The sequence below is a fragment of the Streptomyces apocyni genome (genome assembly GCF_009739465.1).
Lineage (GTDB): Bacteria > Actinomycetota > Actinomycetes > Streptomycetales > Streptomycetaceae > Streptomyces > Streptomyces apocyni.
This window is the reverse complement of sequence record NZ_WHOM01000061.1, coordinates 96716-212058: the sequence shown is the minus strand read 5'-3', so window position 1 is coordinate 212058 and position 115343 is coordinate 96716. Positions and strand designations below refer to the sequence as shown.

Genomic DNA, 115343 nt, shown 5'->3' with positions numbered 1-115343 from the left:
CTGGGAACTGCGCGCGGGGGTCGCCCTGCTGGGCGGCGAGGGCCGGGCCCGCCATGTGTACGCCGTCCCGGGCGCCGAGGCGGACGTCCTCACCTGCTGGCGCGAGGTGCTCGGCGAGCAGTTCTGGGTGGCGAGCCGGGACGAGGCGATCGCCGCGGGCTGGTTCGGGCCGCGGATCGACGAGCGGGTGCGTGGCCGCCTGGGCGATGTGATCGCCGCGGCCCGCGACGACGTGCTGATCATCGCGTCGGAAGGGGAGCCCAACGAGTCGCTGATGGTGGGCAACCACGGTTCCATGACCCCCGCCGAGCAACTCGTACCGCTGCTTGAAGTTCGTTCCTGACGCCGGTTTTCGACCCCCGTTCCTGACGGTACGTATCTGACGTACCTTGTCGCACTGCCTGAAAGGCTTGAACCACCCCATGTCCGAGCTGGTGTTCTTCTCCGGAACGATGGACTGCGGGAAGAGCACACTGGCCCTGCAGATCGGCCACAACCGTTCCGCTCGTGGCCTGCAAGGCGTGATCTTCACCCGGGACGACCGGGCGGGCGAGGGCAAGCTCTCCTCGCGCCTGGGTCTGGTCACCGACGCCGTCGAGGCCGACGAGGGCATGGATCTGTACGCCTATCTCGTCGACCACGTCTCGCGCGGTGGCCGGGTGGACTACGTGATCGTCGATGAGGCGCAGTTCCTCGCCCCCGACCAGATCGACCAACTCGCCCGCATCGTGGACGACCTGGAGCTGGACGTCTTCGCCTTCGGGATCACCACCGACTTCCGGTCCAAGTTGTTCCCTGGGTCGCAGCGCCTGATCGAGCTGGCCGACCGGCTGGAGGCGCTGCAGGTCGAGGCGCTGTGCTGGTGTGGCGCACGGGCTACGCACAACGCCCGTACGGTCGGCGGCGTGATGGTCGTCGAAGGCGCCCAGGTGGTGGTCGGTGATGTGAACCAGCTGGCGGGGGAGGTCGGTTACGAGGTCCTGTGCCGCCGTCACCACCGTCGGCGGATGACGAGCGCGTCGGCACACGCCGCGGCGCTGTCGCCTGATGTGCTGCCGGTTACCGCTCACTGAGCGGCCACGGGGTTCACGACGTCACGACGTTCAGGACGTTCCGGACGGCGAATTCTGGTCCCGCTGGTGTGAGGTTGGCCGAAATTATGGGCTATCCCCCCGCGCCTGACGCACGCAGGACGCGAGAGTGTCAGAGGCTCGCGCTACTTTGTGCGAGTGAGTCTTCAAGTCGTCGTAGGTTTCGGGCCCGCCGGGGCGGCCACCGCCCGGCAGCTGGCCGAAAAAGGTCATTCGGTACGAGTCATCACCACGTCGGGTCGCAGTCCAGAACCCGGCATCGAGCACGTCGCGTTGGATGCGACGGACAGCAAGCAACTGAGCGAGGCAGTTCAGGGCGCTGCAGTGATCTACAGCTGCGCCGCACCGCCCTACCACCGCTGGGCGAGTGACTGGCCGCCCCTCGCGGCGTCGATCTGCGAGGCGGCCGAGGCGACCGGGGCCGTCCTGGTCATGCTGGGCAACCTCTATGGCTACGGTCCGGTAGACGGGCCCCTCACCGAGGAGCTGCCGCTCGCGGCGACCGGCCCCAAGGGGCGGGTGCGCGCCACCGTGTGGGAGCAGGCGCGGCAGTTGCACGACCAGGGCCGCGTCAGGGCCGTGGAGGTGCGGGCCTCGGACTTCTTCGGGCCCGGCGTGACCGATGGCGGGCACCTGGCCGCGCGCGTCGTGCCACGCGTGCTGCGCGGCAAGCCGGTCTCCACACTGGGGGACCCGGACGTCCCGCACAGCTGGACCTATCTCCCCGACGTGGCCAGGGCGCTGGTCGAGGTCGCGGGCGAGGAGCGAGCCTGGGGTCGGGCCTGGCACGTACCGACGGAGCCCGCGCTGTCCGTCCGGGAGATGGTCAACCGCCTTGCCGCTCAGTCGGGAACGGAACAGGTCGCGGTGCGAAGGCTGCCGTCGGCCGTGCTGGGCGTCGCCTCGCTCTTCTCGCCGCTGATCCGCGAACTGAAGGAACTCCGCTATCAGTTCGACCGTTCGTTCGTCGTCGACTCGCGTGCTTACGAGGCCGAGTTCGCCGTACGAGCCACTCCTGTCGAGAGGCAGATCGAGGAGACCGTGGACTGGTGGCGTAAGCGACTGGGCGGCACTGGCTAACGCCAGCACCGCATGACAGGGGACAGGGGGAGAACTGACAAGTGACAGGCGCGACAGGTGTGACGGGGGCGGATGCGATGACGGATTCAGCGGGAGCGCGGCGGGACGACGTCGCGATCGTGGGGATGGCTTGCCGCTTTCCGGGGGCGCGGAACGTCAATGAGTACTGGCGGCTCCTGGAGGCCCCGCAGGCACAGTTCGCCACCGTTCCGGACTCACGGTGGCGGAGAGAGGCCTTTCTCAGCGACAACTTCCGTGACGCGTCGGCGGCGTATGTGGACACCATGGCGCTGCTGCCGGACGTCGGTCACTTCGACGCGCAGCACTACGGCATCCCGCCGCGGCGGGCCCGGGCGATGGACCCGCAACACCGGCTCCTTGTCGACCTCGCCCGCGAGGCGATCCAGGACGCGGGATGGGAGGTCGAGGGCTTCGACCGCGAGGAGACCTCGGTGATCACGTCGCTCACCGAGAGCGGCTACCGCGAGATCAGTACCCTGCAAATCCGGATGCGTCAGCTGGCCGGTGGCGAGTTCGGGGCACGGATCACCGACCCGCGGTGGCAGGACACGGTCCGCGCGGTCGGCGGGCTCAATGGCACATCCGTGTCCGGGCTGCTGCTCAACATGGGGCCGAGCACGATCAGTTCGGTGTTCGATCTGCACGGCGAGAGCTATGCGCTGGACTCGGCGTGCTCCGGCGGCCTGATGGCCGTGGCCAACGCCGTGCACGCCCTGCGTGCGGGACGCAGCCGGATCGCACTCGCGGGCGGCGCCCAACTGATCCTCACCCCTGACCTGCTGGTGGGACTGTGCCGGGTCGGCGCCATCTCGCGCAGCGGCAGATGCCTGCCGTTCGGTGCGGAGGCCGACGGCTTCGTCCTGGGGGAGGGCGCCGGGGTCCTCGTCCTGCGTCCCCTGTCCGACGCGTTGGCGGCGGGTGACCGGGTGTACGCGGTGATCCGGGGTGTGGGAACGGCCAACGACGGGACCGTGCACGGCGGGATGACGCCCCAGCCGGCCGGTCAGCTCCGCGCGCTGCGCCGGGCCTACCGGGATGCCGGACTCGCCCCGGACGCGGCGGGGTACCTGGAGGCCCATGGCACCGGGACCGCGGTCGGCGACCCCGTCGAGGTCGGTGTGCTGCGTGAGCTGCGGGGTGAGCGTGCCGCCCCCGCGTTCGTCGGCGCGGTCAAGGCCGTGGTGGGCCACTCGCTCAACGCCGCCGGGCTGGCCGGACTGATCAAGAGCGTCCTGGCGGTGCACCGGGGAGTGATACCGCCGCAGCCGGAGTTCGACCTGGCCGACGGCCCCGGGCTCGACAGCGCGGGCCTGACCGTCCCGACCAAGGCGCTCCCCTGGCTGGAGTCGGGAGCGCCGCGCCGGGCGGGAGTGAGCGCCTTCGGCTTCGGCGGCACCGGTGTCCATCTGGTGGTGGAGGAGTGCACCACGCCGCCGGGCTTTCCGACACCGGACGCCGGGCCGCACCTCCTGGCCCTCAGCGCCCGTGACCGGGCGGGCCTCGCCCGCTACGCCGAAGAGTTGGCACACACCATCACCGCCGACCAACTGCCGACGGCGCGGGTGGCGGCGACCCTGGCTCACCGGGCGCCCCTTGAGGAGCGCCTCGCCCTGGTGGTGGAGGACACCGCCGACGCCGCCGCCAAGCTGACCGCGGCCGCCGAGGCCCTGGCCGCGGGCCGTACGGGGGAGCTTGGGCTGGGGCAGCCGACGGGCACCGTACCTCCCGGTGATCTGCCGATGAGGGAGCGAATACCCCCGTGCACCCTGCCGCCGAGTCCGCTGGCTCCCCGCCGCCACTGGGCGGTGGACGAGTCGGCTCTCGAGAGTGACGTCGCCCCCCAGGTCCCGCACGCGGGGGAAGAGGCCGAGCCCGCTCCGTCCGCGGTGTTCGTCTCGTCCGCCGCGTCCATTGTGCTCGAAGAGGTGTCGCGGGCCGGAGTCTTCCCGCTCTCCGACCTGAGCGAGCGGATGACGCTGGTGACCGAGCTCGGCTTCGACTCCCTGATGCTGCAGGAGCTGGAGGTGAACATCGGCAAGCGGATACCGGGCTTCCGCACCGAGGAGATGTTCTCGCCCGACCTCACCATCGAGCGGCTGATCGCGCTGGCCGCCCCTATAGCCCCGGAGACCTCGGCCTGCGCTGAACCCCTGCCCCTGCCCCCGCAGCCGCAGGCCACCTGGGCCCCCGAGGCCGCCTGTGTCGATGACTTTCCGGAGGTGCGGCAGTTCGAGGAGCGCTTGAGCGCGATCAAAGGCAGTGGTGCGGATTTCCCGTACTTCCGGGTGCACGAGGGCAACATCCGCGACACGACGGTGATCGGCGGCCAGTCGTACCTCTCCTTCGGCAGCTACAACTACCTGGGGCTCTCCGGTCATCCGGTGGTCAACGAGGCCGTCCACCAGGCGGTGGACCGGTATGGAAGCTCGGTCTCCGCGAGCCGCGTGCTCTCCGGCGAACGGGACCTGACCGTACGACTCGAGCAGGCACTCGCCGCCTTCCTCGGCGTCGAGGACTGCCTGACACTGGTGAGCGGCCATGCCACCAACGTCACCGCGATAGGGCACCTGGTCGGCGCGGGGGACCTCGTGATCCACGATGCGCTCGCCCACGACAGCATCCTGCAGGGCTGCGCCTTGTCCGGCGCGGCGCGACGCCCCTTCGCCCACAACGACTTCGGCCAGTTGGAACACCTGTTGCGGATCAACCGGTCCCGGTTCAGAAGGGTGTTGATCGCCGTCGAAGGTGCCTACAGCATGGACGGCGATCTCGTCGACCTGCCCCGCGTGATCGAGCTGAAGAAGCGGTACGGCGCCCTGCTGCTGGTCGACGAGGCGCACAGCATCGGCACCGTGGGCGAAAGCGGCCGCGGCGTCGGAGAGTTCCACGGCGTCGTACGGTCCGACGTGGATCTGTGGATGGGCACCCTCTCCAAGGCGTTCGCCGGCTGTGGTGGCTACCTCGGCGGCTCGGCCCGGATGGTGCGATGGCTGCGCCACACACTGCCGGGCTTCGTCTACAGCGTCGGCCTGACCCCGGCCAACGCGGCAGCGGCGCTTGCCGCCGCCGAGCTGATCGTCGCGGAGCCGCACCGGGTGCGTGCGCTGCGTCGTAACGCGGAGCTCTTCCTGGAACTCGCCACATCGGCCGGTCTGGCGACGGGCTCCAGTGCCCACACCCCGATCGTGCCGTGCCTCCTGGGCAGTTCGGCGCGGACCTTGCGGGTCGCGGACCGGCTGTACGCCCGGGGCGTCATCGCGGACCCGATCTTCCATCCCGCCGTGGAGGAGGGCCTCGCGAGGCTGCGGTTCTTCCTCACCAGCGAACACCGTGCGGACGAGATCCGCAGGGCCGTGTCGATCCTGGCCGAGGAGGTGGCGTCCGCCGCCGCGTAAGGCGGGCTGTAGGTAACTCACGTCAGATCAGAGTGCGTTCGATCCGGCTGAGCATGGCGTTGTTTCCGGAGTCCGCGTCGTCCGCCGCTTCCTCGGCAGGCGGCGCGTCCCCGTACTGCTGCCCGGTGCTGCCCACGCGTTGGGAGAGCAGATAGGCGATGATCTCCGCCTCCTGTTCCTGAATGTCGTCGTAGGTCGCGCGCAGGAGCATGTCGCGTACGAGGTCGGGGTCGAGGTTGGGGAAGAGGAGTCGGGCGGTCGCCTCATCCAGCAGACCCGCGCCGCGATGACAGCAGATGATGTGGCCCAGCTCATGCAAGATGATGTGCTCCTGATGGGCGCTGGTCGTGTTGGCGTCGTAGAAGATGAGGTCCTCGTCGCGTGCGGCGACCCACATCCCGCACGGGTGCGACGCGGGCATCTTCATCGGGACCAGCGTGATCGGACGGTCACGGATCTCGCCGAGATGGCGGCACAACTCGGCCACATCGGCCACCTCCGGCAGCTCGAGTTCGGCGATGCGCCGAGCGCCGGTCTTGCGGAGCTTCTTGAGCTGGCTGTGGCGGTCCTGGTCGGCGGACCGCCCCTTCCTCGTATCAGTCACTCCGACTCCGCAGGGGGGTCGGCGACGGGCGGAAGGCCCTGCATGTGCCGGTACTGATCCATGATGGCGGTGATGGCTTGGAGATTCTCCTTCTTCATCCCCGCCGCCCGCATCGCCACGGAGCGGACCCCCGCCTGCCGCAGCGCCTCGATGGCGGCGACCTCGCCGAGTACCGACTGCGCGACCTCTTCGTCGAAGAAGTAGGCGACCGACACACCGAAGAAGCGGGCCAGGGCCGCCAGCAGGTCGGGTGAGGGGTTGGAGCGCTTGCCCGACCGCAACTGCGACAGGTACACACCCCCGACCTTGAGTTCGGGGTTGGTCCGCTTCAGCTCCTCCGCCACCTCGGCATTGGTCCAGTGCCGGCCCTTCGGGCGAATGGTCTTGAAGAGGTCGTCCAGACGCGCCGCGAGCAGCGGACGGTCCTCAGTCTCGGACATGGTGAATCTCCCTCCCGTCACCTCCTCGGCTGCATAGCCCTCGGCTATCTGTAAGTTTCGCAGATTAGCGGACAGTTGACAATCGGCCGAGAGTCCGCCAACGTTGGGGATCGCCGATAGCTGTCAGTTAACTTGGCTTACGGGGGTGGTCGAGTTGGTTGCTGGTCAATCGGCGATGTCGGTCAGGCTCTTGGGGGATGAGCCGGGCCGGCCGGGGCGCGCCCGCCCCGGTCGAGGGGAAAGCGGGGGAACGGGGGATGCGGTGGGGGAAACAAAGCCCGCCCGGTCCGACGGGGGATGCGGACCGGGCGGGAGTTCTCAACTCGCGTTGCCGAGCTTACTGTAGGCGGCCGAGACTTTGGTGAGCCAGGCGACTTCCGCCGAGAAGTTGTCCGTATCGCGGTCTTCGAAATCGCCGACGTCCGCGTTGTCGGCGGGCGCGGTGCCGTTGCGCTTGGCGTGCAGGGCCTGTCTGATCTGAGCGGCTTCGGTGAGTGCTTGCTGGCACTCCTCGCTCGTACCTGTACCCGTGCCCGTACTGGTGCCGGTTTTGACCGCGCCGTTGGTGCTGCGGTCGATGTAGGGGCGCAAGTCCCGCCATCCGTCCCGTATTTCGACGACTCGCCGGTGCAGGCGGTAGTTGAGGTCGGATACCGACGTCCCGGGTGGCTCCAGGACGATGTCCGGGGAGGACTCGTACAGATCCCGCCAGAGCGGGTACAGCGCCCGGTACGACCGGTAACAGCGCGCCCAGTCCAGGAACTTGTCCACGGAAGGCCCCCAGGAGGACAGGGTCAGGCTGAGCGAGAGTATGACGATGCCCACCGTACTGAAGACGGAAGCGGCGACCCGCCAGACTCCGATGTCGACCCCGGCCGCGCCGGTGAGGATATTGACCGCCCTGGCCGTGCAGTAGAGGAACAGCGTCACCGCCGCGACGGACAGCATCCGCAGGGCCTGCCGCAGCGAGGCGTTGTCGGTCATACGGGCGTAGGGGCCGCACTGGCGGAAGATTGTGACGCACGGCACCGCCTGAGACACGACGAAGAACAGCAGGTACGTGAGGACCAGCGGCCGGTCGGTGCCGTCGAAGTCGGACGTCGGCCGCCCCGGCCCGTCGGCGAGGAAGAACAGAGCCGCCAGCAGCGCGTTGAGCACGATGCCGGTGATCATCCAGTAGCGGGTCTTACGTATCGCCGCCTCGTCGGCGGCCGCCCAGCGCAGCAGGATGATCTGCGCGCTGACGCAGAACGCGACCGCCGACAGATGCATCAGCAGGATCGCGAGGTTGCCGACGCCCAGGAAGCTCTCGCCTCCCATGGCCACCGCGCCCATGGTGAAGGTGAGGCACTGGAACCCCAGCGTGACGACCAGGGTGCGGTAGGCACTGTCCTGCCAGCTGCGTCGGACTTGGGACAGCCGGTACGCGAGCGCGGCGTAGGAGGAGAGTGCCGAGATGACGAAGAGGAGGGTTCTGGTGGTGTTCACGGTCAGTCGGCCAGCCAGTCAGATGGGTCAGTCGGAGGTCTCGGCCACGGGAACCGAGAGTCCGACACTCTCGGCCGCCACGGCGATGGCGTAGTCGAAGAACGCGGCCTCGTCCCTGACGCTGTCGTGCGTACGGCTGAACACCTGGAACACCAGGAGCCCGATCAGATTGCTCCACAGCACGATTCCGCGCTCGATGATGTCCGAGAACGGCGCCTCGGGCACACCGCCGAAGAGCTCCACGGCCTCGGGCCGCAGCAGCGAGGGACCGGCCACGGTCCGCCGGGGAGGCGTGAGTTCCCCGGCCTCGAGTCCCGAACGCACGATGCTGGCAAGGACCGCGGGGGTCCGCGAGGCGGGCGGGACGGTCTCCTGCGGAGCGTGGTAGTCCACCACGGGCGACCCGTAGATGAGGGTGAACTCGGCGGGGTTGTCGAAGGACCACTGCCGCAACGCGCGGGTAGCCGCGAGGAGTCGCGCGCCCGCCGACGCCTGGGTGTCCGCGGCGGCCTGATCGGCCTCTTCCATCGCGGCACCGGACGCGTTGTAGGCGTCGATGACGAGCGCGGTCAGCAGGTCGTCACGGTGAGGGAAGGCGGCTTCCACATCGGTGACGGCGAGACCGCTGCTCTGGGCGACGGCATCCAGGGACAGCCCCTGGGCCCCCAGTTTCGCGAGGAGTTCGCGCGCTGCGGCCTTGATGACCGACGGCGCACCAGTGTGATCATCGGTGTCGCGTGCTCCAGAAGTATCCATGCCCAGACCGTACCTGTCGGTCACCAGGGTCAGGAGAGGAGTTGGCCGAGAACCTCAGCTTCGCGGTGGTGATCCAGCCATGCTGTCGCGCCCGTCAGCGCCCGTCAGCGGGCCGAGTGAACGACCGTGAAGGCCGCGCCCTCGGGGTCCGCGACGGTCGCCATCCGGCCGTGGCCGCCGTCGCGCGCGGGCCGCAGCACATGGCCGCCCAGCTCGACGACCCGCTCCACCGTCGCATCGGTGTCCTCGACCTCGAAGTACGTCATCCAGTGCGGTCCCAGGTCGCGCGGCAGGGCGTTGCCGACGCCGTGCAGCCCTGCCACCGGCCGTCCGTCGAGATGGAGCGTCAGGTAGTCGAAGTCGGCCGAGATCACGGCCTCTTCCTCGTACCCGAAGAGGTGCTGGTAGAACTTGGCGACCGTCGCGGTGTCGCGGGTCACCAGTTCGTTCCACACCGGGGTGCCCGGCTCGCCCTTCAGGCTCGTCCCCGCGTGCTCGGCGGCCTGCCAGATGCCGAACACCGCGCCCGCGGGGTCGGTGGCGAGGACCAGCCGCCCGGCGTCTCCGGCATCCAGCGGGCCGACCGCGACGGTGCCGCCGCAGTGCCGGATGGTCTCGGCCGTGGCGTCCGCGTCGTCCGATGCCAGATAGGGCGTCCAGGCGATCGGCAGATGCCGGTCGGCGGGCAGGTTGCCGATCCCGGCCACCTCGTGCCCGTCAAGCAGCGCACGGACGTACGGCCCGAGTTGCTCGGGACCCGGCCGGAACTCCCAGCCGAACAGTGCGCCGTAGAACTCCTGGGTGGCGGCCATGCCGTGCACCATCAGACTTTCCCAGCACGGCGTGCCGGGTGTGTGCCGAGCTGCGGACTCGGTCATCGTCACTCTCTCCTCGGACCGTCATGGTGACCCGTGTGGTTCCGCGCGGCTTCGGGTCGGTGTCGATCAACGAAACACCCGGCGGTGCAGGCTATCCGCCCCTGGGCGAGGCGGCCAGACTCTGCGCAAGGATGTGGCCATGAATGACATCATCTCCGCATCCGAACTCGCGGTCGAGTTGGCAGGTGACTACCCACCGGTAGTCCTGGATATTCGCTATCTGCTGGGTGGGCCGCATGGCCGCCCCGCGTACGAGGCCGGGCATATCCCCGGCGCGGTCTTCGTCGATCTGGACGCCGAGCTGGCCGGTCCGCCCGGTTCCGGTGGCCGCCATCCGCTGCCTGACCTGGAGGTGTTCGGCGCGGCGATGCGGGCTGCCGGGGTGTCCGTGACGCGCCCGGTGGTGGTGTACGGCGGCGCTCAGGGCTGGGCCGCGGCGCGCGCGTGGTGGCTGCTGCGCTGGACGGGGCACGCATCGGTACGGGTTCTGGACGGCGGGCTCGCCGTGTGGGACGGGCCGCTCTCCGTGTCCACACCGGCACCGGCGGCCGGTGACTTCGTGCCGGTACCCGGGGCGCTGCCGGTGCTTGACGCCGACGGGGCCGCGGCGCTGGCGCGCAGGGGAGTGCTCCTGGACGCACGCGCGGGGGAGCGCTACCGGGGCGAGGTGGAGCCCATCGACCGGGTTGCCGGGCATATTCCGGGCGCCCGCTCCGCGCCGACGACCGAGAACGTCGACGCCGACGGCTGTTTCCTGCCGCCCGCCACGTTGGCCAGCCGCTTCGCACGCCTCGGCGCGGGGGCGGATACCGAGGTCGGCGTGTACTGCGGTTCGGGCGTCTCGGCCGCCCACGAGGTGCTGGCACTCGCGGTCGCCGGGATTCCGGCGGCGCTGTATCCGGGCTCGTGGTCGGAGTGGTCGTCGGACGACTCCCGTCCCGTCGCGACGGGCCCGAACCCGTAGGCAGGTACGGCACGGCTCAACCGGGTCCGCTCCGTGACGCGGGGCGGGCCTGGCCTGGCCTGTGGCGGCGTAGCGGAGTCTTAGCGGAGGCTTGGTGGCCGCTCAGTCCTGCTTCTTACGGCGGGTGCCGAAGACGATCTCGTCCCAGCTGGGGACCGCAGCCCGGCGCCCGGGCCGGACCCCGTCCGCCTCCGCCTGCCGGTCGGTGGTGCCCACGAGCCGGTCCCGGTGTCCGGCCACCGCGCGCGGCATCAGGACGTCCGCGTACGCGGACCCCGCCGACGCGGCCGGTGCCGGCTCCTCGGCCTCCAACTCCAGATCCTGCTCAGGCTCGTCGGCGGCGGGCAAGCTGGCGCCCGTCGCCGCGGCGGGCGCCGCGGACGGGCGGTCCGGCACGACCATGTCGCCCCGGAAGCTGGGTACCGCCTCCAGCAGACTGGTGAGCGAGTCCCGCCCCTGCTCGGACGAGCCGGTGGCCGTCGTGCTCTCCTCGGCGGGCTCCGGGCTCGGCGAGGGAAGGCTCGGCCGCTCCGCCGGGCGGTCCATCTGCCGGTCGAGCGCGCGGTCCAGCGGCCGGTCGCGGGGCAGCCGGGCGATCCGGGGAACGAAGGGGAAGCTGGGCTCGGGCGTCGCGGAGATGTCGTCGGACTCGCCGATCAGCGAGCGCGCCTCGTCGTCCACGGCCTGGACCAGCCGCCGCGGCGGGTCGTACGTCCAGCTGGCGGTGTGGATCTCGCCCGCGGCGCGGTAGCCGAGCAGCACCTCCCAGGTGCCGTCATCACGGCGCCAGGAGTCCCACTGGACGGTGTCCTTGTCGATGCCGCGCAGCAGCAGCCGCTCCTGTACGGCGTCGCCGAGCTGCGGTCCGGTGTTCTCGCCGGGGCGGCGGACCGGGGTCTTCCGGGCCCGCTCGGCCATGAAAGCGCGCTCCGCGAGCACCGGGCCCTCGAAGCGGCGTACGCGATCGACCGGGATACCGGCGAGCTGGGCGACCTCTTCCGCCGAGGCACCGGCACGTATCCGGGCCTGGATGTCGCGGGGGCGGAGGTGGCTCTCCACCTCGATCTCGATCTGGCCCAGACGGGGGCGGTCGCCGCGCACCGCGGCGCGCAGCCGTTCGTCGATCGGAAGCGTGTACTCCGTGCTGTCCGCAGCCTTCAACACCAGCCGTGTGCCGTCGTTGCTGACGGCCACGACACGCAGTTCGGGCATGGGGACCTCCCGGGTGGTGCCTGCCGACGTCACGTGCGTCGCTGCTTCCGCTAGTCGAGTGTGGCCTGCCCGGGTGCAGCCTGCCACAACCTTGCCGATTTGCCCGGCGTGTCGGGCAGGGGCCCTGGAGCGCCGTTATGGCACGGTTACCTATTCGCAACGCTAAGTGACTCTCGTCACTCTGTGCAGCGACCCCCCTTCCGGAGGGCTGGTGAGGTCCCCGGACACCCAGGCTGGAGACCGGACCCAGGGCTCGCAACAGTACTCCATTCGGGCCACAGGGGTGGACCGCCGCGCCGCCCAAGTTCTCGCCGGGTAAGGGAGTTGGCCGCCGCCGCATCCATATCCCCTGCTTACACAGGTGGGCTGCTTCACATAAACGCCAGAAGCGGAACTATTCACTTCGCCCATTTGTCCCTTCTGTAGACAGGCAGTGCGTGTGTATACGAAGGCGAGCAAGGGACGGGGATGGCTGAGCAGTCGGATTCCGGCAAGCAGTCGAACGAGGAGCCGAAGAAGAAGAGGATCGATCTGAGCGTGCCTCAGGTCGCGGGCAGCGCCGTGGCCGCGGTCGTGGCGGCGAAGCTGGCGTCCAGCTTCGGTGTCTACGGGACGATCCTCGGTGCCGGTCTGGTGAGCGTCATCGCCACCTGCGGCGGCACGGTCTTCCAGCACTTCTTCTCCCGCACCGGTGAGCAGGTCAAAGAGGCCGCGGTGCGTTCCAAGCCCGGTACCCGGCAGCTGACGGCCACCGGCGCCACCGCCACCGTCGACGCCGACGCCGTCCCGACACGGGCGCTGCCGACGGCCGAGCGGACGCTGCTGCTCCGCACCGTGCCGCCGCCATCCGACGACTTCGGCGCGGCCACGGTGCACGGCAAGCGGATACGGAGCTGGAGGCGGCCGCTCCTGGGCGCCGCGCTGATCTTCGGGGTGACCATGGCGGGCATCGTGACGTACGAGACGGTGTCCGGCGACGCCTTCGACAGCGACGGGGGGAGCGTCGTCAGCACGATCACCGGTCACGGCCCCTCGTCCCACCGCGACTCCGACCCCACCCCCTCGACCGACCCCTCGGGGTCCTCCACCGACGGCGACCGCACGCCCGGCGGCGATACATCCCAGGGGACCGACCCGACCGATCCGGCCGATCCCACCGCCCCGACCCCGGACGACGGAGACAGCACCCCGACCCCCACGCCGACCCCGACCCCGACGCCCACGCCGACCCCTACTCCCACACCAACGCCGACCCCGACCCCCACGCCGGACAACTCAGGCAGCGGCACGGACGGAACCGTGCAGGACGGGACCGGCACGCCCGCCGAGTGAGAACGCCTACGCGCCCAGCACCCGCCGCAGATAGTCGTTGCCGAACAGCCGTTCCGGGTCCAGCCGGTCCCGTAGCGCCGTGAACTCGCCGAACCGCGGATAGACCGACGCCAGGTACTCCGCGTCGCGGGTGTGCACCTTGCCCCAGTGCGGCCGCCCGCCATGGGCGGTGAAGATCCGCTCGGCGGCGGTGAAGTACGCCTGATACGGCATGCCCCGGTACATGTGCACGGCGATGTACGCGGTTTCCCGCCCCGACGCCGTGGACAGCGTGATGTCGTCCGCGGGCGCGGTACGGACCTCGACGGGGAAACTGATCCGCAGCGGGGAGCGGTCCACCATCGCCCGCAGTTCACGCAGCGTCTCGACGAGGGCCGAGCGGTCGATCGCGTACTCCATCTCCATGAAGCGCACCCGGCGCGGGGAGGTGAAGACCTTGTAGGGGATGTCGGTGTAGGTGCGGGCGGAGAGCGCCCGGCTGGAGATCTTGGCGATCGAGGGAATGGCCGGAGGGACAGCCCGGCCCAGGGAGTTGGCCGCCTGGAAGACGCCGTTGGAGAGGAACTCGTCCTCGAACCAGCCGCTGAGCCGGCCCACGGGGTCCTCGGGGCCCGCGCTGCGGTTGTTGCGCTTGGTGCTGCAGTTGTTGGTGTGCGGGAACCAGTAGAACTCGAAGTGCTCGTTCTCGGCGACGTGCTGGTCGAACTCCGCGGTCACCTGATCGAAGCTCATCGGCGCTTCGCGGGCGGTCAGCAGGAAGATCGGCTCGACGGCGAAGGTGAGCGCGGTGACGACGCCCAGCGCGCCGATCCCTATCCGGGCCGCCGCGAAGACCGCGCGTTCTTCGGCGGTCCCCTTCGCGGAGCAGCGCAGCACCGAGCCGTCAGCGGTGACCAGTTCGAGGCCGACGATCTGCGCGGAGAGCGATCCCGAGTCGCGGCCGGTGCCGTGGGTTCCGGTGCTGGTGGCGCCCGCGACGGTCTGCTCCATGATGTCGCCCATGTTGGTGAGCGACAGGCCCTCCCTGGCCAGGGCCCGGTTCAGCCGCTTCAGCGGCGTTCCGGCCAGCACGGTGACGGTCCCCGCGGCGCGGTCGATCGCGCGGATGCCGGTGAGGAGTTCGGGGCGGATCAGCACCCCGTCGGTCGTGGCGGCCGAGGTGAAGGAGTGTCCGGTGCCCACGGCCTTCACCCGGCGGCCGTCCTCGGCGGCCTGACGTACCGCGTCGGCGAGCTCGTCCACTGACGCGGGCGATATCTCCCGATGCGGCCGGGAGGTGATGTTCCCCGCCCAGTTACGCCACGCCCTGCGTGGTCTGCTCATCGTTCCGCTTCTGCTCACCGTGCTCATCGGTTCCTCCCCGCAGCGGTACCGGCTTGTTCAGCCAGCGGTAGCCCAGGAGCCCGACCACGACCGCGACGGCACCGGCTGCGACCGGTACCGCGTACCCGGCTCTCGCCCCGGAGGCGTCGATCACCCATCCCGCGACCGACGAGCCGAGCGCGATGCCGACCGCGAGCCCGGTACTCGTCCAGGTCATTCCCTCGGTCAGTTTCGCGCGGGGTACGTGCTCCGCGACGAGGGCCATGGTGGTCACCATCGTCGGTGCGATGGAGAGGCCCGCGACAAAGAGCACCACGGCCAGCAACGCCAGGTTCCCGACCAGTTGAAGCGGGATCATACTCACGGCCATCACACTGACGCCCAGCAGCCACCGCCGGGCGGGCGCCGCCTTGAGGTCGAGCAGCCCGTAGACCACCCCGGCCAGGCACGAGCCCAGCGCGTACGCGGCGAGCACCAGGCTGGCGGCCGCCTGGTGGCCCCGCTCGTCCGCGAAGGCGACCGTCACCACATCGATCGAGCCGAAGACCGTGCCGATGCAGACGGACGCCAGCATCAGCACCCGCAGTCCGCCCGAACGCAGCGCCGAACCCCGGCCGTGCTGCTCGCGCGGACCCGGCACCGGCTCGGTGGAGCGCTGCGAGGTCAGCCAGAAGACACCGGTCGCCAGGAACAGCACGGCGAACAGCGGCCCCGCCTCCGGGAACCAGACCGTGGACAGACCGATCGACACGATCGGCCCGAAGATGAAGCAGATCTCGTCCACCACGGACTCGAAGGAGTACGCGGTGTGCAGCCGCCGCGGGTCGGTGCGGTAGAGCTCGGCCCAGCGCGCCCTGACCATCGCCCCCAGGCTCGGGACACAGCCCGCGAACGCGGCGCAGACGAAGAAGACCCAGTCGGGCAGCTCCAGCTGGGCCACGACGAGCAGTCCCGTGACGGCGGTCAGCGCGACCAGCGTCGCGGGGCGTAGCACCCGGCGCTGGCCGTACAGGTCCACCAGCCGGGAGATCTGCGGGCCGATCACCGCGGCGGACAGCGCGACCGTGGCCGAGAGCGCCCCCGCGAGCCCGTAGCGGCCGGTGAGCTGGGAGATCATCGTCACGATGCCGATGCCGAGCATGGCCAGCGGCAGCCGTCCCAGGAATCCCGCCGCGGAGAACGCCCGAGTGCCGGGGGTGGAGAAGATCGCGCGGTACGGGCTGGCCAAGGAGGACTCCGGTGAGGCGGCGACGAAGGTGAGGCGACTGAGGAAGCAGAGACTGAAGACAAGAAGAGAAAACGATGAGGCGACTGAAGAACCGGTACAGCTTAGGGCCGATGTGACGTGCACCGCACCGCCATTTCCGCCGCGCTCGCCCCAAGTGGCAGGATCGGGCCATGCCCGAAGCGCTTGGTTCGACTGATGCGACCCCGTATGACGCCCTGCTGCTGCTCTCGTTCGGCGGCCCGGAAGGCCCCGAGGACGTGGTGCCCTTCCTGGAGAACGTGACCAGGGGCCGCGGTATCCCCAAGGAGCGGCTCAGGGAGGTGGGACAGCACTACTTCCTGTTCGGCGGTGTCAGCCCGATCAACGACCAGAACCGCGCCCTTCTCGACGCCCTGCGCAAGGACTTCGCTGACCACGGTCTGGACCTGCCGGTCTACTGGGGCAACCGCAACTGGGCGCCCTATCTGACCGACACCCTGCGGGAGCTGGTCCAAGACGGCCGCCGCCGTGTCCTCGTCCTCGCGACCAGCGCGTACGCCTCCTACTCGGGCTGCCGCCAGTACCGCGAGAACCTCGCCGACGCTCTCGCGACCCTGCGCTCCGAGGGCCTTGAACTGCCGCGGGTGGACAAGCTCCGGCACTACTTCAACCACCCCGGCTTCGTACGGCCCATGATCGACGGTGTCCTGAAGTCGCTCGCCGAGCTGCCCGACGACGTACGGGCGGGGGCGCACCTGGCCTTCACCACGCACTCCATCCCGGACGCGGCCGCGGACACCTCCGGGCCCCCGGAGGCGCACGGCGAGGGCGGCGCGTACGTGGCGCAGCACCTGGACGTCGCACGGCTGATCTCCGACGCCGTACGCGAGGAGACCGGGACCGACCATCCCTGGCAGCTCGTCTACCAGTCGCGCTCCGGCGCTCCGCACGTCCCCTGGCTCGAGCCGGACATCTGCGACCACCTCGAAGCGCTGCACGGGCAGGGCGTGCCCGCGGTGGTCATGGTCCCGATCGGTTTCGTCTCGGACCACATGGAGGTGCTGTACGACCTCGACACCGAGGCCACCGCCAAGGCCGCGGAGCTCGGTCTGCCCGTGGCGCGCTCGGCGACCGTCGGAGCGGACCCGCGGTTCGCCGCCGCGGTGCGCGAGCTGGTCGTGGAGCGAGCCGCCACCGAGCGCGGAGAGGACGTCAAGCCCTGCGCGCTGGGGGCGCTCGGCGCGAGCCACGACCTGTGCCCCGTCGGCTGCTGCCCCGCCCGCGCACCGCGTCCGGCGGCCGCTGGTGCCGACAGCCCCTACGCGTAAGGAACCCCGTGACCGACCAGCCCAAGGTGACCGACCGGCTCAAGGCCGAACTCCTGGATCTCGCGCTCCAGGCCGCCCACCGGGCGGGTGACTTCCTGCGCGACAGCCGCCCTGACGACCTCGGGGTCGCGGCCACCAAGTCCAGCGCCATCGACGTCGTCACGGAGATGGACATCGCCTCCGAGAAGATGATCACCGGCTTCCTGGCCGAGCAGCGGCCGGATGACGGCTTCCTCGGTGAGGAGGGCGCGAGCGTCGCGGGCAGCAGCGGAGTCCAGTGGGTCATCGACCCGATCGACGGCACGGTCAACTACCTGTACGGGCGGCCCGCCTGGTCGGTATCGATCGCGGCGCGCGTGAACGGAGCGTCCGGCGCGTCAGGCGAGACGGTCGTCGGCGTGGTGCACGTCCCGATGCAGGCGGAAACGTTCCGGGCGGCGCTGGGCCAGGGCGCGTATGTCAACGACCGGCCGCTGAAGGTACGCCCCGCGCCCCCGTTCGAGCAGGCCCTGCTCGGCACCGGCTTCGGCTACCTGACCGAGCGCCGCGTCCAGCAGGCCGAGGTCGCGCGGCAGCTCATTCCGCAAGTACGGGACATCCGGCGCGGCGGCTCGGCGGCGATCGACCTGTGCGATGTCGCGGCTGGCCGCCTGGACGCGTACTACGAGCGTGGGCTGAACCCGTGGGATCTCGCGGCCGGTGACCTGATCGCCCGCGAGGCTGGCGCGCTCGTAGGCGGCCGTGGTCCGGACGACTCCCCGTCGGGCGACCTGACGGTGGCGGCCGTACCCGGCCTCTTCGAGACGTTGCGCGCCAAGCTCGACGAGCTGGGGGCCTGGCACGACTGAGTGCTTCTCCACTCCGCCCCTTCCCGGAAGGCCTCGTCGGCCGGGCTCAAAAATGTCCTCAAGGGGCGGGGTGGGGGCAAAATCCCTGAGCCGCACCGGTCACCGGTCACCGGCCTGCGGGCGCACGAGGGCCCCGGCACCTTCCCAGGTGCCGGGGCCCTCGTCAGCGTGACGGCTAGGCGACGGCTAGGCGTTGGCCGTGCCGACCTGTACGCCGTGCTCCGCCGCCAGCCGGTGCAGGTCGTCGAGCTCGGCCTGCTCGACCTCCGCCAGGAAGTCGTCGCCGTCCTCGCGAGCCCGCGTGAGGTCGGTTTCGGTGGCCTTTATGCGTTGCAGCAGCCCTGCGGTGAATGCGTCCATGGTGCGCGCCCCCTCGTCGTGGGTCGTGGGTCGGTGGCACGGGGGTGTGCCCTCGGGAAGGGGCGATCACGGCTCTCCCCCGCCTGCGGAAGCGTTTCGTGGCACGCCACATGCAGAGCGTGATCGCGGGTGTGCAGTCGTCCTCCCCCCGGCATCTTCCGAAGAAACCTCTCCCGGCCCGGGAATCCCGGAAATCCCAGCCCGAGGACCGCCTTACAGCCGGTTTATGGCCGAAAGGGGCAGGATGGAGGCCTGCCCAGTGACATCAGCGCCTGCCTGCGCGGGCCCAGAGGAAGGACACGACGTGCGCGTACTCGTCGTCGAGGACGAGCAGCTGCTCGCCGATGCGGTGGCCACCGGACTGCGCCGGGAGGCTATGGCCGTCGACGTCGTCTACGACGGGGCGGCCGCCCTGGAGCGTATCGGGGTGAACGACTACGACGTGGTCGTACTCGACCGGGACCTTCCGGTCGTGCACGGTGACGACGTCTGCCGCAAGATCGTCGAGCTGGGCATGCCCACGCGGGTGCTGATGCTCACCGCGTCCGGCGATGTCAGCGACCGCGTCGAGGGCCTGGAGCTCGGCGCGGACGACTACCTTCCCAAGCCCTTCGCCTTCACCGAACTGACCGCACGCGTGCGTGCGCTCGGCCGGCGTACGACGGTGGCCCTGCCGCCCGTCCTGGAGCGCTCCGGCATCAAGCTGGACCCCAACCGCCGCGAGGTCTTCCGCGACGGCCGGGAGGTCCAGCTGGCGCCGAAGGAGTTCGCGGTCCTTGAGGTGCTGATGCGCAGCGAGGGCGCGGTCGTCTCGGCCGAGCAGCTCCTGGAGAAGGCCTGGGACGAGAACACCGACCCTTTCACCAACGTCGTACGGGTCACCGTGATGACTCTGCGGCGCAAGCTCGGCGAGCCCGCTGTCATCGTGACCGTGCCCGGCTCGGGATACCGGATCTGAACCTTCCATGACAGCGACCCCGGTGCCGCCTTCGGCACCTCCCAAGCCGACCTGGGACCCCGTACGCCCGGAGCCGCCCTTCCCGTGGCTGCGTCCGACGATCCGGATACGGCTCACCCTGCTCTACGGCGGGATGTTCCTGATCGCGGGCATCCTGCTGCTCTCGATCATCTACCTCCTCGCGGCCGACGCCCTGCACAACGGCTCCGCGCCGAAACTGCAGATCTCCAGCGACGGCAGCGTCAGCATCCGCAGCCCCCAGTGCCCGGCGGTCGACGCCGCCACCACGCAGACCGCGCTGAACGCCGCCATCTCGGAGTGCGCCGACGCCCTGCGTCAGCGGGCGCTGGACAACCTCCTGAGCCGTTCGCTGCTCGCCCTCCTCGGGCTCAGCGTGATCGCGTTCGCGTTCGGGTACGCGATGGCCGGGCGGGTGCTGTCGCCGCTGGGCCGGATCACCCGCATCGCCCGCCGGGTAGCCGGTTCCGACCTCTCCCGCCGCATCGAGCTGGACGGTCCGGATGACGAGCTCAAGGAGCTCTCGGACACCTTCGACGAGATGCTGGAACGCCTGGAGCGGGCCTTCACCGCCCAGCAGCGGTTCGTCGCCAACGCCTCGCACGAGCTGCGCACTCCGCTGGCGATCAACCGCACGCTGCTGGAGGTGCAGCTCTCCGACCCGGGGGCGTCCCCTGAGCTCCAGCAGCTCGGCAAGACGCTGCTCGCCACCAACGAGCGCAGCGAGCAGCTGGTGGAGGGCCTGCTGCTGCTCGCTCGGAGCGACAACCAGATAGTTGAGCGCAAGCCCGTGGACCTCGCCGAGGTGGCCTCGCGCGCCCTCGACCAGGTGCGTGCCGAGGCGGTGGACAAGGGCGTGGAGATCCGTGGCGAGCGGCAGGTCGCGGTAGTTCAGGGCAACGGCGTCCTGCTGGAGCGCATCGCGCTTAACCTGGTACAGAACGCTGTGCGCTACAACATCCCCGAAGGGGGGTGGGTCGAGGTGCGCACCGAGGTGCAGCACGGCCAGGCGGTGCTTCTGGTGGCCAATACGGGCCCTGTGGTGCCCGCCTACGAGATCGACAACCTCTTCGAGCCCTTCCGGCGGCTGCGCACGGAGCGCACCGGCAGCGACAAGGGCGTGGGGCTCGGACTCTCCATCGCCAGGTCGGTGGCTCGAGCCCACTCAGGCCGTATCATCGCCGAGCCGCGTGAGGGGGGTGGTCTCGTGATGCGAGTCACCCTGCCTATCTGAGATGCTTCTGCCGATTCGCCTCAAGTTCGCTTTTAGCGGAATTTTCGGGACCTGCTCCCCAAAGATCCGTGTGGGATCGATCACAAAGGCGAATTTTCAGCCATCTACTCTCTGTGATCGTGAAGGTCCCCAGAAAGCCGGGAAAATCCGGGTTTTGGGGGGTCTTGATCACGGGAAGTACACGGGGTGGCGCCCGTGAACTGCGTTTTCGGACCGTGTACGGTCCCCATCGCCATCCAACGCGATCACCTCTTCAGGGGTGCGGTTGGGTGTCGATTGAGTAACAGACCTTGATGTGAGGCAAAATCTCCGCCTCGGGTCGGGCACAAGTCCGGCCTCTCACGCGTTACGTGCGCTGGAGACACCGCAGACACCCGGAGGGGGAGAGCGACATGGCAACGGATTACGACACCCCACGTAAGACCGATGACGACCTCAATGAGGACAGCATCGAAGAACTCAAGGCGCGGAGGAATGACAAGTCGACGTCGACCGTCGACGTCGACGAGTTCGAGGCCGCGGAAGGCCTTGAGCTGCCCGGCGCTGACCTGTCGAATGAGGAGCTCGCCGTCAGGGTGCTCCCCAAGCAGCAGGACGAGTTCACCTGCATGAGCTGCTTCCTGGTACACCACAGGTCGCAGCTGGCGCGGGAGAAGAACGGTCAGCCCATCTGCCGCGACTGCGACTGAGGCCGGTCGGCCGTGACAGGGTCGGCGCTGCCCCGGAAGAGACGCTTCCGCAAGGCGGCGGGCACTACCCCGTGCGACGGCGTCCGTGACGGTGAGCGAGGCCGCCAGGCCTCGCTCGAACCAGCGGACGATGCGCACGGCGGGAACAGCTCCACGACCAAGCCCGGCCGACTGGCAACAGCCAAGGACGGCGTACGCAAAGGCGTACGCAGAGGTGGTCTCAGCGCGAAGGCCGGGCTCGGCCAGATCGCGGACCGGATCATGGACCTCGCACCGCGCGTCCCGGTGCGCGATCTCAGCACCCTGCGACAGCAGTTTCCGGGCCTGGGGCCCGAGCAGATCGCCGACCGACTGGTGGCCGGCGCCTGCCATGCCTCCTCTACCGTCGGCGCGGGGGTGGGCGTGGCCGCGGCACTGCCCGTACCACCCGCGATGCCCGCGGAGCTGGCAGCGGAGATCACGGGCGTCGCCGCGATCGAACTCAAGCTCATCGCAGAGCTCCGCGAGGTCTACGGGCTACGCCCGGAGGGCACCCTCGCCCAGCGCTCCACCGCGTATCTGACGTCCTGGACCCACGAGCGCGGGATCGACGTGGCCAAGACGGCGTCCATCGGAGCGGCGCTCGGCACCCACACGAAGCGCGAGCTGCGACAGCAGGTCATGAAGCGCACGGTCAGAAATCTGCCGAACCTGATGCCGTTCCTGGTGGGCGCGGTCGTCGGCGCCCTGATGAACCGCCGCGACACCAAGAAACTCGCGGAGCGCATCCGCGCGGACCTGCGCCAGGCACAGGTGCCGTGGGACGCCTTGCCGGAGCTGGCGCCCCTGGAGCCGCCAGCGGATTCCCCGCAGGAATCCCAGGGCTCCCATGACTCCCAGGACTCGCGGGACTCCAGGCAGGACCCGCAGCAGCCCACCGAAGGCCCCTGAAGCGCCCTGCGAGCCCCTGAGGAGCCCCGGGCGGTGGTCGGGTGGTGGCTCGGTTCGGTCAGGCCGTCCGAGCCGCGTTCAGGGCCGCTGCCAGGCCCTGCGGATCGCGGGTCGACACATAGACGTACGGCGTCGGGTCCGAGGGATCGGTGACCTCTACGCGCACTGCCGTAGGGATGTAGGCGCGCAGCAGCATGTAGGCGCGCGGATCGGCCTTGCGGGTGCGCCAGGCGCGCGCCTCGTCCGGGTCGAGCACCTCGGCCTCGCCCAGGGCCGCCACCGGAACCCTGGCGTCCCCCGCGACCAGCGAACCCGCCACCACCCGCACCCGCGCCGAGCCGTACGAGCTCACCGCGACGGCCGCCAGCGCCCCACCGCCGATCAGGCCGCCGAGCATCGGCAGCGGACCGAGCGGCAGCAGCATCAGGCCGCCCGCGACCCCGATCAGGGCCGAGATGACCCACCAGGAACCGGGTGCCGTGAGGCGTTCTTCGAAGAGCTGGGCTGAGGACTGCATAGCGCCCAGCTTGGCACGGTGCTTCAGGCAGGGGGCCACGCAGGTAGGGTCTGCGGCTGTGAGTGGACGAACATCGTTGACACCCCCGGACGACGCCGTGGCGCCGGAGCGGCACCCGGACGCCCCGGCGCCCGGCGAGCTCCTCGGCGCGCACTACGAGCACTGCTTCGGCTGCGGCGGCGGCCAGCCGCACGGACTGCACCTCGCGGCGCGGGCCGCCGATGGCGTGGCCATCACCGCGGAGTTCACGGTCAAGCCCGAGCACCAGGGCGCGCCGGGCCTGGCGCACGGCGGCGTACTGACCACCGCCCTGGACGAGACGCTGGGCTCGCTGAACTGGCTGCTGCGCGTCATCGCGGTCACCGGACGGCTGGAGACCGACTTCGTACGGCCCGTCCCGGTGGACACCGTGCTGTACCTGGAGGCCCAGGTCACCGCAGTCGCCGGACGCAAGATCTACTCCACGGCCACCGGGCGGATCGGCGGCCCCGAAGGCCCCGTCGCGGTCCGGGCCGACGGCCTCTTCATCGAGGTCAAGGTCGACCACTTCATCGACAACGGCCGTCCGGCCGAGATCCAGGCCGCGATGAGCGACCCGGACCAGCTCAGGCGAGCCCGGGCCTTCGAGGTGAACCCGTGATGCGAGAGCCACTCGCCGTACAGATCCGCCGCCTCGATCCGGACGTACCGCTTCCGGAGTACGCGCACCCCGGCGACGCCGGAGCCGACCTGCGCACCACCGAGGCCTGCGCGCTGGCTCCGGGCGAACGCGTGGTGCTGCCCACCGGGGTCGCCTTCGCGCTCCCTGAGGGGTACGCGGCCTTCGTACACCCGCGTTCCGGCCTCGCCGCCCGCTGCGGTGTCGCCCTCGTGAATGCCCCAGGGACGGTGGATGCCGGGTACCGTGGGGAGATCAAGGTGATCGTGGTGAATCTCGATCCGCGCGACACGGTGCGGTTCGAGCGCTTCGACCGGATCGCCCAACTGGTCGTCCAACAGGTCGAGAAGGTGCGCTTCCACGAGGTCGCGGAACTTCCCGACTCGGTACGGGCCGAGGGGGGCTTCGGGTCCACCGGTGGCCATGCCGCCGTGGACGGCACAGCGGGCGGTCCGCACGGCGGGAACCAATACGCTTCGGTCGCATGCGACCGGGAAGGACAGTGACGTGTTCGGACGTCGTAAGAAGGGTGCCGCCGACGACGCGGCCGGCGAGGCCGAGCAGGTCGTCGAGGGCACCGACCCTGAGGACACGGCAGACACGGCGGGCGAGTCCGCGTCGCAGCGCGTCAGCCTGCCGCCCGCACCCCGTCCCGACGGCCCCTGGGACGCCTCAGAGGTCCGTGAGCCCGGCGAGGGCCGCGTGGACCTCGGCGGCATCTTCGTGCCGGGAGTCGAGGGCATGGAGCTGCGCGTGGAGGTCGCGGGCGACGCGATCGTCGCGGCGACCGTCGTCCTGCGCGACAGCGCCGTCCAGCTGCAGGCCTTCGCCGCGCCGAAGCGGGAAGGCATCTGGGGTGAGGTCCGCGAGGAGATCGCCTCCGGCATCACCCAGCAGGGCGGGGTCATCGACGAGCTGGAAGGCCCGCTGGGCTGGGAGCTGCGCGCCCAGGTCCCGGTGCAGCTGCCGGACGGCACGGGCGGTATGCAGGTGGTCCGCTTCATCGGCTGCGACGGGCCGCGCTGGTTCCTGCGCGGCGTGATCTCCGGCCAGGGCGCGGTACAGCCCGAGGCCGCGGGTCTGCTGGAGAGCATCTTCCGGGACACCGTAGTGGTCCGCGGCGATTCGCCGATGGCCCCGCGCGATCCCATCGTCCTCAAGCTGCCGGACGACGCCCAGATGGTGGCCGAGGGCGTCCAGCCGCAGGAGCCCCAGGAGCAGGAAGGCTCGCGCTTCGCCGGTGGGATGGGGCAGCTCGCGCGCGGCCCGGAGATCACCGAGGTGCGCTGAGCCCCCGAAAGCAGACCGGTGGCCCGTACATCCCCCGTGGGTGTACGGGCCACCGGCCTTTTCCGGCCTCCGGCAGCCCGCTGCCCCGCGACCATTGCCCGGCACCGCCGCGTACGGCAATACTGGCGCGCTACATGCGACGTACAGGGGTTTACGGGGGAGTAGCGCATGACCGAAGACCACACCAGCGAGCGCGGCGGCACGGCGCTGGCGCCGAGCCCGTACGGCGACGCCATGGTGCGGGTCGAGAACCTGCACCGCTCGTTCGGCACCGGAGCCACCGCCGTGCACGCGCTGCGGGGCGTCTCGTTCGCCGTACCGCGCGGCGAGCTCGTCGCCCTCAAGGGCCGCTCCGGATCGGGCAAGACGACCCTGCTCAACCTCGTCGGCGGGCTCGACACACCAGACCGTGGGCAGATCACCGTCGACGGCACGGACCTCGCCGGGCTCGGCGAGGACGGTCTGCTCGCACTGCGCCGCGACCGTGTCGGCTTTATCTTCCAGTCCTTCGGACTGATCCCCATCCTGTCCGCGGCGGAGAACATCGGCGTACCGATGCGCCTGCGCAAAGCCGACCCCGGTGAACGCGAGGAGCGCGTCGCACTGCTGCTCTCCCTGGTGGGGCTCGCCGAGCACGCCGCGCAGCGCCCCGGCGAACTCTCCGGCGGCCAGCAGCAGCGGGTCGCCATCGCCCGCGCCCTGGCCAACCGGCCGGTCCTCCTGATCGCCGACGAACCCACCGGACAGCTCGACGCGGAGACCGGCAAGGCGGTGATGGAGCTGCTGCGCGCCGTCGTCCGCAGCGAGGGCGTCACGGCACTGGTCGCCACCCACGACGCGGGGCTGCTCGACCTGGCGGACCGGGTGCTGGAGCTGCGCGACGGGCACATCGTCGAGGACGACGGGAGCGCGTAGCGGGCCCATCAGCATTGCGTCAAGGACAGCCCCACTGTCCGTTTCGTCGCGTTGGCAGCGGTAGGTTCGCGGAGGCAGGCGTCGCGTACGCGGCGGGGATGACCTGGACGACAATGAGGCCATGGGACGCGGCAAGCTACGGATATACGTCGGAGCGGCACCTGGCGTCGGCAAGACGTACGCGATGCTCTCCGAGGCCCACCGCAGGGTAGAACGCGGCACCGACTGCGTGGTCGCCTTCGTGGAGCACCACGACCGGCCACGTACCGAGGTGCTGCTGCACGGCCTCGAGCAGGTACGGCGGCACCACCTGGAGCACCGAGGCGTCAGCCACACCGAGATGGACGTCGACGCCGTGCTCGCCCGCCACCCCAAGGTCGCGCTCGTCGACGAGATCGCCCACACCAACGTCCCCGGCTCGCGCAACGCCAAGCGCTGGCAGGACGTCGAGGAACTGCTCGCCGCCGGGATCGACGTCATATCCACGGTCAACATCCAGCATCTGGAGTCGCTCGCCGACGTCGTCGAGTCGATCACCGGGGTACGGCAGCGGGAGACCGTCCCCGACGAGGTCGTCCGCCGCGCTGACCAGATCGAGCTGGTCGACATGTCGCCCCAGGCGCTGCGCCGCCGTATGGCGCACGGCAACATCTACCAGCCCGACGAGGTCGACGCGGCCCTGTCCAACTACTTCCGCCCGGGCAACCTCACCGCGCTGCGCGAGCTGGCCCTTCTGTGGGTCGCGGACCGGGTCGACGAGTACCTCCAGCAGTACCGCGGTGAGCACAACATCCGCTCCACCTGGCAGGCCCGCGAGCGCATCGTCGTCGGGCTGACCGGTGGCGCCGAAGGCCGGACGCTGATCCGGCGCGCGGCCCGGATGGGCGCCAAGGGCTCCGGCAGCGAGATCCTCGCCGTCTACATCGCCCGCAGCGACGGACTCACCGCCGCCTCGCCCAAGGAACTGGCCGTCCAGCGCACTCTCGTCGAGGACCTCGGCGGCACCTTCCACCACGTCATCGGCGACGACATACCCCGCTCCCTGCTGGAGTTCGCCCGCGGCGTCAACGCCACCCAGATCGTGCTCGGCTCCAGCCGCCGCACGTCCTGGCAGTACATCTTCGGGCCCGGAGTCGGGGCGACCGTCGCCCGCGAGTCCGGCCCCGACCTCGACGTGCACATCGTCACGCACGACGCGGTCGGCAAGGGCCGCGGGCTGCCGGTGGCCCGCGGGGCCCGACTGGGCCGTTCCCGGACCGCCTCGGGCTGGGTGGTGGGCGTCGGTGGGCCGGTTCTGCTCACCCTGCTGCTGATCCACCTGATCGGTGATCTCGGCCTGGCCAACTACATGCTGCTGTTCCTGGCGCTGACCGTGGCCGCCGCGATGCTCGGCGGACTGCGCCCGGCGCTGGCGTCGGCCGTGGCCGGGTCAATGCTGCTGAATTACTACTTCACCGAGCCCCAGCGCGAGTTCCTGGTCTCCGCTCCCAGGAACATCGTCTCCATCCTGGTGTTCGTCGGCGTCGCGGTCGCGGTGGCGTCGGTGGTGGACCTCGCGGCCCGGCGCACCCAGCAGGCCGCCCGGCTCCGGGCCGAGTCCGAGATCCTCTCCTTCCTCGCCGGGAGCGTGCTGCGCGGTGAGACCACTCTGGACGCCCTCCTGGAGCGGGTCCGCGAGACCTTCGCCATGGAGTCCGTCGCCCTTCTGGAGCGCGTGAGCGACGTCGAGCCGTGGGTGTGCGCGGGCAGCGTCGGCACCCGGCAGCTGGACCGCCCCGAGGACGCGGATGTGGACATGCCGGTCGGCGACCACATGGCGCTCGCCCTCTCCGGCCGCGTACTGCCCGCCGAGGACCGCAGGGTGCTCGGCGCCTTCGCCGCCCAGGCCGCGGTCGTCCTGGACCGCCAGCGGCTGCAGAGCGAGGCCCAGCAGGCCCGTGCGCTCGCCGAGGGCAACCGCATCCGTACCGCCCTGCTCGCCGCCGTCAGCCATGACCTGCGCACTCCGCTGGCGGCGATCAAGGTGGCGGTCAGTTCGCTGCGCTCCGACGACGTGGCCTGGTCCGCGCGGGACGAGGCCGATCTGCTCGCGGGCATCGAGGACGGCGCGGACCGGCTGAACCACCTGGTCGGCAACCTCCTGGACATGTCACGGCTGCAGACCGGCACCGTCAACCCGCTGATCCGCGAGATCGACCTGGACGAGGTCGTCCCGATGGCGCTCGGCGGCGTACCGGACGACAGCGTGGAGCTGGACGTCCCCGAGACGCTCCCGATGGTCGCGGTCGACAAGGGCCTGCTGGAGCGGGCCGTCGCCAACGTCGTCGAGAACGCCGTCAAGTACAGCCCGGACGGCATCCCCGTCACGGTCGCCGCCAGCGCACTCGGCGACCGCGTCGAGGTCCGGGTCGTGGACCGTGGCCCCGGCGTCCCGGACGACGGCAAGGAACACATCTTCGAGCCCTTCCAGCGCTACGGTGACGCCCCGCGGGGCGCCGGGGTGGGCCTGGGGCTCGCGGTCGCCCGGGGCTTCGTGGAGTCCATGCGCGGCACGCTGAACGCCGAGGACACTCCCGGCGGTGGCCTCACGATGGTCCTCACCCTGCCCGCCGTGGCCGGGCACCCGACCGCCCGGCCCGATCTCCCCGCGCAGGTCACCTCATGACCTGATGCCGTGATCACCGTCCAGTGCCTCACCGTCCAGTGCCTCGCCCCAGTGCCTTACCGTCCCGTCCTTCACCGTCCCGTCCTTCACCGTCCCGTGCTTCACCCTTCCGACAGCAGAAAGCAGGCCCACATGACCAGGGTGCTTGTGGTCGACGACGAGCCGCAGATCGTACGCGCCCTCGTGATCAACCTGAAGGCGCGCAAGTACGAGGTGGACGCCGCCGCCGACGGCGCGACCGCCCTGCAACTCGCGGCCGCACGCTATCCGGACGTCGTCGTCCTGGACCTGGGGCTGCCCGACATAGACGGCGTCGACGTGATCCGGGGCCTGCGCGGCTGGACCCGGGTGCCGATCCTGGTCCTGTCCGCCCGGCACAGCTCCGACGAGAAGGTCGAGGCGCTCGACGCGGGTGCCGATGACTACGTCACCAAGCCCTTCGGCATGGACGAGCTGCTGGCCAGGCTCCGCGCCGCGGTCCGCCGCGCGGAGCCCACCGGGGGCGGCGATGACGACGTACTGGTGGACACCGAGGACTTCAGCGTCGATCTGGCCGCCAAGAAGGTCAACCGCGGCGGCCGGGACGTACGCCTGACGCCGACGGAGTGGCACCTCCTTGAGGTGCTGGTACGTAACACCGGCCGCCTGGTCAGCCAGAAGCAGCTGCTCCAGGAGGTCTGGGGGCCCTCCTACGGCACGGAGACGAACTACCTGCGGGTCTACATGGCCCAGCTCCGGCGCAAGCTGGAGGCGGACCCCTCACACCCCAAGCACTTCATCACGGAGCCGGGTATGGGATATCGGTTCGAACGGTGAGCGGGTCCGTGGTGAGCAGGTCCATCGCGGTGCACGGGTCCGTTGCCGTGAGCAGGTCCATTGCGGTGAGCAGGTCCGTGGTGGACCCCGCCTCGTCGGACCCCGGTACGCTTCTTTCATGAGCCCGGGTCCTCGAGCAGAGAAGTCGTCGGGCCGGTTTCGCCGGATACTCGGCCGACTCTCCTCCACCCCGGAGGAGCAGGAGTCGGAGGAGCTCGCGGAGGAGTCGGCGACCGCTGACTGCACGCGCATAGCCGACTGCCAGGACCGTGAGATGGTGACGGTTACTGGTACGTTGCGCACGGTCACCCTCAAGCCCCGGTCCGGGGTCCCGTCGCTGGAGGCGGAGCTCTTCGACGGCTCGGCCCCGCTGGACGTGGTGTGGCTCGGCAGGCGCTCGATCGTGGGTATAGAACCCGGGCGCAAGCTGATCGCATCGGGTCGCGTTTCGATTGACCGCGGCCGCCGGGTGCTCTTCAACCCCAAATACGAACTGAGACCGCTCGGACGGGAGTAGCCGGTGACGTCTGTCGACAAGCCGACCGATCAGGTACGCCAGGAAGGCGACAGTCAGCAGGACAGCGACACCAAGGCCGTCACCCAGGCCGCCCTGCTCGACGCGTTCGGTGGCGTGCGGGGCACCGTGGAGACGATGGTCCCCGGACTGCTCTTCGTGATGATCTACACGGTCAACCGTGACCTGCACAGCGCGGCGATCGCCGCCCTGTCGGTCTCGGTCCTGCTGGTCATCGTGCGGCTGGCCCGCAGGGACACCGTGAAGCACGCCTTCAGTGGTGTCTTCGGCGTCGCGGTGGGTGTGGCCTTCGCCCTCTTCACCGGCAACGCCAAGGACTTCTACCTGCCCGGCATGGTCTACGGCCTGGGCCTCGGGCTCGCCTTCTTCGTCTCCGCGCTGGTCGGGTATCCCCTGCTCGGCATCCTGCTCGGGCCGATCTTCCGCGAGAACCTCTCCTGGCGCACCCGCAACCCGGGGCGCAAGAAGGCCTACGTCAAGGCCAGCTTCGCCTGGGGCACGATCTTCCTCGCCAAGGCCGCGATCCTCTTCCCGCTCTACTGGTGGGCGGACACCGCCCAGCTCGGCTGGGTGCTGATCGCGCTGAAGCTGCCGCCGATGGTGCTGGCGGTCTACTTCACCTGGCTGTTCCTGGCCAAGGCTCCGCCGCCGATCGACGTGTTCGCGGAGATGGAGGCCGAGGAGCTGGCCGAGCAGGCCGCGAAGGCCGCGACGGAGCGGGCGGCGGCGGCCGAGCGCGGCGAGGCGTAGTCAGCGGTACGTGTGGCGGTACGTGTGTGGGGCCCGGCACCTTCGTGGTGCCGGGCCCGCGTCATGCGCGTACCGCCCGTGTCATGTGCGTACCGCCCGCGTCATGCGCGTACGGACAGCAGGTCCTCGAGCTGCTCCTCGCGGGCCTGGGCGGCCACGAAGAGCAGCTCGTCACCCGCCTCCAGAGAGTCCTCGACGGTCGGGGTGAGCACCCGGGTGCCGCGGATGATCGTGACCAGCGAGGTGTCCTCGGGCCAGGTGATATCGCCGATCCGGGTCCCGGCCAGGGCCGACTCCGGCGGCAGGGTCAGCTCCACCAGGTTGGCGTCGCCGTGGCTGAAGCGCAGCAGCCGTACCAGGTCGCCGACGCTGACCGCCTCCTCGACCAGGGCGGACATCAGGCGCGGCGTGGAGACCGCGACATCGACGCCCCAGGCCTCGTTGAACAGCCACTCGTTCCTGGGATTGTTGACGCGTGCGACGACCCGGGGAACGCCGTACTCGGTCTTCGCCAGCAGCGAGACGACCAGGTTGACCTTGTCGTCACCGGTCGCGGCGATCGCCACCTGGCAGCGCTGCAACGCCGCCTCGTCCAGCGAGGTGATCTCACAGGCATCGGCGAGCAGCCACTCGGCGTGCGGCACCCGCTCCACCGAGATGGCGGTCGGAGCCTTGTCGATCAGCAGCACCTCGTGCCCGTTGTCCAGCAGCTCCCCCGCGATGGAACGGCCCACCGCACCCGCTCCGGCAATGGCGACCCTCATCGGCGACCTTCCTCAGGGCCTTCGGCGAATGCCGCCTCGACCTTTTCGACCTCATCGGTGCGCATCATCACATGCACCAGGTCGCCCTCCTGCAGCACCGTCTGCGAGGTCGGCAGAGTCGCCTCGCCCAACCGGGTGAGGAACGCGACGCGGACGCCCGTCTCCTCCTGCAGCTTGCTGATCTTGTGGCCGACCCAGGACGTGGAGGTATACACCTCAGCCAGCTGTACGCCACCGGTGGGGTCGCGCCACAGCGGCTCGGCCCCCGACGGCAGCAGCCGTCGCAGCATCTGGTCGGCCGTCCAGCGGACCGTGGCGACCGTCGGGATGCCCAGCCGCTGGTAGACCTCGGCGCGGCGCGGGTCGTAGATGCGGGCCGCGACGTTCTCGACGCCGAACATCTCCCGGGCGACCCGGGCGGCGATGATGTTGGAGTTGTCGCCACTGCTCACCGCGGCGAAGGCACCGGCGTCCGTGACGCCCGCCTCGCGCAGGGTGTCCTGGTCGAAGCCGACGCCGGTGACCCGGCGGCCCCCGAAGCCGGAACCCAGGCGGCGGAACGCCGTGGGGTCCTGGTCGATCACCGCGACCGTATGACCCTGTTGCTCCAGGTTCTGCGCGAGGGCGGCCCCCACGCGTCCGCAGCCCATGATGACGATGTGCACGCCCGTCCTTCCGCCTGTCAGTCGTGGTGCGCTCAGACTCAGCCAGCCTGGCAGAAGTCTGGCTGAACTCCGCCTGATGTCCGCCTGATGTCCGTCTGAAGCCTGTCGCCCGAGCCCCAAGCTACACATGGGCGGCGAGAGGCTCGCGCCGACGTAGACTCGTAGGTTGTTGTCCGGCCGCACGCATTCAATCGTTTTGGAGCCATCCCACCATGCAGGCAGAACCGAAGAACTCGCTGGTGGGGCAGGAGTACGAGGTCGAGATCGGCCCCGTCGCCCATGGCGGCCACTGCATCGCCCGTACCGCCGAGGGCCGGGTGCTGTTCGTCCGGCACACCCTCCCGGGTGAGAAGGTCATCGCGCGTGTCACCGACGGCGAAGAGGACTCCCGCTTCCTGCGCGCGGACGCGGTCCAGGTCCTGGAGGCGTCCAAGGACCGCGTCGTAGCTCCCTGCCCGTACGCCGGTCCCGGCCGCTGCGGCGGCTGCGACTGGCAGCACGCCAAGCCCGGTGCTCAGCGCCGCCTCAAGGGCGAGGTGATCGCCGAGCAGCTCCAGCGGCTCGCGGGCCTCACCCCCGAGGAGGCGGGCTGGGACGGCACGGTCATGCCCGCCGAGGGCGACAAGCTTCCCGCGGGCGAGGTCCCGGCCTGGCGCACCCGCGTCCAGTACACCGTCGACGACGAGGGCCGCGCCGGACTGCGCCGCCACCGCTCACACGAGGTCGAGCCCATCGACCACTGCATGATCGCGGCCCCTGGTGTGACCGAGCTGGGCATCGAGAAGCGCGCCTGGGACGGCATGGAGTCCATCGAGGCCATCGCCGCGACCGGCTCCCACGACCGCCAGGTGATCCTGACCCCGCGCCCCGGCGCCCGACTGCCGCTCGTCGAGCTCGACAAGCCCGTCTCCGTCCTCCGCGTCGAGGAACACGACGGCGGCGTACACCGTGTACACGGCCGCGCCTTCGTCCGCGAACGCGCCGACGGCCGCACCTACCGCGTCGGCAACGGCGGCTTCTGGCAGGTCCACCCGCAGGCCGCGGACACCCTGGTCAAGGCCGTGATGCAGGGCCTGCTGCCCCGCAAGGGCGACATGGCCCTCGACCTGTACTGCGGCGTCGGCCTTTTCGCGGGCGCGATCGCCGACCGCGTCGGCGACCAGGGCGCGGTCCTCGGCATCGAGTCGGGCAAGCGCGCCGTGGAAGACGCCCGCCACAACCTCAAGGACTTCGACCGCGTACGCATCGAACAGGGCAAGGTCGACCAGGCCCTGCCGCGCACCGGCATCACCGAGGTCGACCTGGTCGTCCTCGACCCGCCCCGCGCGGGCGCGGGCAAGCAGACCGTCAAGCACCTGTCGAGCCTCGGCGCCCGCCGCATCGCCTACGTCGCCTGCGACCCGGCGGCCCTGGCCCGCGACCTCGCGTACTTCCGCGAGGGCGGCTACAAGGTCCGCACACTGCGGGCTTTCGACCTCTTCCCGATGACGCATCACGTGGAGTGCGTGGCGATCCTGGAGCCTGCCGCAAAGAGCGTTTGACCTGCGGTTTCGTGGATCGGGTGGGCTGCTCGGCCTGTTTCCTGCCATTCAACGGGTCGTGCGGCAGGCGGTCCGCCGTAGCCGACCTGACCTGCGGTTCTGTCGCAGCGACGCGACCTGGCGTTCTTGCGGTCATGTGACGCTCGAGTTCTGGGAGGGCTGACGAGTCGGGGAGCCCGAGCTGTGGTTGACAACGGCGCGTGCGGTGGGTGCCAAGACGTGAACCCCACCGAGCTCCCCATCCTGGTCCCCGGGAGGCTGGCGGCTTGCCGAAGCGGTTGCCGCTCTGGAGTCGTCGGTGTCCCCGTGGCGTGTTGTCGTGCGACGGCAATGGGTCGTGGCGCCTGGGCATCGGCCGGGGGACGTGGTCCGCTGGACCGGTGGTCGCGGCCCCGCCCGTCCCCCGGGTGCCATCGGCACGAGGAAGCCGCGGGCGGGGGCCCACCGTCACCCGGGGGAGGTCGCGCACCCGACGGAGGGCCGCGTGCGAGGTGGGGTGGTGGACGCCGACCGGGCGCCCGCGAGCGGCTCGGTCCGGGCCCTGACGGTAGGGGTCGGCACGCACGTATGTGACACGGTCGCCGAGTGTTGGTCGCCGAAGAGCCAGGGCAACGACGGGTGTCTCCTCAGTCGCGGCCGCGGGCGTGCTTGAAGCGTGCGAGTCCGTCGGTGAGGTCGATGAGCGGGCCTGGGTAGTCGAGTTCCTCGCGTTCTGCTGGCGGGAGGCGCCAGGGCTCATGTACCTGCCTGCCGTCCACGCTCGTGAGTTCGAGGACCCAGCGGCGTACGTAGGCGCCGTCCGGGTCGAACCGTTTGGCCTGGAGCAGGGGGTTGAGGACGCGGTGGGGGCGGGTGTCGGTGCCGGTGCCGGCGACCCACTGCCAGTTGAGCTGGTTGTTGACGATGTCACCGTCGACGAGGAGGTCGAGGAAGTGCCGGGCGCCGATCCGCCAGTCGACGTAGAGCGTCTTGGTCAGGAAGCTCGCCACCAGCAGCCGTGCCCGGTTGTGCATCCAGCCCTCGTGGCGCAGCTGGCGCATGGCCGCGTCGACGATCGGATAGCCCGTCCGTCCGTCCCGCCATGCGGCGATGTCTTCGGCGGCGTCGTTCTCGTCACGCCACTGGTCGTGGCGTGTGCGGTAGTCCTTCCCGGATGCCTGGGGCCGTGCCGCCAGCACCTGGTGGTGGAAGTCCCGCCAGCACACCTGGCGTACGAATGCCTCCGCGCCGGGCCCGCCATGCCTGCGGGCCCGGTGGACGAGTTCCACCGGGGAGAGCGCACCGAAGTGGAGATACGGCGACAGCCTGGACGTGGCGTCACCCGCGAGGTCGTCGTGCTGGTCCTCGTAACGGGACAGTCCGGAACGCGACCACCGCGAGAACCGGTCACGCCCGGCCGTTTCCCCTCCGGTCGGCAGACCGGGCGAGGTACCGGACACGTCCGCGCGGTCGGGCAGTCGCTCGCCGCGTACTCCGTCGGGGACGCGCACGGTACGCGGCGCGGCCAGGGGTTTCCTCAGCGACTCCTGGGACCAGCGGCGGAAATAGGGGGTGAACACGGCGAAGTGATCGGAGCCCGATGGTGTCACCGCTCCCGGGGCGACGGCGGTGATCACCGTCTCGTGTACGCGCAGTGCCACACCACTGCCGCCGAGTTCCTCGCGCAGCCGTTCCTCACGGCGGTGGGCGTACGCGGTGACGCCCGCGGCCATGTGCACCTCGGTTGCCCCGCACTCGGCGGCGACCGCGCGGACCTCCCGGAAGGCAGGTCCCGCGCGGACCACGAGCCGGCCACCGCGGCGGCGCAGCGAGGCGTCGAGGTCGCCCAGACAGTCGGCGAGGAAGGCCCGCCGGTTGGGCGCGTCGAACCCTGCCGCCCGGATCCCGGGATCGAGAACGAACAGCGGCACCACCTTGTCCGCCGCCTTCAGCGCGGCGTGCAGCGGCGGATGGTCGTGCAGACGCAGGTCCGAGGTGAACAGGACGACCGCTACGGTCATGGCGTCACTCCTGGCGCAGTGGTGCGTGAACGGGTGCTCAGTGCTCCACACTTCGTCGGGAACGGCTACGCCGGATGCGTCGCGAGCGCTGATCACCCCTGCGGGCGGCCAGGCCCTTCTCGGCGGCCTGGCTGATGTTGCGCGCCATACCGCCGAAGACGACGGCGTGGAAGGGCGAGACGGACCACCAGTACGCATGGCCGAGCAGCCCCCGCGGATGGAACAGTGCGCGCTGCCGATAGCGGGTACGGCCGTTCCGGTCCGTCTCGACGTACATCTCCAGCCATGCCAGTCCCGGCAGCCGCATCTCCGCACGCAGCCGCAGCAGCCGTAGCGGCTCGATCTCCTCGACGCGCCAGAAATCCAGCGAGTCGCCAACCCGCAGGCGTTGCGCGTCACGTCGCCCGCGGCGCAGACCGACCCCACCGACGAACCGGTCAAGCCAGCCGCGGACGGCCCAGGCCAGCGGAAAGGAATACCAGCCGTTGTCCCCACCGATGCTCTCCACCACCTTCCACAGCGCCTCTGGAGACGCGTCGACCGGCCGTTGTCGGTCATCCTGGTACAGGCTGCCGCCGGCCCAGTCGGGGTCGGTGGGAAGGGGATCGCTGGGAGCTCCTGGGACGGAAGCGGACGACCAACGAGTGGCGACCTGCGCCTCTCGGACCCGCCGCAGGGCCAGGGCCAGGGCTTCGTCGAACGGCAGGGGGTGGCCCGGAGGGTCGGGGACGTACCGGGCGATGTCGTGCTCCTGGCGGACGACCTCATGACGCAGCGACTCCGTCAGAGGCCGGGCGATGGAGGACGGGACCGGCGTCACGAGGCCGACCCAGTAGCTGGACAACCCTGGGGTGAGCACCGGTACCGGTACGATGATCCGCCGTCGGAGCCCGCCCACGGTGGCGTAGCGGCTCATCATCTCGCGGTAGGTGAGCACGTCAGGACCGCCGACGTCGAAGGCCCTGTTCACCTGGTCCGGCATGGTGGCGGACCCGACCAGATAGCGCAACACGTCGCGGACCGCGATGGGCTGCGTGCGGGTGTGCACCCAACTGGGCGTCACCATGACGGGCAACCGCTCGGTCAGATAGCGCAGCATCTCGAACGACGCCGACCCCGAGCCGATGACCACCGCGGCCCGTAGCACGGTGGCAGGCACCGGGGAGTCGAGGAAGATGCGACCGACCTCCGCGCGTGAACGCAGATGAGGGGAGAGCGTGCGTTCGGGGATGCCCCGCGGAGTGAGGCCACCGAGGTAGACGATCCTCCGGACGCCCGCCGCGTGCGCCTGCTGGGCGAAGACATGTGCCGCGCGGCGATCGGTGTCCTCGAAGCCGGGACCCGACCCGAGGGCGTGCACAAGGTAGTAGGCGACGTCGACATCACGCATGGCCTCGGCGACGGAACGCGGGTCGGTGACGTCTCCCCGCACGCTCTCGGCATCGGCCGCCCATGGCTGGTCACGGAGTTTGGCTGGAGTGCGGACCAGACACCGCACCCGATGACCGGCCTCCAGCAGCTCCGGCACCAGGCGTCCGCCGATGTACCCGGACGCGCCGGTCACCAGACAGTGCAGTCCCTCCCCGCCTCGCTGTCCGTCCCGCTGTCCGTTCGCCGCCACGGTTCTTCCCTTCCGGCTCGCTTCACGACACCCTGCCCTGTCGACCGATCATGGGCCCCACAGCGTCACCGTGCCCGTCGCGGCGAGGCGGCCCGCGGCTGTGACCAGTAACCGGGATCCCTCCCGGTTCCGCTGTGGTCTCGACGACGCGGTGGGCGACCGGCAGTCCGTCCTCGGTCACAAGGCCGCTCACACTCACCCGCACACACACGTCGGTGGCGCTGCCGCGTTCCAGGGGCCAACACCCGCAGCCGTCGCCCCGGGCGCACCCAGACGGGTTCGAGCCGGACACGACCCGCCCCCGGAAGATGACCGTGTTCCCGTGCCCTGCCGAGCTGCCGGATGTACTGCGCCATTGATCAGCGAGTGATGCGCCACAGCGGCCATCGCGCGTTCTTTGAGGGGGTGCAGGCGAGGCCACTGGCAACGGGCCGCGAAGCAGTGGCCGCTCAGACGGGTCAGGGACACCACGAGCAACGACGCCATCGTTTCCAGGCCCAGGCTGCGCCAGGTGTGTGGCACCGTCCGCATCACCGACTCCTTCCCCCGGAGACCTGGCTGCGGTCGAAGCCGCGCAGCAGATCCTGGCGATCAGCGAACTCGCCGAACGGACGAAGGCGCCGGGAACGACTGTGATGCCCACGGGTCGGCGCACTGCGCCCCCGGGCCGTTCAGTGCGCGCCAGGGGCCGCCTGGCCGGGTGGCGGGACATCCACCGGCACGCCCTGGCCGGAAGGTGAGGGGTCGTTTCCGGTGAGGGCCGCTTCCGGTGGGATGTGGAGGGTGAATGCGTTGGAGCCGTAGGGCTGACCGTTGATCTGGAGTTCCACGCGGTGCGTGCCGGGGTGGTGCCGGCGCGTGCTGAGCGGCCGGAGCGGGTGGCGACGGACGCCTGACCGGCACTCGCCCGGGGCGAGGTCGCGGCGGGTGAGTTTGAAGACCTTGGGGGAGAGGCTGCCGTTCGCCTTGCGGTAGTGGACGACGTAGTCGATGACGAGACGGGCGGTACGGGTCCCGGTGTTGGTGACCTCGTAGCCGAAGACCAGGTCCTCACCCAGGCGTACCCGAGGTGTGCGGACATCGGGGCCCACGACCCGGACGCGGACGCCGGGGTCGTGGCCGAGGAGCGCCAGAGCGTCGCGGTCGCCGGCCTTGACGAGGGTCCGCAGGCCGTGGCGGACCAGGGCTGGTGTGGTGGGCGCGGGCTCGGCGAGCCAGCGAGCGGCGATGGCGACGGCCGTACCGGGGTGGTCGCGGCTGATGTCGTTGAGGTGGTTGGCCACCGATCGTCTGACGTACTCGCTCACGTCCCGGTACAGCGCGTCCAGGACGGGCAGGGCCGGGGTGGGGTCGGTGACGAGTGCGGTCAGTCTGGGCGCCCACGGCAGGCGCGGTCGGGTGCCTTCGCTCGCCAGGCGGCGGACGTGCGGATCGGGATGGCGGGTCCACCGCATGGCCCGGTCCAGGGCCCTTGAAAGATCAGCGCTGAAGAAGGGGCGTACCGCCATCTCCGCGGTGAGCAGGGGCGAGAGGTCTGCGAGCAGGTCGAGCGCGGGCTCGAACACGCCGTCCCTCCGGGCGCGTTCGGCGACTGCCGCGTTGACGGGGAAGGTCATCCAGCCGGTGAATTCGGGTCGGCGCAGGGCCGCTCGGACGACGTCGGCGAAGGCCGGGTAGGCGTCCGGAAGGTCGGCGAGGACGGCTTCCTTCACGGTGGTGACGCGTCGGCTGAAAGTGAGGCCCTCCAGCAGGACCCCGCAGCCGCGGAGGGCAGTGGCCGGTGCGGCGCCCGCTGCCGCCATGACGGAGGCCAGCAGGTCCGTGGTGCGAGGGTTGATCAGTTCGTCGGCCGTGGGCACGGCTCTCCCTTCTCGGCTGGTTCCGGCACCTGCGGCGTGCCCGTCCCACGCGGTCGCAGGTCGCGGGCCGCGGATGCCGGTTCGGTTACTGCTGGGTGCTGTGCAGTACTTCGGCGTGCCGCATCTCGTGGACCTCGCCGATCAAGCTGAAGAACTCCCCGGCGGCCGGATCCCCGGGCATCTCCGCCGCCGCGCGGGCGGCTGCCTCCGGGGAGGCCCAGAGGATGAGGTCGAGCAGGGAGCCGTCCTCGTGCCGGGCGAGGTCCGCGCCGAGGAAAGGAAGCTATCACGGATTTGGCGCAGGGAATCCGTGAGTCCGGTAGGTTGATGGCATGCCCCTCAAGAACCTGCGTGAGATGCCGTGGATCGGCGAGCGTCCGGTCCTCGACGTGGCCAACACCGTCGTCGTCGGAGCGGGTCACGCGGGTGACGACGTCGACCTGCTGGCCGAACCGGACCTCATGGCGTCCTGGCGGGAGAAGGTGTGCGACCGGGAGCTCGCCGACCTCCCCATGGAGGATCTCGCGGAGCTGCGCGCCCCGGTCAGGGTCGCGCTGGACGCGGCGGCGCGGCAGGCGCCGCTGCCGGGGCCGGCGAGGGCGCGACTCAACGCGCTGGCCGCGCGGGCCCCTGTGACGTTCCGGGTCGACGACGCCGGCCGCCTCACGGAGCAGGAGGCCGGCGGGTCGGTCGCGGCGGCGGTCGCGCGGCAGGCGCTTGTGCTGGCCGCCGGGCCGGAGCAGGCACGGTTGCGGCGCTGCCCCGCGCCGAGCTGCGGGATGTTCTTCCTCGCGCGCAGACGGGATCAAGCGTGGTGCTCGATCGGCTGTGGCAACCGGGCGCGTGCCGCCCGTCGCAGCGAGCAGTGCGCGGACTGACTCCGGTCGTCGTCGTTGCGTCGATCATGCTGCGGGAGCTTGACGGCTACCCGATCGTGCGACCGCACGGCGGCTGGTCGGCCGCTGGTCTTCGCCAACGAACCCGCCGACCGTCTCTGCGATCTGCGATCTGCGATCTGCGCGAACGCTTCCGTGCGGCCTTCGGATGACGGCCATGTCAGCCTCAAGTCGCACGCGTTCGCGACCTGGGTTTGATGTGGGGCCGGCGGTCGTGCACCCAGCATGATCGTGTGACCGAAACACTGCCGGGATTTCATATGTCCCTTCTGGAAAGCGTGGTTGTGGCAAGTGCCGTCGCGCTCGTGACCGCCCGCTGGCTTCCCCGACGGATGCGTCGGCCGACCGCGTTCAGCTCCTCAGTGGTGGTGCTGTTGTCCGGCGTGGTGCTGGTGTGGAGTTCGGTTCGGTGGCAGATGGTGCCTGTGCTGGCCGGCGCCGCACTCGTCCTGCCGTTCGCCGTCGCAGCCGAGCTGCGAGCGCGCGGCGGCCGACCGCCGCGCAGGGCCCGATGGTGGGCGGCCTTGCCGGCGTCGCTGGTGTGTCTGTGTCTGATCGCGGTCGGCCCGGCGGCCGCCTGGGCGTTGCCCGTGCCGGTCTTCCCGGCGCCGTCCGGCCCCTTCGCCGTGGGCACCAGCGTGGTGCAGTGGACCGACGCCGACCGTCCCGAGGACGCCACCCCCGACGAGGACGACCGGCGCACTGTCGTAGTGCAGTTGTGGTATCCGGCGCGAAAGAGCCCGGCGGATGCGCAGCGTGCCGCCTACCTCGGGCGCACGGACCGCGAGGCGGGGATCGTCTCCGACGCCCTCGCCGACTACGTCGGCATGCCCGGATTCCTGCTCGACGGCCTCCCCCGCGCGCGTACCCACGCGGTGGTCGACGCGCCGGTGGCTGACGGCAACGGACGCTTCCCGGTCGTGCTCTTCTCCCCGGGGCTGGGCGGAGTGCGTACCCAGAATTCAGCATGGGCGCAGGAACTGGCCAGCCACGGCTATGTCGTCGCAGCCCTTGACCACCCCTACGACTCGGCCGCCGTCGTCCTCGCCGACGGCCGGACCATCCGCACGAAGGTCGCCGCCACGGGTGACGCCGACCGTGACGAGGAGCGGGCGGTCAAGTGGACCGCAATACGGGCCGCTGACCTGAGCTTCGTTCTCACCCAGCTGAACCGTGTCGCGCGAGGCGAGATCCCGGGGCCGGTGAGCGGGCGGATGGACACCGGCCGAGTCGCCGCTGCCGGGCACTCCCTCGGCGGAGCCGCCGCCTTGCAGGGAGTTCGCCAGGACGATCGGTTCGACGCCGTCATCGACCTGGACGGCTTTCCGCACGACCCCGACCCGACACGCTTCCCGCAACCGGTGCTGGCGCTGACCCAGGACCTCCGAGAGGACATCGACCCCGACTACATCCCCCGCCTCGCCCGTGTGCTCAGCCTGAGCGGTGCGACCAGTTACCGTCTCACCGTCCCTGGAGCGGCGCATCTCACGTTCACCGACGCGCCGCTCTATCTGCCCCCGGTGGAGTCGATCGTGGGATCACGAGGCCGTACCGATGGACCGCGCGTCACCGCCGCCGCATCGCTGGCCTTCCTCAACGCCACGCTGCGCGAGCGGCCGGGTAACCTGGCCGCCGTTCTGCGCGCTCACGGTGCTCTCACCGTCCACTCGCCGCGCGGTGATACGTGAACGGTCCGCCGGGGGGAGTGCCCGGTGCCCCGGAACGGCGGCACGACCAACAACCGGCCGTGTCGACGCCGGAGGCGTCCAGCCGCTGATGGCCCCTGGAGGACCTCCATAGATGGCCCCTGGAGGACCTCCCTATGGGCTCTCGGACATGTCGCGTATCAGCGGGCGCCGCGCTTCACTCGGCGCCGTGGCCGTCGGCATCACGGGCCGCAGCACCTCCTGTACGCGCGAGCCGGAAGTCCGACGGCGCGACCCCGTACGCCTTGCGAAAGGCGCGGCTGAAGTCAGCCGCGTGACGGAAACCCCACCGGGCAGCGATAGCGCTGATGGGGTACGTGGCCAGCTGAGGAGCGGTGAGGTCGGCGCATGCGCGTTCCAGTCGCTGCTGCCGTATCGAGGCAGCCACCGTGAGGCCCCGCTGCTGGAAGAGACGTTGAAGGTGACGGCGCGAGATGTGGTGTTCGGCGGCGATCTGCGCCGGAGTCAACTCGGGGTCCCCCAGATGCCGCTGGATGTAATCCTGGACACGGATGAACAGGCTGTCGTGGGCCCCATCCGACGCGGCGTCCTCACTCGTCTGCGAACCGAGCATCCCGGTGAGGAGTTCCAGCAGAACGCCGGAGATCCGGTGCGCCTGCGCGGCGGAGAAGCTGACGGGGTGGCGTAAGAGGTCGACGAGCAAGCGCGACAGTGTCAGGCCGAACACGTTGTGCTGCCGCAGGGGCGTGACCATCAGAGAGTCCATCAGGTCGGTTGGCAGCGGAACCAGTTCTTTGGGGATCTGGAGCCGCAGAGCCACCAAGGGCGAGGTCACCGCACCGGGATGCTGATGGACGTGCGGGACGTAGGCGTGGAACCCGGGGGGACAGGAGGTGTCGGCCAGGAACATGTCACCGGGCGTGAAGACTCTGGAGCGGGTCGAGTTCCCCAACTTCAGTTCGCCTTGCAGGGGAAGCACGAGGTGGTACTGGTCCGGGTCCACCGCGGCCCCGGGGCACGCCGTGCCCGTCGCTGCCGTCGGCGGCTGGACTAATCGGAGAAGCCTGAGGGCCCCGAGGTCGAGCCTGTCGGCCAGGGCATGGAGGTGCTCGGGAGAGTTGATGGCCAGGTGGGACGGCCAGGACATCAGGTCGATCTCGTCGTACCACGGGTCGAACCGCTCGGATGCGGGCAGCTCGACCCCCAGCTGCAGACCGGCCTCGGCGCTCTGCAACGCATCGAGGACGTGCTGCGCGTGCCGACCGAGACGGACGGGGACGTCGTACGTGTCCAGCCGCCGCCAGAGAGCCGGGGGGCCGCCCCGGTCTTCGGCGCCGGGTCCGTCCCCGCGCTCGCCTTCGACCGTGTGACGTTCGGATACGGAAAGGGCGAGACGGTCGTGGAGGACGTCAGCTTCACCGTCTACCGGGGCACCCGCACCGCCCTGGTCGGCCCGTCGGGCGCCGGCAAGTCGACTCTGCTGGCGCTGGCCGAGCGCTTCTACGACGTACGGTCCGGCGCGATCCGGCTGAGCGGGGCCGACATCCGCCAGGTGCCACGGGACGAACTGCGCAGCCGGATCGGCTATGTGGAGCAGGAGGCACCGATCCTCGCCGGAACCCTCCGCGAGAACCTGTCACTGGCCGCGCCGGGCCTGTCCGACGACGACCTGACAGCAGTCCTGCGCCGCGTCAACCTCGACGAGATCGCGAAGCGGTCTCCGCTCGGACTGGACGCGCAGGTGGGCGAAGGCGGCGTCCTGTTGTCCGGCGGTGAACGCCAGCGCCTGGCCATAGCCCGAACGCTCCTCGCCGCGCCGCCGATCCTGCTGCTGGACGAGCCGACCAGCAATCTCGACGCCAGGAACGAGCAGGCGTTCCGCGCGGCGATCGACGCCGTCCCCACCGACCACACGCTGCTGATCGTCGCCCATCGACTGGCCACCGTGGTCGACGCCGACCAGATCGTCGTCGTCGACCGCGGAAGGGTGGTGGGCACGGGTACCCACGACGAACTCATCGAGTCCAGCACGCTCTACCGCGATCTGGCCTCCCATCAACTGCTCGTGGCCTGAAGGGAGGACCGATGAACCAGAACCACCGCGCCAACGACGCCGACGAAAACAGCCCGCCCCCGTATCGGGCGGAGAATCCGAGCATCGCAATCATCGGCTGCGGACCACGCGGGACATCCGTACTCGAACGTATCGCCGCCAACGCACACCTCATCGCCCCCGACGAGCGCCCGGACATCCACGTCATCGACCCGTATCCCGTCGGTGCCGGACGGGTATGGCGCCAGGACCAGTCCCCGCTGCTCTGGTCGAACACCCGGGCCGACGAGTGCACGCTCTTCACCGACGACACGGTCACCTGCCAGGGCCCCGCCGTCGAAGGCCCCACGCTGGAACAGTGGGCGCGGGATCTCGCCGCGGGACGCCTCGACCTTCCGCCGGGCTACCAGCCGGCCCCGGGGACGCGGGAGGAAGCCGGGCGCGTCCACGCCGGCTGGTTCGCCACACGGAAGCTCACGGGTGACTACCTCGCCTGGTGCTTCTGGCGGAGCGTCGCTGCCGTGGCGGACCGCGCCCACGTCCGGACCCACCAGGCGTCCGTGCTGTCCCTGGGCGATGTGCCTGACGGCCGCCAGCGCGTCCGGCTCGACGACGGCGAGACCCTGGACGTGGACCTGGTGATCCTGGCGCAGGGGCACTTCCAGGTGAAACCGCACGGTCCGGAACCCCGGCTGGCCCAGCACGCGGCAGCACACCACCTCAACTACCAGCCGACCGCGTACACGTCCGACATCTCACTGGACGCGTTCCCCGCGGGCGAGCCGGTACTGATGCGCGGATTCGGGCTGACCTTCATCGACATCATGGTGCTCCTCACCGAGGGACGCGGCGGGCGCTTCTGCCGTGAGCCGTCGGGCGAGTTGCGCTACATACCGTCGGGCCGGGAACCCACGCTGTACGTGGGTTCGCGCCGAGGTGTGCCGTACCGCTCGAAGTTCGCCTACGTCCTGCCGGGGCCTCCACCTCGAGTGCCCCGCTACTTCTCGCCCGCCGACTTCGCCGACCACTCCCTGGATTTCGCCTCCGACGTGTGGCCCGCCCTCGCACGGGAGCTGACCGTGGCCGGCTACCGGGAGCTGGCGCACTCCCATCCCCACCGCCTCGGAGTCGACGCTGGAGACTTCCTCGACCGGTTGGACGCCGCGCAGTGGCAGAGTCCCGAGTTCAAGGACCTGATCGAGCAGGCCGTGCCCGACACCCGTGACCACATCGACGTCGACGGGCTGGACAGACCGCTGGAGAACCGCCGCTTCACCGACGCCGCCGCCCTGCGCGCGTGGATGCTGCACTACCTCGCCGACGACCTCGAGAGAGGGCGGAACCCCCGGTACAGCGCCCATCTGGCCGTCTACCACGCCATCTTCTCGATCTCCCAGGCGTTGTGGGCCGTGGTCCAGCGAGGAGAGGTCGAGCCCGGCAACGGAAGCCACAGCATGACCGCCTTCTTCGACTTCTGCCGGTTCCGTACCAGCGGCCCGCCGGGGCCGCGCCTCGAACAGCTCCTGGCTCTGGCCCGCGCGGGCGTCGTCGACTTCGTCGGCGCGAACATGAAGGTGACCTGCAGAGGCAGCGTGTTCGAAGCGCGCACCAGCAGCTTGGACCGGGTCGTACAGGCCCGGGCGCTGATCGAGGCCCGCTTGCCCGGACGCGCCCTCACGCGCGTGGCCGATCCCCTGCTCCTCCACCTCATCGGTGAGCGGGAGATCAGGGAACAAGTGCAGACCGACCCCACCACAGGCCGGCGGCAGCCCACGGGCCTCATCGACACACTCGGCGCGCGCCCTCTGGGACCCGACGGCTCGGCGCACCCCAGACGCTTCGTCACCAGCCCAGGCGACTTCCCCCGGCCACGTACCAACGACCCGTTCCTGCACCAGAGCGACGCGGTGGCCAGGGAGGCGCTCCACGCACTCGTCGAGGCGCGAAGCGGAGCACCGCACGTTCACGGCGGCTCCTGACCTGTGGTTTTGATCGCGCGTTAGGTGCGGTGTGGGCGCTACGGCGATATCTTGACGCTGAGATGACGCTCAGCGGTGCGCCCTAAGCTGTCACCCGGCAAGCGACCTCGACCTCAGGAGCCCACACCGTGCTCGACCCCGCAGCGGAGTACCCGTACCCCGAAGGCCTCCGGTCCGACGAGGCGCCCGTGCCGCATGCGCTGCTCGCACCCGTGCTCGGCTTTCTGGGTACCTGGACCGGCCGGGGCGAGGGCGGCTACCCGACGCTCGCCGGGGACTTCGCGTACGGGCAGGAGGTCACCTTCAGCCATGACGGCCGCCCCTTCCTGCGCTACGAGGCCCGTGCCTGGCTCCTCGACGCGGACGGCGCTCCGTTGCGGCCCTCGGCCCGTGAGAGCGGCTGGTGGCGGCTCCAGCCCGATGGCCGGGTGGAGGCACTGATCACTCAGCCCACCGGCATCGCGGAGATCGCGACCGGTCAGGCGGCCGGGGACACGGTCGACCTCTCCACCCAGGACGTCGCCCGCACCCCCACCGCCAAGGACGTCAGCGCCACGCGCCGCCGCTACCGCCTGGCTGACGCCGACACGCTGACGTTCGTCCACGACCTCGCGGCAGTGGGCCAGCCGTTGCAGCACCATCTCTCGGCGCGCCTTCGACGTAAGTCCTAGAGCCTGGGACATGGGCTGTGGGGGCGCGGCTCGTGTCGGTGTTGGGCCGATCGGGTGAGTCGCGTAAGAATTACCGGGTCAGTCCAACAGTTACGAGCCCGGACGGGGTGGGGCAGTGAACAGCCACGACGTCACCGACGCACAGTGGGAAGGGCTCGCCCAGGTCGTACCGCTGCGCAGCCGTAGCGCATGGCCGTCCTGGCCGGGGCACCGGGCGATGCCCGAAGCGCAGACGCAGGCCAAGCGGCGGTTCGTGGTGCTGCGGGTGAATGTGTTCGCGGACGCGCGTGAGGTCGCCCAGACGGTCATGGCGCGGGTTCCCGTACTGCTCGATCTGTCGGGCGCGGAGAGCGATGTGGCCAAGCGGGTGCTGGACTTCAGCAGCGGTGTGGTCTTCGGGCTCGGCTGCGGGATGCACCGGGTCGAGCGGAATGTCTTCCTGCTGGCGCCTTCGGGTACCGAGGTGCAGGAGTTGGTGGAGGGGATGACGAGGGCTGCCGAGTAGCCGCCGCGTTCCCCCGATCGTAGGAAGGTCGGTTCGAAGTAACGGTTCTGCTGCTGGCGGGCTGCCTAGCGTCCTGTACGTGACAGTGACGTGGAGCGGTGCGGTGGGTGTGGCGGGCACGGGGAGCGTCGGGGTGGTGGGCGGTGGGTCCGCGGGCGTCGGGGTGGTGGGCGGTGAGGTCGCGGGCGTCGGGGTGGTGGGCGGCGGGGCCGTGGTCAGTGAACTGCGGCTCTCCGCCTTCAAGTCGCACCGGGGCGTGCGGCTCGCCCTCGGTCCGCTCACGCTCCTCGCGGGGCCCAGCGGCAGTGGCAAGTCCAGCGCGCTCGAGGCGTACGAGGCGCTGGCGCGGCTCGCCTCTGGTGCGACGCTCGGCGAGGTCTTCCGCGACCCGGCGGGGTGTGTGCCGGAGCGGGCCCGGCCGGACCCGCAGCGGCGGCGAGGGTTCCGGATCGGCTGCACGGTTGCCACGCCCGTGGGGCCGGCGCGGCTTGATGTCGCGGTGCAGGCGGAGCCCGAACTCCGGGTGGTGGGGGAGCGGTTGACGTTGGGCTCCGTGGTGCTGCTGGAGTCGGCGCTGCGCGACCCTTCGCGGCGTACGGTCCAGGCGGCCTGGCACACGGCGGGCACGACACCGGTGACTCGGGCGCCGTTGCCTGACGACCGCCTGGGCACCGCGCTGCTGCCGCTGCGGGTCGCGGGCAAGACCCCGGGACAGCGGCAGGTGCTGGCCGCCGCCGAGTACGTCGTGGTCGCGCTGCGGTCGGTCTTCGCCTGTGACCCGCAGCCTGCCAGGATGCGGGAGCCGGTGCCGGTCGGGGACGGGCGGCTGCGGGGTGGCTGCGACAACGTCGCCGAGGTGCTCCGGCGTACCAGGGCCGTGTGCGGGATGCGGCATACGGCGCTGGTGGCGGCGGTGCGGGCCGGATGCGCCGGACCGGTCTCCGACGTACTGGCCGATGTGCTGGCGGACGGGACGGTACGGGCCGTGCTCGGGCGCGGCGGTGGGCGGGCCACTCCGGTGGCGCGCATCGGCGACGGCGAACTGCGGTATCTGGCGCTCGCCCTGGTCCTGCTGACGGGGTCGGGGGTGCTGGCGGTCGACCCGTACGCGGAACTGCCGTCGGCGGAGCAGCCGCTCACCGTCCTCGCTGACGGCTTGGTCCGGGGCATGGACCCCCGGCAGGCGCGGGAGTTACTGGCGCTCGCGGTGCGGATGACTGACAGGGGGCACATCAGGCTGGTGGGGACGGTGAGCGACGCGTCCTGGGTGGCGGGCGCTGACGGCGTATCGGGTGCGGGGGGTGCGGGGGGTGCAGGGGGTGCGGACGGTGCGGGGGGTACCGAGGGTACGGACGGCGTGACGGTGGTACACCTGAGGCCGTGACCGAACTGGATGTAGAGAAGCTGCAGCGCAGGCTGGCCGAGTTCGCGGCGGTACGGGACTGGGGGCCGTACCACACGCCCAAGAACCTGACCTCGGCGCTGAGCGTGGAGGCTGCCGAACTGGTCGAGATCTTCCAGTGGTTGACCCCGGAGGAGTCGGCGCGCGTGATGGACGATCCGGAGTCCGCGCACCGCGTGCGGGACGAGGTGGCCGACGTGTTCGCCTATCTGCTGCAGCTGTGCCAGGTGCTGGGCATCGATCCGCTCACCGCGCTGGCCGCGAAAATCGACCGGAACGAGCGGCGTTTTCCGGTGGGTTCGCCCCTGCCGGTGATCCCTCATCGTCACTCTCCGGAGTGATGGATTTATCCACAGTCGAGTATCTGTCCACAGATTCCCGAATTCCTCTGGTCTTTCGGGCTGGTTGCGTTCACTCTGGGTAGTGGAACCTATGAGGGTTCGAACGGAGCGGTTGGCAGTCCGGAACGAGAGCAGAGGGGGCGGCGCATGGACGCGATGTGGCTCATCAGGGCGAGCAGGGGCGCCTTGGCGCGGAGTCAGGATGCGGCGGACATCATGGCGGAGGCGTGGCAGGCCCAGGCCTTGGCGCAGGCGATAGGCAGTCGGCTGGCGGTGGGCGGGCCGCCGGAGTTACGGGGCGAGGCGTTGGGGCTCACCGAGGTCAGCGGTCGGGGCTGTGGGGCCCTCGGCCCCCCGCCGCTCGGGAACGGCGGGATACGCGCGGCCCGGCTGTCGGGGGTGGGCGATGCGCGAGGAGCCCTGGTCGGCTTGGGTGGGCTGCTGGGAGAGGTGGGGATCGCACTGGTCGGGGTGGCGTGCTCGGCGGACCAGGAGCCGCGCTACTGGGCGTGCGTCGAAGCCATCGATGCCGCCGATGAGTCACGGGACCGGGTCGTGGAGATGCTCCGCCGCCTCGCGGCCCGCGAGCGGGGCCTGTCCGCCCCGGACCCCACGGCGGGGCCTCCTTGAGGGTGAGCCGGGGCAGTTGGGCGAGGCGGGGTTGTGCGGGCGCATCGTCGTTGCCCATCGGTCAGGAGGGGTGTCCTCGCCCAGGCGTTAGGAGGGAGTGTCCCGGCCCAAGCGCTAGGAGGGAGTGTCCTGGCCAGTCGGAGGACGGGTGCCGGAGGACTGTAGGTCGGCGTCCAACTGCGTCAGATCGGCGTTGAGTGCCGCCATCAGCTCTTCCATCTGCTGCAGCAGGCCCTTGGGCTGGGCGCCGCCCTGGTCTGGTGCGGACGGTACAGCTCGCTCTGGCGCGGCTTCCTGGGACATGACGGCCTCCTCGGCCCTGGCTCTCCCGGCTTGCGCCTACGGAGAGCGGTGGTGCGAGCGACGCGGGGCAAGGGCCGCCGGCGCGGGGGCCGGGCGGTCCGGCTCCGTCCGAGCCAACGATCATCACTCGGGGCGGTCACTGGCCCAGGGGCACACCGGCTGCGGTGTTGACGGATTTCACTCGCCCGAGTGGGCTCAGGGAGCGGCGGTCCTGAGCCCACTCGCGAAGGCTCGCGAAGGAAGGCGCGGGCGGGGCGGATGCTGAGCGGCCTGGTGGGGGCGCTGGGGCTAGCTGGCCCGGTCGAGTGTCTCGGTCCGGCCGTCCGGCCACTTCAGCTCGATCGCGTCGTTCTTCTCGGTACCGGTCACCGCGACGTTCTTCTCCTCGGTTTCCCCGGTCTTCTTGCACACGAAAGCAATCTTGATCGACTTGCCGCCGTCGGTTTCCTCGCCCCGGCCGCGGCAGTTGCCGTCGCCCTGGCCGCGGAAGGCGAGATACGACACGAGGCGCTTACCCGCGTTGTCGCCGTACGACATCTCGCTTCCGATGATCAGCGACGCGCGGTTCTCGTTGCTCGTGTTCCGCCAAGTCCCCTTCAGGCCCTCGTCGCCGCCCGCGGCGCCGCCGTCGGAACCGCTGCTGCCGCCGGAGCCGCCCGAGTCGCTGCCCGGTCCGTCGGCGGGTGCGTCGGCGTCCTTGTCGGAGTCGTCCCCCGAGTCCTTGTCCAGGCCGCCCGCACCCGGGATCTTGTCCGGGTCCAGGGTCTTGATGGAGGGCATGCCGCTGGGTTCGGCCAGCGACGGCGGGTCCTTCTTGTCCTTGTCGTCGTCGCCTTGGGTAAGGAAGTAGATGCCGCCGCCGAGCACGGCGATCGCGGCGACGGCGGCGATGATGATCCCGGCCGTCTTGCCGTTCGAGGAGCCGGGTCCTCCGGCCGGAGGACCCGGGAAGCCGCCGGGCTGCGGGGGCATGCCACCAGGCTGCTGCGGCATCCCGCCGTACGGCGACGGAGCGCCGGGCGGGCCGGGGGGCTGCTGGCCGTAGGGACCGGGCTGCGGCGGCATCCCCTGCGGGGGCATGCCCTGCGGCGGCTGGCCGTAGCCGGGCTGCTGCGGGGGCTGGCCGTAGGGAGGCTGCTGAGGCGGCCCGCCCTGCGGCGGCTGCTGCGGATAGCCGTATCCGTCCTGTGGCGGCTGTGTCATCAGTACGTTCCCCCGTTCCGACGGTCGCCCGCTGAGAGGTGTGTCTCTCCGACGAATCAGGCCCCGTCGAGCGTCTGTGCGCGTGGATGTATGTGCGAGAAGCCTCGCATGGCGCAAAGCCAACCGTTTACCGCCCCGGTCACGCAAGGCGATCCCGTCAGCCGTGACCGAGCTGCTACATGAGCCCCGCGGGACGGCGTGCCCCGCACGAGTGACGCCTGGGGTGAGCCGACGACCGGGCAGGATGGAGGCATGGATCTTCGCATCTTCACCGAGCCCCAACAAGGGGCGACCTATGACACGCTGCTGACCGTTGCCAAGGCCACGGAAGACCTGGGCTTTGACGCCTTCTTCCGCTCCGACCACTACCTGAGCATGGGCTCAAGCGACGGCCTGCCGGGACCCACCGACGCGTGGATCACCCTCGCGGGGCTCGCCCGTGAGACACGGCGCATCCGCCTCGGCACGCTGATGACCGCGGGCACCTTCCGGCTACCGGGTGTGCTCGCCATCCAGGTCGCGCAGGTCGACCAGATGTCGGGTGGGCGGGTCGAACTCGGCCTGGGATCGGGCTGGTTCGAGGAGGAGCACCGGGCGTACGGCATTCCCTTCCCCAAGGAGAAGTTCGCCCGGCTTGAGGAGCAACTGGCCATCGTCACCGGCCTCTGGGCCACGGAGACCGGCAGCACCTTCAGTTTCGACGGCACCCACTACCAGCTGACCGACTCGCCCGCGCTGCCCAAGCCCACCCAGCCCAAGGTCCCGATGCTGATCGGAGGCCACGGGGCGACCCGTACCCCACGGCTGGCCGCGCGGTACGCCGACGAGTTCAACATCCCCTTCGCTTCCATCGCGGACACCGAGCGACAGTTCGGCCGGGTCCGCGCCGCCGCACAGCAGGCCGGGCGCGGCGGCGGCGACCTGGTGTACTCCAACGCCCTGGTCGCCTGTGTGGGCAAGGACGACGCCGAGGTGGCCCGCCGGGCGGCCGTGATCGGGCGCGATGTGGCGGAACTCAAGGCCAACGGCCTGGCCGGGTCCCCCGACGAGGTGGTCGACAAGATCGGCAGGTATGCGGAGGTCGGCACCCAGCGGGTCTATCTCCAGATCCTTGACCTGGACGACCTCGACCACCTGGAATTGATCTCGGCACAGGTGCAGTCGCAGCTGCCGTAGTCCGACGCAGTCCGCGGCCGGGGGGCGAAACGGCCATCGCTTAAAGTGTCGGGCCGGACACGAAGGCCAGGGGGGCCGAGATGAGACAGGCGCAAGCGGGCGGGACCACCGCCTGGGTCCATGCCGTGGCCAGCCCGATCATAGGGCTGGCCGCGGTGCTGACGCTGGGGGTCAACTGGTTCGACGCCACCCTCGTGGGCCTGGTCGCCATGGCCTGCGCTCTGGTCGGCCTCATCAAGGAGGCCCAGGACGGCGATGTCTCGCCGCGCCGCCATCTGCATGTCGCGGGCCTGGGGATGGGTCTGGTCGCGGCGGTCGTTCCCCGGATCGCCCCGCAGCTGCTCGGCTTTCTGTTGCTGTAACAGCGGTGACCGCCGAGGAAAGTCGATGGTCAGGGCCGCGGTGACCGGGACATACTCGGACGTGTGTTCATGACGATCAGCACCACCGGCACGCCGGAGCGCCCCGCGACCGACCTCGGGTTTCTGCTGCACAAGCATCCCGACAGATCACAGGCGTTCTCGACCTCGCATGGCGCCGCGCACGTCCTCTACCCCGAGGCGTCCGCGGAGCGCTGCACGGCCGCGCTGCTGCTGGAAGTGGATCCCGTGGCGCTGGTCCGGCGCGGCAACGGCAACGGCAAGGGCCGGGGCGGTGCGCCTGACTCGGCGCTCGCGCAGTACGTCAACGACCGTCCGTACGCGGCGTCCTCGCTGCTGGCGGTCGCGCTCAGCACGGTGTTCAAGAGCGCCCTGCGGGGCGTCTGCGCCGCGCGCCCCGAGCTGGTGGAGCGGCCGCTGCCACTCCGTATCGAGGTGCCCGTGCTCCCCGCGCGCGGAGGCGCCGAGCTGGTCGGCAAGCTGTTCGCGCCGCTGGGCTGGACGGTCACGGCGGAGGCGATCGCGCTGGACGAGCAGTTCCCGGCCTGGGGCGACTCGCGCTACGTACGGCTCGTACTGGAGGGGGAGCTGACGCTCGCCCAGGCGCTGCGGCACCTGTATGTGCTGCTGCCGGTGCTGGACGACGCCAAGCACTACTGGGTCGCGCCCGACGAGGTCGACAAGCTGCTGCGGGCGGGTGACGGCTGGCTCGCGGAGCACCCGGAGCGGCAGCTGATCACCAGCCGCTATCTGGCGCACCGCTGGTCACTGACCCGGCAGGCGCGGGAGCGGCTCGAACTGGTGCGGCTCGCCGAGGCCGATGACACCGAGATCGAGGCGATCGACAACGCGGTGGACGAGGACGCCGACACCGAGGACAAGCCGGTGCCGCTCGCCGTACTCCGCCGCGAGGCGATCCTCGACGCGCTCCAGGGCTCCGGCGCGAGCCGCGTACTCGACCTGGGCTGCGGCCAGGGGCAATTGGTGCAGGCGCTGCTCAAGGACGTCCGTTTCACCGAGATCGTCGGTGTCGACGTGTCGATGCGCGCGCTCACCGTCGCAGCGCGGCGGCTGAAGCTGGAGCGGATGGGGGAGCGGCAGGCGGACCGCGTCCAGCTCTTCCAGGGCTCACTGGCGTACACCGACAAGCGCCTCAAGGGATACGACGCGGCGGTACTGAGCGAGGTCATCGAGCATGTCGACCTGGAGCGGCTGCCCGCTCTGGAGTACGCGGTGTTCGGCTCGGCCCGGCCGCGTACGGTGCTGGTGACGACGCCGAACGTGGAGTACAACGTGCGCTGGGAGACGCTCCCGGCCGGGCACACGCGGCACAGCGACCACCGCTTCGAATGGACCCGCCAGGAGTTTCGCGACTGGGCCGGTGCGGTCGCCGGGCGGCACGGGTACGGAGTGGAGTTCAGGCCCGTCGGCCTGGACGATCCCGAGGTGGGGCCGCCTACCCAGCTGGCCGTGTTCACCCTGGCCGAGCAGCCGAACGAAACACCCCACACGAACGACAGCGCGAAGAACGACACCGCGAAGAACGAGACCAAGAAGGGAGTGCGGGCAGCATGACGCACCCCACCAACGCGACGGAGCCGAGCGCCGCCCGGCGCACCCTCGCCGTGACCGACCTGTCCCTGGTGGTCCTCGTCGGCGCCACCGGCTCCGGCAAGTCGTCCTTCGCCGCCCGGCACTTCAAGCCGACGGAGGTCGTCTCCAGCGACTTCTGCCGTGGCCTGGTCGCCGACGACGAGAACGACCAGAGCGCCAGCGGTGACGCCTTCGACGTCCTGCACTACATCGCGGGCAAGCGTCTCGCGGCGGGCCGCCTCACCGTCGTGGACGCCACCAACGTCCAGTCCGAGAGCCGCAAACAGCTGATCCAGCTGGCCCGGCAGTACGACGTACTGCCGATCGCCATCGTCCTGGACGTACCGGAACAGGTCTGCGCCGAGCGCAACGCCACCCGCGCCGACCGGGCCGGAATGCCACGCCGCGTCATCCAGCGCCACCAGCGCGAACTCCGCCGCTCCCTGCGCCATCTGGAGCGTGAGGGCTTCCGCAAGGTGCACGTCCTGCGCGGAGTGGAGGAGATCGAGAGCGCCGAGATCTCGCTTGAGCGCCGCTACAACGACCTCTCGCACCTCACCGGCCCCTTCGACATCATCGGCGACATCCACGGCTGCCGTTCCGAGCTGGACACCCTGCTCGGCAAGCTGGGGTACGTGGACGGCTCGCACCCCGAGGGCCGTACCGCCGTCTTCGTCGGCGACCTGGTCGACCGTGGACCGGACAGCCCCGGTGTGCTGCGCCGCGTGATGGCGATGGTGGCCTCCGGCGACGCACTGTGCGTGCCCGGGAACCACGAGAACAAGCTCGGCCGTTACCTCAAGGGACGCAACGTCCAGCACACCCACGGTCTCGCCGAGACCATCGCGCAACTGGAGGGGGAGAGCGAGGAGTTCCGCACCGAGGTGCGGGAGTTCATCGACGGCCTGGTCAGCCACTACGTCCTCGACGAGGGCAAGCTGGTGGTCTGCCACGCGGGGCTGCCCGAGAAGTACCACGGCCGCACCTCCGGCCGGGTGCGCTCGCACGCGCTGTACGGCGACACCACCGGCGAGACCGACGAGTTCGGCCTGCCGGTCCGGTATCCGTGGGCTGAGGAGTACCGGGGGCGGGCGGCCGTCGTGTACGGCCACACACCCGTGCCCAGCACCTCCTGGGTGAACAACACCATCTGCCTGGACACCGGCGCGGTGTTCGGCGGCAAGATGACCGCGCTGCGCTGGCCGGAGCGGGAGCTGATCGACGTTCCGGCGGAGCGGGTCTGGTACGAGCCCGTCAGGCCGCTGGCCACCGAGGCGCCGGGCGGGCACGAGGGCCGTCCGCTGGACCTGGCGGATGTCCACGGCCGCCGGATCGTCGAGACCCGGCACGCCAATGGGGCCTCCCCTGCTCGAGCGAAGTCGAGAGCTTGGGGAAGGGTCTCAGTGCGCGAGGAGAACGCGGCGGCCGCGCTGGAGGTGATGAGCCGCTTCGCCGTCGACCCGAGGCTGCTGCCGTATCTGCCGCCGACGATGGCGCCGACGGCGACGTCCCAGCGGGACAGCTACCTGGAGCACCCTGCCGAGGCGTTCGCGCAGTACGCGGCGGACGGCGTGGAGCGGGTGGTGTGCGAGGAGAAGCACATGGGCTCGCGCGCCGTGGTGCTGCTGTGCCGTGACGCGGAGGTGGCGAAGGAGCGGTTCGGCGTCGCGGCTGACGGTCCGTCGGGCTCCGTCTACACCCGTACCGGCCGTCCGTTCTTCGACGACCCGGCCGTCACCGAAGAGGTGCTCACGCGGCTGCGGACCGCCGTCACGGACGCCGGACTCTGGGCGGAACTTGAGACCGACTGGCTGCTGCTCGACGCCGAGTTGCTGCCCTGGTCGCTCAAGGCCTCCGGCCTGCTGCGCAAGCAGTACGCGGCCGTGGGCGCCGCCTCCGGCGCGGTCTTCCCGGGCGTCTTGTCCGCCCTCGACGCGGCCGTCGCGCGTGGCGTGGAGGGCGCCGGTGAGCTGCTGGCCCGGCAGCGGGAGCGGGCTACCGACGCTGCCGCGTTCACGGACGCGTACCGCCGCTACTGCTGGACCACCGAAGGTCTTGACGGGGTGCGACTCGCGCCGTTCCAGCTGCTGGCCGTCCAGGGACGCAGCCTCGCCGCGCTGCCGCACGACCAGCAGCTGGCGCTGCTGGACCGGATGGTCGAGCACGACGTTTCCGGGCTGCTGCGCACCACCCGGCGGCTGTACGTCGACACCGGAGACGAGGAGTCGGTGCGGGCAGGTGTCGACTGGTGGCTGGAGATGACCGGGCGCGGCGGCGAGGGCATGGTGGTCAAGCCGCTGGGCGCCCTGGTCCGTGACGCGAAGGGGCGGCTGGTCCAGCCCGGGATCAAGTGCCGTGGCCGCGAGTACCTGCGGATCATCTACGGCCCCGAGTACACCAGGCCCGACAACCTGCGGCGGCTGCGGAGCCGTTCCCTCGGCCACAAGCGCTCGCTCGCCCTGCGGGAGTACGCGCTCGGCCTGGAGGCGTTGGACCGGCTGGCTGAGGGTGAGCCCCTGTGGCGGGTGCACGAGGCGGTGTTCGCCGTACTAGCGCTGGAGTCGGAGCCGGTCGACCCGCGGCTGTGACCCACGGCTACTACGGCGTGGCGGCGTGGCGGCGTGGCGGCGTGCGGCGTGACGGCGTGACGATGTGACGCGTGCGCGGGAGATGTGCGCGTACTGCGCGCGTAGGCCGCCCGGCCGGGGAAGGATGGGTCCATGGGATTCCATGTCGACTCCGAGGCCGGGCGGCTGCGCCGCGTGATCCTGCACCGCCCCGATCTAGAGCTGAAGCGCCTCACGCCCAGTAATAAGGACGCCCTGCTCTTCGACGACGTGCTGTGGGTGCGCCGCGCCCGCCAGGAGCACGACGGCTTCGCCGATGTGCTGCGCGACCGTGGCGTGGCGGTGCACCTCTTCGGTGACCTGCTGCGCGAGACGCTGGAGATCCCGGCCGCCAGGGACCTGGTCCTGGACCGGGTCTTCGACGAGAAGGAGTACGGCCCGCTGGCCACCGAGCCGCTGCGGGTCGCGTTCGAGACCATGCCGGGTGCGGATCTGGTGGAGGCGCTGGTTGGCGGCATGACCAAGCGGGAGTTCCTGGAGCGTCACCCCGAGCCGACCTCCGTGCGCTTTCACGCCATGGAGCTGGATGACTTCCTGCTCGGCCCGCTGCCCAATCACCTGTTCACCCGCGACACCTCCGCCTGGATATACGACGGGGTGTCGATCAACGCGATGCGCTGGCCCGCACGGCAGCGCGAGACCGTGCACTTCGAGGCGATCTACCGGCACCACCCGCTGTTCACCGGGCCCGAGGCCGGTGGCTTCCACCACTGGTCGGAGGGGCAGAGCGACTACCCGTCCACCATCGAGGGCGGCGATGTGCTCGTCATCGGCAAGGGCGCGGTACTGATCGGGATGAGCGAGCGCACCACACCGCAGGCCGTCGAGATGCTGGCCCACAAGCTGTTCGCGGCGGAGAGCGCCCAGGTGATCGTCGCCCTGGACATGCCCAAGAGCCGGGCGTTCATGCACCTGGACACGGTGCTCACGATGATCGACGCGGACACCTTCACACAGTACGCGGGCCTCGGCATGCTCCGCTCGTACACCATCGAGCCCGGCGACGGCGCGCGGGAGCTCAAGGTCACCGACCATCCACCGGAGAACATGCACCGGGCCATCGCCGGCGCCCTGGGGCTGAGCGCGATCCGGGTGCTGACCGCGACCCAGGACGTGCACGCGGCGGAGCGGGAGCAGTGGGACGACGGCTGCAATGTGCTGGCCGTCGAGCCCGGGGTGGTCGTCGCCTACGAGCGGAACGCCACCACCAACACCTATCTGCGGAAGCAGGGCATCGAGGTGATCGAGATGCCGGGCAGCGAGCTGGGCCGGGGTCGGGGCGGGCCTCGCTGTATGAGCTGCCCGGTCGAGCGGGATGCTGTATAGAGCCGAGCGGGGTGCTGCGTAGAGCCGAGCGGGATGCTGCACAGAGCCCAGCGGGTGCTGTATAGAAATGCCTGTTGTCGTATAGACTTCCAGTCGTCCCCGTATTCGCAGCACAGGAGCGACTCATGGCCACCGACCTCACCGGCCGCCCCTTCCTCAAGGAGCTGGACTTCACCGCCGAGGAGTTCCGCGCCCTGATCGCGCTGGCCGCTGAGCTCAAGGCGGCGAAGAAGGCCGGGAACGAGTCCCGCCGCCTGACGGGCAGGAACCTCGCGCTGATCTTCGAGAAGACCTCGACCCGCACCCGCTGCGCCTTCGAGGTGGCGGCCGCCGACCAGGGCGCGTCCACCACCTACCTCGACCCGTCCGGCTCGCAGATCGGGCACAAGGAGTCGGTGAAGGACACCGCGCGCGTGCTCGGCCGGATGTTTGACGGTATCGAGTACCGCGGCGACAGTCAGGCCACGGTCGAGGAACTCGCCGCGTACGCCGGGGTGCCCGTCTACAACGGCCTGACCAACGACTGGCACCCGACCCAGATGCTGGCCGACGTGCTCACCATGACCGAACACGCGGCGGGCCCCCTCACCGAGACGGCCTTCGCCTACCTCGGCGACGCCCGGTTCAACATGGGCAACTCGTACCTGATCACTGGTGCGTTGCTGGGCATGGACGTACGGATCGTCGCGCCCAAGGCGTACTGGCCCGCCGAGGACATCGTCGCGCGGGCCCGGGAACTCGCCGTCGGCAGCGGCGCCCGGGTCACCCTCACCGAGGACGTCACCGACGGCGTGCGCGGCGTGGACTTCGTCGCCACCGATGTCTGGGTGTCGATGGGGGAGCCCGCGGAGGTCTGGGATGAGCGGATCGAGGCCCTCGCCCCGTACGCGGTGACCATGGACGTGCTGCGGGCCGCCCAGAACCCCGACGTCAGGTTCCTGCACTGCCTTCCGGCCTTTCATGACCTCGGCACCAAGGTCGGCCGGGAGATCCACGAGCGGCACGGGCTGAGCTCGCTCGAGGTGACCGACGAGGTCTTCGAGTCGGCGCACTCGGTCGTGTTCGACCAGGCCGAGAACCGGCTGCACACCGTCAAGGCGGTTCTGGTGGCCACCCTCACGTAGCGGAGCGACACGTCTGAAGCCCGCAGGGCGTAGTCCTGCGGGCCTTTGGCGTTCCCATGGAACGTGACGCGGAGTCACATCTATTCCTGTGTTTGCGGTGTGGGTGGGTTTGCGTCCAGCTGAGGAGGTAGTTAGGTTAGCCTTACCAAACCTGCTCGGGGGGGGGATGTATGACGACCCGGAATTCGGGGGTCGCGGGCTCGGTCGCGCTGGTCACCGGGGCGGCCAGGGGGATCGGCGCCGCCGTGGTGGACGGACTCGTTCGCGAGGGTGCCACCGTCGCCGCCGTTGATGTGGACGCCGAGGGTCTGGCCGGACTCGTGGACCGCTCGAACGGCCGCGTCGTGGCCTTCGTCGCGGATGTGGCGGACGCCGGCGCGGTCGCCGAAGTGGTCGAACAGGTCGAGCGTGGGATCGGGCCCGTCGACATCGGGGTGTCCGTGGCGGGCATCCTGCGGCCGGGGGCGGTGTGCGACACCACCGACGAGGACTGGGCGGACACGTTCGCCGTCAACACCACCGGGGTGTTCGCCGTGTTGCGCGAACTCGCCCGCCGGATGGTGCCCCGCGGGCGCGGGTCGCTGATCACCGTCGGCTCCAACGCCGCGGGTGTGCCACGTACGGGGATGGGCGCGTACGCCGCGTCCAAGGCCGCGGCCACGATGCTCACCCGGTGCCTCGGTCTTGAGGTGGCTCGCCATGGCATCCGGTGCAACGTGGTCTCGCCCGGTTCGACCGACACCCCGATGCAGCGGCAGCTGTGGACCGGCGAGGACGACCTCGCGCGGGTGATCGCGGGGACCCCGGAGCAGTTCCGGGTGGGTATCCCGCTGGGGCGCGTAGCCGACCCCACCGACATCGCCGACGCCGTGTTGTTCCTGGCTTCCGACCGTGCCCGGCACATCACCATGCAGGACCTGTTCGTCGACGGCGGCGCGACTCTGCGCGCCTGAGAAAGGAAGAGCTGACGTGTCCCTATCCGCGCTTGTGCGCCCCAGACCCGTGCACCGGGCGGCCGATCTGCTGGCCGCCTATCTGCCAGGCTCGTTCTACTTCTCCTCTACGCGAGGCGCGCTGCTCGCCGACGGTGTGCACGCTCGGGTCCGGCCCGGCAGCGGAGCGCGGGCATCGGCCGCCGCCGCCGCGCTGGACCAGGCCGCCGCGGCGGGTCTGGCCGAGCCCGTGGTCGTCGGGGCCGTCGGGTTCCGCCCGGAGGCCGAGACCGGCCTGGTGGTGCCGTCCGTGGTGCGGCGCGCGGGTGTTCCCGATGTCGTACGGGCCCCCGAGGCGGAGTCCGGGGTGGCGTGGACGGTCACCCCGCGTCCCGAGCCCGCCGATTACGCCGACGGCGTGCGCCGGGCCCTGGAGCTGATCGGCCGCGGCGACCTGTGCAAGGTCGTCCTGGCCCGCTGCCTGGAACTGACCGCCGACACCCCGGTGTGGGTGCCCGCGCTGCTCGCCCGGCTGGTGCGGGCCGACCCGGCCGCGTACGCCTTCGCGGCCGATGTCACCGCGCCCGGTGATCCCGCGCCGCGCACGCTCGTCGGGGCCAGCCCCGAACTGCTGGTGTCCCGGCGCGGTACGACGGTGGTCGCCAACCCGCTGGCCGGATCGATACCCCGGTCCGGCGACGCGGCCCTCGACCGGGAACGGATCGCGCGGCTGCGGGAGTCGGCCAAGGACCTCGGTGAACACGCCCACACCGCCGGGCAGGTGGCCGACGTACTCGGCGGGTTCTGTGCTGATCTGGAGGTGCCTGACGGGCCCGAGGTGATCGGCACGCCGACGATGTGGCACCTGTCCACCCGGATCACCGGGCGGCTGGCGGACCCGGCCGACCCGGCCAGCTCGGCGCTCGGTCTCGCCGAGGCGCTGCACCCGACGCCCGCGGTGTGCGGGGTCCCGGCGGCCGGGGCGCTCGCGGCCATCGCGGACCTGGAGCCGGAGGACCGCGGCTACTACGCGGGGATGGTCGGCTGGACCGGGCTCGACGGCGACGGCGAGTGGGCGGTGACGATCCGCAGCGCCGAGGTGTGCGACCGCACACTCCGGCTGTTCGCCGGGGCCGGGATCGTGGACGGCTCCGAACCGGCCGCCGAACTGGCCGAGACCGCCGCGAAGTTCCGCACGCTGCTGCGTGCCATCGGCCTGGAGGACGTGGCGTGACCATGGACCATGTGCCCTGGCCTCCGGAGGCCGCCGCCCGCTACCGGGCCGCCGGTCACTGGCGTGGCGAGACCTTCGGGGCGCTGCTGACGTCGCTCGCCGGTACGTACGGGGAGCGGACCGCCGTGATCGGCGGGGACATCCGGTGGACCTTCGCCGAACTGGACGAGCGGGCCCACCGGATCGCGGCCGGACTGGTCAACTCCGGTCTCGCGCCCGGTGACCGGGTGGTGCTGCAACTGCCCAACATCCCGGAGTTCCTGCCGGTGGTGTTCGGGATGTGGCGGGCCGGTGTGCTGCCGGTCTTCGCGCTGCCCGCGCACCGGCACAGCGAGCTGCGGCACTTCGCCGAACAGAGCGAGGCCGCCGCCATCATCACGGTCGGTACGTACGAGCGGCACGACCACGCCGCCGTGGCCCGTGCCGTCGCCTCCGAAGTGGCCTCCGTACGGGAGGTGCTGGTCGTCGGGTCGGAGGAATTCGCCGCGCTGGCCGCGACCGAGCCGCGCGAACTGCCCGACCCCGACCCGGAGGGCATGGCGTTCCTCCAGCTCTCCGGGGGAAGCACCGGGCTGCCGAAGCTGATCCCGCGCACCCACGACGACTACCTCTACAGCGTCCGCGAGAGCGCCCGGATCTGCGGACTGACCCAGGACAGCGTGTACTTGGCCGCGCTTCCCGTGGCGCACAACTACCCGCTCAGCTCCCCGGGAGTGCTGGGCGCGCTGTACGCGGGCGCGGCCACCGTGATGGCGCCACGACCGGACGCGGACACCGCGTTCCGGCTGATCGAGACCGAGCGGGTCACGATCACCGGCGTGGTACCGCCGCTGGCCGCCGCGTGGGTGCAGGCCGCGGCCCGTACCGACCGTGATCTGTCCTCTCTTGAGGTGCTGTTGGTCGGCGGGGCCAAGTGCGGGCGCGAGCTGGCCGAACGGATCGGTCCCGCGCTTGGCTGCCGGTTGCAGCAGGTGTTCGGGATGGCCGAAGGGCTGGTCTGCTACACGCGCCTGGACGATCCCGACGAGGTTGTACTCGGTACCCAGGGCCGCCCGATCTCGGCTGACGACGAGGTGCGCGTCGTCGACCCGGAGACCGGCGCCGATGTGGCCCCGGGCGAGGCGGGCGCACTGCTCACCCGTGGTCCGTACACGATCCGCGGCTACTACCGGGCCGAGGAACACAACGCCACCGCGTTCACCCCGGACGGCTTCTACCGGACCGGTGACCTGGTACGACGTACGCCCACGGGGCAACTCGAAGTCGTCGGCCGGGCCAAGGAGCAGATCAACCGGGGCGGCGAGAAGGTCGCGGCCGAAGAGGTCGAGAACCATCTGATGGCCCATCCGGGCGTGCTCGACGCCGCCGTCGTCGCGGTGCCCGACCCGTATCTGGGCGAGCGCACCTGCGCGTACGTCGTGCCCGTGGCCCAAGAGCAGCCCACCGGGCGGGAGTTGCGCGCCTTCGTGCGCGAGCGCGGCGTGGCCGCCTTCAAGGTGCCGGACCTGGTGCAGGTCGTCGAGGAGTTCCCGGTGACCGGCGTCGGCAAGACCAGTAAGCGCGAGCTGAGGGCGGCCCTGGCCGTACTCGCTCGGAAGGAGTGATGAGTGTGTCCCTGCCCGAGATACGGCCCTATCCGCTGCCCACGGCCGCCGAACTGCCCACGGGGCGGGTGGCCTGGCGGCCCGATCCGGACCGCGCGGCCCTGCTGATCCACGACATGCAGCGCTACTTCCTGGCGCCCTACGCCGGGGCCCCGGTGCCCGAGGTGACCGCGAACATCGCGCGGCTCGCCGACGCCGCCCGTGAGCGGGGGATTCCGGTCTTCTACACCGCGCAGCCCGGCAGGCAGGAGGCCGCGGACCGCGGGCTGCTCACCGAGTTCTGGGGCGACGGCATCGGCGCGGTGATCGACTCCGACCCGGCGGCCGCGGACGTCGTCGACGCGCTCGCCCCGGCCGAGGCCGACACCGTACTGGTCAAGTGGCGCTACAGCGCGTTCCAGCGCAGCACGTTCGCCGAGCAGCTGGCCGCGCTCGGCCGTGACCAGCTGCTGATCACCGGCGTGTACGCGCACATCGGCTGCCAGGCCACCGCCGTCGAGGCGTTCATGCGTGACGTGCGGCCGTTCCTGGTGGCCGACGCGATCGCCGACTTCTCCCGCGAACGCCACGACCAGGCATGCGAGTACGTCGCCCAGCGCTGCGGCGTCGTCACCACCACCGCCGACGCGCTGACCGCCCTGTCGGCGCCGATCCCCGCAGGAGCCGTCCGATGAGCGATCCGATGAACCAGACCCTGTCGCCCGAGCGCGTCCGTGCCGACGTGGCGGAGCTGCTGGGCTGCGACCCGGCCGCCATCGCGCCCGACGACGACCTGGTCGACCTCGGCCTGGACTCGGTACGGATCATGACCCTGGTCGAGCGCTGGCGCGCCGCGGGAGCGAGCACCCTGGAATTCCCCGACCTGGCCGAACAGCCCGAACTGGGCCACTGGACGGCCCTGCTGACCGGAGCGGCCGCATGACCCGCGTCGACCACCGGCACCGGCACCTGGACCGGATCGCCGAGGTCCGCGCGGGCCGCCACGCCGAGAAGGTGGGCTACCCGATCCATCTCCGGGAGACCGAGGTCGTACGGACCACCATGGTCGGGTCCGGACTGCTGCGGGTGACTCTGGGCGGGCCGGGCGCGAAGGGATTCGAGGCCCACGCGCCGGACGAGCATGTGAAGCTGATCTTCCCCGAGCCGGACGGCTCGCTGCGGCTGCCCGAGCGGAACGGCATGATGCTGCGCTGGCCACGGCCCGCGCCCACCTCACGCGAGTACACCGTGCGCCGTTACGACCCGGTCGCGGGCGAGATCGACATCGATATCGCCCCGCACGACGGCGGGCTCGCGTCGGGTTGGGCGCAGGCGGTCCAGCCGGGCGCGGTCCTGCATGTCGCGGGCCCGCCCGGCGGCCTGATCGTCCCGCACACCTACGACCGCTACCTGCTCGCGGGCGACATCACGGCGCTGCCCGCGATCGCGCGCTGGCTGGAGGAACTGCCGCGCGGCGCGCGGGGCTGGGCGTTCGTCGAAGTCGCCGACGCCGCCCAGGAGATCGAGCTGTCCGCGCCCCAGGGCGTCGAGGTGCGCTGGCTGCACCGCGGCGACCGCCCGGCGGGCACCGGCGACGCGCTGGCGCGTGCCGTGACCGCGGTGACCGTACCCGAGGGCGAGCGGGTGTACGTGTGGGCCGCGGGCGAGGCGGGGCAGATCAAGCCGCTGCGCCGGTGGGTCCGCGACGAGCTGCGGCTGGAGAAGGCCGACCACGACATCACCGGCTACTGGAAGCGCGGCGTCGCCGACTTCGACGAAGACGACGACTGAGCCGAAGGCGGCCGCAGACCCACCGGCCATCCGTTCGCCATGCCCTGAAGGCCGCCAAGCAAGGTGAGCCTTACCTGATGAATCATTATCTGATGAATACGGAGTTTCCTATGTCCCTGCGCAGATCGTTCGGCCTCGTCGCTGCCGTGGCGTTGGCCCTGGCCCTGACCGGGTGCGGGTCCTCGTCCTCCGACAGCGGAGATGACACGTCCAAGAAGGACGACAAGAAGAGCGAGACGCGGGTGTTCGCCGCGGACAACGGCAAGATCACCATCCCCGCCGACCCGCAGCGCGTGGTGGCCACCGGCTACGCCGTACCCGTCATGATCGAGGCCGACGCGCCGCTGGTCGGGATCTCCTCCTGGCAGCGCGGTGAGCCGATGATGAACAAGGAGGACCTGGCCACCTACAAGAAGCTCCCCAAGATCGCGGGTGAGCAGGCGGCCGAGACCAACTACGAGGCCGTCGCCGAGGCCGACCCCGACCTGATCGTCATCGGTGTCCCCGCCCCGGTGCTCGGCGACATCGACGTCAAGCGGCTGGAGTCCATCGCCCCCGTCGTGGCGATCGGCCCGACCGTGCCGTCCGCGTGGCGCGAACTGGCCCAGAAGCAGGCCGACGCGGCGGGCTCGCTCAAGCAGTTCGACGCCGTACAGAAGGACTACGAGGCCAAGGCCGAGAAGCTGGCCAAGAAGTACAAGGACGCGCTGTCCCCGTACAAGGTCGGTCACGTCGGCTCGTACGGCGACGTCGCCAAGGGCACCTTCCAGCGCGAGTTCAGCGGGTCCTGGGGCACCAACATCGCCGAGGACATCGGCGCGAAGTACTACGGCAAGGTCAAGGAGTCCGGGCCCGGCTCGCGTTCGGTCAGCGAGTACCCCTCCATCGAGGAGCTCCCGGACTCGCTCGGTGAGGCCGACGTCATCACCTACTCGGTCAAGGCCGACGGCAGCGTCCCCGAGTCGGTCAAGTACGTCATGGACTCCAAGCTGTGGAAGAACCTGCCCGCCGTGAAGGCCGGGAAGACCTTCCCGATCCGCTACACCGAGGCCGCGACCTACGGGCAGGCCATGCAGACCCTGGACGCGATCGACACGTCGTTCGCGCCGCTGCTGGACCAGTGACCGTCGCAGGGCACGCCCCCGAGACGGCGAGGACCAGACGGGCGGTGCCGCAACTCGGCCTGCTCGTCGGCGGACTGGCGCTGCTGGCCGCTGTCGCCGTCCTCAGCATCGGCATCGGCGCCCGCTCGGTCCCGCCCGCCGAGGTCGTACGGGCCCTGGTGGACTTCCAGGGCACCGACGACCATGTGATCGTGCGGGACGTCCGGGCGCCCCGCGCGCTGCTGGCCGTCGCGGTGGGCGCCGCCCTGGCGGTCGCGGGCGCGCTGATCCAGACCCTCGCCCGCAACCCGCTGGCCGAACCCGGCATCCTCGGGGTCACCGCGGGCGCCGGGTTCGCCATCACCGTCGGCTCGGCGCTCGGCCTCGCCGCCGGACAGGCGGGCGAACTGGGCTTCGCGGTCATCGGATCGGTGCTCGCGGCGCTCCTGGTCGCCGCGGTCGGGCGCCGCTCGCCGCTGCGCCTGGTGCTCACCGGCGTGGCCCTGACCGCCGTGCTGGGTGGCGTCGGGCTGGGCCTCAGGCTGATGCTCCCGGACGTCTTCGATATGTACCGGTTCTGGTCGGTCGGCTCGCTCGCGGCCCGCGAACAGGCGCCCCTGGAGCTGCCGTTGGCCGCGATCGGGGTGTCTCTGCTCGGCGCGCTGCTGCTGAGCCGGGCGCTCAACGCCCTGACGCTCGGCGAGAGCGTGGCGCACACGCTGGGCGCGGGCGTCGTCCGGGTACGGGCCGCCACGCTGGCGCTGATCACCGTGCTCAGCGGGGCGGCGACGGCGATCGCCGGGCCGATCCTGTTCGTCGGACTGATCGTGCCGCATCTGGCCCGCAGACCGGCGGGCGGCTCGGTGCCGTGGCTGATCCTCTACACCATGGTGCTCGGCCCGGTCCTGCTGCTGGTCGCCGACATCGGGTCGCGGGTCCTGCTGCCCACCGGCGAGGTGCCGGTCGCCGTCGTCACCGCGTTCCTCGGCGGCCCGATGCTGATCTGGGCCGTCCGCCGCTACGGGGCGGGGGCGCTGTGACCGTCACCGAACCGCGGGAACGTAAGGAACTGCCCCGGCTGCGGGTGGAGCGCCGCACGGTCGTCCTCACCGTGGTGCTCCTCGCCCTGCTGCTCGGCCTGGCGCTGCTCGGGCTCTGCTACGGCGCATCCTGGTCCACCCCCGGCGAAGTGCTGGCCGTACTCACCGGAGCCGAACACTCCGTGGTGATCCTGGACTGGCGCCTGCCACGGGTGCTGGCCGCACTCGTCTTCGGCGCCGCACTCGGCGTGGCCGGGGCGCTCTTCCAGAACCTCACCCGCAACCCGATGGGCAGCCCCGACGTCATCGGCCTCGACGCGGGCGCCTACACCGGCGCCCTGGTCGCCCTCACCGTACTGTCCGGCACCTCGGCGCAGTTGGCCGTCGGCTCGGTGGCCGGTGGTCTTCTCGTCGCGGCGGCGATCTACCTGCTCTCGTTCGACCGGGGCTTCTCTGGGCTGCGGCTTGTCGTCATCGGCATCGCGGTCAACGCGATGGTGACCGCCGTCAACTCGTGGATCGTGCTGCGCGCCGAACTGGAGGTGGCGATCGCCGCGGTCGGCTGGAGCGCGGGCTCACTCAACGGAGTGGGCTGGGCCGACCTGTGGATTCCGTTCACGGTGATCGCCGTACTGCTGACCCTGATGGCCACGCGGGCACACGCCATGCACCAGGCATCGCTCGGCGACGCGATCGCGGTGGCCACCGGGGTCGGGCTCGACCGGCTGCGCCTGCTGATGGTCCTGGTCGGCGTCGGCTGTACGGCCACGGTGACGGCGGTGGCCGGGCCGATCGCGTTCATCGCGCTGGCCGCCCCGCAGATCGGCCGCAGGCTCGCGGGCGCTGCCGGAGTGCCGCTGCTCCCGGCCGCGCTGACCGGTGCGGTGCTGCTCCAAGGCGCCGATCTGCTCGCCCAGATGCTGCTGGCGCCCGTCGCGCTGCCGGTCGGCGTGGTGAGCACCGCGATCGGCGGCTGCTATCTGATCTGGCTGTTGACCAAGGAGGTGGGGCGCGCGTGACCGCACGCCTGACCGCGCGGGACATCACCCTGCGCTACGGCGACCGAGTGGTGTCCACCCGGCTCAGCCTGGACGTACCCGACGGGGCGTTCACCGCCGTCGTCGGCCCCAACGCCTGCGGGAAGTCCACCCTGTTGCGGGCGCTCGTCCGGCTGCTGCGGCCCGACGCCGGGCAGGTGCGGTTCGACGACCGCGAGGTCGGCGGCTACCCGGCGAAGGCGCTGGCCAAGCAGCTCGGGTTCCTGCCGCAGGACCCGCTGGCCCCCGACGACATCAAGGTCCGCCAACTGGTCGGCCGGGGACGGTTCCCGCACCAGTCGCTGCTGGCCATGTGGTCGCGCGACGACGAGGAGGCCGTCACCGAGGCGATGGCCGCCGCCGGTGTCGAGGACCTGGGCGACCGGCCGGTGCAGGAACTGTCCGGCGGCCAGCGGCAGCGGGTGTGGATGGCCATGGTCCTCGCCCAGCGGACGCCCTACCTGCTGCTCGACGAACCCACGTCGTTCCTGGACATCACCCACCAGTACCAACTGCTCGGCCTGCTGGCCAGGTTGCGCGACGAGGGCCGCACGGTCATCGCCGTCCTGCACGACATCAACCAGGCCTGCCGGTTCGCCGACCATCTGGTCGCCATGAAGGACGGCCGGGTGGTCGCCGAGGGCGACCCCGCGGACATCGTGGACGCCGCGCTGATCAAGGACGTGTTCGACCTGCCGAGCGTGATCGTCCCCGACCCGGTGACCGGAACGCCGATGGTCGTCCCCACACTTCAAGGAGAGTAAGTTGACCACCGCAAGCGTGTCGTCGGACGGCGTGTCAGACCTGGCAGACGTGGCAGACGAGTCATCGGGCGGGCTGCTCGCGCTGACCGGCGCCCAGACGGGCATCTGGAACGCGCAGCGCCTGGAGCCCGACTCGCCCTACTACGTGGTCGGCGACGTGGTGGAGATATCCGGCGACCAGCCGGTCGACATCGACGCGCTGGTCGAAGCGGTCCGGGCGACCACCGAAGAGGCCGAGACGCTGCGGCTGCGCGTGTACGACACCCCCGACGGGCCGCGCCAGGCGATCAGCGACGAGCCGGTCGAGCCGCCCGCGGTGGTCGACGTCAGCGCCGAGGCCGATCCCGCCGCCGCGGCGGACGCGCTGGTCCACGCCGAGCGGATGCGACTGGCCGAGGCCTGCCAGGAGATGACGGACCGGCCGCTGTACGCGCGTACCGTCATCCGGCTGTCCGACCGCGAGGTCTGGTACACCCAGCTCGGCCACCACCTGGTCTTCGACGGCTACACCGCCGCGATGCTCGCCCGCCGCACCGCCGCCCGCTACACCGCCCTGGTAGGCGGCACCGAGCCCCCACGGTCGACGTTCGGCTCCTTCGCCGCGCTCGTCGCCGCCGACCGCGCCTACCGCGACAGCGACCGGTTCGCCGACGACCGCGCGTACTGGGTCGACCGGTTCACGCCGCTGCCCGACGTCGGCGACCCCGGGGACCTGGACACCGCCGCCGGACCGCCCGGCCGCACCCTGACCGCGCGTGCCGTCGTCACCCCCGAGGAGACGGCCGCGCTGCGCGCGTTCGCCGACCGCGAGGGCGTCACCTGGGGCGAGGCCCTGATCGCCGGTTACGCCGCCTTCCTGCACCGCATGCTGGGCCGCACCGACGTGGTGTTCGCGCTGCCCCTGATGTGCCGTACGGGCTCGACCGAGCTGCGCACCCCGGCCATGGCGGTCAACGTGCTGCCGCTGCGCGTGACCGTCAACGGCGGGGACGGGCTCGGGGACTTGAGCAGGCGGGTCGCCGCCGCCATGCGGGAGATGCGCGACCACCAGCGGTACCGAGGCGAGGACCTGCCACGCGACCTCGGCGTGCCCGGCGCGGGCGCGCTGCTGCACGGGCGCGGGATCAACCTCAAGGCGTTCGACCTGTCCATCGACTTCGCCGGGGCCACCGGCGTGATGCGTAACGTCGCGGGCGGTCCGCCGGAGGACATGGGCCTGAGCGTCCTGCCGACCCGCGACGGCGGGCTGCTGCTCGGCTTCGAGGTCGACGGCCGCACCAACGACCAGGCCGCCGTCGACGGCAAACTGTCCGCGCTGCGGGCCCTGCTGGCCGGTCTCACCGACGGCCTGCCCGTCGGGCGGGTCGCCCTGACCGACGACGTGGCGGGGCTCCTCGCCACCTGGGCGCCGCCCGCCCTGCCCGGCACACCGGTCGACGTGCCGACCGCGTTCGACGCCATGGTCGCCGCCGACCCCGGACACACCGCCCTGGTGTGCGGCGCCGAGCGGCTGACCGCGGCCGAACTGGCCGACCGGGTACACCGACTGGCCCGTGCCCTGCGGGCCCGCGGGATCGGTCCTGACGACGTCGTGGCGCTGGCCCTGCCGCGCTCGGCCGACTCGGTGGTCGCCCTGCTGGCGGTGATGGACGCGGGCGCCGCGTTCCTGCCCCTGGACGCCGCGTACCCGCCCGAGCGGCTGCGCGAACTGCTCGACGACACCCGCCCCGCGCTCGTACTGACCGCAGGCGCGGTCGCAGGCGCGGGCGCGGGCCCGGGCCCGGTTGACGGGGTGCCGTGGGACACGTTGCTCGACGAGGCGGCCGGGCTGCCCGGCACGGCGCTGACGGCCGACGAACTCGCCGCGCCCCGGCACCCCGAGCACCTCGCCTACGTCATCCACACCTCCGGGTCGACCGGACGCCCCAAGGGCGTACTCGGCCGGGTCGGCGGCCTCGCCGCACTGCTGCACCACCAGCGGTCGACGGTCGTCGCCGAGACCGAGGCCGAGGGGCCCCAGGGCCGACGGCTGCGCACCGCGCACACCTATTCCTTCGCCTTCGACTCCGCGTTCGACCACCTGGTGTGGCTGCTGTGCGGCCACGAACTGCACGTCTACGACGCCGAGACCACCCGCGACGCCGACGCCCTGCTCGCCGCGTACACCCGCGACGGCATCGACATCGTGGACACCACACCGTCGATGGCCGCGCCGCTGGTCGACGGCGGCCTGCTGGACCGGCGGCCGACGCTGCTCGTGCTCGGCGGGGAGGCGACACCGCCCGCGCTCTGGCGGCGGGTCGCCGACTCCGGGGTCACCGCACGCAACATGTACGGGCCGACCGAGGCGACCGTGGACAGCACCACCGCCCCGATCGACGGCGACGAGCCGACGATCGGCCACCCGCTCGCGGGCACCCGGATCTATCTGCTGGACAACGCGCTACAGCCGGTACCGCACGGCACGGCGGGCGAACTGTACCTGGCAGGCCCGCACCTGGCCCGCGGCTACCTCGGCAGGCCGGGAGCGACCGCCGAGCGGTTCGTCGCCGACCCGTTCGGCGCGCCGGGCGAGCGGATGTACCGTACCGGCGACCTGGCCCGCTGGGTGCCGGGACGGGGCCTCGCCTACCTGGGCCGTGGCGACGGACAAGTCAAGATCCGCGGCCACCGGGTGGAGACCGGCGAGGTCGAGGCCGAGCTCGCCGCGGTGCCCGGCGTCACCGCGTCGGCCGCCACCATCCGGTCGTCCCGGCTGATCGGCTACATCGTGTCCGCCTCGGCCAGCCCGGACGCGGTGCGCGACCACCTGGCCGGGCGGCTGCCTGACCACATGGTCCCGGCGGCCGTGGTGGTGCTGGACGAACTGCCGCTCACCCCCAACGGAAAGCTCGACCGCGCCGCCCTGCCCACACCCACGGTGTCCGGCGGCGGCCGGGAGCCGAGCACCGAGCGGGAGCGGCTGCTGTGTGCCGTACTCGCCGAGGTGTTCGAGGTCGAACGGGTCAGCGTGGACGACGACTTCTTCGCGCTCGGCGGGGACAGCATCACCGCGATCACCGTCAGCAGCAGGCTGCGGGCGCGGGGGATCGAGCTGCGGCCACGGGAACTGCTGGCCCGCCGCAGCTTCGCCGCGCTGGCGGCGTCCGCCGGGCTGGTGGAGGACGTTCCCGAGGCGGTGGACGACCCGACAGGGCCGGTCCCCGCGCCGCCGATCGTGCGCGGCCTGCTCGAGCCGCACCCTGACGTGCGCGTCGTCGCCGGGTACGCGCAGTGGACCGCCCTGCGCGTCGACACGCTCGCCTACGACGAACTGGCGGCAGGCGTACGGGCGGTACTCGACCGGCATGACGCGCTGCGGCTCCGCGTCGGTGACGACGGTCTGGAGGTGCTGCCGCGTGACGCGGTAAGGGCCACCGTCGGTGAGGTCCACGTCGGCGAGGCCCAGACAACTGGCGTGCACACCAGCGAGGTCGACGGCGGTGCGGCGCATGGCCGTGCGGCGCGTGGCGGTGCGGCGCAAGGCCGTGCGGCGCGTGGCGGTGCGGCGCAAGGTGGTGAAGGCCACGGCGGTGAAGCCCACGGCGGGCAGGACCGTGAGGCGGGCATCACCGCGCTCGCCCAGCGGCTGGCGGGGGAGCTCGACCCGCTGTCCGGGGATCTGCTGCGGGCGACCCTGGTCCGTACCGGCGACGGCACACCGGACCGGCTGGTCATCGTCGTCCACCACCTCGCCATGGACGGCGTGTCATGGCGGGTCCTGCTGCCCGACCTGCACACCGCCTGCGCGGGCGGCGCCCTCGACCCGGTCGGGGCGTCGTCCTGGCGGCGGCACGCGACCCTCCTCGCCGAACAGGGGGAGTCCGGCGCGCGACGCCCCGAACTCGCCTACTGGCACACCGCGCTGGACTCCGCGACCCGGCTGGGCGCGAGGCCGCTGGACCAGACCCGCGACACCGTGGCCACCGCCCACCGGTCGGTCACCGTCGCCTCGCCCGAGGTCACCGAAGCCCTGCTCACCACGCTTCCCGCCGCGTACCGCGCGGGAGTCGACGAGGTGCTGCTGGCCGCGCTCGTCCTCGCCCTGCGGGACTGGGGCGTGTCCGGTGACGCGATGACTGTCACGATGGAGGGCCACGGCCGCGAACACCTCGACCTGTCCCGCACGGTCGGCTGGTTTACCAGCGAGTACCCGGTCCGGGTTCCGACGCCGGGCGATGTGGGGCAGTTGCTGCGCGCGGCCAAGGAGGCCAAGCGCGGCGTCCCGGACGGCGGCGTCGGCTACGGCGTCCTGCGCTTCCTCGACCCGCAGACGAGCGCCGAGTTGGCGGCCACCCCGCCACCGGACGTCCTGCTCAACTACCTGGGCCGGTTCGCCCCGCTGCCCGGCACCGGATGGCGTCTCCCGGAGCGGGACGCCTTCTCGGTGACCGAGCCCGACTCCAAGGCCCTGGAGCAGGTGCTCGCCCTCAACTGCTTCGTCCACGAGGAGGGCGCGCCCCGGCTCGCCGTCGAGTGGACCGCCGCGTCCGGGGTGCTCGGCCCGGACGTCGTAGCGGCCCTGCAAACCGCCTGGGCCACGGCCCTGGACGCGCTGGCCGCGCACGCGCCGCACACCACCGGCGGGCTCACCCCGTCCGACCTGCCGCTGGTCGACCTCGACCAGGCCGCCATCGACGCCATCGAACGCACCGGCCAGGTGGACGACGTACTGCCCGCCACGCCCCTCCAAGTCGGGCTGTCCTTCCACACGTTGGTCCGCGACGACCACGACACCGACGTCTACGTTGTCCAGGCCGTCACGACCCTTGCCGGAGAGCTGGACGAGGACCGGATGACCGAGGCCGCGCGGGAACTGCTGCGCCGCCACCCCGCGTTGCGCGTCTACCTGGCCCCGGCGGGCGACGACGTCGTCCAGGTGATCCCCGCCGACGTCCTCCTGGACTGGCGGCGCGACGACCGGTTCCCCGAGGCCGCCCGCGCCGAGCTGGAGCGCCCGTTCGACCCGGCCAGGCCGCCACTGATCCGCTTCCTGCTGTCCCGCGTCGGGCCCGCCGAACACAAGCTGGTGATCACCAACCACCACGCCCTGCTCGACGGCTGGTCGATGCCGCTGGTCGGCCGAACCCTGCTGGCCATCTACGCCGAACTGGGCGGCGGCCCCGCGGTCCCCGCCGCCCCGCCGCTGTCGGAGTACTTCCGCTGGCTGGCGGGCCGGGACCGTACGGCGTCGCTCGACCTGTGGCGGGACGCGCTGGCCGGTGTCGACGACGCGACGCGGCTGGCCCCCGCCCGTACCGGCACCGGGGCCGTCGTGGAGCGGCCCGACCGGGTGACCGTAGGACTCGGCCGGGAGTTCAGCGACCGGCTGCGCGCCTTCGCCCGCGACCAGGGCGTCACCCTCACCACCGTGCTCCAGACGGCCTGGGGCCTGCTCCTCGGCAGGCTCACCGGACGCCGTGACGTCGTCTTCGGCTGCCCGGTGTCCGGTCGGCCCGCCGAAGTCGACGGCGTGGAGGCGATGATCGGCCAGCTCGGCACCACGATCCCGGTGCGCGTCCGGCACACCCAGGACCAGAGCGCGCGGGACCTGATGGCTCAGGTGCACACCGAGAGCGTCGCGCTGGCCGAGCACCACCACGTCGGACTGCCCGAGATCCAGCGGGCGATGGGCGTCGGCGAACTCTTCGACACCATGCTGGTGATGGAGAACTTCCCGCTGTCCAGCCGGAAACGCACCCCACTCGCCCCCGGCCTCGACCTCACCGGCGTGGACATCACCGACGCCACGCACTACGCGCTGACCGTGATCGTCATCCCCGACGACGAGATCACCATCGGCCTCGGCTACCAGCCGCACGCCTTCACCGCCCAGACCGTACGGGACTACGGCCGCTGGCTGCACCACCTCCTGCGGGAGATCACCGACGACCCGGCGCGACCCGCGATCGCCCTGCCCGTGCTCGACTCCGACGAGCGGGAGCGCGTGCTGCGCACCGGCACCGAGGTCGTCCCCGCCAGGGCCCGTGGCCACTGGCTGGAGGAGTTCGCGGCCTGGGTGGGCCGTAAGCCCGACGCCGAGGCCCTGGTCTGCCGCGACCGCAGCCTCAGCTACGCCGAACTGGACCGCCAGGCCAACCGGCTCGCCCACGCGCTCATCGCGCACGGAGTGCGGCCGCAGGACCCGGTCGCGGTCCTGCTCGGGCGCGATGTCGAGATGACGGTGGCGCTGTTCGGTGTGGCCAAGGCGGGTGCGGTGTACGTGCCGTTGGACGCGAGTTATCCGCGGGAGCGGCTGGCGTACATGCTCGACGACATGGCCCCGGCCGCCGCCGTGACCACCGGCGCCGAACTGCCCAGCGAGCGGGAGATCCCGGTGCTGCGGCTCGACGACCCGGCCACGCTCGCGTCCGTACCCGACACCGACCCGTCCGAGGCGCGCGCCCGGCTCACCGATGACGCGCTCGCCTACGTCATCTACACCTCGGGCACCACCGGGCGGCCCAAGGGCGTCGGCGTGACCCACCGGGGCGTACCCGACCTGATCGCGCTCCAGGAGGAGGTCGTCCAGGTCACCGAACACGACCGGTACCTGCACTTCGCGTCGACCAGTTTCGACGTCGCGTTCTGGCAGACCATGGTGCCGCTGCTGTCCGGCGGTACGTCCGTGATCGCGCCCGAGGACGTGCGCGTACCCGGCGACGAACTGCTCGACTACATCGTCGAGCACCGGGTGACCGGAGTGAACCTGCTGCCGTCGTTCCTGGCCGCGATGCCCGACGACCGTACCGTCCACCCCGACGTGTTCTTCGTCGTCGGCGCCGAACGCCTCGACCCCGAACTGGCACGGCGCTGGGGCACCGGCCGCCGCGCGCTGTTCAACGCCTACGGGCCGACCGAGGTCACCATCAACTCCGTGACCTGGCAGTACGATCCGGACGACACCGGACCGCTGCCGATCGGCCGCCCCGACCCGGGTGTCCGCGCGTACGTACTCGACGGCGGGCTGCAGCCGGTCGGCATCGGTGTGACGGGGGAGCTGTACCTCGCGGGACCGAGCCTGGCCCGTGGCTATCTGGGCCGCCCCGGTCTGACCGCCGCCGCGTTCGTGGCCGACCCGTACGGCCCGCCCGGTGAGCGGATGTACCGCACCGGCGACCTGGTGCGGTGGCGGCCCGACGGGCAGCTGGTGTTCCTCGGCCGCGCCGACCACCAGGTCAAGGTCCGTGGCTTCCGCGTCGAGCTGGGCGAGATCGAGTCCACGCTGACCCGCCACGCCGACGTACGGGCGTGCGCGGTGATCGTGCGCGACGGCAGGCTGATCGGCTATGTCATCCCGACCGACGGCGCCGACCTGGACACCGCGCGGCTGCGCGAGCACCTGGCGGCGGAGCTGCCGGACCACATGGTGCCGACCGCGCTCGTGCCGATCGACCGGCTGCCGCTGACCCCCGGCGGCAAGCTTGACCCGGAGGCGCTGCCCGACCCCGAGACCAGCACGGCCGCGCGGCGCGGGCCCGCCACCGAGGCGGAAGCGGTGCTGCTCGGCGTGTTCCGGGACGTCCTGGGCACCGACGCGATCGGCCCCGACGACGACTTCTTCGCGATCGGCGGGGACAGCATCGTGTCGCTTCAGGTGGTGTCGCGGGCCCGCCGCCAGGGCCTCGGCCTGACCGCGCGCGACGTGTTCGAGGGCGCGACGGTCGCCGGGATCGCGGCACGGGCCAGCGCGCTCGGCGGCGACGAGGCACCCGCAGTCGGGGACGCGCCGTTGACCCCGATCATGCGCGACCTGCTGCGCCGTGCCCCCGGTAGCGCGGCGGACGGGTTCTGCCAGTGGGTGGAGGTCTGCGTACCAGCGGGCGGTGATGAGCCGACCTGGCGGGCGGTACTCGACGCGGTCCTGGCCCGGCATGACGTGCTGCGCGCCCAACTGGCCGGCGACACCCTGCACATACCGGCGGTCGGCGCGGTGACCTCGGCCGACGTGCTGACCTGCGTACGCGCGGGGGAGGGGGAGGGTGCGCAGGCGGCGGATGCCCCACAGGCGGGCGCCCCACAGGCGGGCGCCCCACACGCGGACGCCCCGACCGCCGTGGACGGGCTGCGGGAACTGGTCGACGCCCAAGTCGCCGCCGCCCGCGCGTCGATGGACCCGCGCACCGGGCCGATGCTGCGCGCGGTGTGGGTGGACGCGGGGCCCGCACGGCCCGGCAGGCTGGTGCTGGTCGCGCACCACCTGGTCGTCGACGGGGTGTCCTGGCGCATCCTGCTGGACGACCTGGAGCACGCCTACGCGGGTGGCTCGCTGGCCCGGCACGGCCAGTCGTTCCTCGGCTGGGCGCGCACGCTGAGCGACGCCGACCGGCGGGCCGAACTCCCGCACTGGCGACGCATGACCGCCACACCGGCGCTCGCCCCGCCGCTCGACCCCGCGCGGGACACCGTGGCCACCGCGGCGCACCACGAGATCCGGCTCGACGCCGACGCGACCCGCGCCCTGATCACTACGCTGCCCGCCGCCTACCGCACCACACCGGACGCCGTGCTGCTCACCGCGCTCGCCCAGGCGGTAGGGGCCTGGCGCGGGACGCCCGAGCTGCTGGTCGCGCTGGAGAGCCACGGCCGCCCGCCCCAGGTCGACCTGTCCCAGACCGTCGGCTGGTTCACCGCCGTCCACCCCGTACGGCTCACCGCGGACGACGACGTCAAGGCGGTCAGGGAGCGGCTACGGGCCCAGGGCGACGGCCTCGGCTACGGCATCCTCACCGCGAGGGGCCAACTCGACCCCGTACAGCCGGAGATCGCCTGGAACTACCTCGGGCAGTTCCCCGGCGCCCCGGCGACGGAGACACCGTGGCAGGCGGCACCGGACGCCGATCCGCTCGGCTCGGGCGGGTCCGACGCGCTGCCCCTGCCGCACAGCCTGATGGTCAACGCCCTGGTGCGCGACGACGCGCTCGGGGTACGGATCACCTGGCCGTCCGCGCTGTTCACGGCCGACGCGATCGAAGAGCTGGCCGCGCACCTGCGCACCGCGCTCGTCCGTACCGCCGCCGCACCGGAGGTCAGCGGGCTCGACCGGGACCACCCGGTCGCCGACGTACAGCCGCTCACCCCGCTGCAGGAGGTGATGCTGCGGCACTCGCGTACCGAGCGCCCCGACCCGTACACCGTGCAGTCGACGTTCTCGCTGGCCGGGCCGCTCGACATCGACGCCCTGCACGCCGCTGGCGGCGACCTGCTGGCCCGGCACCCGAATCTGGGCGCCGTGTTCCCCGCCGACCTGGCGGTGATCCCGGAATCGCCCCGGCCGGACTGCCGCGTGGTCGACGGACCGGCCGACGAGGCGCTGGCCGCCGACCTCGCCGAGCCGTTCGACCTCACCGAGGGACCGCTCATCCGCCTGACCGTGATCCGGCACCGCCCCGAGCGCGCCGACCTCGTCATGACCAGCCATCACGTACTCTCCGACGGCTGGTCGGCGCCCCGCATCCTCACCGAGCTGTTCGCCCTCTACACCGCACGGGTCAGCGGTACGCCCGCGGACCTGCCCGCCCCCGTACCGTTCGGCGACTATCTGCGCTGGCGCGCCGACCACGAGCCGGATCTCGCGGTCTGGGCCGCCGAGTTGGAGGGGCTGCCGGAGGGCGACTACCTGAGCGGTGGCGTCGCCGAGCCCGGTCCGGCCTGGCAGGATCCCACGCTCATCGAGTTCGACGCCGCGCTGGTGGCCGACCTCACCCAGCTCGCCGCGCGGCGCGGCCTGACCCGCAACACGCTGGTGCAGGGCGCCTGGTCGGTGCTGCTCGCGCGGCGCTCCGGCCGGACGGACGTCTGTTTCGGGGCCATGGTCGCCTGCCGTCCCCCGGAGCTGGCCGGTGTCGAGGAGATCATCGGCTTGCTGGCCAACACCGTGCCCGTACGAGCCCGGCTCGGCGGCACATTCGCCGACACGCTCGCCGACCTGCAGACCAGGCAGCGGGCGCTGGGCGAGCACCAGCACGTCGCCCTGCCCGACCTGGAACAACTCACCGGACGGCACCGGCTGTTCGACAGTCTCGTGGTGTTCGAGAACTACCCGGTCGACCCGGACCGGCTGCGCGAACCCGCCCCCGGGCTCACGGTCGTCGGCACCCGCTTCCGCGAGTCGACCCACCACCCGGTGACCCTGACCGTCATGCCGGACGGCGACGGCTGGACCGGCGTGCTGGCCCACCGGGCCGGGGTCGATGTCGAGGGGCTCGCCGAGGAACTGCTCGACCTGCTCCGCGCCTTGGGCGGCCACCTCGACCACGACGTACGCGACCTTCTGGAGATCCGATGAGTGCCAGGGAAGCCGCGCCACCGGCCGAACGGGTCGACGGCCAGTTGCTGCGCATCGCGTTCATCCTGGTGCTCGGCACGTTCATGGCCACGATCGACGCCACCATCGTCAGCGTCGGAATCGACACGCTGGCGGGCGAGTTCGGCGCGTCCGTCGCCGAGATCCAGTGGGTCAGCACCGCCTACCTGCTGGCCGTCGTCGCCGCCGTGCCCGCGTCCGGCTGGCTGTCCGACCGGTTCGGCGGGCGGCGGACCTGGCTCGTCGCCGTGGGGGTGTTCCTGCTCGGTTCGCTGCTGTGCGCGCTGGCCTGGTCGGTGACCAGCCTGGTCGTGTTCCGGGTGATCCAGGGCCTCGGCGGCGGGCTGCTGCCCGCGACCGGGCAGGCGCTGCTGGCCCGTGTCGCGGGACCCGGGCGCACCGGACGGGTGATCAGCGTCGTCGCCGTCGTGCCGCTGCTGTCGCCGGTGCTCGGCCCGGTGGTCGGCGGCTCCATCCTCGGGGTCGCGCCGTGGCCCTGGCTGTTCCTGGTCAACCTGCCGGTCGGGCTCGTCGCCGTCCTGCTGGCGCGCCGCCATGTGCCCGTGGTGCCGCCGTCGACGCGGCGTACGGCGTTTGACCTGCGGGGGGCCGCCCTGCTCTCGCCTGGCCTGGCCGTGCTGGTGTACGGGCTGACCGAGGTCGCCCACGGCCGTACGCTCCCGGCCACGATCGGCGTGGCGGCGGGCCTCGCCATGCTGGCGGCCTTCTTTGTGCACGGGCTGCGGACCCGCCACACCCCGCTGGTCGACCCCCGGCTGTTCACCCGGCCGCCGTTCGGCGCCGCCGCCCTCGCGCTGCTCGTCCTGGGCGCGTCGGTGTTCGGCACGATGTTCCTGCTGCCGCTGTACTTCCAGACCGGCCGTGACCTGTCGGCATGGGAGGCCGGGCTGCTGCTCGCCCCCCAGGGCCTGGGCGCGGTCGCCGGGTCGGTCCTGGTGAACCGCACCATCGACAAGGTCGCGCCCCGGACCCTGGTGGTCACCGGCATCGTGCTGATCCTCGCCGGTACCGTCCCGTTCACCCAGCTCGACCACGCGCCCACGGACCTGGTGATCGCCTCGGCGCTCGTGGTCCGCGGGATCGGGATGGCCATGATCGGCGCGCCCGTGATGAACATCGTCTACAGCCGCATCGAACCCGAGCACCTGCCCCGCGCGTCCGGGGCTCTCAACCTGCTCAACACCGTCGGCGGCTCGGTCGGCACCGCGGCCCTCGCCGTGGTGCTCCAGGACCGGCTGGCCGCCCGTGGCCCGGACGTCTCCGCGGCCTTCGCCGACACCTTCTGGTGGGTGATCGGTTTCTGCCTGCTCGCCGCCGCCGGGGCCACCAGGCTGCCCCGAACCCACGTAGGGAAGTCATCATGACGCACATCCGCCCCACACCGGCCGATCTCGCCACCGCCCGCCCGCTGCCCGCACGGCCTGATCGTGCGTCGGCCGCCCGTCCCCTGCCCGCACCGGGCGGTCCGGCCACCGCCCGTCCGCTGCCCACGCCAGCCGATCTGGCCACCGCCCACCCGCTGCCCGCACCGGCCGATCTCGCCGCCGCCCACCCTCTGTCCCAGGCGGCAGCCGAAGCCATCGCCGAGCACCGCGAGACCGTGGCCGCCGTACTCGCCCGCCGCGACCCCCGTCTGCTCGTGGTCGTCGGCCCCTGCTCGGTCCACGAAACCACCGCCGCACTGGAGTACGCGGCCCTGCTCGCCACCGCCGCCAGGCGCCTCGCCGACGACCTGGTCATCGTCTTCCGCGCCTACCTGGAGAAGCCCCGCACCATCACCGGCTGGACCGGCCTGCTCGCCGCCCCCACGCTGGACGACAAGGGCGACCTGGCGACCGGACTGAACGTCGGCCGGTCCTTCCTGACCGAGGCGGCCGCCACCGGACTGCCCCTCGCGTACGAATGCGTCGACCCGGCCCTCGCCCCGTACGTGGCCGACACGGTGTCCTGGGCGGCCATCGGCGCGCGCACCGTCGCCAGCCAGCCGCACCGCCATCTGGCCTCCTGGCTTCCGATGCCGGTCGGCATGAAGAACTGCGTCTCCGGCAGCACCGACACCGCGATCGCCGCCATCCAGGCCGCGGCCCACCCACACACGCTGCCCGCCGTGTCGTCCGACGGCCGCCTCACGACCCTGCACAGCACCGGAAACCCCGACACTCACCTGGTTCTGCGCGGCGGCCCGACCCCCAACTACGACCGGGAGAGCGTGGCGCGCGCCCGCTCGGCCCTCGCGGCGGCCGGACTGCCCCAGCGCATCGTGGTCGACGCCTCGCACGGCAACAGCGGCAAGGACCACAACCGCCAACCGGCCGTCATCGCCGACCTGGCCCAGCAGATCACCGACGGCGACCAGTCGCTGGCGGGCGTCATGATCGAGTCCTATCTGTCCGACGGCGGCCAGGACCTGGCGGCGGAACCCCTCCGCCCGGACCTCAGCGTCACCGACCCCTGCCTCGGCTGGTCCCGCACCGCTCCGCTGCTCGACGCGCTCGCGCTGGCGGCCCGCCGCCGGTGACCGGCGCGCCGCGCCGGGTCAGCCCGGACCGGCGGCCGTCGCGGGGGTAGTCGTTGCCGGGGCGGGCCGTACGGGAGCGGTCGGCAGGGTGAACCACACCGCCTTGCCCGCCGCGGTGGGGCGATGCCCGCAGGTCTGGCTCAGGGCGCGAATCAGCAGCAGCCCCCGGCCGTGCTCCTGCCAGGGGTCCGGCTGGTCGGCGGAGCAGGAGGCCGACAGGTCGCCGGGCGGCGCCGGGTCGGGGTCGTGCACCTCCACCCGGCAGCCGGTCGGCAGCAGCTCGATCACCAGCTCCAGCGGCGCCGCCTGAGGGGTGTGCTCGACGGCGTTCGCCACCAGCTCCGCGGTGAGCAGCTCGGCGGTGTCGCGGTCCGCGGGCGCCGCGATGTCGGACAGCGCGGTACGGACCAGGCCGCGGGCCATGGGCACGGCCGCCGGAGTGTGCGGCAGCGCGGTACGCCAGAAGGCGCCGGGCGCGGCGGCGGGCGGGGAGGCGGGCGCGGCGAGCGGCGTGGCGAGGGGGGTGGCGGCGATGGGATGCACGGCGGGTCCGTTCGAGGTGCAGGCTGTCCTGCTTTCAACCGTACGAATGGTAAGGCGCCGTCCGTAGAGGCGGTGGTCGGGGTCCCCCAGGACCTCCGACCCGGAGTTATCGCGTACTCATGACGGTAGTCATAGAGCGGTGATACGTTGCTGTGAGGGAGGTGGCCGCACACCATGAGTCCTTTCACCGGCTCCACGCCCCGCACGCCGAAGTGGCAGCACATCCGGTTCACCGTCGACGACACCGGGGTCGGCACCGTCACCCTGGCCAGGCCCGACCGGCTCAACGCCCTGACCTTCGGCGCCTACGCCGACCTGCGCGACCTGCTCGCCGAACTGTCCCGCGAGAAGTCCGTCCGCGCGCTGGTGCTGGCCGGGGAGGGCCGCGGCTTCTGCTCGGGCGGTGACGTCGACGAGATCATCGGCGCGACGCTTGCCATGGACACCTCGCGGCTGCTGGACTTCAACCGCATGACCGGGCAGGTCGTCCGCGCCGTCCGGGAGTGCCCCTTCCCCGTCATCGCCGCCGTACACGGAGTCGCCGCGGGCGCGGGCGCGGTCCTCGCCCTGGCCGCGGACTTCCGGATCGCCGACCCCTCGGCGCGCTTCAGCTTCCTGTTCACCAAAGTCGGGCTCTCCGGCGGCGACATGGGCGCCGCGTATCTGCTGCCCCGCGTCGTCGGGCTCGGACACGCCACCCGGCTGCTGATGCTGGGCGAGCCGGTACGCGCCCCGGAAGCCGAACGGATCGGCCTGATCAGCGAGCTCACCGACGAGGGCCGCACCGACGAACGGGCCGCCGAACTAGCCCGCCACCTGGCCGAAGGCCCCGCGCTCGCCTACGCGCAGACCAAGGCGCTGCTCACCGCCGAACTGGACATGCCGCTCGCCACCGCCATCGAACTGGACGCCGCGACCCAGGCTCTGCTGATGCACGGCGAGGACTACGCGGAGTTCCACGCGGCGTTCACCGAGAAGCGCCCGCCCAAGTGGCAGGGCAGGTAGCGGCCATGCGGGCAGCGACCACGCGGACGGCGACCACGCGGCCGGCGACCACGCGGGGAACGGCGCTACGGGTGGCGGTCATCGGCGGCGGCCCCGGCGGCCTCTACGCGGCGGCGCTCCTCAAACGCCTGGAACCACGACGCGAGATCACCGTCTGGGAGCGCAACGCCCCCGACGACACGTTCGGCTTCGGCGTCGTCCTCTCCGACGAGACCCTCGGCGGCATCGAACACGCCGACCCGGTCGTCTACGCCGCGCTCCAGGCGGAGTTCGTCCGCTGGGACGACATCGACATCGCGCACCGCGGCCACCGGCACACCTCGGGCGGCCACGGCTTCGCCGCACTCGGCCGCCGCCGTCTCCTGGCGGTCCTGCACGAGCGCTGCCGCCAGCTCGGTGTCGACCTCCGCTTCCGTGCCGAGGCCCCACCGGCGGCCGAACTCTCCACCACGTACGACCTGGTGATCGCCGCCGACGGCGTCCACAGCGCCACCCGGGAAGCGCACGCCGATGCCTTCGGCCCGCGCATCGAGGAACACCGCTGCCGCTACATCTGGCTGGCCGCCGACTTCGCCTTCGACGCCTTCCGCTTCGAGATCGCCGAGACCGAGCACGGCGTCATGCAACTGCACGGCTACCCCTATTCCGCGACCGATTCCACCGTCATCGTCGAGATGCGCGAAGAGGTGTGGCGGGCGGCCGGGTTCGCGGAGCTGGACGAGGCGGAGTCGGTCGAGCGCTGCGCCAAGATCTTCGCCGACGCCCTCGGCGGCCGCCCCCTCAGGTCCAACGCCTCCAGCTGGATCACCTTCCGTACGGTCGTCAACGACCACTGGTCCCACGGAAACACGGTCCTCATCGGGGACGCCGCCCACACCGCCCACTTCTCCATCGGCTCCGGTACGAAGCTGGCCGTCGAGGACGCCCTGGCCCTGGCCGCCTGCGTCGAGGAGCGGCACACGCTGCCCGAGGCACTCGCCGCCTACGAAGCCGAGCGCCGCCCCGTGGTCGCCTCGACCCAGCGCGCGGCCCGCGCCAGCCTCCAGTGGTTCGAGGAGATCGCGCGCTACACCGACCAGCCACCACGCCAGTTCGCCTTCAACCTGCTCACCCGCAGCCGCCGCGTCACCCACGACAACCTACGGCTGCGCGATGCCGCGTTCACCACAGCCGTGGAGCGGGAGTTCGGCTGCCCGCCCGGTACACCGCCCATGTTCACCCCCTTCCAGCTACGCGAACTGCGGCTGCGCAACCGCGTCGTGGTGTCCCCGATGGACATGTACTCCGCCACCGACGGCGTACCGGGCGACTTCCACCTCGTCCATCTGGGCGCCCGCGCCCTCGGCGGCGCGGGCCTGGTCATGACCGAGATGGTGTGCGTCAGCGCCGAGGGCCGCATAACCCCCGGCTGCGCCGGGCTCTACACTCCCGAACAGGCGGACGTCTGGAGCCGGATCGCCGCCTTCGTCCATACCCAGGCGCCGGGCACCGCCATCGGGGTCCAGCTCGGGCACTCGGGACGCAGGGGCTCGACCCGGCTGATGTGGGACGGCATCGACGAGCCACTGCCGAGCGGCAACTGGCCGCTGGGCGCCGCCTCCCCGATCCCGTACAAGCCGACCAGCCAGACCCCGTACGAACTCACCCGCGACGGACTCACCGAGATCCGCGAGCAGTTCGCCGCCGCGGCCTGGCGGGCCGCCCGCTGTGACTTCGACCTCCTCGAACTCCACTGCGCCCACGGCTATCTGCTGTCCAGCTTCCTCTCCCCGCTGACCAACAGGCGCACCGACGCCTATGGAGGTTCCCTGGAGGCCCGGCTGCGCTTCCCGTTGGAGGTCTTCGACGCCGTACGGGCGATCTGGCCGGAGCACAAGCCGATGACGGTCCGTATCTCCGCCACCGACTGGGCCGACGGCGGCACCACCGCCGAGGACGCCGTACGGATCGCCCGGGCCTTCGCCGCGCACGGCGCCGACGCCATCGACGTCTCCACCGGTCAGGTCGTCGCCGATGAACAGCCCGCCTACGGACGCTCCTACCAGACCCCGTTCGCCGACCGGATTCGCCACGAGAGCGGCATCCCGGTGATCGCGGTCGGCGCCATCTCCTCCTGGGACGATGTCAACTCCCTGATCCTGGCAGGCCGTACCGACCTGTGCGCGCTGGCCAGGCCGCACCTGTACGACCCGCACTGGACCCTGCACGCGGCGGCCGAACAGGGCTACACCGACGTCGAGTGGCCGCTTCCGTACCGGGCGGGCAGCAGGCCACCGCAGACCGGCCGCACGGATGCCCCGAAACCACGGCTCACCCTGGACACTGCCCGCGACGACACCGCACCGGACGCCTAAGGGGACGCCTCACGCGGCGGAACGCCTCACGCCGAGGAAGCCCGCCGCACGAACTCCGCCCCCGCGTCCCGCAGCCGCTCATGCAGCCGCGCGAACACCTCCGCCGAGCGCCCACCCGGCCACCCCTCCGGCAGCAGCTCGGCAGGCAGCCCCGGATCGGCGTACGGCAGATGCCGCCAGGAGTCCAGGGCCAGCAGATAGTCCCGGTAGGCGTCCTCGGCCGGAGTGTCATCGCGCGCCTCCCAGGCACGCAGCACCGGCTCCTGGTGGGCCAGGAACCGCTCGTGCAACTCGGCGATGGCCGCCAGGTCCCACCAGCGCGCCACCGCCTCCGCCGTCGCCGTGAACCCCAGGTGCTCGCCCCGGAACAGGTCGACATACGGATCGAGCCGCAGCCGCCGCAGCGTGTGCCGGGTCTCGTCGTACAGCCGGGCGGGCGCGATCCACACGCCGGGCGCCGCCGTGCCGAAGCCCAGGCCGGACAGCCGCGAGCGCAGGACGTGCCGCTTGCTGCGCTCTGACTCGGGCACCGAGAAGACGGCCAGCACCCAGCCCTCGTCGAGCCGGGGCCGCGTCGCCGCGTAGATGCGCCGGTCGCCGTCGTCGAGGAGCTGGCGGGCGTCGTCCGACAGCGCGTACCCGGCCGCGCCGCGCTCCGTACGCTCCGGCACCAGCAGCCCGCGCCGCTTGAGCCGGGACACCGACGACCGTACCGACGGCGCGTCCACACCGACCGCCCCGAGCAGCCGGATCAGCTCAGCCACCGCCACCGAACCCGTCGGCTCACCGGACGCGGGCGAACGGCGCCCGTAAGCGCCGTAGTAGGTGACGATCAGGGATCGCGGAGTGTGCTGGTCTGCCACGCCATTACTCTAGATCGTTTCGGCCGGACCGCCCCTCTCACCTGGTACGGACTCCCGTAGCCGGAACCGCTGCAGCTTGCCGGTGGGCGTACGCGGCAGGGCGTCCAGGAACACGATCTCGCGCGGGCACTTGTACGGCACCAGCTCGGCCTTCACGAAGTCCCGCAGCACCGCGGCCATGGCGTCGCCCCCCTGCACCGAATCGCGCAGCACCACATGCGCCACCACGATCTGCCCGCGCAACTCGTCGGAGCGCCCGACCACCGCGGCCTCCTGGACGTCAGGATGGCGCAGCAAGGCCTCTTCCACCTCCGGACCCGCGATGTTGTACCCGGCCGAGATGATCATGTCGTCCGCGCGGGCCACATAACGGAAGTAGCCGTCCGGCTCACGTACGTAGGTGTCACCCGTGATGTTCCAGCCGTCGCGTACGTACTCCAGCTGCCGCGCGTCGGCCAGATAGCGGCAGCCGACCGGGCCGCGCACGGCCAGCAGGCCAGGCTCGCCGTCCGGCACCGGTGCGCCCTTGCCGTCCACGACCCGCGCCTGCCAGCCGGGTACTGGAACCCCGGTCGTGCCCGGGCGAATGCCGTCGTCGGCGGCGGAGATGAAGATATGCAGCAGCTCGGTGGCCCCGATGCCGTTGATGATCCGCTGCCCGGTGCGGCGCTGCCAGGCCTCCCAGGTCGCGGCGGGCAGGTTCTCGCCCGCTGAGACGCAGCGCCGCAGACTGGACACGTCGTACGCGTCGCTCTTGTCCGGTCTGTTCGGCCTGTCCAGTTCATCCAGCATCGCGCGATAGGCGGTCGGCGCGGTGAAGACCACGGAGACCTGGTGCTCGGCGATCGCGGGCAACAGCTGCTTGGGACCGGCCTGTTCGAGGAGCACCGCCGACGCCCCCACCCGCATCGGGAAGACCACGAGCCCGCCGAGCCCGAAGGTGAACCCCAGCGGCGGGCTGCCCGCGAAGACGTCGTCGGGCTCTGGCCGCAGGACATGCCGCGAGAAAGTGTCGGCGATGGCCAGCACATCGCGGTGGAAGTGCATACAGCCCTTGGGCCGTCCGGTGGTCCCGCTGGTGAACGCGATCAGCGCGACATCGTCGGCCGCGGTGTCCACCGGCGTGAACGGTTCGGGCCGCCGCGCGGCCAGCTCCCGCAGGTCGTCAGGGCCGTCCCCGCCGAAGGTCGTGATCCGCAGCCCCGGCACCCCGGCCTTCGCCAGGTCCTCGACCCCGCGTACGTCACACAGCGCCTGGCTGACCTGTGCGATCTCGCAGACCGTGGCCAGCTCGGCGGCCCGCTGCTGGGCCAGCACGGTGACCGCGACGGCCCCCGCTTTGAGCACCGCCAGCCAGCAGGCCGCCAGCCACACCGTGGTCGGCCCGCGCAGCAGCACCCGGTTGCCGGGCACCACCCCCAGGTCCGTGGTGAGCACCTGGGCGATCCGGTCGACCTGGTCGCGCAGCTCGCCGTACGCCCACCGCTCGCCCGATGGGGCGCGGAAGACTGTGCGGTCCGCGCCGAACCGCTCTACCGTGCGGTCCAGGAGCTCCACGCCGCAGTTCAGGCGGTCGGGGTACGCCAGCTCGGGCAGGTCGAAGACAAGCCGGGGCCATTGCTCCACGGGCGGCAGATGGTCCCGGGAGAAGGTGTCGGCGTGGGCGGAGGCAGTGAGGGGTGTCAGCTCCATGTTCGCCCCTTAGGTGTGGTGGGGTCGCGCATCGAGCGTATCGTGATGGTGACGGCAGTCAACAGTTCGCGATACAGAGCGGTACGGAGGGGTGTCGATGTCGGCCTTCGCGCTGGAACCGAAGGAGCGGGCCTGGTGCGAGGAACTGCGCACCCTCGCGGCCGACACCCTGCGTCCCCTGGCCGAGCGGGGCGAACCGGGGCGGATCAACCGGCCCCTGATCGAGGCGCTCGGTGAACTGGGCCTGCTCGGGCGCCTCTTCGACTCCGGTTCCCTCGACCTGTGCCTGATGCGGGAATCCCTCGCCTACGCCTGTACGGAGGCCGAGACCGCCCTCGCACTCCAGGGCCTCGGCGCCCATCCGGTGCACGCTCACGGCTCGCCCGGGCAGCGCGCGCGCTGGCTGCCGGAGGTGACGGCGGGGCGCGCGGTGGCCGCCTTCGCGCTCAGCGAGCCGGGCGCGGGCTCGGACGCGGCGGCCCTGTCGCTCGCCGCGGAGCCCGACGGCGCCGCTGGCTGGCGGCTGACCGGCGAGAAGTCCTGGATCTCCAACGCCCCCCAGGCCGACTTCTACACCGTCTTCGCCCGTACGACCCCGGACGCTGGCGCACGCGGCGTCACCGCCTTCCTGGTCCCGGCCGACCGCGCCGGGCTGACGGGCGGCGCGCTGGAGATGCTCTCGCCGCACCCCATCGGCACCCTCTCCTTCGACGCGGTCCCGGTGACCCGCGTGGACCTGCTGGGCGAGCCGGACCGGGGCTTCAGGGTGGCGATGGGCACCCTCAACCTCTTCCGTCCGAGCGTGGGCGCCTTCGCGGTCGGCATGGCCCAGGCAGCGTTGGACGCGACCCTCGCGTACACCCGTGAACGGCGGGCGTTCGGCGGCCTGTTGAAGGACCTCCAGTCCGTCGCCCACCAGGTCGCCGAACTCGCCACGCGCACGGAGGCGGCCCGCCTGCTGGTGTACGCCGCGGCCGCCGCGTACGACCGAGGCGAGAGTGACGTACCGCGGCGCGCCGCCATGGCGAAGCTCCTCGCCACCGAGACCGCTCAGCAGGTCGTGGACGCGGCCGTCCAACTGCACGGCGCCCGCGCCCTGCAACGCGGCCACCTGCTCGAGCACCTCTACCGGGAGGTCAGGGCGCCGCGTATCTACGAGGGCGCGACCGAGGTCCAGCGCACCATCATCGCGAAGGAGTTGTACGCATGAGCCTGGAGCGCGTCAATCCCGCCGAGCTCTCCCCGCCCACCGGCTTCTCGCACGCGGTCACGGCCACCGGGTCACGCCTGGTCTTCCTCGCGGGCCAGACCGCACTCGACGCTGACGGCAAGGTCACCGGCGAGACCCTGCCCGAGCAGTTCGAGACGGCCCTCACCAACCTGCTCACCGCCCTCGCGGCGGCGGGCGGCACCCCAGGCGACCTCGCCCGCGTCACCGTCTACGCCACCGACGTCGCCGACTACCGCACCCACGCCCCCGAACTCGGCCGCGTCTGGCGCCGGTTGGCGGGACGCGACTATCCCGCGATGGCGGTGATCGGCGCGGTACGGCTGTGGGACACCCAGGCGCTGGTGGAGCTGGACGGGGTAGCCGTACTGGACTGACCGCCTCAGGGCTGGCCTGTCTCGGGGAGACGGGACCTAGCCTCCAGAGCCGGTGACCGGCACGCCGGGGTTGGTCAGGGCCCTCCCGCCGGTGACCGTGTTGTCGCGGGTGATCGTGACGGGGCAGCTGCCCTGGGCGTAGTTGGTGACGTTGATGGCGTACCGGCTGGGTCCCGAGGCGCCGCGGAGGTCGGATGTGTTGCCGCGGAACGTCGCGCGACAGCCCCAGCCGTCCTGGACCGTATGGGTCTGGAACCCGTCGTTGGTGGTGTGCGTACCGGTGTTGTGCGCGACGAGGACGTCATTGCCCTTGATGTCGACCCAGGAGTCGTCGAAGTGGGCGCCGGTCAGGCCGCTGCCGTCGAAGGTGTTGCCGATGATCCTGGCGCCCGTGGTGCCTTCTTTGATGTCGATGCTCTCACCGCCGATGTCCGGGCCGAGTGTGTTGTTCTCAATCAGGACGCGGTCGCTGCCGTCGCTCGTTCCGCCCGCGCTGCCGACGTAGATCCCCTCGCCCATGCCGCGGCCGTTGTTTCCGGTGTCGTAGACCGTCGAGTTCCGTATGGAGCCGTCTGAGCTGGAGTTCCGGAAGTGCACGCCCTCCATGGCGAGGCCGTGCACGGTCACGGAGTTGATGTGGACGTGGTCCGCGGCGTCCAGCATGATCCCCTTCTGGCCGCCGGTGACCGTGAACCCGCTGAGGTTCCAGTACGAGGCGCCGTTCAGGTGGAGCCCGTAGCCGCCGCGCGCCCTCAGCACCGCACCACCGGAACCGGTGAGCGTGATGGGCGCGGAACCTCTCCCGGAGGCGTACGCCTTGAAGTTGCCTCGGTAGGTGCCGTCGGCGAGCTGGATGGTGTCGCCCGGCTTCGCGGCGGCCAGCGCGCCTTTGAGTTCCGCCGCGTTACGGACGGGGACGACGGCGACGGCCTCGGTCTCGGCGTCGGCGTCGGAGGGGACGGCGACCGACGCTGACCCGGTGCCGAGGAGCGCGCCCGCGCCCAACAGGGCGGCCGCGCAAAGGGAGGTGATCCGATGTCGACGCATAAGGACTCCACCACATCCAGGTGCTCCACGGGGACTGTTAGGAACCTTTCCTTTCTATGGGCGGTCGTGGGAGTTCGCAAGGGGCGTGACGTCAGTGGATCAGCGTGACGGAAAAGAGACCTGACGCTACCTAGCGGTAACAAGCCACGGCGTGCGAGATTCCGCCATGCCACCGGCCGGCGGCCCTCCCCACGTCCCTACGCCACAGCGCCCTGGGTGTTTCCGCATGCCTGTCCGCATGCCTGTCCGCATGTCTGGTTCCGCACCCTTGGCGTGGCCGAACGATGGAGTTCCGCCGTGTCTGGTTTCCGCCCCACCCGTGCGTCCGCACCGCCCCCCGGCCGATCCCGCAGCCGATCCCCCTGGCGCCGCACCGGGCGCCGCGCGGCCCTCGCGCTCTCGGTCGCCCTGGCCGCTCTCGGTACGACCGTCACCGGGGTCGGCGGCGCGGGCACCACCGCCGCCGCGAGCCCCGGGTCCGGGCCCACGGCGATCGTGTCCATGGGGGACAGCTACATCTCCGGCGAGGCCGGCCGCTGGCGCGGCAACAGCCTCACCAACAGCGGCAGCCGGGACGGAACCGACCGGGCATGGACCGGAAGCACGTACGACCCGAGCCAGGTGTACGGCACCACCGCGAGCAACGGTTGCCACCGCTCGGACTCCGCCGAGGTGCACAGCGCCACCGGGACGACCCAGGCCCTCATCAACATCGCTTGCTCCGGCGCGACCACCCAGAACGTCTTCCGGTCCGTGAGCGGCGGCCAGTCCTACAAGGGTGAGGCTCCGCAGGCGGACCAGCTCGCGAGCATCGCCGCCGCGAACGACGTCAAGGTCATCGCCCTCTCGATCGGCGGCAACGACCTGGGCTTCGCGTCCATCATCGAGAAGTGCGCGAAGGACTACATCATTTGGTACTCCTACTGCCACGACGACCAGCAGCCCGTGGTCGACTCGAAGATCGACACGGCGATGACGAACGTCGGCAAGGCCATCGACGAGGTCCGTACGGTGATGTCCGGCGCCGGATACAGCGCCTCCGCCTACCGCGTCGTCCTCCAGTCGTACCCGTCTCCCATCCCGCGCGGCAGCGAGAACCGCTACGCGGAGAGCGGCTGGTCCCGGGTCAACACCGGGGGCTGCCCGTTCTGGAACAAGGACTCCGACTGGGCGCGGGATTCGCTGGTCCCGCAGATCGCGGGCCGGCTGAAGGAGGTGGCCGCGGCCAAGGGCGCGCAGTTCCTGGATCTGCGCGACATGCTCCAGGGGCGCGAGGTGTGCGCCACGGCGAGCCGTCTGGTCAGCGCCGCTCAGCCTCCGTCGGCGACGACGAGTGAGTGGGCCCGTTGGATCGACAGCAGCGAGACGCAGGGCCCGGTGCAGGAGTCCATGCACCCCAACTACTACGGCCAACTCAGCCAAGGGCGCTGCCTGTCCCTGATCTACGCCCAGCCGACCGGCGACTACGGCTGCCGCAACACGGCAGGTTCTGGTACATCTGGGATGTATCTGACCGCACTTCCCTAGGCGATCACAGGGGAAGTCGGCAGGGCTGGCCGCCGAGATCCCCTTTCGGGTAGGTTAGGTATGCCTAACCTAACCTGGAAGGGGATCGGGGATGAATGCTGCGGACGTCCGCACAGCCCAGCCGACCAATGGCGAGCGCGTTCGGAGCGTAGTGGCCGCGGCGGAATCGCTGCTGCTGGTCACCGACGGCCGCTCCTACGAACTGGCCGGTCTGCACGCCCTCGACGGCCGAGGGCGGCTGCGGCTGCGGGTACCGGACGACTGCGGCCTGGCCACCGAAGTCGCCCTCGCACCCCGCGGCATCGTGGCCGCCCTGCTGAAGTTCACCGACATCGCACCCACCGCGGTACGCGACCGCGTACGGGCCCGCGTGACGCTCAGCGGTTGGCTCACCCCCGTCGGCCGGCCCGCCGACGCGCCGGTCGTGGACATGCGGCTGGACTTCGCGCACGCCGAGCTGGCGGCGGGGCCGGAGGCGATCACCGTCGGACTCGACGAACTCACCCTCGCCTCCAGCGACCCGCTGGCCGTACACGAGGCCGACATGCTCACGCACCTCATCGACGTCCACAGCGACGAACTCGCCCTGCTCGCCCGCCTCGTGGACGCGCGGCTGCTACGGGGCGCACCGCGCGTCCTCCCCCTGGCTGTGGACCGGTACGGGATCACACTCCGCCTCGAACACACCCACACCCACCACGACGTCCGGCTACCGTTCCCGACGCCGCTCCACCACGCGGCGGAGGCGGGCGACCGCGTACAGACCCTGCTCGCCGCCGCCCGAGCCTGCCCGCGCCTGGACCAGTCCCCGCTCCAGCCGTGACGTCACCGATCCGGATGTCGGCGATCAGATGTCGCGGAACGTCTCGATCTGCGCGCCCACCGAGTTGAGCCGCTCGGCCAGCTCCTCGTAGCCCCGGTTGATGACGTACACGTTCCGCAGTACGGACGTGCCCTCGGCCGCCATCATCGCCAGCAGGACGACCACCGCGGGCCGCAGCGCGGGCGGGCACATCATCTCCGAGGCCCGCCAACGGGTCGGACCCTCGACCAGCACCCGGTGCGGGTCCAGGAGTTGCAGCCGTCCGCCGAGCCGGTTGAGATCGGTCAGATAGATGGCGCGGTTGTCGTAGACCCAGTCGTGGATCAGGGTCTTGCCCTGCGCGACCGCCGCGATCGCCGCGAAGAACGGCACGTTGTCGATGTTCAGGCCGGGGAACGGCATCGGGTGGATCTTGTCGATCGGCGCCTCCAGTTTGGAGGGGCGTACGGTCAGGTCCACCAGGCGGGTGCGGCCGTTGTCCGCCGCGTACTCGGGGGAGCGGTCCTGGTCCAGGCCCATCTCCTCCAGTACCGCCAGCTCGATCTCCATGAACTCGATCGGCACCCGGCGGATGGTGAGTTCGGACGAGGTGACGACGGCGGCGGCGAGCAGGCTCATCGCCTCGACCGGGTCCTCGGACGGCGAGTAGTCGACGTCCACGTCGATGTCCGGCACGCCGTGCACGGTGAGCGTGGTGGTGCCCACACCCTCCACCCGTACGCCCAGCGCCTCCAGGAAGAAGCACAGGTCCTGGACCATGTAGTTGGACGACGCGTTACGGATCACCGTCACGCCGTCGTGCCGGGCGGCCGCGAGCAGCGCGTTCTCGGTCACCGTGTCGCCGCGCTCGGTCAGGACGATCGGCCGGTCCGGGGCCGTGCGGTGCACCTCGGCGTGGTAGATCCCCTCGGTGGCCGTGATGTCGAGGCCGAACCGGCGCAACGCGATCATGTGCGGCTCGATGGTACGGGTGCCGAGGTCGCAGCCGCCCGCGTACGGCAGCTTGAAGCGGTCCAGGCGGTGCACCAGCGGGCCGAGGAACATGATGATCGACCGGGTGCGGCGCGCCGCCTCCGTGTCGATGGCGTCCATGTCGAGTGCGGCAGGCGGGACGATCTCCAGGTCGCCGCCGTCGTTGATCCAGCGGGTGCGTACGCCAATGGAGTTCAGCACCTCCAGGATGCGGAAGACCTCCTCGATGCGGGCCACCCGGCGCAGTACGGTGCGGCCCTTGTTGAGCAGCGAGGCGCAGAGCAGCGCCACACAGGCGTTCTTGCTCGTCTTGACGTCGATCGAGCCGGAGAGCCGACGGCCTCCGACCACGCGCAGATGCATCGGCCCGGCGTAGCCCAGAGAGACGATTTCGCTGTCCAGAGCTTCACCAATTCGAGCGATCATCTCAAGGCTGATGTTTTGGTTCCCGCGTTCAATGCGGTTGACGGCGCTCTGGCTTGTGGCGAGCGCCTCGGCGAGCTGCGACTGTGTCCAGCCCCTGTGCTGACGGGCGTCACGGATGAGCTTGCCGATGCGTGAGAGGTAGTCGTCTGACATGGCGGCAGGCTATCTCAGATATGAGATGGGGTCGCGCTGTGGGGGGCGTTGGGGTGACAGGTCACCCAAATGCTCGGTATCTAGGTGATATCGGATGACACTGGATCGGGTCCATGCGCGATCTCGATGGCTCTCTTCGGCCAAGGCCCGGCTCGGTGACGGCGGTGCGCGTTAGGTTTGTCCCCGCCAACCGCCAACCGCCAACCGCCAACCGCCGTCCCGGCAACCCGGAATCCCGGTACACAGAGGACAGGTGAACGTATGGATCGGCCCACGACCACCCACCACTGGTCTCCGTCAGTGACGCGTCCCCGAAGCCTTACCGCGCTCCTCGCCGTCGTCGTGCTCGCCGGGATGCTGGGGGCGTGTGCGGAGAGTCCCGAAGGGTCGGAGGGGTCTGGGGAATCCCCGGAAGGGGCGGCCGGGATATCCGTCACCTTCCGCGCCAAAGGTGCGGTGAGCGGCGCGCAGTTGAGTCAGGCCGCGGACCAGATGAAGCAGCGGGCCGACTCTCTGGGCCTCAAGGACGTGCGGAGCGACGTCACCGGCGGTGAGATCACCATCCGGGCCGCCGGCGCCAGCGAAAAGACCCTGAAGGCCCTCGGGCGGACCGGTGCACTCGCGTTCAGACCTGTTGTCGCACTGTCTCCCGGCGCGGCCGGGCAGTGCGAAGACCTGCGGCGCGAGGCTGCCACGCGCGGGGCGGGTTTCGTGGCTGTGTGTGGGTCCCAGGCGGTAGCTGAGGGCAAGGAAGAGGTTCTCGACTACCTCCTCGAGCCCGCTGCCCTGGTGGGCTCCGACGTGGCGGGAGCCGCAGCGCAGCGCGACTCGAGCCGTGCGTCCTGGGTCGTGACGCTGGCCTTCACATCGAAGGGGGCGGCGAAGTTCGCCGACGTCACCGGTGAACTGGCGGGCCAGCAGCCGCCCCGGAATCAGTTCGCGATCGTTCTGGACGATGAGGTGCTCTCGGCACCCTCTGTCCTGCAGTCGATCGCTGGCGGGCGGGCGGAGATCTCGGGGAATTACACCCAGGACTCGGCGCGGGAACTTGCCTCGCTCGTGGAATACGGCTCCCTCCCGGTCCACCTGAACGTCGCCAGCGTGCGGCGAAACCGCCGCTAACGGGTGAGGGTCACGCGTGCGCACGTGCGGGGCTGGTACCTGTGGCAGCCCAAATCGCCCCACCACAGGAGGTATTCCGATGTCACCGCGCCAGCTCATGGGCACAGCCGCCAGCCTCACGCTGCTGCTGTTCGCCGCCCCGGCCGCGTACGCCGCACCCGCGTCACCCGGACTGGCCGACCCGTACGAGAGGGTGACCGTCGCCTCGACGGGCCGCGTCCTTGAGGACGGCACGGTCACGTTGTCCGGCACCTATCGCTGTACGGGGAGTAGGGGGCCCGTGTTCGTGAGCGCATCGCTGGGCCAGGGCGAGAGCGCCGTACGCAAGGGCGTCGGTGGCACCAAGGCGATCTGCGACGGCGCCGTGCGCACCTGGACGAACACCGAACGCACGGAGCCGGGCCGCTTCGAGCCCGGCTCGGCGCACGTCGAGGCCACGGTGATGGAACTGCGCTCCACTGGCGGCCTCCCGCAGCCGTACTTCCACGCGGCCCACCAGCAGGACGTCATGTTGAACGGCTGACCCCGGGTCGGATCGAGCGCCGACCTCGCTGAACGGCGGTCAGCGGTTCGGTGAGGATCGGCGCGTGGCGCGCCGCCCTCAGGCGGCGGTACGCCGACTCATCACGGGTTCGCCGAGCGTGCGGGCGGCATGGCACAGCGTCTGGCCGTGCTCGGCGAAGAGGGCGTCCCGGGACGGGAAGTAGCCCAGGTCCGCGCGCACGGCGCCGGAGAGGTCGAAGGCCGAGCACCCGGCCGGGGCGCAGTCCGTAGCGCAGGTCTGGCCCGTCCAGTCCACCGCGGTGGCGGCCACCGCGTCAAAGAGGGTCTCCTCGCCCTGGTTGGTGAACCCCTGCGGCCGACGCGCCGTCAGCTCCGTCAGCGGCCCGTACAGCTCCGAGAAATCCACCCAGGCGCCCTCCAGGTGGAACTGCGGCCAGGCCAGCACGACCCGCTCGGGAACCAGCCGGTGCAGCCGCGCGAAACGCGGCCGCCAGAACGCCCCGTCCACGAGCAGCCCCCGGACCCGGCTGGGCACACCCGCCGCGCGGGCGACGGCCTCCAGTACGGCCATCCGCTGACTGCACGAGCCGCGGCCGCGCGCCAGCGTCCGCGAGGCCGGTCGCGTGTCATCGAGCGCGTAGACGGGCCGGACGCTGGCGCGGATCATCTGGTGTGCCGAGATGAGGGTCGCGCGGGCCGCGTCGGTACCGGTGGTGGCGGGCCCTTCCTGTCTGGCCTGTCTGGCCCGCCGTAGCAGCGCCTGGATCCGCGGGTCCCGCCAGTCCAGAATCCTGGTCGCTCCCAGGTGGTGGGCAGCGGGCGTATCGCATGAGGATGGCGTCATAGCCGCCCAATCTGCCGGGTGACCGGCGGGCGGCGCAAGAAGATCACTGGGACGCTGGGACAGGACAGTGCGGTCAGGAGGGTCGGGGCATGACCCAGCAGCCGCGATGTACTAGAGTTATCTCGACATCGAGATAACTGCCGAGGCGCACCGCAGCCGCACGCCAAGATTGAGTTTGGCGGTAAGGGCAACCTAACTAAGCCTTACCTTAGCGGATCGGCGGCAAGCCGTGGCGGCAGGATGCGGTGGTACGCGCATACATATGAAGGAGACTGTCGTGTCGGCGAACAGCTTCGACGCCCGCGCCACGCTGCGCGTGGGCGACGAGTCGTACGAGATCTTCAGGCTGGACAAGGTCGAGGGCTCCGCACGCCTTCCCTACAGCCTGAAGGTGCTGCTGGAGAACCTGCTCCGCACGGAGGACGGCGCGAACATCACCGCCGACCACATCCGGGCGCTCGGCGGCTGGGACTCCCAGGCCCAGCCCGCCCAGGAGATCCAGTTCACGCCGGCTCGCGTGATCATGCAGGACTTCACCGGTGTGCCCTGCGTCGTGGACCTCGCGACCATGCGTGAGGCCGTGAAGGAGCTCGGCGGCGACCCCGCGAAGATCAACCCGCTGGCCCCGGCCGAGCTGGTCATCGACCACTCCGTCATCGCCGACAAGTTCGGCACCGCGGAGGCCTTCGGTCAGAACGTCGAGCTGGAGTACGGCCGCAACCGCGAGCGCTACCAGTTCCTGCGCTGGGGCCAGACCGCGTTCGACGAGTTCAAGGTCGTCCCGCCGGGCACCGGCATCGTCCACCAGGTGAACATCGAGCACCTGGCGCGTACGGTCATGGTCCGGAACGGCCAGGCGTACCCCGACACCCTCGTCGGCACCGACTCGCACACCACCATGGTCAACGGCCTTGGCGTGCTCGGCTGGGGCGTCGGCGGCATCGAGGCCGAGGCCGCGATGCTCGGCCAGCCGGTCTCCATGCTCATCCCGCGCGTCGTCGGCTTCAAGCTGACCGGCGAGCTGAAGCCGGGCACCACCGCCACCGACCTCGTGCTGACCATCACCGAGATGCTGCGCAAGCACGGCGTCGTCGGCAAGTTCGTCGAGTTCTACGGCGAGGGCGTCGCCGCCACCTCGCTCGCCAACCGCGCCACCATCGGCAACATGTCGCCGGAGTTCGGCTCCACCGCCGCGATCTTCCCGATCGACGACGAGACGCTGAAGTACCTGCGCCTGACGGGCCGCGACGAGCAGCAGGTCGCCCTCGTCGAGGCGTACGCCAAGGAGCAGGGCCTCTGGCTCGACCCGGCCGCCGAGCCCGACTTCTCCGAGAAGCTGGAGCTGGACCTCTCGACGGTCGTCCCCTCCATCGCCGGCCCGAAGCGCCCGCAGGACCGCATCGTCCTCGCGAAGGCCGCCGAGCAGTTCGGCCAGGACGTCCGCAACTACGTGGACGACGACATGGAGGCGAGCAAGGAGTCCTTCCCGGCCTCCGACGCCCCGGCGAACACGCCGAACGGCGGACCGTCGAAGCCGGTCCCCGTGACCGCCCCCGACGGTTCGACGTACGAGATCGACCACGGTGCGGTGACGGTCGCGGCCATCACCTCCTGCACCAACACCTCGAACCCGTACGTCATGGTCGCCGCCGCCCTGGTGGCCAAGAAGGCGGTGGAGAAGGGCCTGACCCGCAAGCCGTGGGTCAAGACCACCCTCGCCCCGGGCTCCAAGGTCGTCACCGACTACTTCGACAAGGCGGGGCTCACCCCCTACCTCGACAAGGTCGGCTTCAACCTGGTCGGCTACGGCTGCACCACCTGCATCGGCAACTCGGGCCCGCTGCCCGACGAGGTCTCCAAGGCCGTCAACGACCACGACCTCGCGGTCACTTCGGTGCTCTCCGGCAACCGCAACTTCGAGGGCCGGATCAACCCCGACGTCAAGATGAACTACCTGGCGTCCCCGCCGCTGGTCGTCGCGTACGCCCTCGCGGGCTCCATGAAGGTGGACATCACCACCGAGGCGCTCGGTGCCGACCAGGACGGCAACCCGGTCTACCTGAAGGACATCTGGCCCTCCGAGGCCGAGGTCAACGACGTCGTGGCCAACGCCATCGGCGAGGACATGTTCAACAAGTCCTACCAGGACGTCTTCGCGGGCGACGCCCAGTGGCAGGCGCTGCCGATCCCGACCGGCAACACCTTCGAGTGGGACGCCGAGTCGACGTACGTCCGTAAGCCCCCCTACTTCGAGGGCATGACGATGGAGACCACCCCGGTCTCCGACATCACCGGCGCGCGCGTCCTGGCCAAGCTGGGCGACTCGGTCACCACCGACCACATCTCCCCGGCCGGTGCCATCAAGGCCGACACCCCGGCGGGCCAGTACCTCACGGAGCACGGCGTCGAGCGCCGCGACTTCAACAGCTACGGCTCGCGCCGCGGCAACCACGAGGTCATGATCCGCGGTACGTTCGCCAACATCCGCCTGCGCAACCAGATCGCGCCGGGCACCGAGGGCGGCTTCACCCGCGACTTCACCCAGGCCGACGCGCCGGTGTCGTTCATCTACGACGCCTCGCGCAACTACATCGACCAGGGCATCCCGCTGGTCGTCCTCGCGGGCAAGGAGTACGGCTCCGGATCGTCCCGTGACTGGGCCGCCAAGGGCACCGCGCTGCTCGGCGTCAAGGCCGTCATCGCCGAGTCGTACGAGCGTATCCACCGCTCCAACCTCATCGGCATGGGCGTCCTCCCGCTGCAGTTCCCGGCGGGCCTGACGGCCGAGTCCCTCGGGCTCACCGGCGAGGAGACCTTCTCCTTCACCGGCGTGACCGAGCTGAACAACGGCACCACGCCGAGCACGGTCAAGGTCACCACCGACACGGGTGTGGAGTTCGACGCGGTCGTCCGCATCGACACCCCGGGTGAGGCGGACTACTACCGCAACGGCGGCATCATGCAGTACGTGCTGCGCAGCCTGATCCGCAAGTAAGGGATCAGGTAGGGCTGTTGGGCCGCGTCCCCGGTATCGCCGGGGGCGCGGCCCGCTGCCGTTCAGGTCAGCAGTACCCGGGCCCGGCACCGCGACGGCGTCCCCCACGCCGTGCGCAGCGCGCGCGCCTTCCGTATCCACAGCGACAGGTCCAGCTCCTCGGTGTAGCCGAGTGCGCCGTGCAGGTGGAGCGCGGTCCGCGAGGCGGTGTACGCGGCCTCGCAGGCGGTCACCTTCGCGGCGGCGACCTCACGGGCGGTCGCCGCCCGGTCCGTGCCCGCCAGGGCCAGAGCGGCCGAGTACACCAACGGCTGGGCGAACTCCAGCGCGACGAGGGTGTCGGCGAGCCGGTGCTTCACGGCCTGGAACGTCCCGATCGGCACCCCGAACTGGGTTCGCTGCCTGACGTAGCCGACCGTCCGCTCCAGCAGCGCCCGGCCAAGCCCGAGCGCCTGCGCCGCCGTGGCGAGCGCGGCGTACTCGGCGGCGTACTCGGCGGCTTCGGCGACAGCGGGCCCCCGCGCGAGCGGCTCACCGGTGCTGACGACGGGCCGGGCCAGTCGGCGCACCGGATCGGCCGACGGCTGTACGGGGCCGGTGGTCTCCGCGAGGCGCGCCGTGTCACCGTCCACGACCAGCACCACGTCGGCCGTATCGGCGTCCAGTGCGTACGGGCTGAAGGCGGACGGCATGCCGTACGAAGCCATCGTCTTGCCGGACGCCAGCGACGGCAGCCACGCCGCGCCCACCTCCACCCCCCGCTGGCCGAGCCGGTCCCAGAAGGCGGCCGCCGCCACCGTCTCCACCACCGGACCCGGCACCGCGTGCCGCCCCAACCGCTCGAACGCGACGGCCAGTTCCACCGGCAGCGGCCCTAGCCCCTCATACCGCTCGGGCACGGCGAGCGCGAACACCCCCGCCCGCGCCAGCCGCTCCCAGAGCGCACGTCCTGCGGCCGGTTCACCGCCAGACCAGGCGCGCACCACCGCCGGTGTGTCGGCCGCGTGCAGCAGCGTGTCCAGCGAGCGGGCGAAATCGTGTTGCTCGTCGTCGACGAGGAACTTCATCACGGGCGTCCTTCGGGGTGTGCGTGGCGACTCCATCAGCGGCGCCCCTTCGGCAGGCCCAGCAGGCGCTCGGCGATGATGTCCCGCTGGATCTCGTTCGTACCGGCGTAGAGGGGACCGGCGAGGGAGAAGGTGTATCCCTCGGACCAACTGCCGTGCGCGGGTGCGTCAGTGGCCTCGTCGGAGAGCTCGCCCAGCGGCCCCAGCAGATCCAGGGCCGTCTCATGCAGCGCGATGTCCAGCTCGGACCAGAAGACCTTGTTCAGGCTGGACTCCGCGCCGATCGACCCCCCGGCCGCGATCCGCGACGCCCCCGCGAAGGTGAACAGCTGATACGCCCGCGCGCCGATCACGGCGTCAGCGACGCGGTCACGCAGCGCCGTGTCGGCGGGGTCGGCGCGCTCGTCCCACAGCCCCCGCAGCCGCTCGGCGGCCGCGATGAAGCGCCCCGGGCTGCGTAGCGTCAGCCCGCGTTCGTTTGCCGCCGTGCTCATCGCCACCCGCCAGCCCTGCCCGGGCTCGCCGATCACGTCCTCATCCGGTACGAAGACGCCGTCGAGGAAGAGTTCGGCGAACGCGGGCTTGCCGTCGAGCCGCCCGATCGGCCGTACGGTGACGCCCTCCGCGTCCAGCGGGAACATCAGATACGTCAGCCCGCGATGCGGCCGGTCCGCGTCCTTGTCCGGGTCGGAGCGGAAGAGCCCGAACGCACGGTCCGCGAACGCCGCCCGCGAGGACCAGGTCTTCAGCCCGCTCAAGCGCCAGCCGCCGTCGGCCCGTACCGCGGTGGAGCGCAGCGAGGCGAGATCGGAGCCCGCCTCGGGCTCGGACCAGGCCTGCGCCCAGACCACGTCGCCGCGGGCCATCGGCGGCAGGACGCGGGCGCGCTGCTCGGCGGTGCCATGGTCGAAGAGGGTGGGGGCCAGGAGGCTGATGCCGTTCTGGCTGACGCGGCCGGGCGCCCCGGCAGCGTAGTACTCCTCCTCGAAGATCAGCCACTGAAGGAGTGAGGCGCCCCGACCGCCGTACTCCTGTGGCCAGTTGACCGCCGACCAGCGGTCGGTGTGCAGGGTGGCTTCCCACTCCCGGTGGGCTGCGAACCCGTCGGCGGTCTCCAGCGACGGCAGGGGAGTGGCGGGCACCTTCGCGCGGAGCCAGGCACGCGCCTCGGCGCGGAAGGCGTCCTCCGCGGCGGTGAAGTCGAGGTCCATCAGTCGCCCGCTTCCTCTCCGCTTCCCTAACAAGTGTTTGGTAGATTAACGTACGGGATCACAGTCGTCGAGGCGTCGTCTCGTCCCGAAAGAGGGCCGGTTCATGACCAACCCGCACCCGCCCCCACACCCACACCCACACCCGCCCCCGCCGTACGAGCCCGGCCACAGCCTGCTGACCGGCCGCCATGCCGTCATCACCGCCGCCGCGGGCGCCGGAATCGGCGGCGCGACGGCCCGCCGCCTCCTCGAAGAGGGCGCCGACGTCGTCGTATCGGACGCGCACGCCCGCCGGTTGAAGGAGACCGAGGCCGAGCTGGGCGCCGCGTACGGCCCCGAGCGGGTCGCCGCGCTGCCCTGCGACGTCACCGACGAGGCGCAGGTCGCCGCCCTGTTCGGCCTCGCCGAAGAGCGCCACGGCCGCCTCGACATCGTCGTCAACAACGCCGGACTCGGCGGCACCACGGACCTGGTGGACATGACCGACGCCGAGTGGGACAAGGTCCTGGACGTCACCCTCGGCGGCACCTTCCGCTGCACCCGCGCCGCCCTGCGCCGTATGAAGGCGGCGGGCCACGGCGGCGTCATCGTCAACAACGCCTCCGTGGTCGGCTGGCGCGCCCAGAAGGGCCAGTCCCACTACGCGGCCGCCAAAGCCGGGGTGATGGCCCTGACCCGCTGCGCGGCACTGGAGGCCGCGGACTTCGGCGTACGGGTCAACGCGGTGGCGCCCAGCCTCGCCATGCACCCGCACCTGGTGAAGGTCACCACCCCCGAGCTGCTCCAAGAGCTCACCGCGCGCGAGGCGTTCGGCCGGTACGCGGAGCCCTGGGAGGTCGCGAACACCATCGTCTTCCTGGCCAGCGGCTACTCCTCGTACCTCACCGGCGAGGTGATCTCGGTGAGCAGCCAGCACGCGTGACGCGGGCAGCGGCACCCTGTAGGGAGCGGGCAACCCTGTAGGGAGCGGCACCCTGTAGGTAACGGACCAAGGAGGCGTCGCGGCCATGGCCGAGGCATACATCGTCGAAGCGGTACGCACCCCGGTCGGCAAGCGGAACGGCGGCCTGGCCGCCGTCCACCCCGCCGACCTCGGCGCCCATGTGCTCAGGGCGCTCGTCGAGCGCTCGGGGATCGATCCGGGGGCCGTCGAGGACGTCGTCTTCGGCTGCCTGGACACGGTCGGCCCGCAGGCCGGTGACATCGCCCGTACCTGCTGGCTGGCCGCCGGTCTGCCCGAGGAAGTGCCGGGCGTGACCGTGGACCGGCAGTGCGGCTCGTCGCAGCAGGCCGTGCACTTCGCCGCGCAGGCCGTGCTGTCCGGCACCAGCGACCTGGTGGTCGCGGGCGGCGTACAGAACATGTCCCAGGTACCGATCGCCTTCGCGTCCCGCCAGGCCGCCGAGCCGCTCGGCCTGACCGAAGGCCCGTTCCTGGGCAGCGAGGGCTGGCGGGCCCGGTACGGCGACGCGCCGGTCGACCAGTTCCACGGCGCCGAACTGATCGCCCGGCAGTGGGGGATCACCCGCCGCGCCATGGAGGAGTTCGCCCTCGGCTCCCACGAGCGAGCGCTACGGGCCATCGACGAGGGCCGCTTCGACCGCGAGATCTCCGCGTACGGGGAGGTGCGGGTCGACGAGGGGCCGCGTCGGGGCACGTCGCTGGAGAAGATGGCCGCACTGAAGCCGGTCGTCGACGGCGGCCTGCTGACGGCGGCCGTCTCCTCGCAGGTCTCCGACGGCGCGTCGGCGCTGCTGATCGCCAGCGAGCGGGCGGTCCAGGAGCACGGGCTGACGCCCCGCGCCCGGATTCACCACCTCTCGGCGCGTGGCGAGGACCCGATCCGGATGCTGTCCGCACCGATCCCGGCCACCGCGTACGCGCTGAAGAAGGCGGGGATGACCCTGGACGCCATCGACCTGGTGGAGATAAACGAGGCGTTCGCCCCGGTGGTCCTGGCCTGGCTCAAGGAGACCGGAGCCGACCCCGCGAAGGTCAACGTCAACGGCGGCGCGATCGCGCTCGGCCACCCGCTCGGCGCCACGGGAGCGCGGCTCATGACGACCCTGCTGCACGAGCTGGAGCGGACCGGGGGCCGGTTCGGCCTCCAGACGATGTGCGAGGGCGGGGGACAGGCCAACGTGACCATCATCGAGCGCTTGTGAGCGCCTGACATCGAGCGCTTATAGGCACCTGGCATCGAGCGCTTGTAGGCGCCTGGCTTGACTCGGTGCCCGCGGGGCGATGAGTTTCGCCGCGCTCGGCGGTCTCACTGAGTAGCGCCTCAAGAGGCGATGGCCAGCGACGGATGCCAGGCTGAGGTCGGCATCCGTGTGCAGCGTGAAAGGAGTCACTCCATGATCACCACTGACTTTGTGCCCGGCTCACCGTCCTGGATCGACCTCGGAGCCCCCGACGTCCAGGCCGCGGCCCGCTTCTACGGCGCCGTCTTCGGCTGGGATTTCGAGTCCATGGGCGAGGAGGCGGGTGACTACGGCTTCCTACGGAAGGACGGCAAGGCGGTCGGCGCGATCGGCCGGCTCACCGAGGAGGGTGCCAAGCCCGCGTGGATGGTCTACTTCCACACGGACAACGTCGACGCCACGGTCCAGCAGACCGAGAAGGCCGGCGGCACCGTACGGACCCCCGCGACGGACGCCATGGGCGCGGGCAAGTTCGCCCAGCTCAGCGACGCGCAGGGGGCCCAGTTCGCCGTCTGGGAGCCGAACACGATGCCGGGCCTCGAGGCAGCCGACGAGCCGGGCTCGCTGTGCTGGGTCGAACTCATGACGACCGACGCGGAGGGCGCGAAGGCGTTCTACGGTGACCTCTTCGGCTGGCAGACGACCGCGTTCCCGCTGCCGGGCGCCGAGGGTATGACGTACTGGATGATCACTCCGGCCGGGCAGCCCGAAGAGCGTATGCACGGCGGCCTCATGGAGATGAGCGCGAAGGACCTCCCCCTGACCGGTGGACGCCCTTACTGGCACCCGGTATTCGCCACGGCGGACTGCGACGCGACGGTCGCGAAGGTGACGGGCAACGGCGGCACCATCAACATGGGCCCGGAGGACGCGGAGGGCGTCGGCCGACTGGCGGTCTGCGTGGACCCGTCCGGGGCGGAATTCGTGGTGCTCACCCCTGCTCCGATGTGACGGGGCTGAGAGGGCTGAGAGGGCTGAGAGCGGCGAGCGTGGTGGGTGGGGTGGGTGTGGTGAGCGCGGCGAGGTTCTGACGGGTCCGAAGGGCCTCGGTCATCACCCGTTCCACCAGCTCGGCGCAGCTGGGCAGGTCGTCGATCACCCCCGCGACCTGCCCGGAGGCCATCACACCGAGGTCGGCGCGGCCCTCAACCATCGCGGCTCTGAGCATCATGGGTGTGTTGGCGGCCAGCAGCATCTGACTCCAGGTCAGTTCCTTGCCGTGCTTCATCGCCCGGCCATCGCGGGCCAGACGCGCCCAGCTGAGACCGGACAGGCGCCGGAAGGCGGCGGCGTGCCGCACGGCCCGCAGGAGCGCCATGGCCCGGCCGGAGCGCTCCAGCGAATCCACCAGGTCGGTACGGAGCATGCGGTGCGGCAGCCCGTCCACCTTGGTGCTCACGGTGACGTCCTTGACCGACGCGGCCAGGTACCTCGCCTTCACCGCGTCCGGCACCGTGCTGTCCGACGTGAGCAGAAAGCGGGTGCCCATCCCGATCCCGGCTGCCCCGTACGCCAGCGCCGCGACCAGACCCCGCCCGTCGTGGAAGCCGCCCGCCGCGATCACCGGGATGTCCACGGCGTCCACCACCTGGGGCAGCAGCACGGTGGTGGCGACGTCCCCGGTGTGGCCGCCACCCTCGCCGCCCTGCACCAGCACCGCGTCAGCGCCCCACGCGGCGACCTTCTCCGCGTGCCGCCGGGCGCCGACGGACGGGATGACGACGACCCCGGCGTCCTTCAGGCGCGCGATCAGCTCCCGCGAGGGCGCCAGCGCGAACGACGCGACCCCTACCCCCTCCTCGACGATGATCCGCACCCGCTCGGCCGCGTCCCCGGCGTCCGCCCGCAGATTGACCCCGAAGGGCGCGTCCGTACGGGACGTGACCTCACGGACCGCCGCGCGCAGCTCCGGCACCGTCATGGTGGCCGACGCGAGGATGCCCAGTGCGCCCGCGTTCGCGGTGGCCGAGACCAGCCGGGGACCGGCCACCCAGCCCATACCGGTCTGCACGAGCGGATGGCGCACGCCGACCAGGTCGGTGAGCGGGGTGCGGATGCTGATGTCGCCCGTCTCGCTCGTCTCGCCCATCTCGCCCGTCTCGCTCATGTCGTTCACGTCGCTCATCGCCTGGCCCGTCTCGCTCGTCGGGCCCGTATGGCTCGTCTCGCTCATCCGCGGACCTCGCGCTCTCGCAGCCCCTGGGGGTCGATCCGCTCGCGGATCAGCCGGAGTTCGGCCGCAGTCGGCTCCCGGGTGTGCGGGACATCGTCCGGTACGGCCAGCGGGAACCCGGTGGCGTCGGCCACCTGCCCGGCTGTGACCCCCGGATGCAGGGAGCGCAGCCGCATCGATCGGTCCGGCGTCTCGAAGTCAAAGACGGCCAGGTCGCTGATGACGCGCGGGATGCGGTGGTAGCGACTTGCGGAGGATCCGGCCGCGGCCGCGTTGTCGTACCCGACGCCTGACACGACGTCGACCTTCTCGACGAAGACGCGGAGCGAGTGCCGGGGTACCCAGTAACTCGTCGGGTTGTTGAGGGTGTTGACGGGCGCGCCGCGCATGCCGAGGAGCTGTCGGGTCGGCCGTTCCCAGTCACCGATACAGGAGATGTTCTGGTTACCGTACCGGTCGAGCTGGCTGGCGCCCATCATCACATGCCGCCGCCCGGTGGCGGCCAGCGCGAGGTGCTGCCGGTAGGGCAGCCACCCCTCGACAACCCGTGGCGCCTCGCCCAGCGCCGGGGCATCCGCGATGAGTTGGGCCTCTCCGTCGGTCAGGAGCAGGTCGGGGGAGAAGGTGAGCCGCGCCAGCCGGGCCCCGATGGTCGGCACCGTACCCATGGGGGCGGCGAGGATCTCGCCCGCGCCGCGCCAGGCCTCAGCGCAGGCGATGACACAGTACTCGGCGCGGGTGACGGGGATGGCGGTCGTGGCCTCTGGCGGCGTACTCATACGTCCCCCTGCTGGCGCTGGTCCTGGCGCTGGTCCTGGTGGTGGTCCTGGTGGTGGAAGGCCGCGACGGCGGCCTGGTACGCGTCCTCGTCCCCGGACAGGAAGCGGTCGCCGAAGGCCCGCCACTGCTCCGGATCGCGGGCGGCGCGGGCGTAGGCGGCCTGGAAGGCCTCGTCCCGCTCGTAGTCGGGGGCGCAGGAGGTGAAGTGCGCGCCGCCCGGCGTCTCGACCACACCGCTCACGAACGCGCGCTTCACGAGGAGCGTCTGCGGCCCCGTCCCCTGCTCCTTGAGCAGGTCCGCGCTCTCCACGATCCGCTCGCAGGACACGTACGCCTGATCGGCCGCCTCGCAGAACAGGTCGTCGAAGTACGGGTCGGGGCCCAGGTACTGGCCGTTGCCATGGGCGTCGGCCCGGTTGAGGTGGACCAGTGCCGCGTCCAGCCGCAGCGCGGGTGCCGCCATCAGCTCCTCGCCGTCCTCGTACGGCGAAGTGACCGTACGGAGCTGAGGGTTGACGCGTAACACGTCCGAGCCGAGCCCGGCCCTGACCGGCAGGAACGGCAGCCGTTGGGCCGCGGCGGTCAGGCCCCACATGACCATCGCCTCGTCCAGTTCCGTCAGTTCGAACGCACCGCGCTGCCTGGCCGCCGTGAAGTGCGGCTCCAGCGGGATGGAGTCGAGCGTGACGAAGGCCGTGACCAGCCTGCGGATCTTCCCCGCGGCGGCGAGCAGTCCCACGTCCGGGCCGCCGTACGACACCACCGTCAAGTCCCTGACGTCGGACCGTAGGAGCGCGCGGACCAGCGCCATCGGCTTACGGCGCGCCCCCCAGCCGCCGATACCGAGGGTCATGCCGTTCTCGAGGCGGCTGATCACATCGTCGGGGGTCATGGTCTTGTCGCGGCTCATGAGCTGCCCTTCCGGTTCGTGCCGCCGAAGGTGTCCCGGACGCGATCGGCGACGCCGCTGAGGTTGGCCTCAAAGGTGAAGCCCTGCTCGAAGCGGTAGCTGCGGTGTACGTCGACGGGGTCGATGCCGTTGATCGCGGCCTTCGCCAGCCGTAGCAGGTACCCGTCCTTGGCAGCGATCTCGCCCGCTAGCTCTAGGGCGGAGGAGTGGAGTTGCTCACGCGGTACGACCTGCCACACCGAACCGTGCCGATACAGCTCGGCCGCCGTCACGGTGCGCGAGGTGTAGTAGAGGGCGCGCATCAGATGCTGGGGGACCAGCCGCGCCAGATGGGTCGCGGCGCCGAGCGCGCCCCGGTCCAGCTCGGGCAGACCGAAGGTGGCGTCCTCGCTGGCGACGATCGCGTCGGCGTTGCCGACGAGCCCGATGCCGCCGCCCAGGCAAAAGCCGTGCACGGCGGCCACCACCGGCACCTCGCAGTCGTAGATGGCCCCGAATGCCGCGTGGCAGCCACGGTTGGCGCCGATGAGACCCTCGTGCCCGGGTGCGGTCGCGGTCGCAGCCGCAGCCGCAGCCGCGGTCGAGGTCGCGGTCGAGATCGCGTTCGCCTGGCTCCGCGGCTCCTGGATCTCCTGGATCTCCTTGATGTCGACGCCCGCGTTGAAGCCGCGACCGGCCGCCGCGAGCACCACGCACCGAACCTTGGGATCGGCCCCCGCCGTGCGCACCGCGCTGGCCAGGTCGTACCAGCCTTGTACCGGAAGGGCGTTGACCGGTGGGAAGTCCACGGTGACGACGGCGACGCCCTCTTGTGGGGCGGAGGTGGAGACACTCATGAGCGGATCAGCTACCTTTCCACCTAACAAATGTTAGGTGGAAAGGTAGCAGTGGCGGAGACGTCGCGGGAGGTGTCCGTTGGCAGTGACCATCGATCTGTCGGGTTACGTGGCCGTCGTCACCGGCGGCACACGCGGGGTCGGCGCTGGCATCAGCCGGGCGCTGCTCGAGGCTGGCGCGGACGTCGTGGCCTGCGCGCGGAGGCCCCCGGAACAGCCTGTGGCCGCGGCGGGCCGTACGGCCCGCTTCCTGCCCGTAGACCTGCGTGACCCCGAGTCAGTCAGCGCGCTCTTCGCCCAGGTCAAGGGCGAGTACGGCCGCCTGGACACCCTGGTCAACAACGCGGGCGGCACCCCGTACCGGCTGCTCGGTGGCGGTGGCGGTGGTGGTGGTGGCCGTGGCGGCGGTGGCGGTGGTGGCCGTGGCGGCCATGTCGACGCTGACGCCGATGCCCGACACGCGGCCCGCACCATTGAACTCAACCTGATCACCCCGCTCACCGCCTCGCTCGCCGCGTACGGCCTGATGCGGGAGCAGGAGCGCGGCGGTTCGATCGTGATGATCGGCAGCGTCAGTGGAACCCGGCCGTCCCCCGGCACCGCCGCGTACGGGGCGGCCAAGGCCGGACTGGAGAACCTGGCCCGTTCGCTGGCCGTCGAGTGGGCGCCGAAGGTGCGGGTCAACACCCTGGTCCTCGGCATGGTCCACACCGAACTCTCCCACCTCCACTACGGCGACGAGGACGGCATCGCCGCCGTCGGCCGCACCGTCCCGCTCGGCCGCCTTGCGGACCCGTCCGAGGTGGGCGACGCCTGCGTCTTCCTCACGTCGGACCGAGCCGCGTACATCAGCGGCGCCGCGCTGCCGCTGCATGGGGGCGGCGAGCGCCCGGCGTTTCTGGACGCGGCAGCAGCCAACTAGCGGTTATCCGCCCACCACTGAAGGGTTGTCACCATGACGGGAATCTGCTCCGGCCGGGTTGTCGCCGTCACCGGCGCGGGCCGAGGCCTCGGCCGCGCACACGCGCTCGCCTTCGCCGCCGAGGGCGCGTCGGTCGTGGTCAACGACCTGGACGTCGGCCTGGACGGAGCGGGCGAGGGAGGGGAGGGTGGGGGAGTGGGAGCGAGCCCCGCCCAACAGGTGGTCAACGAGATCACGGCGCGCGGCGGCCAGGCCGTAGCCCACGGCGGTGACATCGCTACGAGCGAGGGCGCGGCGACGTTGGTGGCGACAGCGCTGGAGTCCTTCGGCCGCCTGGACACGCTTGTCAACAACGCGGGCTTCCTCCGCGACCGGATGCTGGTGAACCTCGACGAGGACGACTGGGACGCGGTGATCCGCGTCCACCTCAAGGGCCACTTCCTGCCGCTCAAGTACGCCGCCCGGTACTGGCGCGCCGAGTCGAAGGCTGGGCGTACCCCCGTAGCCCGAGTGATTAACACGAGCTCCGGCGCTGGCCTGCTGGGCAGCGTCGGCCAGGGCAACTACGCGGCGGCCAAGGCCGGGATCATCGGCCTCACCCTGGTTTCCGCCACCGAACTGGCCCCGTACGGCGTCCAGGTCAACGCCCTCGCCCCGGCAGCCCGCACCCGCATGACCGAGCAGGTCTTCGCGAGCACGATGGCCGCACCGGGTGGGGGCGCCCCCGATGACGCCTTCGACGCGATGGCCCCCGAGAACGTCTCCCCTCTCGTCGTCTGGCTCGGCTCACCCGCCTGCGACGGAGTGACGGGCCGGGTCTTCGAAGCGGAAGCGGGCCGCATTACGGTCATGGAGGGCTGGCGCCCCGGCCCCACCGCCGACAAGGGCGCCCGCTGGACCCCACCTGAAGCAGGCGAAACCGTACGCGAACTCCTCACAGCGGCCGAGCCCCCTCAACCGGTATACGGCTCAGCCCACTGACTGCGGCAGGTGGGGGCGTGGTGGCCGGGGTGGTGCTGCCCCCGGTCCACGGAACCGCAGACAGCCCTTGCCCATGTCCTGTCCGACCAGCCCCGAACAGCCCGCTACGGGGTGACGCGGTGGGGTCGGGTCGGTGTCGTGGTGGGCCAGTACCGCGTTGGGCACCGGTGGCCGCCCGGTCCGTCCGATGATGGCAGGTCCGGCCCGGGCATCAAGGGCGCTCCCTACGGTCGCGTCGGCTCCGCCGATTCCGCTACCGCTCCACCCTTGACACCCGACCCGGACCCGCGAACGCGAGGTACACCGGGCGGCCAAAAACGGGGCAGCGGGACGGGTGGGGGAGGGGCGCGCGTTTCGCTGCCGGGTGCGGACTAGTTGTTGGGGCGCATGAGGGGGCGGGGTGGTGCCACACCGGCTCAGCGTCTGCGGATGATTGCGGGATGCGAGTGCTGGGGTGTGGCCTGGCTGGGTCTGTATCTGCGACCCCCTGTCGGAGGTAAGAGGAGACTTTGGGACAGCAAGCTGCCTCTTTTATCTGGCTTTTGGTGTCGCAAAGTCGCACTTCACTTCCCGACCTGACCCCACCAGCCCCAGACGTACCCCTCCCGCCCCACCGGTCGGTGGCCGGTGGGGCGGGTGGGTGGTGCCGCCCCGGCTCGGCGGCTGCGGGTGGAGGGACGGGGCGCGGCGGTGGTCGCGGGGATGCGGCGAGTCTGGCCAGCAGATCGTCGAGGTCGGATGTGGTGAACCTCTACCGGAACGGCTGTGCCGCGGCGTTGTAGTCGTAGGCGGCCAGGTAGGCCACAGCACCGCCGCGACCGTACTCATGGTTGACGCGCATCACACCATCACGAGTGGGAGTCCAGGACGGTGAGTTCGTCTGCGGAAAGACGAAGAGCGCCGGTGGCCACGTTCTGGGCGAGGTGTTCAGGGTCGCCGGTGCCGGGGATGGCCAGCACGTGGGCGCCCTGATGCAGGGTCCACGCCAGCCGGATCTGGGCTGGGCTCAGATGATGGGCGCGGGCGATGGCGTGCACCTCTGCGCTGTCTTCGGTGGTCGCGCCGCCTTCGCGTCCGGTGCCGGCGATCGAGTAGAACGGCACGAACGCGATGTGCTGTTCGCCGCAGCTGCGCAGGAATTCCTTCTGCTCGGGTGACGCGCCGACGCCGTACATGTTCTGGACGCAGACCACCGGCGCGATGGTCTGGGCCTCGGAGAGGTGGTGGGGGCGGACGTTGGACAGGCCCAGGTGACGGATGAGTCCGGCCTTGCGCAGTTCGGCGAGTGCGCCGAAGCGTTCAGCGATGGAATCGGTGCCGACGATGCGCAGGTTCACCACGTCGAGGTGGTCGCGTCCGAGCTGGCGCAGGTTCTCCTCGACTTGGCCGCGCAGCTGCTCGGGGCTAGCGTGCGGTAGCCACTGCCCCGAGGGATCGCGGCCCGGTCCGACCTTGGTGCTGATGACGAGATCGTCCTGGTAGGGGGTCAGGGCTTGGTTGATCAGCTCGTTGGCCGAGCGCAGCGGTGAGAAGTAGAACGCGGCGGTGTCGATGTGGTTCACCCCGAGCTCGACCGCGCGGCGCAGCACACCAACCGCCTGGTCGCGATCGCGCGGGACGGCGTCGGCTGCGAACGCCTCGCCGTGCTGGGGCAGGCGCATCGCGCCGAAACCGACCCGGTTGACCGTCAGGTCGCCAAGCTGGAAGGTGCCCGATGCCGCTGCGGTGATCGTCTGTGAGGTCATGGCGAGATGATCTCCGAACGGTACGCTGGACCGCCAATGATTCACACATGAATGAATCCCTTGAGGAGTGGTCGTCCTGGCAGAGCTGGCGTTCTCGACGAGCGATCTGGCGCAAGTGCGGTTCGCCGTCTCACCGATGTGGGAGATCGCGCCCAGCTTCCGACTGCTCACGTCCACCGCCGCGCATCTGGTCCACCGACCCTGGACCGACCAGGTACGGCCGCGTCTGGTTGCCGCCGGGCTGAACCGAGGCTGGCTCTCCGAGCTGATCCCGCTCACCGGCTACGTCCCCGACTTCCCCACCGCGGCCCCCGGCACGCGGGCCCCCACGCTGGCAGCAGACCTGGATGCGATCCTCACCTCACCCTCCGATGGGGTACGCCAGGACCTCGACCACCTGGCCCGCCACCAGGGGAATCTCGGCCCCCGGCTGCGGACCTTCACGCCGACCCGCAGACCCCCCTGGCTAAGGTCATCGAAGAGATCGAAACGTACTGGGAGCTCGCACTGGCCCCCTACTGGGCGCGGATACGGGTAGTGCTGGACGCGGACGTCTTCTACCGGGCTCGCATGGCCGCCGAAGACGGTGCGGGGCCCCTCTTCAACGACCTGCACACTTCGGTGAGCTGGGACGACAATGGGCTGCAGCTGGACCGCCCGCCCCGGTCGGGAGTAAGAGGAGACTTCGGGACAGCAAGTCGCCCCTTTTGTCCCGCTTTTGGTGTCTCAAGTCGCACCTTTACTCCCCGCCATGACCCCACCAGCCCCAGACGCACCCTCCCGCACCGCCCGTCCCACCTGGTTTCGTGCGCACCGGTCACCCCCACCTGCCGCAGTCGCTGAGCCGGTGTCGGACCACCCATCCCCCTCGTGCGCCCCGCAACCACAACCGGTCCGCACTCGGCAGCGAAACGCCAGCCCCTCCCGAAGCGCTGCCCGCCGCCTCCCCTGGGCCGTCCTCCCACGGTCTGCATAGCGGGGACGGGACGGGTGTCAAGGGTGGAGCGACAGCGGAATCGGCGCAGCCGACGCGACCAAAGGGAGCGCCCTTGACGGCCGGCCCGGCCCCGCGACCATCGAGACTAGAGGGCGGCCATCCCCGTACCCTCACGGACGCTGGGCGCCCCCGACACCGCCCATTCCGGCCGCCGCGCCCTGCGTTCCGGGGCGGCCGTCGGGGCGTACTTGCCCTCGTTGGGTAGCCGTGTCAGCCACGCTGGGTCCGCCGCGTTGGCGGCAGACGTTGGTGAGGCACTTGGCCGTGCGAAACAGGGCAGACAGTCACTGTTCGCGACATCCATCTCGTGGCCGCGGCACATCACCCAGAGGTCTCAACTCGGAAAAGCCGGTGGCCAAACCCGTGCTCGATCTTGCCCATCCGAGCGTGAGTGGACTATACCTGTCGGCGTCTGCCTATCTGTTCGACCGGTCGTATCCACACACGACACAAGCAGCCAGCAACCAGCAGCCAGTAACCCCAGCTTCACTCCACCGCGGTGCCGGGGAGGGTCCGGTTCACCGCCTGAGTCCTGTAGAAGGCGAGGACTTGAGCATGGGATCTTCCAATTCGGCTCGGCAAGACCAGGAGGGCCCGGGGCACCAGGAGGGCCTGGGGCGCCGGGATTTGATCAAGCGTTCCGCCGCGGTCGGCCTGGTCGCGATACCCACCATGGGCTTCCTGTCCGCCTGCGCGAGCGGCAGCGGCGACAGCGACGACAACAAGGTCGACAAGGGGAAGAAGACCGACGACAACCCGCTCGGGGTCAACGAGAGCGCGGGGATGGAGTTCGTCCTCTTCAACGGCGGGTTTGGTGACGAGTACGCCAAGGACGCGGTCAAGGAGTACGAGAAGAAGTTCCCGAAGGCGAAGGTCAAGTTCCGTTCCACGACGGAGATCACCCCCGAGCTCCAGCCGCGCTTCAACAGCGGCAGCCCCCCGGACCTGATCGACAACTCCGGTGCGAAGCAGATGGACATGGGCGTCCTGGCGAGCAAGAAGCAGCTCGCCGACCTCACCCCGCTACTCGACGCGCCGTCGATCGACGACCCGGCCAAGAAGGTACGGGACACCCTGCGGCCCGGCATCGTCGAGATGGGGCAGCTCGACGGCGACCCGGTGCTGATCATGTACTACGCGTACACCGTCTATGGGGTGTGGTACTCGAAGAAGCTCCTCGCCTCGCTGGACGCCGAGTACCCAGAGAACTGGGACGACATGCTCGCCGTCTGCGCCAAGGCGAAGAAGAAGGGCATCGCGCCCTGGACCTACGCGGGCAAGCACCCGTACTACATCCCCTTCTCGCTCTACCCGATGATCGCCAAGGTCGGCGGCCGCGAGGTGCTCGACGCGATCGACAACCTTGAGCCCAACGCGTGGAAGCACCCCGCCGTAAAGGCCTGCTTCGAGGCGTACTACGAGTTGTACAAGAAGGGGTACATCCTCAAGGGCACCCCGGGCCTTGACCACATCCAGTCGCAGACCGCCTGGACGGAGGGCAAGGCGCTCTTCCTGCCCAACGGCTCCTGGGTGGAGAACGAGGCGGCCAAGACCATGCCGGACGACTTCGACCTCGCCGTCTCCGCGCCGTCCGGGATCGACGACTCGGACAAGATGCCGTTCGGCACCATGTGGGCGGCGGGCGGTGAGCCCTTCATCGTTCCGTCCAAGTCCAAGAACCCGGACGGGGGCATGGAGCAACTGCGCATCATGCTCGGCGAGTCCGCGTCGAAGAACTTCACCGGAAAGGTGAAGTCGCTGACCGCCTACAACGGCGGCACCGACGGCCTCCAGCTGACCCCGGGCCTGAAGTCGGCCGTCGCCGCGCTGGAGACGGCCGGTGACAACGTGGTCAACCCCCGGATGCAGGACTGGTACGTGGCCCTGCAGAAGGAGAAGATCGGCGTCGGCGGCCTGGGCGAGATGATGGCCGGGCGGCTCACCCCGGTCGAGGCCATCAAGAAGATCCAGAAGTACGCCGACGAGACGGCGAAGGACGACTCCATCAAGAAGTACAAGCACCGCTGAGTGCGTCGGCGGCCGGGG

Annotated in this window: 96 protein-coding genes and 1 pseudogene (1 of these 97 cut by a window edge); 65 read left to right on the top strand and 32 right to left on the bottom strand. The window is 71.0% G+C overall.

What is annotated here, in order from left to right; translation table 11 throughout:
• The 4 genes from GCN81_RS17490 to GCN81_RS17475 form a co-directional block, all read left to right on the top strand.
• Nucleotides 1–343, top strand: the 3' end of a protein-coding gene (locus GCN81_RS17490; protein ID WP_156725567.1) for an alkaline phosphatase family protein. Its footprint begins 857 nt before the window's first position; 343 of the gene's 1200 nt are visible here — the last part of the coding sequence; the start codon falls outside the window, past its left edge; the stop codon is at nt 341–343.
• A gap of 79 nt (nt 344–422) precedes the next feature.
• Nucleotides 423–1073, top strand: coding sequence for a thymidine kinase (locus GCN81_RS17485; RefSeq protein ID WP_156725566.1), 651 nt, complete (start codon nt 423–425; stop codon nt 1071–1073).
• Between the two features lie 156 nt (nt 1074–1229).
• Complete coding sequence (locus GCN81_RS17480) at nt 1230–2171, top strand: NAD-dependent epimerase/dehydratase family protein (RefSeq protein WP_156725565.1); 942 nt, start codon at nt 1230–1232, stop codon at nt 2169–2171.
• 77 nt (nt 2172–2248) lie between these two features.
• Nucleotides 2249–5587, top strand: coding sequence for an aminotransferase class I/II-fold pyridoxal phosphate-dependent enzyme (locus GCN81_RS17475; protein WP_156725564.1), 3339 nt, complete (start codon nt 2249–2251; stop codon nt 5585–5587).
• 22 nt (nt 5588–5609) lie between these two features.
• On the opposite strand, the gene GCN81_RS17470 is transcribed toward GCN81_RS17475, so the two are convergent.
• The 5 genes from GCN81_RS17470 to GCN81_RS17450 form a co-directional block, all read right to left on the bottom strand.
• Nucleotides 5610–6191: a toxin gene (locus GCN81_RS17470; RefSeq protein ID WP_156725563.1), complete on the bottom strand. Its 582-nt coding sequence runs from the start codon at nt 6189–6191 to the stop codon at nt 5610–5612.
• The gene (locus tag GCN81_RS17465) at nt 6188–6631 is read right to left on the bottom strand and encodes a helix-turn-helix domain-containing protein (protein ID WP_156725562.1); all 444 of its coding nucleotides are present in this window, start codon (nt 6629–6631) and stop codon (nt 6188–6190) included. Before GCN81_RS17465 ends, GCN81_RS17470 begins: the two co-directional genes overlap by 4 nt.
• Before the next feature lie 318 nt (nt 6632–6949).
• The gene (locus GCN81_RS17460; protein ID WP_156725561.1) at nt 6950–8119 is read right to left on the bottom strand and encodes an MAB_1171c family putative transporter; all 1170 of its coding nucleotides are present in this window, start codon (nt 8117–8119) and stop codon (nt 6950–6952) included.
• Nucleotides 8120–8146: 27 nt separating this feature from the next.
• The gene (locus GCN81_RS17455) at nt 8147–8875 is read right to left on the bottom strand and encodes a TetR/AcrR family transcriptional regulator (protein WP_156725560.1); all 729 of its coding nucleotides are present in this window, start codon (nt 8873–8875) and stop codon (nt 8147–8149) included.
• 104 nt (nt 8876–8979) lie between these two features.
• Nucleotides 8980–9753, bottom strand: coding sequence for a VOC family protein (locus tag GCN81_RS17450; protein ID WP_156725559.1), 774 nt, complete (start codon nt 9751–9753; stop codon nt 8980–8982).
• Between the two features lie 139 nt (nt 9754–9892).
• On the opposite strand from GCN81_RS17450, the gene GCN81_RS17445 reads away from it, so the two are divergent.
• Nucleotides 9893–10717, top strand: coding sequence for a sulfurtransferase (locus GCN81_RS17445; protein ID WP_156725558.1), 825 nt, complete (start codon nt 9893–9895; stop codon nt 10715–10717).
• Between the two features lie 102 nt (nt 10718–10819).
• Here GCN81_RS17445 and sepH read toward each other — a convergent pair whose 3' ends face one another.
• On the bottom strand, nt 10820–11962 hold the full coding sequence (sepH, locus tag GCN81_RS17440; protein WP_156725557.1) for a septation protein SepH: 1143 nt from the start codon (nt 11960–11962) through the stop codon (nt 10820–10822).
• A gap of 435 nt (nt 11963–12397) precedes the next feature.
• On the opposite strand from sepH, the gene GCN81_RS31895 reads away from it, so the two are divergent.
• The gene (locus GCN81_RS31895) at nt 12398–13261 is read left to right on the top strand and encodes a hypothetical protein (RefSeq protein ID WP_231626785.1); all 864 of its coding nucleotides are present in this window, start codon (nt 12398–12400) and stop codon (nt 13259–13261) included.
• Nucleotides 13262–13267: 6 nt separating this feature from the next.
• On the opposite strand, the gene GCN81_RS17425 is transcribed toward GCN81_RS31895, so the two are convergent.
• Together GCN81_RS17425 and GCN81_RS17420 are read right to left on the bottom strand one after the other, a co-directional pair.
• Nucleotides 13268–14584 (bottom strand): D-arabinono-1,4-lactone oxidase, encoded by a 1317-nt coding sequence (locus GCN81_RS17425; RefSeq protein WP_197287682.1) that lies wholly within the window; start codon nt 14582–14584, stop codon nt 13268–13270.
• Nucleotides 14556–15812 (bottom strand): MFS transporter, encoded by a 1257-nt coding sequence (locus tag GCN81_RS17420; protein ID WP_156725553.1) that lies wholly within the window; start codon nt 15810–15812, stop codon nt 14556–14558. The genes GCN81_RS17425 and GCN81_RS17420 overlap by 29 nt, the downstream gene beginning before the upstream one ends.
• 170 nt (nt 15813–15982) lie before the next feature.
• Between GCN81_RS17420 and GCN81_RS17415 the strand changes: the two genes are divergently transcribed.
• Together GCN81_RS17415 and GCN81_RS17410 are read left to right on the top strand one after the other, a co-directional pair.
• A complete protein-coding gene (locus GCN81_RS17415) occupies nt 15983–17119 on the top strand; it encodes a ferrochelatase (RefSeq protein ID WP_156725552.1) in 1137 nt (378 codons plus the stop codon).
• Between the two features lie 8 nt (nt 17120–17127).
• Nucleotides 17128–17967: an inositol monophosphatase family protein gene (locus tag GCN81_RS17410; protein WP_156725551.1), complete on the top strand. Its 840-nt coding sequence runs from the start codon at nt 17128–17130 to the stop codon at nt 17965–17967.
• Between the two features lie 186 nt (nt 17968–18153).
• Here GCN81_RS17410 and GCN81_RS31890 read toward each other — a convergent pair whose 3' ends face one another.
• The gene (locus tag GCN81_RS31890; protein WP_197287681.1) at nt 18154–18327 is read right to left on the bottom strand and encodes a hypothetical protein; all 174 of its coding nucleotides are present in this window, start codon (nt 18325–18327) and stop codon (nt 18154–18156) included.
• Between the two features lie 304 nt (nt 18328–18631).
• Here GCN81_RS31890 and GCN81_RS17405 point away from each other — a divergent pair, with 304 nt between their 5' ends.
• From GCN81_RS17405 to GCN81_RS17390, 4 genes are all read left to right on the top strand, one after another.
• Nucleotides 18632–19285 (top strand): response regulator transcription factor, encoded by a 654-nt coding sequence (locus GCN81_RS17405; protein WP_156725550.1) that lies wholly within the window; start codon nt 18632–18634, stop codon nt 19283–19285.
• 7 nt (nt 19286–19292) lie between these two features.
• A complete protein-coding gene (locus GCN81_RS17400; RefSeq protein WP_156725549.1) occupies nt 19293–20537 on the top strand; it encodes a sensor histidine kinase in 1245 nt (414 codons plus the stop codon).
• A gap of 392 nt (nt 20538–20929) precedes the next feature.
• Nucleotides 20930–21226, top strand: a complete 297-nt coding sequence (locus tag GCN81_RS17395) for a DUF4193 domain-containing protein (protein ID WP_003951337.1) — start codon at nt 20930–20932, stop codon at nt 21224–21226.
• A gap of 12 nt (nt 21227–21238) precedes the next feature.
• The gene (locus tag GCN81_RS17390) at nt 21239–22156 is read left to right on the top strand and encodes a hypothetical protein (protein WP_231626783.1); all 918 of its coding nucleotides are present in this window, start codon (nt 21239–21241) and stop codon (nt 22154–22156) included.
• 58 nt (nt 22157–22214) lie between these two features.
• Here the strand turns inward: GCN81_RS17390 and GCN81_RS17385 are convergent, their stop codons facing one another.
• Nucleotides 22215–22673, bottom strand: coding sequence for a DUF3093 domain-containing protein (locus GCN81_RS17385; protein WP_156725548.1), 459 nt, complete (start codon nt 22671–22673; stop codon nt 22215–22217).
• Between the two features lie 58 nt (nt 22674–22731).
• Here GCN81_RS17385 and GCN81_RS17380 point away from each other — a divergent pair, with 58 nt between their 5' ends.
• From GCN81_RS17380 to GCN81_RS17345, 8 genes are all read left to right on the top strand, one after another.
• Nucleotides 22732–23313 (top strand): PaaI family thioesterase, encoded by a 582-nt coding sequence (locus GCN81_RS17380; RefSeq protein WP_156725547.1) that lies wholly within the window; start codon nt 22732–22734, stop codon nt 23311–23313.
• Nucleotides 23313–23837: a dUTP diphosphatase gene (dut, locus tag GCN81_RS17375; RefSeq protein WP_156725546.1), complete on the top strand. Its 525-nt coding sequence runs from the start codon at nt 23313–23315 to the stop codon at nt 23835–23837. Before GCN81_RS17380 ends, dut begins: the two co-directional genes overlap by 1 nt.
• A gap of 1 nt (nt 23838) precedes the next feature.
• Nucleotides 23839–24621: a DUF3710 domain-containing protein gene (locus GCN81_RS17370; RefSeq protein ID WP_156725545.1), complete on the top strand. Its 783-nt coding sequence runs from the start codon at nt 23839–23841 to the stop codon at nt 24619–24621.
• Between the two features lie 168 nt (nt 24622–24789).
• Nucleotides 24790–25536, top strand: a complete 747-nt coding sequence (locus GCN81_RS17365) for an ABC transporter ATP-binding protein (RefSeq protein ID WP_156725544.1) — start codon at nt 24790–24792, stop codon at nt 25534–25536.
• 121 nt (nt 25537–25657) lie between these two features.
• On the top strand, nt 25658–28201 hold the full coding sequence (locus GCN81_RS17360) for a sensor histidine kinase (RefSeq protein ID WP_156725543.1): 2544 nt from the start codon (nt 25658–25660) through the stop codon (nt 28199–28201).
• A gap of 132 nt (nt 28202–28333) precedes the next feature.
• Nucleotides 28334–29017 carry a response regulator gene (locus GCN81_RS32405; RefSeq protein WP_156725542.1) on the top strand — a complete coding sequence of 228 codons (684 nt, stop codon included), beginning with the start codon at nt 28334–28336 and terminating at the stop codon, nt 29015–29017.
• A 118-nt stretch (nt 29018–29135) separates the two neighbouring features.
• On the top strand, nt 29136–29534 hold the full coding sequence (locus tag GCN81_RS17350) for an OB-fold nucleic acid binding domain-containing protein (protein ID WP_156725541.1): 399 nt from the start codon (nt 29136–29138) through the stop codon (nt 29532–29534).
• A 3-nt stretch (nt 29535–29537) separates the two neighbouring features.
• Complete coding sequence (locus GCN81_RS17345; RefSeq protein ID WP_156725540.1) at nt 29538–30302, top strand: DUF3159 domain-containing protein; 765 nt, start codon at nt 29538–29540, stop codon at nt 30300–30302.
• 101 nt (nt 30303–30403) lie between these two features.
• Here GCN81_RS17345 and GCN81_RS17340 read toward each other — a convergent pair whose 3' ends face one another.
• Both GCN81_RS17340 and GCN81_RS17335 read right to left on the bottom strand, forming a co-directional pair.
• Nucleotides 30404–31066, bottom strand: coding sequence for a potassium channel family protein (locus GCN81_RS17340; protein ID WP_156725539.1), 663 nt, complete (start codon nt 31064–31066; stop codon nt 30404–30406).
• Nucleotides 31063–31731, bottom strand: a complete 669-nt coding sequence (locus GCN81_RS17335) for a potassium channel family protein (protein ID WP_156725538.1) — start codon at nt 31729–31731, stop codon at nt 31063–31065. Before GCN81_RS17335 ends, GCN81_RS17340 begins: the two co-directional genes overlap by 4 nt.
• A gap of 212 nt (nt 31732–31943) precedes the next feature.
• Here GCN81_RS17335 and GCN81_RS17330 point away from each other — a divergent pair, with 212 nt between their 5' ends.
• A complete protein-coding gene (locus GCN81_RS17330; RefSeq protein WP_156725537.1) occupies nt 31944–33272 on the top strand; it encodes a class I SAM-dependent RNA methyltransferase in 1329 nt (442 codons plus the stop codon).
• A gap of 411 nt (nt 33273–33683) precedes the next feature.
• Here the strand turns inward: GCN81_RS17330 and GCN81_RS32400 are convergent.
• From GCN81_RS32400 to GCN81_RS17310, 4 genes and pseudogenes are all read right to left on the bottom strand, one after another.
• Nucleotides 33684–33864: pseudogene (locus GCN81_RS32400) on the bottom strand (cryptochrome/photolyase family protein); the annotation flags it as partial.
• A 34-nt stretch (nt 33865–33898) separates the two neighbouring features.
• The gene (locus tag GCN81_RS17320) at nt 33899–35272 is read right to left on the bottom strand and encodes a cryptochrome/photolyase family protein (protein ID WP_156725536.1); all 1374 of its coding nucleotides are present in this window, start codon (nt 35270–35272) and stop codon (nt 33899–33901) included.
• 37 nt (nt 35273–35309) lie between these two features.
• Nucleotides 35310–36893: an SDR family oxidoreductase gene (locus GCN81_RS17315; RefSeq protein WP_156725535.1), complete on the bottom strand. Its 1584-nt coding sequence runs from the start codon at nt 36891–36893 to the stop codon at nt 35310–35312.
• 671 nt (nt 36894–37564) lie between these two features.
• Entirely contained in the window at nt 37565–38752 is a 1188-nt protein-coding gene (locus GCN81_RS17310; RefSeq protein ID WP_156725534.1) for a DNA alkylation repair protein, read from the bottom strand.
• 332 nt (nt 38753–39084) lie between these two features.
• On the opposite strand from GCN81_RS17310, the gene GCN81_RS17300 reads away from it, so the two are divergent.
• Together GCN81_RS17300 and GCN81_RS17295 are read left to right on the top strand one after the other, a co-directional pair.
• Nucleotides 39085–39630, top strand: coding sequence for an ABATE domain-containing protein (locus tag GCN81_RS17300; RefSeq protein ID WP_156725533.1), 546 nt, complete (start codon nt 39085–39087; stop codon nt 39628–39630).
• A gap of 215 nt (nt 39631–39845) precedes the next feature.
• Nucleotides 39846–41336: an alpha/beta hydrolase family protein gene (locus GCN81_RS17295; RefSeq protein WP_156725532.1), complete on the top strand. Its 1491-nt coding sequence runs from the start codon at nt 39846–39848 to the stop codon at nt 41334–41336.
• 175 nt (nt 41337–41511) lie between these two features.
• Here GCN81_RS17295 and GCN81_RS17290 read toward each other — a convergent pair whose 3' ends face one another.
• Nucleotides 41512–42549, bottom strand: coding sequence for a helix-turn-helix domain-containing protein (locus GCN81_RS17290; RefSeq protein ID WP_231626782.1), 1038 nt, complete (start codon nt 42547–42549; stop codon nt 41512–41514).
• A gap of 21 nt (nt 42550–42570) precedes the next feature.
• On the opposite strand from GCN81_RS17290, the gene GCN81_RS17285 reads away from it, so the two are divergent.
• The 7 genes from GCN81_RS17285 to GCN81_RS17255 all read left to right on the top strand — a co-directional run bounded on the left by GCN81_RS17285 (nt 42571) and on the right by GCN81_RS17255 (nt 48896).
• On the top strand, nt 42571–43389 hold the full coding sequence (locus tag GCN81_RS17285) for an ATP-binding cassette domain-containing protein (RefSeq protein ID WP_231626781.1): 819 nt from the start codon (nt 42571–42573) through the stop codon (nt 43387–43389).
• Nucleotides 43390–43400: 11 nt separating this feature from the next.
• Entirely contained in the window at nt 43401–45347 is a 1947-nt protein-coding gene (locus GCN81_RS17280) for an FAD/NAD(P)-binding protein (protein WP_156725529.1), read from the top strand.
• 128 nt (nt 45348–45475) lie between these two features.
• The gene (locus GCN81_RS17275) at nt 45476–46018 is read left to right on the top strand and encodes an FABP family protein (RefSeq protein ID WP_156725528.1); all 543 of its coding nucleotides are present in this window, start codon (nt 45476–45478) and stop codon (nt 46016–46018) included.
• A 115-nt stretch (nt 46019–46133) separates the two neighbouring features.
• Nucleotides 46134–46523: a cell division protein SepF gene (locus GCN81_RS17270; protein WP_156725527.1), complete on the top strand. Its 390-nt coding sequence runs from the start codon at nt 46134–46136 to the stop codon at nt 46521–46523.
• Between the two features lie 163 nt (nt 46524–46686).
• Nucleotides 46687–47907 (top strand): AAA family ATPase, encoded by a 1221-nt coding sequence (locus tag GCN81_RS17265; protein WP_231626792.1) that lies wholly within the window; start codon nt 46687–46689, stop codon nt 47905–47907.
• The gene (locus GCN81_RS17260; RefSeq protein ID WP_156725526.1) at nt 47904–48266 is read left to right on the top strand and encodes a nucleotide pyrophosphohydrolase; all 363 of its coding nucleotides are present in this window, start codon (nt 47904–47906) and stop codon (nt 48264–48266) included. Before GCN81_RS17265 ends, GCN81_RS17260 begins: the two co-directional genes overlap by 4 nt.
• 147 nt (nt 48267–48413) lie before the next feature.
• Nucleotides 48414–48896: a DUF6099 family protein gene (locus GCN81_RS17255; protein WP_156725525.1), complete on the top strand. Its 483-nt coding sequence runs from the start codon at nt 48414–48416 to the stop codon at nt 48894–48896.
• 114 nt (nt 48897–49010) lie between these two features.
• On the opposite strand, the gene GCN81_RS17250 is transcribed toward GCN81_RS17255, so the two are convergent.
• The gene (locus GCN81_RS17250; protein ID WP_156725524.1) at nt 49011–49199 is read right to left on the bottom strand and encodes a hypothetical protein; all 189 of its coding nucleotides are present in this window, start codon (nt 49197–49199) and stop codon (nt 49011–49013) included.
• Between the two features lie 288 nt (nt 49200–49487).
• A complete protein-coding gene (locus GCN81_RS17245) occupies nt 49488–50402 on the bottom strand; it encodes a hypothetical protein (protein ID WP_156725523.1) in 915 nt (304 codons plus the stop codon).
• A 252-nt stretch (nt 50403–50654) separates the two neighbouring features.
• Between GCN81_RS17245 and GCN81_RS17240 the strand changes: the two genes are divergently transcribed.
• The 19 genes from GCN81_RS17240 (at nt 50655) to GCN81_RS17145 (ending at nt 80996) form a co-directional block, all read left to right on the top strand.
• Entirely contained in the window at nt 50655–51578 is a 924-nt protein-coding gene (locus GCN81_RS17240; RefSeq protein WP_156725522.1) for an LLM class F420-dependent oxidoreductase, read from the top strand.
• A gap of 80 nt (nt 51579–51658) precedes the next feature.
• The gene (locus GCN81_RS17235; protein WP_156725521.1) at nt 51659–51940 is read left to right on the top strand and encodes a hypothetical protein; all 282 of its coding nucleotides are present in this window, start codon (nt 51659–51661) and stop codon (nt 51938–51940) included.
• Between the two features lie 63 nt (nt 51941–52003).
• Nucleotides 52004–53533, top strand: coding sequence for a 3' terminal RNA ribose 2'-O-methyltransferase Hen1 (locus GCN81_RS17230; RefSeq protein ID WP_156725520.1), 1530 nt, complete (start codon nt 52004–52006; stop codon nt 53531–53533).
• Nucleotides 53530–56139 (top strand): polynucleotide kinase-phosphatase, encoded by a 2610-nt coding sequence (locus tag GCN81_RS17225; RefSeq protein ID WP_156725519.1) that lies wholly within the window; start codon nt 53530–53532, stop codon nt 56137–56139. The genes GCN81_RS17230 and GCN81_RS17225 overlap by 4 nt, the downstream gene beginning before the upstream one ends.
• Nucleotides 56140–56271: 132 nt before the next feature.
• Nucleotides 56272–57504: an arginine deiminase gene (locus GCN81_RS17220; RefSeq protein WP_156725518.1), complete on the top strand. Its 1233-nt coding sequence runs from the start codon at nt 56272–56274 to the stop codon at nt 57502–57504.
• Between the two features lie 125 nt (nt 57505–57629).
• Nucleotides 57630–58628, top strand: a complete 999-nt coding sequence (argF, locus tag GCN81_RS17215; RefSeq protein ID WP_156725517.1) for an ornithine carbamoyltransferase — start codon at nt 57630–57632, stop codon at nt 58626–58628.
• A gap of 170 nt (nt 58629–58798) precedes the next feature.
• Complete coding sequence (locus tag GCN81_RS17210; RefSeq protein ID WP_156725516.1) at nt 58799–59581, top strand: 2,3-dihydro-2,3-dihydroxybenzoate dehydrogenase; 783 nt, start codon at nt 58799–58801, stop codon at nt 59579–59581.
• 16 nt (nt 59582–59597) lie between these two features.
• Nucleotides 59598–60794 carry an isochorismate synthase gene (locus tag GCN81_RS17205; RefSeq protein ID WP_156725515.1) on the top strand — a complete coding sequence of 399 codons (1197 nt, stop codon included), beginning with the start codon at nt 59598–59600 and terminating at the stop codon, nt 60792–60794.
• Between the two features lie 2 nt (nt 60795–60796).
• On the top strand, nt 60797–62398 hold the full coding sequence (locus GCN81_RS17200) for a (2,3-dihydroxybenzoyl)adenylate synthase (RefSeq protein ID WP_156725591.1): 1602 nt from the start codon (nt 60797–60799) through the stop codon (nt 62396–62398).
• Nucleotides 62398–63072 (top strand): isochorismatase family protein, encoded by a 675-nt coding sequence (locus tag GCN81_RS17195; protein WP_156725514.1) that lies wholly within the window; start codon nt 62398–62400, stop codon nt 63070–63072. The genes GCN81_RS17200 and GCN81_RS17195 overlap by 1 nt, the downstream gene beginning before the upstream one ends.
• A gap of 8 nt (nt 63073–63080) precedes the next feature.
• Complete coding sequence (locus GCN81_RS17190) at nt 63081–63320, top strand: phosphopantetheine-binding protein (protein WP_156725590.1); 240 nt, start codon at nt 63081–63083, stop codon at nt 63318–63320.
• A complete protein-coding gene (locus tag GCN81_RS17185; RefSeq protein WP_156725513.1) occupies nt 63317–64168 on the top strand; it encodes a siderophore-interacting protein in 852 nt (283 codons plus the stop codon). The genes GCN81_RS17190 and GCN81_RS17185 overlap by 4 nt, the downstream gene beginning before the upstream one ends.
• A gap of 110 nt (nt 64169–64278) precedes the next feature.
• Complete coding sequence (locus GCN81_RS17180; protein ID WP_156725512.1) at nt 64279–65292, top strand: ABC transporter substrate-binding protein; 1014 nt, start codon at nt 64279–64281, stop codon at nt 65290–65292.
• Nucleotides 65289–66311, top strand: coding sequence for a FecCD family ABC transporter permease (locus tag GCN81_RS17175; protein ID WP_156725511.1), 1023 nt, complete (start codon nt 65289–65291; stop codon nt 66309–66311). The genes GCN81_RS17180 and GCN81_RS17175 overlap by 4 nt, the downstream gene beginning before the upstream one ends.
• Entirely contained in the window at nt 66308–67330 is a 1023-nt protein-coding gene (locus tag GCN81_RS17170) for a FecCD family ABC transporter permease (RefSeq protein WP_407697980.1), read from the top strand. Before GCN81_RS17175 ends, GCN81_RS17170 begins: the two co-directional genes overlap by 4 nt.
• Nucleotides 67327–68112, top strand: coding sequence for an ABC transporter ATP-binding protein (locus GCN81_RS17165; protein WP_156725510.1), 786 nt, complete (start codon nt 67327–67329; stop codon nt 68110–68112). The genes GCN81_RS17170 and GCN81_RS17165 overlap by 4 nt, the downstream gene beginning before the upstream one ends.
• A gap of 1 nt (nt 68113) precedes the next feature.
• Entirely contained in the window at nt 68114–78439 is a 10326-nt protein-coding gene (locus GCN81_RS17155; protein WP_407697979.1) for an amino acid adenylation domain-containing protein, read from the top strand.
• Nucleotides 78436–79842, top strand: a complete 1407-nt coding sequence (locus tag GCN81_RS17150) for a DHA2 family efflux MFS transporter permease subunit (protein ID WP_156725509.1) — start codon at nt 78436–78438, stop codon at nt 79840–79842. The genes GCN81_RS17155 and GCN81_RS17150 overlap by 4 nt, the downstream gene beginning before the upstream one ends.
• Nucleotides 79839–80996 (top strand): 3-deoxy-7-phosphoheptulonate synthase, encoded by a 1158-nt coding sequence (locus GCN81_RS17145; RefSeq protein WP_156725508.1) that lies wholly within the window; start codon nt 79839–79841, stop codon nt 80994–80996. Before GCN81_RS17150 ends, GCN81_RS17145 begins: the two co-directional genes overlap by 4 nt.
• A gap of 18 nt (nt 80997–81014) precedes the next feature.
• Here GCN81_RS17145 and GCN81_RS17140 read toward each other — a convergent pair whose 3' ends face one another.
• The gene (locus GCN81_RS17140; RefSeq protein WP_407697978.1) at nt 81015–81539 is read right to left on the bottom strand and encodes an ATP-binding protein; all 525 of its coding nucleotides are present in this window, start codon (nt 81537–81539) and stop codon (nt 81015–81017) included.
• A 174-nt stretch (nt 81540–81713) separates the two neighbouring features.
• Between GCN81_RS17140 and GCN81_RS17135 the strand changes: the two genes are divergently transcribed.
• Both GCN81_RS17135 and GCN81_RS17130 read left to right on the top strand, forming a co-directional pair.
• Nucleotides 81714–82544 carry an enoyl-CoA hydratase family protein gene (locus tag GCN81_RS17135; RefSeq protein ID WP_156725506.1) on the top strand — a complete coding sequence of 277 codons (831 nt, stop codon included), beginning with the start codon at nt 81714–81716 and terminating at the stop codon, nt 82542–82544.
• A gap of 5 nt (nt 82545–82549) precedes the next feature.
• Nucleotides 82550–84898: a bifunctional salicylyl-CoA 5-hydroxylase/oxidoreductase gene (locus tag GCN81_RS17130; protein ID WP_156725505.1), complete on the top strand. Its 2349-nt coding sequence runs from the start codon at nt 82550–82552 to the stop codon at nt 84896–84898.
• 26 nt (nt 84899–84924) lie between these two features.
• Here GCN81_RS17130 and GCN81_RS17125 read toward each other — a convergent pair whose 3' ends face one another.
• Nucleotides 84925–85761, bottom strand: coding sequence for a PaaX family transcriptional regulator (locus GCN81_RS17125; RefSeq protein WP_156725504.1), 837 nt, complete (start codon nt 85759–85761; stop codon nt 84925–84927).
• Between the two features lie 9 nt (nt 85762–85770).
• Nucleotides 85771–87453: an AMP-binding protein gene (locus GCN81_RS17120; protein ID WP_156725503.1), complete on the bottom strand. Its 1683-nt coding sequence runs from the start codon at nt 87451–87453 to the stop codon at nt 85771–85773.
• A 97-nt stretch (nt 87454–87550) separates the two neighbouring features.
• Here GCN81_RS17120 and GCN81_RS17115 point away from each other — a divergent pair, with 97 nt between their 5' ends.
• Nucleotides 87551–88663 (top strand): acyl-CoA dehydrogenase family protein, encoded by a 1113-nt coding sequence (locus GCN81_RS17115; RefSeq protein ID WP_156725502.1) that lies wholly within the window; start codon nt 87551–87553, stop codon nt 88661–88663.
• Nucleotides 88660–89058, top strand: coding sequence for a RidA family protein (locus GCN81_RS17110; protein WP_156725501.1), 399 nt, complete (start codon nt 88660–88662; stop codon nt 89056–89058). Before GCN81_RS17115 ends, GCN81_RS17110 begins: the two co-directional genes overlap by 4 nt.
• Before the next feature lie 36 nt (nt 89059–89094).
• On the opposite strand, the gene GCN81_RS17105 is transcribed toward GCN81_RS17110, so the two are convergent.
• Entirely contained in the window at nt 89095–90105 is a 1011-nt protein-coding gene (locus GCN81_RS17105; protein ID WP_156725500.1) for a right-handed parallel beta-helix repeat-containing protein, read from the bottom strand.
• A 297-nt stretch (nt 90106–90402) separates the two neighbouring features.
• Between GCN81_RS17105 and GCN81_RS17100 the strand changes: the two genes are divergently transcribed.
• Together GCN81_RS17100 and GCN81_RS17095 are read left to right on the top strand one after the other, a co-directional pair.
• Entirely contained in the window at nt 90403–91632 is a 1230-nt protein-coding gene (locus tag GCN81_RS17100; RefSeq protein ID WP_231626780.1) for a GDSL-type esterase/lipase family protein, read from the top strand.
• 151 nt (nt 91633–91783) lie between these two features.
• Nucleotides 91784–92455 carry a DUF2470 domain-containing protein gene (locus GCN81_RS17095; RefSeq protein ID WP_231626779.1) on the top strand — a complete coding sequence of 224 codons (672 nt, stop codon included), beginning with the start codon at nt 91784–91786 and terminating at the stop codon, nt 92453–92455.
• A 24-nt stretch (nt 92456–92479) separates the two neighbouring features.
• Here GCN81_RS17095 and GCN81_RS17090 read toward each other — a convergent pair whose 3' ends face one another.
• A complete protein-coding gene (locus GCN81_RS17090) occupies nt 92480–94006 on the bottom strand; it encodes a helix-turn-helix domain-containing protein (protein WP_156725498.1) in 1527 nt (508 codons plus the stop codon).
• A 456-nt stretch (nt 94007–94462) separates the two neighbouring features.
• On the opposite strand from GCN81_RS17090, the gene GCN81_RS17085 reads away from it, so the two are divergent.
• Both GCN81_RS17085 and GCN81_RS17080 read left to right on the top strand, forming a co-directional pair.
• Nucleotides 94463–95128, top strand: a complete 666-nt coding sequence (locus tag GCN81_RS17085) for a preprotein translocase subunit SecD (RefSeq protein ID WP_156725497.1) — start codon at nt 94463–94465, stop codon at nt 95126–95128.
• Between the two features lie 79 nt (nt 95129–95207).
• A complete protein-coding gene (locus GCN81_RS17080) occupies nt 95208–95651 on the top strand; it encodes a DUF6299 family protein (protein WP_156725496.1) in 444 nt (147 codons plus the stop codon).
• A gap of 78 nt (nt 95652–95729) precedes the next feature.
• Here GCN81_RS17080 and GCN81_RS17075 read toward each other — a convergent pair whose 3' ends face one another.
• Nucleotides 95730–96476, bottom strand: coding sequence for a transglutaminase-like domain-containing protein (locus tag GCN81_RS17075; protein WP_156725495.1), 747 nt, complete (start codon nt 96474–96476; stop codon nt 95730–95732).
• 277 nt (nt 96477–96753) lie between these two features.
• Here GCN81_RS17075 and acnA point away from each other — a divergent pair, with 277 nt between their 5' ends.
• Nucleotides 96754–99471, top strand: a complete 2718-nt coding sequence (acnA, locus tag GCN81_RS17070) for an aconitate hydratase AcnA (RefSeq protein ID WP_156725494.1) — start codon at nt 96754–96756, stop codon at nt 99469–99471.
• A 62-nt stretch (nt 99472–99533) separates the two neighbouring features.
• Here acnA and GCN81_RS17065 read toward each other — a convergent pair whose 3' ends face one another.
• Nucleotides 99534–100538, bottom strand: a complete 1005-nt coding sequence (locus GCN81_RS17065; RefSeq protein WP_156725493.1) for an acyl-CoA dehydrogenase family protein — start codon at nt 100536–100538, stop codon at nt 99534–99536.
• A 35-nt stretch (nt 100539–100573) separates the two neighbouring features.
• Entirely contained in the window at nt 100574–101749 is a 1176-nt protein-coding gene (locus GCN81_RS17060) for an acyl-CoA dehydrogenase family protein (protein WP_156725492.1), read from the bottom strand.
• A 103-nt stretch (nt 101750–101852) separates the two neighbouring features.
• On the opposite strand from GCN81_RS17060, the gene GCN81_RS17055 reads away from it, so the two are divergent.
• The 3 genes from GCN81_RS17055 (at nt 101853) to GCN81_RS17045 (ending at nt 104904) form a co-directional block, all read left to right on the top strand.
• Entirely contained in the window at nt 101853–102671 is an 819-nt protein-coding gene (locus GCN81_RS17055; RefSeq protein ID WP_156725491.1) for an SDR family oxidoreductase, read from the top strand.
• A gap of 85 nt (nt 102672–102756) precedes the next feature.
• Complete coding sequence (locus GCN81_RS17050) at nt 102757–103914, top strand: acetyl-CoA C-acetyltransferase (protein ID WP_156725490.1); 1158 nt, start codon at nt 102757–102759, stop codon at nt 103912–103914.
• 192 nt (nt 103915–104106) lie between these two features.
• Complete coding sequence (locus GCN81_RS17045; RefSeq protein WP_156725489.1) at nt 104107–104904, top strand: VOC family protein; 798 nt, start codon at nt 104107–104109, stop codon at nt 104902–104904.
• On the opposite strand, the gene GCN81_RS17040 is transcribed toward GCN81_RS17045, so the two are convergent.
• From GCN81_RS17040 to GCN81_RS17025, 4 genes are all read right to left on the bottom strand, one after another.
• Nucleotides 104885–106042, bottom strand: a complete 1158-nt coding sequence (locus tag GCN81_RS17040; RefSeq protein WP_267904593.1) for an NAD(P)H-dependent flavin oxidoreductase — start codon at nt 106040–106042, stop codon at nt 104885–104887. The genes GCN81_RS17045 and GCN81_RS17040 overlap by 20 nt on opposite strands.
• 80 nt (nt 106043–106122) lie before the next feature.
• Nucleotides 106123–106905 carry a CoA-transferase subunit beta gene (locus GCN81_RS17035; RefSeq protein ID WP_156725488.1) on the bottom strand — a complete coding sequence of 261 codons (783 nt, stop codon included), beginning with the start codon at nt 106903–106905 and terminating at the stop codon, nt 106123–106125.
• Nucleotides 106902–107816, bottom strand: coding sequence for a CoA transferase subunit A (locus GCN81_RS17030; protein ID WP_156725487.1), 915 nt, complete (start codon nt 107814–107816; stop codon nt 106902–106904). Before GCN81_RS17030 ends, GCN81_RS17035 begins: the two co-directional genes overlap by 4 nt.
• Nucleotides 107813–108652 carry an enoyl-CoA hydratase family protein gene (locus tag GCN81_RS17025; protein WP_156725486.1) on the bottom strand — a complete coding sequence of 280 codons (840 nt, stop codon included), beginning with the start codon at nt 108650–108652 and terminating at the stop codon, nt 107813–107815. Before GCN81_RS17025 ends, GCN81_RS17030 begins: the two co-directional genes overlap by 4 nt.
• A 79-nt stretch (nt 108653–108731) precedes the next feature.
• Here GCN81_RS17025 and GCN81_RS17020 point away from each other — a divergent pair, with 79 nt between their 5' ends.
• Together GCN81_RS17020 and GCN81_RS17015 are read left to right on the top strand one after the other, a co-directional pair.
• Nucleotides 108732–109574: an SDR family oxidoreductase gene (locus GCN81_RS17020; RefSeq protein ID WP_156725485.1), complete on the top strand. Its 843-nt coding sequence runs from the start codon at nt 108732–108734 to the stop codon at nt 109572–109574.
• A 33-nt stretch (nt 109575–109607) separates the two neighbouring features.
• A complete protein-coding gene (locus tag GCN81_RS17015; RefSeq protein WP_156725484.1) occupies nt 109608–110555 on the top strand; it encodes an SDR family oxidoreductase in 948 nt (315 codons plus the stop codon).
• Between the two features lie 848 nt (nt 110556–111403).
• Here the strand turns inward: GCN81_RS17015 and GCN81_RS17010 are convergent.
• Entirely contained in the window at nt 111404–112300 is an 897-nt protein-coding gene (locus GCN81_RS17010; RefSeq protein WP_156725483.1) for an aldo/keto reductase, read from the bottom strand.
• A 67-nt stretch (nt 112301–112367) separates the two neighbouring features.
• Between GCN81_RS17010 and GCN81_RS17005 the strand changes: the two genes are divergently transcribed.
• Together GCN81_RS17005 and ngcE are read left to right on the top strand one after the other, a co-directional pair.
• Complete coding sequence (locus GCN81_RS17005; RefSeq protein WP_197287678.1) at nt 112368–112838, top strand: hypothetical protein; 471 nt, start codon at nt 112368–112370, stop codon at nt 112836–112838.
• A 1014-nt stretch (nt 112839–113852) separates the two neighbouring features.
• The gene (gene ngcE, locus GCN81_RS17000; protein ID WP_156725482.1) at nt 113853–115325 is read left to right on the top strand and encodes an N-acetylglucosamine/diacetylchitobiose ABC transporter substrate-binding protein; all 1473 of its coding nucleotides are present in this window, start codon (nt 113853–113855) and stop codon (nt 115323–115325) included.
• Nucleotides 115326–115343: the final 18 nt, after the last annotated feature.

Bases quoted from the DNA above. Each gene is read 5' to 3' on its own strand.
- GCN81_RS17485 (WP_156725566.1), top strand. From the start codon at position 423: ATGTCCGAGCTGGTGTTCTTCTCCGGAACGATGGACTGCGGGAAGAGC.
- GCN81_RS17475 (WP_156725564.1), top strand. From the start codon at position 2,249: ATGACGGATTCAGCGGGAGCGCGGCGGGACGACGTCGCGATCGTGGGG.
- GCN81_RS17465 (WP_156725562.1), bottom strand. From the start codon at position 6,631: ATGTCCGAGACTGAGGACCGTCCGCTGCTCGCGGCGCGTCTGGACGAC.
- GCN81_RS17455 (WP_156725560.1), bottom strand. From the start codon at position 8,875: ATGGATACTTCTGGAGCACGCGACACCGATGATCACACTGGTGCGCCG.
- GCN81_RS17450 (WP_156725559.1), bottom strand. From the start codon at position 9,753: ATGACCGAGTCCGCAGCTCGGCACACACCCGGCACGCCGTGCTGGGAA.
- GCN81_RS17445 (WP_156725558.1), top strand. From the start codon at position 9,893: ATGAATGACATCATCTCCGCATCCGAACTCGCGGTCGAGTTGGCAGGT.
- GCN81_RS31895 (WP_231626785.1), top strand. From the start codon at position 12,398: ATGGCTGAGCAGTCGGATTCCGGCAAGCAGTCGAACGAGGAGCCGAAG.
- GCN81_RS17425 (WP_197287682.1), bottom strand. From the start codon at position 14,584: ATGAGCAGACCACGCAGGGCGTGGCGTAACTGGGCGGGGAACATCACC.
- GCN81_RS17415 (WP_156725552.1), top strand. From the start codon at position 15,983: ATGCCCGAAGCGCTTGGTTCGACTGATGCGACCCCGTATGACGCCCTG.
- GCN81_RS31890 (WP_197287681.1), bottom strand. From the start codon at position 18,327: ATGGACGCATTCACCGCAGGGCTGCTGCAACGCATAAAGGCCACCGAA.
- GCN81_RS17400 (WP_156725549.1), top strand. From the start codon at position 19,293: ATGACAGCGACCCCGGTGCCGCCTTCGGCACCTCCCAAGCCGACCTGG.
- GCN81_RS17395 (WP_003951337.1), top strand. From the start codon at position 20,930: ATGGCAACGGATTACGACACCCCACGTAAGACCGATGACGACCTCAAT.
- GCN81_RS17385 (WP_156725548.1), bottom strand. From the start codon at position 22,673: ATGCAGTCCTCAGCCCAGCTCTTCGAAGAACGCCTCACGGCACCCGGT.
- dut (WP_156725546.1), top strand. From the start codon at position 23,313: ATGCGAGAGCCACTCGCCGTACAGATCCGCCGCCTCGATCCGGACGTA.
- GCN81_RS17365 (WP_156725544.1), top strand. From the start codon at position 24,790: ATGACCGAAGACCACACCAGCGAGCGCGGCGGCACGGCGCTGGCGCCG.
- GCN81_RS17360 (WP_156725543.1), top strand. From the start codon at position 25,658: ATGGGACGCGGCAAGCTACGGATATACGTCGGAGCGGCACCTGGCGTC.
- GCN81_RS32405 (WP_156725542.1), top strand. From the start codon at position 28,334: ATGACCAGGGTGCTTGTGGTCGACGACGAGCCGCAGATCGTACGCGCC.
- GCN81_RS17350 (WP_156725541.1), top strand. From the start codon at position 29,136: ATGAGCCCGGGTCCTCGAGCAGAGAAGTCGTCGGGCCGGTTTCGCCGG.
- GCN81_RS17340 (WP_156725539.1), bottom strand. From the start codon at position 31,066: ATGAGGGTCGCCATTGCCGGAGCGGGTGCGGTGGGCCGTTCCATCGCG.
- GCN81_RS17330 (WP_156725537.1), top strand. From the start codon at position 31,944: ATGCAGGCAGAACCGAAGAACTCGCTGGTGGGGCAGGAGTACGAGGTC.
- GCN81_RS17320 (WP_156725536.1), bottom strand. From the start codon at position 35,272: ATGACCGTAGCGGTCGTCCTGTTCACCTCGGACCTGCGTCTGCACGAC.
- GCN81_RS17300 (WP_156725533.1), top strand. From the start codon at position 39,085: ATGCCCCTCAAGAACCTGCGTGAGATGCCGTGGATCGGCGAGCGTCCG.
- GCN81_RS17295 (WP_156725532.1), top strand. From the start codon at position 39,846: ATGTGGGGCCGGCGGTCGTGCACCCAGCATGATCGTGTGACCGAAACA.
- GCN81_RS17280 (WP_156725529.1), top strand. From the start codon at position 43,401: ATGAACCAGAACCACCGCGCCAACGACGCCGACGAAAACAGCCCGCCC.
- GCN81_RS17255 (WP_156725525.1), top strand. From the start codon at position 48,414: ATGGACGCGATGTGGCTCATCAGGGCGAGCAGGGGCGCCTTGGCGCGG.
- GCN81_RS17250 (WP_156725524.1), bottom strand. From the start codon at position 49,199: ATGTCCCAGGAAGCCGCGCCAGAGCGAGCTGTACCGTCCGCACCAGAC.
- GCN81_RS17245 (WP_156725523.1), bottom strand. From the start codon at position 50,402: ATGACACAGCCGCCACAGGACGGATACGGCTATCCGCAGCAGCCGCCG.
- GCN81_RS17240 (WP_156725522.1), top strand. From the start codon at position 50,655: ATGGATCTTCGCATCTTCACCGAGCCCCAACAAGGGGCGACCTATGAC.
- GCN81_RS17235 (WP_156725521.1), top strand. From the start codon at position 51,659: ATGAGACAGGCGCAAGCGGGCGGGACCACCGCCTGGGTCCATGCCGTG.
- GCN81_RS17225 (WP_156725519.1), top strand. From the start codon at position 53,530: ATGACGCACCCCACCAACGCGACGGAGCCGAGCGCCGCCCGGCGCACC.
- GCN81_RS17220 (WP_156725518.1), top strand. From the start codon at position 56,272: ATGGGATTCCATGTCGACTCCGAGGCCGGGCGGCTGCGCCGCGTGATC.
- argF (WP_156725517.1), top strand. From the start codon at position 57,630: ATGGCCACCGACCTCACCGGCCGCCCCTTCCTCAAGGAGCTGGACTTC.
- GCN81_RS17210 (WP_156725516.1), top strand. From the start codon at position 58,799: ATGACGACCCGGAATTCGGGGGTCGCGGGCTCGGTCGCGCTGGTCACC.
- GCN81_RS17200 (WP_156725591.1), top strand. From the start codon at position 60,797: ATGGACCATGTGCCCTGGCCTCCGGAGGCCGCCGCCCGCTACCGGGCC.
- GCN81_RS17195 (WP_156725514.1), top strand. From the start codon at position 62,398: ATGAGTGTGTCCCTGCCCGAGATACGGCCCTATCCGCTGCCCACGGCC.
- GCN81_RS17190 (WP_156725590.1), top strand. From the start codon at position 63,081: ATGAACCAGACCCTGTCGCCCGAGCGCGTCCGTGCCGACGTGGCGGAG.
- GCN81_RS17185 (WP_156725513.1), top strand. From the start codon at position 63,317: ATGACCCGCGTCGACCACCGGCACCGGCACCTGGACCGGATCGCCGAG.
- GCN81_RS17180 (WP_156725512.1), top strand. From the start codon at position 64,279: ATGTCCCTGCGCAGATCGTTCGGCCTCGTCGCTGCCGTGGCGTTGGCC.
- GCN81_RS17150 (WP_156725509.1), top strand. From the start codon at position 78,436: ATGAGTGCCAGGGAAGCCGCGCCACCGGCCGAACGGGTCGACGGCCAG.
- GCN81_RS17145 (WP_156725508.1), top strand. From the start codon at position 79,839: ATGACGCACATCCGCCCCACACCGGCCGATCTCGCCACCGCCCGCCCG.
- GCN81_RS17135 (WP_156725506.1), top strand. From the start codon at position 81,714: ATGAGTCCTTTCACCGGCTCCACGCCCCGCACGCCGAAGTGGCAGCAC.
- GCN81_RS17130 (WP_156725505.1), top strand. From the start codon at position 82,550: ATGCGGGCAGCGACCACGCGGACGGCGACCACGCGGCCGGCGACCACG.
- GCN81_RS17120 (WP_156725503.1), bottom strand. From the start codon at position 87,453: ATGGAGCTGACACCCCTCACTGCCTCCGCCCACGCCGACACCTTCTCC.
- GCN81_RS17115 (WP_156725502.1), top strand. From the start codon at position 87,551: ATGTCGGCCTTCGCGCTGGAACCGAAGGAGCGGGCCTGGTGCGAGGAA.
- GCN81_RS17110 (WP_156725501.1), top strand. From the start codon at position 88,660: ATGAGCCTGGAGCGCGTCAATCCCGCCGAGCTCTCCCCGCCCACCGGC.
- GCN81_RS17105 (WP_156725500.1), bottom strand. From the start codon at position 90,105: ATGCGTCGACATCGGATCACCTCCCTTTGCGCGGCCGCCCTGTTGGGC.
- GCN81_RS17090 (WP_156725498.1), bottom strand. From the start codon at position 94,006: ATGTCAGACGACTACCTCTCACGCATCGGCAAGCTCATCCGTGACGCC.
- GCN81_RS17080 (WP_156725496.1), top strand. From the start codon at position 95,208: ATGTCACCGCGCCAGCTCATGGGCACAGCCGCCAGCCTCACGCTGCTG.
- GCN81_RS17075 (WP_156725495.1), bottom strand. From the start codon at position 96,476: ATGACGCCATCCTCATGCGATACGCCCGCTGCCCACCACCTGGGAGCG.
- GCN81_RS17065 (WP_156725493.1), bottom strand. From the start codon at position 100,538: ATGAAGTTCCTCGTCGACGACGAGCAACACGATTTCGCCCGCTCGCTG.
- GCN81_RS17060 (WP_156725492.1), bottom strand. From the start codon at position 101,749: ATGGACCTCGACTTCACCGCCGCGGAGGACGCCTTCCGCGCCGAGGCG.
- GCN81_RS17055 (WP_156725491.1), top strand. From the start codon at position 101,853: ATGACCAACCCGCACCCGCCCCCACACCCACACCCACACCCGCCCCCG.
- GCN81_RS17050 (WP_156725490.1), top strand. From the start codon at position 102,757: ATGGCCGAGGCATACATCGTCGAAGCGGTACGCACCCCGGTCGGCAAG.
- GCN81_RS17045 (WP_156725489.1), top strand. From the start codon at position 104,107: ATGATCACCACTGACTTTGTGCCCGGCTCACCGTCCTGGATCGACCTC.
- GCN81_RS17040 (WP_267904593.1), bottom strand. From the start codon at position 106,042: ATGGGCGAGACGAGCGAGACGGGCGACATCAGCATCCGCACCCCGCTC.
- GCN81_RS17035 (WP_156725488.1), bottom strand. From the start codon at position 106,905: ATGAGTACGCCGCCAGAGGCCACGACCGCCATCCCCGTCACCCGCGCC.
- GCN81_RS17030 (WP_156725487.1), bottom strand. From the start codon at position 107,816: ATGAGCCGCGACAAGACCATGACCCCCGACGATGTGATCAGCCGCCTC.
- GCN81_RS17025 (WP_156725486.1), bottom strand. From the start codon at position 108,652: ATGAGTGTCTCCACCTCCGCCCCACAAGAGGGCGTCGCCGTCGTCACC.
- GCN81_RS17015 (WP_156725484.1), top strand. From the start codon at position 109,608: ATGACGGGAATCTGCTCCGGCCGGGTTGTCGCCGTCACCGGCGCGGGC.
- GCN81_RS17010 (WP_156725483.1), bottom strand. From the start codon at position 112,300: ATGACCTCACAGACGATCACCGCAGCGGCATCGGGCACCTTCCAGCTT.
- ngcE (WP_156725482.1), top strand. From the start codon at position 113,853: ATGGGATCTTCCAATTCGGCTCGGCAAGACCAGGAGGGCCCGGGGCAC.